We start from the raw sequence: 115,343 nt of genomic DNA on the forward strand, positions 1-115,343 counted from the left end.
CAGCCCGATTTGGGTAAATAATTGATCGATTTGACAATGGCTTCCGCTTAACCTGACGTGCTAGGATAAAAATAATTCATGCAAACGCTTTATTTTTATTTTAGATCACGGTTAGAAAGGGGTAAAAACATTGGCTAATCAAAATAAATTTTATAATGTTCAGCACTCTCCCATCGGAGCTTTTTCGAGCTTCACCTTGGGCTTCAAGGGAAAGAAGGGCGGACTTGCCTCAGAGCTAGGGAAGCCAGCCGATCAGAACATCTATATTGGGATGCAGGCAAGAGATGGGAGCGTTTATGAGGCCTTGCCGTTTTTTGAAGCGGCAGCCGACGAAAGCTCCAGATATGATGTGGAAAAAGTAGAGCCAAGCGATAAGGATCAGCAGGCGACAGCTAAGCTGAGAGCATTTAATGACGATCAAATCTCGCGAACGCTCGGCGCAGGTACAGATACATGGCAGGCGGGCGATGTAATGCTGCGTATTTATTCTCCTGTCCGCTCGGTACCAGATCCGGCAACAGCCAGCCCAGAGGAGCTGAAGCAAGCGATCGTCCCGGCTGTTTTCGCTGAATTGACGCTGGACAACAGCAAAGGATTCACGTCCAGAAGAGGCTTTATTGGGTATGAAGGCAGCGATCCCTACAGTGCGATGCGCAGACTGGGCGATACGAGCGAAGGGCAATTTGAAGGGATCGGGCAAGGCCGCTTGACCGCTATCGCTTGCGATGCAGGCGATGTTCAGAGTGCGCTGGGATTTACGATGGAGAAAATTTTGGATGAGCGCTATGAACATAACTATGCATTTGGCTTGGGCGGAACGGGAGCCATTCTAATGGAGGTGCCGCCGGGCGAGACGCGCACGTACAAGTTTGCGATTTGCTTCTATCGCGATGGCATCGTCACAACGGGCATTGAAGCTTCCTATGCATACACCCGTTATTTTAAAAATATCAACAGCGTAGCTGCATACGCCTTGGAGCATTTTCAGGAGCTGACTCTCTCTTGCCAGCACGCAGATCAATGGATTAATGATTCGAAGCTTTCGGTCGATCAAAAGTTTATGCTCTCGCACGCTATTCACAGCTATTATGGAAGCACCCAAATGCTGGACCATGACGGCAAAGCGCTATGGATCGTGAATGAAGGCGAATATCGGATGATGAATACGCTGGATTTAACGGTTGATCAGCTGTTTTTTGAATTGATAATGAATCCTTGGACGGTAAGAAATGAATTGGAGCTGTTCGTAGAAAGATACAGCTACGAGGATGAGGTGACGTTTCCTGGTAAACAGGAGCCATTTCCCGGTGGTATAACATTCACCCATGATGTCGGCGTGGCAAATGTTTTTTCACGTCCGCAATATTCAGCGTATGAGCTGGCGGGACTGGACGACTGCTTCTCTTATATGTCCCATGAAGAACTGGTTAATTGGCTTTGCACAGCACTTGTATATATGGAGCAAACGAAGGATGCGGAGTTTGCGGCAAACATGCTGCCGGTTATCCGCTCCTGCTTTGAGAGCATGCTGAACCGGGATCATCCGGTAAGAGAGCAGCGTAACGGACTCATGGCGCTGGACAGCACGCGTACGCAGGGTGGGGCCGAAATATCCACCTATGACAGCTTGGATGCCTCTTTGGGCCAGTCCCGCAACAATATTTATATGGCGGGAAAATGCTGGGCCGCTTACGTGGCGCTCGAGCGCCTGTTCCAAGCAGAAGGCTTGCCAGAATTGTCGACAGAGGCTGGCGGTCAAGCAGATAAATGTGCGGCGTCCATTACAGCTGCTTTGACAGATGAAGGTTATATCCCGGCCATTATCGGTGAAAACAATCACTCGCGCATCATTCCTGCGATTGAAGGGCTGGTCTTTCCTCTGTTTACGGGCTGCAAGGAAGCGCTTGATCCGAACGGCAGATTCGCAGACTATTTGAGCAGTCTTCACCTTCATTTGAAAACGGTGCTTGTGCCTGGCGTATGCCTATTTGACGACGGGGCGTGGAAGTTATCTTCGACAAGCAATAATTCATGGCTTAGCAAAATTTATTTATGCCAATTTATTGCAAGGGAAATTATGGATATGTTGTGGGAGGAGAGCGGCCAGCTTGCGGATTCGGCTCATGTCGATTGGCTGCTGCATCCTGAATTGTCCTATTGGTGCTGGAGCGACCAGGTGTTGTCGGGTCAAATTGTAGGCAGTAAATATTACCCCCGCGGCGTGACCGCCATTTTGTGGCTATATGAGAAGTCGGCTGACTATTCGCTTGTCAAACGCAGCTAAGGCAAAAATCAAACCATAGGACGAGGTGCAGCAAAAGATGGATGAGATTGAATGGAAGCATAAGCCAGTGGAAAGCGGCTATCATGCTTGGCTAAGCTATAACAAGGCTTTGCCAGGTGCCCAATTGGAGCAGTATCGGCAGTGGGGCGGCGCAATCGTTTCCTTGGAAGAACAGGAAACGATTCAGGCTGCGGCGGCTGAACTAAAGCTCGGCCTGGAAGCTATGCTGGGCCATTCCGTGTCAGCGGCTCCCAATCAAGGGCAGCTTCATATCGCGCTCGGAACGTTCGATTCATTACATGTGCGCTATCAAAGCTTGTTTAGCGAAAAAGAAATTGAGGCCGCAGAAGCGGAAGGGTTTGTCATCCGCACGAGTCATGCTGATTCCTGTCTAGCAATCGGCGCTGCCTCCCCGGCAGGCGTGCTCTATGGCGTGTTTCATTTGCTGCGCCTCATAGGCACAGGCGCTGCAATCGATGAGCTTGCTATCATCAGCGCTCCGGTAAACGGACTGCGAATGATTAATCATTGGGATAATTTCGACGGCAGCATTGAGCGCGGTTATGCCGGGAACTCTTTTTTGTATAAAAATAATCGTTTTACGGAGGATCAGGAGCGGCTGCGCGATTACGCCAGAATGATGGCTTCGGTTGGCATTAATGCGATTGCGATTAACAACGTCAATGTTCATCAGGAGGAGACGCTATTTATTACGCCGACCTACCTGCCGCAAGTGGCGAAGCTCGCTGATATTTTTCGGGTTTACGGCATTCGCTTATACCTCAGCATCAATTTCGCGAGCCCGATTCAGATTGGTGGGCTGGAGACGGCTGATCCGCTGGAGCTGGATGTGCAAGGTTGGTGGAACAATAAAGCTTCGGAAATCTACGCAGCCATTCCGGATTTTGGAGGGTTTCTGGTCAAAGCCGATTCTGAAAATCGTCCGGGTCCCTTTACGTATGGCCGCGACCATGCAGAGGGAGCCAACATGCTGGCGGAAGCGCTGCTGCCACATGGCGGCATCGTCATTTGGCGCTGCTTCGTTTACAATTGCAAGCAGGATTGGCGTGACCGCAAGACCGATCGTGCCCGGGCGGCGTATGACCATTTTAAACCGCTGGATGGAAGATTTAACGATAATGTCGTGCTGCAAATTAAAAATGGCCCGCTTGATTTTCAGGTCAGAGAGCCTGTATCTCCGCTCTTTGGCGCGCTGGAGCACACCAATCAGCTGATTGAATTTCAAATAACGCAGGAATATACAGGGCAGCAGCGGCATCTCTGTTACCTCGTCCCTCAATGGAAGGAAATATTGGAGTTCAATACGTATGCTGAAGGCGAAAAGGCTCCGGTCAAGCGTGTAGTGGACGGCTCCTTGTGGGGCAACCGTATAAATGGGATGGCAGCTGTCACCAATGTAGGTGAGGATTGGAACTGGAGCGGGCATTTGCTGGCTCAAGCTAATTTGTATGGCTATGGCAGGCTCGCATGGAACCCGGATTTAACGGCTGAACAAATTGCAAGTGAGTGGATACAGCTGGTCTTTAGCCTCGATGCCGCCATTCATGATGTCATTAGCGGATTGCTGATGGATTCGTGGAGCATTTATGAGTCTTATACTGCGCCGCTTGGCATAGGCTGGATGGTCAATCCTAACCATCATTACGGTCCTAACGTCGATGGTTATGAATATTCGCCATGGGGAACGTATCATTTTGCAGACCACAAAGGAATAGGCGTTGACCGCACGGTGCAGACCGGAACCGGATACAGTGCGCAATATATGGGTGCAAATGCAGAAGTCTATAATTCGCTGGAGCATTGCCCGGATGAACTGCTGCTATTTTTCCATCATGTCCCGTATACACATGTCCTTCATTCCGGAAAAACCGTCATTCAGCATATATATGATAATCACTTCGAAGGGGTGGAGCGGGCGGCGCAATTGCTGTCAGCTTGGAGCTCCCTGCAGGGCCGGATAAAGGAAGAGCTGTATTCGCAGGTAGAGGAGCGTTTGCGAGAGCAGGCTCGGCATGCAGAAGAGTGGCGGGATCAAATCAATACGTATTTCTGGCGCAAAAGCGGCATAGAAGATAAGCACCACCGCAAAATCTATTAACCTAATGGTTCAATTGTGAAGGAGACTTTCTAATGAGTGAGCAGAGTATAGCAGGGTCGGAACAAGAGCAGCTGCCTCAAACGATGAAAGCGGCCGTTATGACAGAGCCGGGTAAAATTGTTTTTCAAGAGCTGCCAATCCCTTCGATTGGGGACAGTGAAGTTTTAATCAAGGTGATGGCTGTTGGGATATGCGGCTCTGATCTGCATTATTATGAGCATGGCCGGATTGGCCGTTTTATCGTAGAGAAGCCGCTTATTCTCGGTCATGAATGTGCAGGAATCGTAGCAGCTGTCGGAAAAAAGGTAAGCTCCGTCACGGTAGGTACACGGGTCGCTATAGAGCCCGGAACGACGTGCGGCCACTGCAGCGCCTGCAAGGAAGGACGCTATAATCTTTGTCCTGACGTGAGTTTTCTGGCTACTCCGCCCATTGACGGCGCATTCGTACAATATTTGGCGGTACGGGAAGATATGGTGTTTCCGATTCCCGACCACTTATCTTACGAGGAGGCTGCGCTTAACGAGCCGTTTTCGGTGGGCATTCACGCGGCAAGGAGAAGCAAGCTGCAGCCCGGTGATACCGTAGCGATTATGGGCATGGGTCCTGTAGGGCTCATGGCGGTTGCCGCTGCAAAAGCTTTCGGAGCGGCACAAATATTTGTGAGCGATATGGAAGAAATTCGATTGGAAGCCGCATTGAAGATGGGAGCTACCCATGCCATTCATGCCAAGAACGAGGACCCGGCTAGCGTTGTGAAGCGTTTGACCGGGGGCAAAGGAGTGGATGTTGCTTGGGAAACAGCCGGCAATCCCCATGCGCTTCGTTCGGCTTTATATTCGCTGCGCCGGGGAGGAAAGCTGGCGATAGTCGGGCTGCCTCCGCAAGATGAAACGCCGCTGAGCATTACCTTTATCGCGGACAATGAAATTGATTTGTACGGCATTTTCCGCTATGCTAATACGTATCCTAGCGGCATATCATTTTTGGCATCCGATTCCATAGATGCGAGTTTTCTCATTACTGACCGCTATCCGCTCGCCAAGACGCAGGAAGCATTGGAGCGGGCTATTCATAATAAGAGCGGCAGCTTGAAGGTCGTCGTTTATCCGAATGAGTAAGCTGCTGCTAGCTGGATGCACGGCATGAAAGGTGGCTGCGATGAACATTACCATTGGACAAGTGATGAATGATTTGAAGGCGGGCATAGAGGTCCCTGCTTCTACCGTTGATAAATTGAGTTTCGGGCAAGAGCATATCGTAGTAAAAGGGATTGTTACAGCCTTTTCGGCCTCGCAATCTATTATTGAGCAGGCATCCGCTTTGGGCGCCAATTTAATTGTATCGCACGAAGGCGTTTTTTATAGCCATCATGATGCCGGAGATTGGCTTCGCAACGATACTGTTGTTGAGGCCAAAGCGGCTGCTATTGAAAAAGCAGGTGTCGGCATTTTTCGTTTTCATGAATATATGCATCTCTACCAGCCGGACGCCATCATGATCGGACTGCTGCGCAAGCTCGGTTGGGCTGCAGCCGAAATGCAGCCAGCTGCGGCAATTGTAAGTATACCAGCTATGCAGCTGGGGGAAGTGGCCGAATATTTGAAAAGCAGGCTGCAAATTCCCTATGTGCGGGCAGCAGGGGAACCCACGATGCTGTGCAAACGCGTAGGTGTTCTGGTAGGATACAGAGGCGGCGGAAGCTCGGCAATTCCACTGCTCCAGCAAGAAAATGTGGATTTGATTTTAGCTGGCGAAGGACCCGAGTGGGAAACGCCAGAATATATAAGGGATGCGCTGCACCAAGGGCACAGCAAAGCGTTAATTATGCTTGGGCATGCCGAGAGCGAAGCGCCGGGAATGGAATATTTAGCTGAAACGCTATCGGAGAAGTATCCAGAGCTTCCGATTTATTTTTTGGCAGATGACCCTGTATTCCGAGTGTTCTAAAAGATTAAATATATCGTCATTTCAAACACTGCTTTGCTACTAGGGGACTTCATGAAGTTCCTATTAGGGCAGAGCAGGTTTTTTTCGATAAGAGAGCTTAACCTGCGGAGGCAAAGTATGAAACAGCAGAAGTTTGTTTTTAGCAAAAGCATTGCGTTTAGATGGATGATTTCCTATGCCATCATTATGCTCATCCCTTTGACGGTTAGCGCTGTCGTTTATACCCAAACGAAAAAAGTAGTGGAGTATGAAATTCAGCGGGCTAGCGGTGCTATGCTCAAACAAGTTAAATATATGGTTGACAGTGAAATCAACCAAGCAGAAAAGCTGGCTATGCTGCTGTCTATTCATAATGACGTGAATTCCTTTCTGAATATGAATCCGGACTCGGCAAAGAAGGAGTCCTTTCAAATTTTTAAAATACAGCAAGAGCTGAGCAAATACAAATCCGCCAACAATTTCATAAAAGGGATTTACTTGTATTCCGGCAAGCTCGATACGATTCTTACAGATGAAACCTACACAGATTCGGCCTTATTTTACGAGATGAACCGTCAGCCGTTTAACGTCAGCGAGCAGGAATGGCAGGAAATTTTGGATACGCCGATTATCCAGTCGGGTAAGCTGAGGCCTTTTATCCAATTTAAACGTGTCGGAAATACGGTTTTGTTAATTAAGCCATTGTCGAATATAAAGGAAAAGGACACGACGCGAGGCGTTCTATTCATCGCTTTAAATAGCAGCACCGTTCAAAAAATGCTGGCGAATGTCGATTGGGTCAATAATGGGGACGTCTATATCGTCGATCATGCGAACCAAATTATGTTTCAAAATAATAAAATAGAAAGTCCTCCGATTTTTTCTTTTGTGGAGACGGATAATAAAGAAGCGGATTCTTCATTTATGACCATTGCAGGCACGGAAAATATGGTTTCCTTTATCGCCTCGGATACGTCTGATTGGAAGTATGTAAGCGTTTTCCCTTCGGATACCTTTTGGGAAAAAGCGAGGGAAATTCGCAATTTGAATTTGCTTGGCTTGCTGGTCTGTTTTTTAATTGGAGGGGCCGTCATTTATTATTTTGCCCGCCGAAATTATAATCCTGTGCGAGAGCTCGTCAATGTTTTCGCCTACGCCAAGCAGGAGCGGAGTATGTGGCGGACAGACGAGTTTTCGTTTATTAGGGAAAATGCGCTGGCGACGATTCGCGAGCGGGATGATATGAGCAGCCGCGAATACAAGCAGCTTCGGGTGCTGCAGGCTTATTATTTAACGAGGCTGCTCAAAGGGCAGGCAGAGGAAGGCTTATCCGCCCAAGAGGCGGCGGGACGTTATCATTTGAATTGGAGCACGGACCATTTTGCCGTGCTGTTGTTCGATATTGGGTCAGACGAAGCAAGCGCGACGTCGATGAATTTATCTCATTTTATCGTCTCCAATATTATGCTTGATATTGCTCAGGAATTTCATAGCTTAAGCTTTACGGATATGGACGGCATGCTTGCCGCTGTTATTAACATACACAAGGACCGCGTTTCGGTCTGGAAAGAGGATATGGAGCAGGCTTTGGTGAAAACGCTGGAATTTACAGATCAGCGCTACCGTTTGCAAATTGTGATGGCTGGAAGCGAGCAGGAGGTAGGGGTGGCCGGCATACACCAAGCTTATTTGCAAGCGCTCGAAGCCCAAGAGTACCGATTATTTTCGGAAGAAAATGTGTCGATCTGGTATGGAGATATTGAGCCGCTGGAAGCAGACTATTATTTGTCAATTAATGATGAGCTTGCTTTTATCAACATTATCAAGACAGGAGACCTGGAAAAAGCAACGGAGAAGGTGGACGAAATTTTGAACCAAGTGTTCAGCAGCCAATCCTCCATTGAAATGCTTAAATGTGCGATGATCGATTTGGCAAGCTCCATGATGAAATCCGTCCCGCTTGAAGCCCAGCAGGCTCAAATATGGGAAGAATCGCGGCCGATGAAACGTCTGCTCGCCTGTACAACGAGAGGGGAGTTCCGCCAGGAGCTGCTGCAAATTTTACAAATGGTATGCCATAAAATCAATGATAAGCTGTCTTTGCTGTCTAATACGGGAATTGGGGAGCAGGTCGCGGAGTACGTGGAGAAAAACTATGACGATATGAATCTCAGCGTATCGATGATTGGGGCCGAATTCGGTATTACTCCGCAATACGTATCGCGATTATTTAAGGAGCAGATGGAGCTCGGATTGCATGACTTCATTAGTCAAACACGCACTTCAAAGGCGAAATTGCTGCTTCAGCAAGGAGCAAGCATAGAAGAGACCTCGTCAAAATCTGGCTTCTCCAGCAGCAGCGCCTTCATTCGCGTATTCAAGAAGTATGAAGGGATTACCCCAGGGAAATATAAAAATCTACAATAAGAAAACGAATATACAATTTGTAAAAAGGCGGCGTAGATTCTAGAAAATACGCGCCTTTTTCTTGTTTTGGCGATGGATTGAGCATATTGAGCATTGTTTCGGCGCACTGCTAGTGCTTATATTTAAGGGGCAAGTCGAGCGGAGCTAAAACATAAAAATGGAGGTCTTTATTTTGGCAAAATGGTTTAACAAAAAAACGGTTAGCAAGCCTGTCATTCTTCTACTGAGTCTCACCATGCTGGTTGCCGGATGCAGCAATTCAAACTCAAGCAGCAATAATGAAAGCGTTGTTAATTCTAATTCGAATAATCAAACCCCCGCAGCGTTTTCTTATCCTATGCAAGGAAATGCGGAGCTTTCTTTTATGAATGAGCAGCTCGGCGGCACTCCGGAAGTGATGCCGATTGATGAAGAATACGAGAAGCGGACAGGAATTTCTATTAAGCACTTAGGCGGCACGCCAATGACGGATCAGAAATTCAGCCTGCTGCTCGCATCAGGAGAGCTTCCGGATATTTTTCTGAATACTTGGCTTCAATATCCCGGCGGGCCTGACCGAGCGGTGGAGCAGGGCTACATTTTAAAGCTGAATGATTTAATTGACCAATACGCGCCAAATTTGAAGAAAACTCTTCAGGACAATCCGGATATCGACAAAATGATCAAAACGGATGACGGCACTTATTATGCGTTCCCTTTCATTCGTTCAGATGCTGGCCGTGTATATGGCGGACCTATTATCCGCAAAGATTGGCTGGATGAGCTGAAGCTGGATATTCCGCAAACGATTGATGAATGGCATACCGTATTGACGGCGTTCAAAGAAAAGAAAAAGGCCAGCTCTCCAGTCACGTTCCGGACGATGTTCCTAGGTGAACGGACCGGCGGCTTTGCCGGCGCATTTGGTGTGATGGGCAATTTCTATGTAAATGATGGGAAAGTAGTTTATGGCTATCTGGAGCTGGAATATAAGGAATATTTGAGAACGATGAGCCAGTGGTACAAGGAGGGGCTGATTGACAAGGATTTTGCCTCTATCGATGCAGCAACCGTTGATAAAAAAATGTCCTCCGGCGGCAGCGGAGCGACGATTGGCTGGCAGTTCTACATTGAGAAGTATAATGCAGCTGCCCAAGAAACCGATCCTAATGCAAATTTCGTAGCGGCACCATATCCGGCAGCAGTGAAAGGAGGGCTGCCGGAATTCGGTCAGCTGGACAATGCTTATGCAGGCACAAGCTCGGCGGCTATTTCAAGCACGACAAAAAATGTGGAAGCCGCTATTCGCTGGCTGGATTATGCCTATTCCCAGGAGGGCAGCATGCTGAACACATTTGGTGTCGAGGGCGTGACGTACAATCTGGAAAATGGCAAGCCTGTTTATACGGATTTGGTCGTCAATAATCCTGAAGGTCTTGGCAGCGACCAAGTGATGCTGCAATATTCACACGGAACCAACTTTCCAATGATTCAGCAGGACAACAATCTGCCTTCCAAATATCCGCAAACGGCTGAAGCACTAGGCATTTGGCAAAAAACGAACCATGAAAGCCATCTTCTGCCGCCAGTGACGCCAACGGCTGAGGAAGCGGATGAAATGAGCAGCATTATGAACGATATTAACGCCTTGGTTAAAGAGGCGGAGCTGAAAATCATTTTAGGCAATGAGTCTGCGGACAACTACGATAAGTACGTGCAGCAAATGAAGGATCTAGGAATCGAAAGAGCGCTTGAAATCCAGCAAGCCGCATACGAGCGCTACTTGAAACGGTAAGTGATCCGCCATCAGGAGCCCCAATAGAGAAGCAAATCATGGCGGCTCCTGATATTTGAGTCTGGTCATAAAGGAGAGACATTCATGCTAGCTACAAGACTGGGAAAAGATCTGCTCCGCAATAAATGGCTGTACGTGTTGATGCTTCCCGTGCTGCTTTATTACATTCTATTTCATTATGTTCCGATGTACGGCGCGATTATTGCCTTTAAACAGTTTATTCCGTCCAAAGGAATACTCGGCAGCGAGTGGGTCGGGCTGAAGCATTTCGAAAGCTTCTTCTCCAGCATCTATTTTTTTCGCGTGATCAAAAATACGATTTTGCTTAGCTTTTTTAATTTGCTAATCGGTTTTCCGGCTCCGATTCTGCTCGCCTTGCTGTTAAATGAGCTCAAAAGCTCGATTTTTCGGCGCATTACACAGACGATTACCTATATGCCCCATTTTATTACGTTAGTCGTCGTAGCGGGCATTATTCGTTATTTTACCCTGTCGGATGGTTTGCTTAATGATGTGATTGCTTTTTTTGGCGGAGAACGTATTTCGTTTCTGCAGCAGCCTGGTTCTTTCCGTCCCATTTATATAATCAGTGAAATATGGCAGCAAATCGGCTGGGGCACGATTATTTATTTGGCGGCGATTTCCGGAATCGACCAGCAGCAGTATGAAGCGGCTAAAATAGACGGTGCGAACAAATTGCAGCAAATTACACATATCACTTTGCCTGGCATGCTGCCGACCATTATGATTATGCTCATATTGGCGCTTGGAAACATTATGAATGTGGGATTTGAGAAAATCATCCTACTATATAGCGCAAGCATTTACGAGACCGCTGATGTCATTTCTACCTATGTATACCGGAAAGGGATATTGGAGTTTAATTACGGGTACAGTGCAGCGGTGGGCTTGTTTAACTCGGTCATTAATTTTGGGATATTGCTCCTGGCCAATTATTTCAGCAAACGGGTCAGCAAAAACAGTCTTTGGTAAGGAGTTGATCATATGACGAAAACCTCATGGGGCGAGCGTCTTTTTGATGGAATAAACGTTCTCGTTATGCTTATTTTAATTGTAATAACCTTGTATCCGATGCTGTATATTTTGTTTTCCTCCCTGAGCGAAGGAAATCGTCTGATTTCACATACCGGCCTCTTGTTGTGGCCCCAAGGCTTTTCATTAGAGGGCTATAAAGCGGTATTAAGCAATCCGACGATTATGAATGGCTTCAAAAATACACTATTTGTCCTGATCGTAGGCTTAGCTATTAATATGACGTTGACTTCATTGGGGGCATATTTCCTCTCGCGCGAAGGCGTCCTGCTGCAAAAGCCGATTATGTTTTTTATCGTGTTTACGATGTTTTTTCAGGGCGGCCTCGTGCCTTTCTTTCTCATTGTTAAATCGTACGGCTTGCTTAACTCGCTGTGGGCGCTTATTTTGCCTACGGCTATGAGCACCTTCAATTTAATTATTATGCGCACCTACTTTATGGCGATTCCCAAAGAAATTGAGGAGTCGGCGTTTCTGGATGGGGCAGGGCATTTCACCATTTTGTTTCGGATATTCCTCCCGTTGTCGATGCCGGTTGTCGCGGTGCTGATCTTGTATTATGGCGTTGGTCACTGGAACAGCTGGTTTAATGCAATGATTTTTCTGCGGGATCAAGATTTGTTCCCGATTCAGCTTGTGGTCCGAAACATTATATTGGAAAATGACAGTGCGAATATGATTGGAACGACGACGCTTGTACAAAGCCGAGATGTCGCTGAAACGCTGAAATATGCCGCGATTATTGTGACAACGGCTCCGATTTTAATGCTGTATCCGTTCTTGCAGAAGTATTTTGTCAAAGGCGTTATGGTCGGCGCATTGAAAGGCTAAGCAGCTTTTCTCAAAGCAGGATCGCAAGGAGAGTCGAATCGACTCAAAGAAAAACGTATGGATTCCGTGGAGGCGGAAGCTGTACGTTTTTCTGTTTGAAAAAATATCGCCTAGATTATAGGCAAGCATCGTACTTATTTACAAAGTGTATTTACTAGCGCTATGATAAGAAATACAAGGATTATTGGCAGCTTGACTGGCTGGCATTAAAAAGGAGGGGACCCGCTCTGGATATTGATTTTCACAAGAAATGGGCATGCCAAAAAATGATTGAATCCTCGCAGACGAACATTTGGGAAGGCCATTGGGCGTGCGCGGTTTTAGCCTTGAATGGCGTATTGGAAGAAAAACTGGTACCCGCAGCGTTGGAGGCCACGATTCGCAAAAATCTCGAAAAAACGGTGGAGGAACACCCAAACGAGAAGCAGTATCGAATGGACAAGGAATACGCAGGCTTTCGTGATGGTATTTTGAGCGTGCTCGTCCAAAGAGATCAATCTTGCCATGCATTGGGTCATGATGTGATCTATGCGTATTATATACTTGAGACGCTCTCCCGCTCCAAAGTTCCGGCGACGGCCGAATTGTATAATGCCATGACAAAATTGCTGGACGAATTTGCGGCGTCCGGTCCAGGTTACGTAACGATAAACGAAAGCAACATCATCATTGATCCTGAAGGCACTCCCGCAACGGCGATAAGGGTTCCACTGACTCCCGCTGTTGTGCTTGATCTTTTCCATAACTTTCAGAGGCCGTACCAAATGGAAAAAGGCGATATGCAGCTCGGACACCTCCTTACTCATGGCCATTCCATCTTAGGGCTGCAGCAAGAATTTCACGAGCCTGGGATTGTTCAGTTGGAGACTTCTTTATTCACACGACTGGACGTACTGGCCTACGCAAACGGGCTGGAAAACAATCAGGCGGAATACGATCCAGCCTTTACAACAACCATGAGCAGTCCGTTGGAACAGCCATTCTGGGAACAGGCATTCACGGACAGCAGACACGGCCATTATTATAAATATGCGTACAGTTACTTAAAGCTGCACCAGATGGCCGGCCGCAATCCTTCCGATTTCAGATCGTTCAGCCGGATTTTGTAGGATGAACTCGGTAATGATTGATTAATAGATCAAATACGTCAAATCGGTCGTAGATAAAATCCACTATTTCCCGCATGCCTTCCTCCATAGCTGTAAACTCCGCCGCCTGCTCTTTTTGCTCAAGCATGCTCATCTGGTGATTCGTCAGCTCCACAAAATAGTGTTTAATTTCACCAGCCGTTGGGCCGACAATAGCTTCAAACAGAGCATTTTTATCAGAAAAATAACGGTAAATGGCTCCAGTCGTCATTCCCGCTGTTTGCGCGATTGTACGTATATTAGCACCCACAAATCCATTTTCCAAAAACTCGGCCTTGGCGCAGGCGAGCAGCTTTTTTTCGGTTTTTTCGGCTTTTCTTTCAGTCATTGCGCATACCTCCAAAATAAAAAAACAGCGTTATTTTATCATGAGTTATCTATTTTTGCTATGTAGGATTAGGGTTCAAATAGAAGTTTTGTGTTTATTCAGGAAGCAGGGGATTAGATGGCGCAAAAAAGCCCTGATTGGCATGAGACAAAGTCTTCTTACGATCAGGGCCTTCTATATGGTTGCAAATCGCGCTTTATATTTTTAAACTGCACGTTCTCCCACATGCAGCGCCGGCTTCACCGAAGAATCTTGCTTCGGTGTTTTCAACAAGTTGCCGACCAAATATTTTCCGAATGAGAAACGGTTGAACAGGTTTGCGATCACAGTGCTGACTGCGATGCTCCCCACATAACAAACAACAAACGAGACGGCGAAATTTGTTTTTGGCAAAAACTGAAGCAGCAGCTTCATCACAATCATATGCAGCAAATAGAGGCTGAACGAATATTTACTGATAAGCATAATGAGCCTCGGCACGGAGCGGGTTTTTCCCGATAAATAAAGGATTAGCCCAATCATTGCGATCGTATAGAGCATCATATCAGGGCGTTTCGAGGATATAATCGTGAAAATGCCTTGCTGTTGAAAGCCCATCACTGCGATGAAGCAGACGGGGATGATGGCGAACAGCCAAACCCCTTGCTGACTAATAAATCGCTTCACCTGTTCAAAATGTTTTCCAGCATAATAAGCTAGTGTAAAATAAAAAATCCAGCCGACGGCAAGCAGCCAGTAGCCTCTTTCCCAAATATATGTAGCAACGGCGGACGAGCCGGGCGCTGTTGTGGCGCTAAAATAAGCCAAATAGCCGAAGTTGAGCACAAATGAAGCGAGTATAACCGTTAGCGGTTTAAGCTTGCTGGAATAACGATTAAAGAGAAAGTGGAGGATATGAATTTGGAATAGCAACAAGATGAACCAGAGGACGAAATCGCCTAAAAAAATATTTTTGATCACTTCGATTGAATAGGAGGCGAGCGTAAAGGCGCCATTTTGAGCCGTATCAAAAATAGCAAAAATGAAGCTCATGAACAAAAACGGAAGCAGCAAAAAGAGGGCCCTTTTTTGAAAAAAGCCCTGTGGCGGTTTGCCGTGATACGTTTTGGCATTCAAAAATTCAGATATAAATACAAATGTCCCGGTGCCAAATAAAATGGCCATTTGAAAGATTTTGAGCAAATAGAAGACGATCCCTTCCTGCCCGCTGAAATACAGCGCCAAATTATTGCCCAAGGCGTGGTTTAAAATGACAAATAAACAGGCAATCGCTCGCAGCCAATAAATTTCACTAACCAATTCCTTTTTAATCGGACTCACCCACTCCTCTTTATTTGATACAAATTGTATCATGAGAAAAAGGAAGTTACAATGCGAATTTTGGCGGGAGATTGCGTATTTTTCGCTGAAGATGAAGGATTACTAGTATCCACGCTAGGCTTTGTTAATTGAAACCCCTATCCAAATCAGATATAGTATGGATATATTTAGCCGCTTGGAAAAGAGGGTGCTTTTCAACTCAATTCGGTATAATGGTTAAGCTTGTTAAAGGAGTGAGAGGATGGATTTCCAGCGAATCAATGAATTAAAGCAGGAGCTCGACAGCCTCATGCCTTTGCCTTCCGCGGCCGTCCGGAATTTAGAGGAGGTTTACCGAGTAGAGTGGACCTACAACTCAAATGCAATTGAGGGAAATACGTTAACGCTCTTGGAAACGAAGCTGGTGCTGGAGGAAGGTCTAACCATTGGCGGTAAAAAGCTCCGAGAGCATTTCGAAGTCATTAATCATTCTGAAGCAATTAGCTATGTGCAGGACATCGTGCATCGTAATATGGCCGTAACGGAATCAGTGATTAAATCTATTCATCACTTAGTGCTCAAAAATATCGATGACGAGAATGCGGGACGTTACCGATCCATTAATGTTCGAATATCTGGATCGCAGCACACACCACCGACTTATGTATTTGTGCCTGAAAAAATGGAAAGCCTGCTGCACTGGTATCACGAGCAGCATAACAGTCTGCATCCTGTAGAATTAGCGGCTAGACTCCATTTTCAATTCGTTTTTATTCATCCGTTTGCAGACGGCAACGGACGTACGGCTCGTTTATTAATGAATTTGGTTTTAATGCAACATGGCTTTCCTCCTGCCATTGTTAAAGCAGCCGCAGATGCAAGGTTGAAATATTATGAGACGTTGGAGGACGCCAGCAGCAATGACCAGTTGGAGCCTTTCATCGCCTTAATTGCAGATTGCGTGGAGGATAGTTTGCTAACATACATTTCTTCGGTGAAATAAGCGTTTTAATCTATTTTTGAGATTGCCCCAGCACCACAAACTATGGTAAAGTAAAAACACTAACGTAAAGGGAGGTGAGGTAGGTGAATCACGAATTGGTCAATAACCGTATTAGCCAGCTGCCGATTGCTATGGCTGGCATTGTTCATGCATTTTCCGCGAACGGGATCAGTCTGTCCATTTTTAATAATACGGATATACCATTCGCGAGAAGACGCCTACCTTAACCACAACGGATTGCTTTGCCATTCGAAGGGTCGCGGGCTTGTTGCTGCGGCTCTTTTTGTGTTTTCAAGCTAGGGTCTTCCTCATCAAATAGGAGGCTCTTCAAATGGTCATTGTAAATGTACAACAAATAAAAAAATACCACGCAGCAAATCTGGTGCTGGATGGCGCAACGCTTCAGCTCCAGGAGGGAGAGAAGGTAGGACTTATTGGCCGCAACGGCAGCGGCAAATCGACGATGCTAAGGCTTATTGCCGGACATGATCAGGTCGACGATGGGATGCTGACTGTAAAAAGGGATTTGCTAATCGGCTACTTGCCGCAAATTCCTGCAGAGTTCGAAGCGCTCACCGTGTACGAGGTGATGGCTTATGGGTTCAGGGATTTGATGGCTTGCAAGCAGGAAATGTCCATGCTTGAGCACGAGATGGCGGGGGAAGCAGCGGTAAAAGATTCCGGGATCATGGAGCGGCTGCTAGAAACGTATGCCCGTGTGCAGGAAAAGTTTGAGCAGGGCGGCGGCTATGACATGGATACGGCGATTGATCAGGTTGCTAGCGGCCTGAGCATTGATCGCAGCTACGATCAGCGGAGCTTCGGCACCTTGTCTGGCGGCGAGAAAACCCGAATTGTACTAGCTTCACAGCTCGTCGTCCGTCCGGCATTGCTGCTGCTCGATGAGCCCACGAACCATCTTGATCTCAAAGGAATCGAATGGCTGGAGCAGTTCATTCAGCATTATGAAGGCGCGTGTGTCATCGTCTCGCATGACCGCTATTTTCTTGATACAGTCGGCACGAAGATGATTGAGCTTGAAGATGGCGAAGCTCATACCTATCATTGCAACTACAGCGGGTATTTGAAGGAGAAAGAGGAGCGTCTGCTGCAGCAATTCGCCCAGTTCCAGGAGCAGCAGAAGGTGATCCGAAAAATGAAAGAAACGATTCGCCAGCTGGAAGAATGGGGCCGCATCGGTGGCAATGGAAAGTTTTTCAAGCGTGCGGCGTCGATCCGCAAGGCGTTAGAAAGAATGGAAACGGTAAAGCGCCCGGTTTTGGAGCGGAATACAGCTGAGTTTGAGTTGACGCCGCTTGACCGTTCTGGACGCAACGTCATTTCGTTTGAAGGTTTGACGAAACAGTTCGGGGAACGAATGATTTTACAGGAGGCAGAGGGCGGCCTGTTATATGGCGAGAAAGTCGTGCTGCTTGGCGATAACGGCTCCGGGAAGACGACGCTGTTTAAGCTGCTGCTAGGCGAGATGGAAGCTGACAGCGGGCAAGTGGCGCAGGGAACGCGATTGGAAATCGGGTATTTGGCGCAGCAGGAGCCGTTAAAGGGCAATAAGCAAACCGTGCTGGAGCATTTCCGTCTGGAGGGCGGCTTGGAGGAAGGTGAAGCGCGGAATGTGCTGGCTAAATTTTTATTTTATGGTGCGGACGTATTTAAGCCGCTCGCAGCGCTTTCCGGTGGAGAGTGGTCACGGCTGCGGCTCGCACTGCTTGTAAGACGCAAGCCGAATTTGCTGCTGCTCGATGAGCCGACCAACCATCTGGATGTCGCATCTCGCGAAGCTTTGGAGGAAGCGCTGGAGGATTTTCCGGGCACGGTGCTTGCGATATCGCATGACCGCTATTTCATCAATCGACTAGCTAAGCGGGTATGGGAGCTGGATAAGGGTAAAATCGCCACTTATCTCGGCAACTACGACGATTTTAAGGAGAAGCGGGAGGAACGGCTTGCTCAAGCAAACACAACAGCAAAAGGAACAGCAGGAACAGTCAAAGGCGGAGGCATGGAAAAGCGGCGCTCGAATGTAAGTCCGGCTGCTGCTGGAGCGCCCGCTAATAAGCGGGAAACACAGCATGCAAGCGCGGCAAGCAAACCGAGTGCAGCAAGACACAAAGGCAAACTTGAGCATGTGGAGCAGGAGATTGCAAAGCTTGAAGCCGAAATTGCGATAGCTGATGCTGAACTGGAACGAATAGACAGTAGGGGCGAAACGGAAAATCTTGAAAAGCAATGGAGGGAACGAGAAGAGCTGCAAACGAGGCTGGATCAGTGTTTGGAGCAGTGGCTGGAGCTGTCGAGCTAACGCTTATTAGCCAAATTTTCAAAAAAGTTGTCACCAATGGCGCCCAAAATAATACTCTATATAGACAAATGACTATATTAAACGGAGGTTTTGTTATGGATCGTGCAGATCGTGCATTTATTCCTGGTGGTGGCTTTGGTGGTGGGTTCGGTCGTCCTTTCTTTCGTCCGTTCCCTCATCCTTTTTTCCCTAACCGTTTCTTGTTCCCGTTTTTCTTCTTTTCACCATTTTTGTTCCCTTTCTTCAGAGACGGTAACTCGGACGACATGATATACGCGCAGCACCAAGCCCAGCATGGTGAGACGCTTGCGGCAGTTTGTCACAAGTATAATATCCCTCATGCGATAATGGAGGAAGCCAATCCCCATATTAACCCGACCCAATTGAAGGCAGGGGAAATGGTATATATTCCGCGAATTTCTAATATGATGTGTCAAAAGACTTATTCGGAGATGGCGGCAGGCGGCCAGCAAACTCAGCCCATGATGTATCACGGGCAGCACTCCTAGTCTTCTAACTCGAAAAAACGAATAAGCCGCCGATTCCTGTGATCTGGTGGCTTATTTCTTTTATCTGTAAATATTCAGTCGATAAACATCATAACTTTTTGAAAAGCTATGCTTACATATAGTGTTATTATTTAAACAATTGGTGTAAAATAGATAATAGAATAACCTAAATTTAATATTAAAGGAGCTTGTTTTATGGATACGATTCGTTCGTCGCAACTGTTATTGCCGAAAGTTTTTCGGGTCTTATTTCTTTCTCTGCTCGTATCGCTGGTCGGCTTCTTGATCGGTCAGGTGGTACCGCCCGTACTAGCTATGCCGCTGTACATTGTAGAAATTGGACTGCTAATTGCACTGCTCTTTTTACGAAAAAAGAAATCCATCGGCTACTCGCTGATGTACAGCTTTATGTTCGTCTCCGGCCTGACGATGTATTTCGTCATTGTTAGCTACATTAGCTTGCTTGGCGCTTCGCTGGTATTGCAAGGTCTCGGTGTTGCGATTCTCGCTTTTGGCGGTACGGCTCTTTACGCTATTAAGTCGAAGCAGGATTTTTCATTCCTCGGCGGCTTCTTGTTCGCTTCAACCATTGTTCTTGTATTGATGACGCTCGTCGGCTTGTTCCTTCCGTTCTCGGGAACGACAGAGCTGATGGTATCCGGCTTCGGTATTCTCATTTTCATCGGCTGGACGCTGTTTGACTTCTCGCGCCTTACCCGTCAAGGCTTTAGCGATGAGGACATTCCGATGATCGTCGTGAGCATTTATCTCGACTTCGTGAATCTGTTCCTGTTTATTCTGCGTTTCCTTGGTGCGAGCCGAGACTAAGGACCTGCTTATCATGGAAGAGCGATCAGCGCTGCTGGTCGCTCTTTTTCAAAATATAAGGATTTATAAGTTTCACACTTATAATGGGCTTATATTTCAACGCGAAACGGTAGCTTTGCCGTTAGAGGACGGCTTCAGTCGTTTACGCTTGTTTAATTCTGTCGTCTGGGTGGACAGGAGCAGCATTTTTCGATTTAATAGAAGGATGGACGTTTGGTAAAGGTGGTAAGAACACGCTAATGGCGAAATCTAAATATTATGTCGTTTGGGTAGGCAAGCAAGCAGGTGTATTCGCAACATGGAAGGAATGCCAAGAGCAGGTGAATGGCGTTCAGGATGCGAAATATAAGTCCTTTGAATCCAAGGCGCTGGCAGATGCAGCTTTTAAGGAAGGCTGGCGCAGCCATTGGGGCAGGGGGAAAAGCACGGCGACCAGTACGAGCAGCGGCGCTGGAAGCTTTAAGAAAACAGCTCCGAAGCAAGAGGCGGGCGAAATCGACTACGACAGCATATCCGTAGATGTTGGTACGCGGGGCAATCCGGGTCCGGTGGAATATAAGGGCGTCGATACGCAGACGGGCGAAATATTATTTTATGTAGGGCCGATTCCGAATGGGACGAACAACCTGGGCGAATTCATCGCCGTTGTGCATGCACTTGCCTATTTGAAGCAGAAGGGCAGCGCGAGAACGGTATACAGCGACTCTAGAACAGCGCTAAGCTGGCTGCGTAATAAGAAGGTTGCTTCAACGCTCGTAAGAGACGCCTCCACGGCGAAAATTTGGGCGCTGACAGACGAGGCGGAGAAATGGCTCAAGACGAACACCTATCCGAACAAAGTGCTCAAATGGAACACCGAGGAATGGGGAGAAATTAAAGCCGATTTTGGGCGAAAATAACGTTGTGCATAGAGAGGAGACTACGCAGTGTTTCAGCAGTTGAACAATGATTGGGCAGCTACTTTGCAAGCTGAATTTGAACAGCCCTACTTCAAGAAGCTGGAAGCTTTCTTGACGGAGCAGTATCAGACTAAAACCGTGTATCCGAAACAAGAGAATGTGTTTAATGCGCTTAATTACACCTCCTATGAAGGAACACGGGTCGTTATTTTAGGGCAGGACCCTTATCATGGTGAAGGCCAGGCGCATGGCCTGAGCTTTTCTGTGCAGCCAGGTGTAGCCGTGCCAAGATCGCTGGGCAATATTTATAAGGAGCTTCATGCAGACTTAGGCTGCCCCATTCCAACACATGGCTCGCTGCGAGTCTGGGCTGAGCAGGGGGTACTGCTGCTTAATACGGTGCTGACAGTGGAAGCTGCGGCAGCCAACTCGCATAAGAAGAAGGGCTGGGAAAACTTCACCGACCGCATCATTACCGCGCTAAATGAACGCGAGCGTCCGGTTGTATTCATTTTATGGGGAAATCCCGCGCAGAAGAAGCTGGAGCTCATTGACACGGATAAGCATAAAATCATTACTTCCGTGCATCCTAGCCCATTGTCTGCCCGTGGCGGATTTTTCGGCAGCAAGCCATTCTCGCAAGCGAATGCTTATTTGAAAGAGCTGGGAGAGCGCGAAATCGATTGGAGCATACCGGCATTATAATTTTTTAGGATGTATAGCCGCATCAACACACAAACCAAAAGCCGCTGAACTCGCGTAGTTGCTCACGCGTTGTTCAGCGGCTTTTTTACAATGGCTTTATTTAGAGTCCTTCAGCAATGATGTTAGGAAGCAACAGACGTATTGCTTGCGGCAGCACCAGTGGAGCTGCCTGGAACGGCATTAGCGGGTGCTGGAAGGACTGGCTTGAATTTTGCGTCAACATAAGTTGTAACCTTTACTTCTGTAATGACTTGAGGATACATTTGATCCGGTTTAGGCTCCGTGCGCTCTAGCTTAAGCGTGGCTTGGTCGCCATTAAACGTGATGCCGGTAATTTGAATGCCATAGCCTGGGTGAGGCACCGTTGCGGTTACCGTTACTTTATTTACTTCGGCATTGACTGCTGTAACAGTCAGTCTCGCATCCGTGAAGGGGTTGTCAGATGGCTCCGGTTGGGTAACAGGTGCTTCGTTTTCTTTCATTTCTTTCACGAAAGCAATTCCATCATGCAGCCATGCCGCAGCGTCACCGCGTTTAATGGAAGCGGTTGGGTAGAAATTTTGCTTCGCGTCAAGCGTTGCGATTTTGCTGAGGAGCAGCTTTTGTACATTGCCCATGAAGTCTGGATTTACATCAGCCTCATCATTAAGCACTACATACATTTCGATCATGGCATAAGTCACTTTATGGTCAATCGCTTTGAATAAATGCTGCGCGAATTGCTCGCGAGTCATTACGTCATTCGCTTTCACATCTTTAGCTACACCAAGATCATAGAAATGGGCAATGATGAAAGCTTGGGAGTACCATTTGTCATCTTTAATATTCGTATAGTAGTCGGCTGCCAGCGGCTGCTTAATGAAACGAATATGATCGAAGTTCAGCTCAAGTCCTTTGACAATCATGGAGATTCCCTCTGCGTAAGTCAGTTTGCCCTGCGGGCGGAAATTGCCGTCTTTGTCACCGGAAATAATGCCTTGCTGCTGGAGCGCTTCAATTTTTTTGGCATTCGGGTCACTTTTGACATCGTTGAAGGCCCAGGCGCTTTGTCCGATTGTAAGCATCATCATGGTCAAAATAAGCGTTAGCAGTAGTGGTTTTTTCTTCATTTCTAGTCACCTCGTTATATTTTTCGCTGTCTTATATGATTCCAGACGTTGCTATTTACTTTATTGTTGCAGAACGAAGCAAAATCGATTCATTTGTTCGCTTATAGGCTAATTAGCAAGCGTAGTAATCTCTGTCCAACATGAAAAAACGGGAAGGATTAACCTTCCCGCCTACACTTGCCTATGCCTATACTTTAATATCTAGTAGGCTGCCGACATTTGGATTTACACTGAGCTCCATCATTTTGATCAGCCCTTGTGCCTGCACCTGCATCTGGTCTTGCCCAATATCCAGCATGCGGATCGATACAGCTGTGCCGAGTGATGCTTGACTAAGCGACGTTGATAATGCTGCTATATCCATTATTCACCACCTCCACCTTTATTATCGGCAAGCGTAGCGGAGGGATGAATACAATCGGGCAAAAAAATAACCCGCATCGCTGCGGGTCACAACAATATATGTCGAAAAGAGAGTAAAGTCATTATGCGCTTCGTACCTTAAAATGAAATGAAACGAAGCTGATTTTTAGCTTAATCCTGTTATTTGCAAAAAAATAACCCGCCGGAAGGCAGGTCGTCAAGGTTATACTATATAAATAGTGGGGGGTCATGTGATTAGTATAGGCAGCCAACCTTAAAATAAAATGAATGCCAACTGATAACAACATTAAATTTAGATTTGACGGCCATCCAGCAGATTTTTTCTGAAAATAGGCAAAAAAATTGGCCCGCTATTCAAGCGAGCCCAAGTGTATATTAAAAGGGAGTATGTTGCTAGTATGGATTAACCATCTGAAGCAGCACTGAAACGAAGCTGAAAATAAAATAAAAAAAGCCCCCATTGTATTCGGGAAGCCTCGGCACTTCATTATTCTTTTTTCTCCTCTTTGACAACGATCTCATCTGGCGCATCAAACGGTACGCGATCTTCTTCATAATACATGTGCGAATCACCTCCTGCTTAAAGCCAGTATGCACCTGTTTGATTATCGGGGAATGAACGTATTGTAAACGGAAAATTAAAAATGAACCGGTGGCACCCGTCCGGCGAGGCGAATACCCATTTTGCCTGAAAGCCCAACCCTTTTCAGCATTTGACCATATGATGCTGTGTACCTTAAAAAAAAGGAGATGAGCAACGAAATGGGATATGAAGTAGGAAATGTAGGAGTAGGTCCAGGATACGGTGGCTGCGGAAATAAAGTAGGCGGTGCTTTCACAAGCCCAGGCGCTATTCTTGTACTGTTCATTCTATTGGTTATCATCATTTGCTCCTGTATGTGGTAATATAAGCGGCTTAGTTCTATCCTGACCAAATCGGTATTTTCCTTAACCATGCGTTTTAAGTTGAAAATAGAGAGGAAGCGTCCCCTTGCCATGCTTATGGCAGGGGGATGTTTTTTTGCCTAATTTCATAATCCCCATGACAAATGCTTTAAAGAAAGGGTATGATTTAAAGATGGGTTAAAAAAGGTATGGATGACATCAAAGGTCATGTACTAAAACATAGAATGGAGAGGGAAGTAATGGCAAAGAAACCAAAGCGCCCGACAAGGGATGAGTTTGAATTAGAGGAGCTCGGAGAGCGCCTGGTTGAAGCGTATCAAGAGGGGATTGAGCTGCTTTTTGAGGTGTGGAACTGGGAAGAACCCGTTGCGGGGCTAATTGTGAAAATGGATTCCCGAACGAGGCTGGTGCACGTAGCGAAAGGCGAAGAAATTACCAAAATACCGTTCATGGATATTATGAAGGTGAATAACAACGCAAGCTAGCCAAAGCGGCGAACGCTTCCTATTTTTGGCGAATAAAGTCTGGAATTGTTGGCTAATGTCATTAAAATGCTAGAAAAGAAGTATCCACAGTGATAGAAAATGTTCCTCCCCACCACTTAGAATGGACTCTACTGGTAGTTTTAGTCTTTCTAAAATGTGGAGGAGGTTTCAGTCATGAAGAAAAAGCACGGTGCAGTCAAGTTTGGAATCATTTGTCTTGCGATGTTCGTTTTGTACCCTGCGGTGCAGGCATTTGCTGCCTGGAATGATGTGCGTACAAGCTATGCAACTTATACAGGTTCGGGTTACTCTGGCGGTGCAGTGCTGCTGGACCCGATTAATCCGAATATGGAAATAACGGCGTTAAATCCGACCGATATGAATTACAATGGGGTCAAAGCGGCGCTTGCTGGCGCTTATTTGGAGGTTACGGGGCCTAAAGGCAAGACGGTCGTCTATGTAACTGATTTGTACCCGGAAGGCGCTCCGGGAGCGCTCGACTTGTCGCCAAACGCTTTTGCTAAAATTGGGGAAATGTCGGCGGGCAAAATCAATATTTCATGGAAAGTCGTTAAAGCGCCGATAACCGGCAATTTTTCGTACCGGGTGAAGGAAGGCAGCAGCCAGTGGTGGGCGGCGATTCAAGTGCGCAATCATTTTTATCCGGTGATGAAAATGGAATATAAGAAGGCTGGCGCATGGATCAACCTGGAGAAAATGGACTATAACCATTTCTTGGGCACCAACATGGGTACAAGCCCGCTGCAGGTTCGGATAACCGATATTCGTGGACAAGCCGTTCTGGACACGATACCCGCGCTTCCGGCAAACGGTACGTCAGGAGCTTATATTGTCCCGGGAAATGTTCAATTCCCGAGCTAAATTGAAAACAGGTTGAAAACAAAAAGCTTCTTTCTCCGGTTTATAGGAGGACGAAGCTTTTTTTTGATAGTCAAAAAATAATAGTAGTAAAATGGTTGACTTTTCCCTTGGAAGTTGGTATATTAATAAACGTCGCTAATATACGATCTGTTAGCTCAGCTGGGAGAGCACTATCTTGACAGGGTAGGGGTCAGTGGTTCGAGCCCACTACAGATCATACAATGAAAAAGCCTGAAACCCTTTATTTATATGGGTTTTGGGTTTTTTTTATTTTTTGTGTACTGTCAGTGAAAAGTTGATCGGGGACAAACTGGGGACGGAGTCGTTGTTAATTAATTTTATTAGTTTATTCAAGAGTAGCGGTGTGCATGATTTTTTATGCGGAAGCGGATTCCCGCAATCGAAATAATCACGATTAGATAAAGTAATTCAGTGAATATATAAGAGTATGTAAGAGTGCTTGTATGAGCAAGCACTCCACAAGCTTAGCAATAATGTTTCTTTGTCCAATGTTTCTTTCCGATAACAAGTACTTTTTGACCAGGTTTAACAAATATAACTTTAACCTTTTTCTTTTTGGCATTTCCGTATCCCATTCAAATCATCTCCTTCCCAGCTAGTAATATATTATATTCATGGATTAATGGATTCGATTGTGCATTTGACATTTTGGATAAAATTAGGTGTTTAGCTAGACTTATGAATCAAAATGAATACAGAAATACATGGGAGGAACGACAGTGCCAGATCTCGGAAGAGGGATATGAAGAGAGCGAAGAGTGGTTTCGGGGCCAAGGAAGTGAGTTGGTGTGAATGACAAAATCAAGCTACCTCCAGATGCCTCAAGCATCAAAGGCTCTTTTGCATTTTGTCCCCGAATGGTCCATTCCGTATAAAAGTCTCAAAAGCTACGCATCCTATTGATTGAATGCCGAGTGGCGGGCGGTAATTGCCGCTCACAATACGAAGGAGGCGATTTTGAAATGAGCGTGAATGAGTCGAGCAACGGGGAAAGAGAGCATATTGTAGCTGTGCAGAAAAATGGTGACGGTGACCTGACGAGCTTTAAAACATCATCAGGCCGTGTACTGGATTACCAGACGGCGCTGCAAGAGGTGCAGGCAGGGCAGATCGCTGGCGTGAATGCTTTCAAAGGCAGAGATGGAGAAACGTATATCCGCGGCGACGCAGACGGCGATCCTACGAACAATTTGGATCAGCTTCCGATGTTTTAAGCAGCAAGCCTGAGTTAAGCATAGCCAGCCCAAAAAGAGCCTGACGCGAAAAAACGTCTGGCTCTTTTTGCAATTTTTGCTGGCCATACCTGCGGCTCACACTTACACCGTATAAATCTCGCGCTGCTGCACAAACCGCATTTTCCCCGTATGGCCTATGTAATTTTCCATCGTATCCCCGTAATGCATGAGCCACACCTTCTCCTGCAGCGGCTCCGGCAGTGTCAGCAGTTCGTCGAGACAGGCATGTACAACACCCGGCGCAATCAGCTGGCAGTCGTGAAAAATCGTATTCACGCCGTTCTCTACAAGCTGCTCCAGCAAAGCCTGGCTGAACTTCATATCTGCCGAATAGAAAAAGTGCTGATTGAAAATAAACGAATAGCTATTTTTTCCAACAATATGCTCGGTCTGAAGCAGCCTCACCGTCAATCCCGGATGCAGCTCATGCTCTACGCCTTCCTCCAGCCGTCTCACTTCAAAGAAATCGTCAATCGATTGCAACGGTCCCTGCGTCAGCCCGCCGCGCAGCGTCTGCTCCCACAGCGGCTCTACTAGCGAGGAGGCGATGTACAGCACAGGCTTTTTCCCGTAGAGGAACATCATCTGAAAAGCATATTCCTCCAGCCCGCCCACATGGTCGCCATGAATATGGCTGATTAGCACCGCATCCAGCTCATCGAACGAACGATTCGTCTCGTGAAGTGCCTTGGGCAGCGTAATGCCGCAATCGACCAGCAGCTTGAATCCAGGAACCTCAATTAGCGCATTGTTATTATCATATTTCTTGGCAAAAGCACTCCCTGTTCCGATCATTTGTATATTCACTGGAACACCCCCGTTATAGAAATCATCTCGCTACATTCAATGTATCAAATGAATGGCAAACTGACAAATAGAGATACCCTTTGCCGAGTACCTACATATAATGCAGGAGCAAGATCCGGCAGGGAGGACAGAGCATAAATGAGCAAAGGAAAAGGCAAAAACGTTAAGAAGAAACAACCGACAGGTGAAAGGAAGCAGTACAACTATAAATTGGTGTTATCCCCAGTCTGCGAGGTGTGCCCGACACCCTGTGCAAGGGGTCTCGCGTATTTGGCCCGAATGTCCGAGCCGGGAGCAGTAGGAAAAGGGGTTCCTTGCGTGCTCACCCGAACGTATCATTAACTGGAATATTTCCCAGGCAACCGCACATTTCTACAAATTTTTTCGCACGGGCAAGCTGCTTAAATCCCTATAAAAGACTGTCTGAAAAAAGGGAGAGCGCAAGCCTATGCTGGAGACAAAATATAGCGCTGTTACAGGGCTGAAAAAGTTTCTGTAGCAGCGCAACTCTATTCATTTTGAAGAGTATAACCTTATATCCAGACAAAGCGGATGGAGGGTACTCATCTATGAAATTCAGAAAAATAGCGATTTTGCTGCTGGCGCTTTTTTTATGCAGCAGTACCTTAATGATTGCCAATGCGGCATCGCAGACCGTGAAGGTTCTCCTGAATGGAAGCGAGCTTGAAGAAGGCGGCATTATGGTGGATGGCAAGACTTACCTGCCGATTCGGGAAATAGCCAATAGCCTGCAAACCATCGTCAATTGGGATGGGCAGAATAAGAAGGCAACCTTAACGAGACCGAATGTACATATTGTACTGATGCAGGATAGCAAGCTGTTTGGCAATGTGACGAAGGGCAACTCGTATACGTTCAGCGTATTGTCGCAGGTCGACAATTTGAAGACGGAAATTGCGGCGGTAAAAGTAGCTATATTTGATCCGTATGGCAGCGAGAAGGTTATTCAGACACAGACCGATAAAATTACGAAGGATAACTTCTGGTATCGGACGGAAGACATTAAGTATAACTTCGAGCATTCGGGAAAATATGCGGTGAGATTTTTCCTGAAAACAAGCTCGTCCGACGATTGGACACTCGTTTCGGAGAAGCTGATTTCCTCGCAATAACGGCAATGGACCGTGTTTCTTCCAAGAGGAGGAAGCACGGGCTTTTTCGTTTGACCGCTGCTATGACTCATGGTACGATACTCAGGTATGGATAAATGACTGAAATGGGGTAAAACAATGACTGAGCATAATCATGGCGCAGATTGCGGTTGCGGAGAAGACCATGAACATGAAGAAAGTGTATTTATTGTAACGGACGATGAGGGCCAGGAACGCGAAATGGTCATGGTGTATACGTTTGAATCCGAAAACAACGCTTATGCGGTACTGCTGGATCGCAATGATCCTGAAGCAGACGGCGTTATTTTCCGCATCGAGGAAGAGAACGACGAGGCATTCCTCGTTGGTATCGAAGACGATGCAGAATGGGATCGCGTAACGAAGATTTATGAAGAAATCGCCGTTACTGAAAACGCAGCAAAAGAAGAGTAGGCTTTCCGCTCTTTACGCTGCCCTAGCAAGAAATAATGCACCTTATGTGCATGCAAAAGACACCTGCGTCACCAAGGGCAAATGCTCTTGGGACGGCAGGTGTCTTTTGTTCAAATACAACGGTATTAAAAAAGGGAACCAATCATTTAAGCCTTGTGGGCTCGAAGCCACGAACTAGGAAATAGCCGTTTCCTCGAAAATCACTTTAACGAATTCAACGTTGCGGTCCTCTGGACCTTTAACAGGGAGGCCAACTTCAACATGCTCGACGATGTAGTCAATATTTTTCTGAGAAATAACCTCGCCCGGGAGCAGAATCGGGATGCCCGGCGGGTAAACATAAATAAATTCGGCGATAATCCGGCCAGCCGACTCTTTGAACGGAACGACCTCAGTCTGTCCGTAGAAAGCATCGCGCGGCGAGAGCGACAGCTGGGGAATATCCGGAATTTTGACAACGAGCTCGCGAGCTTCGGCGCCTTCATGGAAGCTGCCCGACAGCGCGCGCAGCGCCTCCAGCAATTTTTCTATCGAATCCGATGTATCACCAGGCGTAACAAGGCAAAGAATGTTATACATATCGCTCATTTCAATTTCGAGGTTGAAATGGTCACGGAGCCAGTTTTCCGTCTCATAGCCGGTAATGCCGAGATGACGGACATGAATAGCGACCTTGGTTGGATCGAGGTCAAAGGTAGCTTCTCCGCCTAATATTTCCCGTCCAAAGCAGTACAAGCCGGCAATTTCATTGATGGACTTGCGGGCATACTCGGCCAGCTCAATCGCTTGTTCAGCTAGCTTATGGCCGTTTAGAGCCAAATTGCGGCGCGATGTATCGAGCGACGACAGCAAAATATAAGACGTCGACGTTGTCGTCAGCATGCTGATAATCGTCTGAATGCGGTGGGGATTCACCCGGCCGCCTCGTACGTTCAGCACGGAGCTTTGCGTCATGGAGCCGCCCAGCTTGTGGACGCTCGTCGCTGCCATATCTGCGCCAGCCTGCATCGCGGACATGGGAAGCTTTTCATTGAAATGAATGAGCACGCCATGCGCTTCATCTACGAGAACAGGAATATCGAACGTATGCACGAGATCGACGATCTCCTTCAGGTCGGCGCATACGCCATAATACGTCGGGTTGATAACAAGCACGGCTTTAGAGTCGGGATGCTTGTCCAGCGCACGTTTGACAGCGCGTGTCGTAATGCCGTGATCAATGCCGAGATTTTCGTCACGCACTGGTGATATAAAGATCGGACGGGCACCTGCAAAAATAATCGCCGCCATAATGGACTTATGCACATTGCGCGGGACGATGATTTTATCGCCGGGAAGACAGACGCTCATAATCATCGTAATAATGGCACCGCTCGTTCCTTGCACGGAAAAATAAGTATAATCTGCGCCGAAAGCATCGGCTGCAAGCTTCTGGGCTTCCTCAATAACGCCGGTAGGCTGATGCAGGTCATCCAGCGGAGCTATATTTATTAAATCGATCGATAACGCGTTATCGCCGATAAATGCACGAAATTCGGCATCGCTGCCTAACCCTTTCTTATGTCCTGGAATATGAAATTGGGTTGGATTCTGTTCCGCATGGCGGCGTAATGCGCTGAAGAGCGGGGTTTTGTTATGATCCATCGCTTTCATCCCTGCCTCTCTAGTTAAAATACAAACAAGGTTGAGTATAGCAAAAACAAGTCGGAATGCAAGAAGCTTTTTTTAAAAATATAGGAAAGTATAGCATTGCGCGGTACCTTCTCTATATTTCTCGGAATGAAATGCGCCGCGCCGCCAAAGGATGGCGAGAGCCGTTTCACCTTGATCGCTTGCTTGCAGCAGAAACGGAGGCTCGATATTTAATGAAAGAACGAACGGGCATAAAGCCATCCAGCGTCGTTATTTGGCGCTCTCCTTTTATTATTCAACTGCTGATTATTATGTTTATTATTGAATTTGTAAAGGGCGCGCTGCTCATTTCCATTCTGCCTGTGTATATGGGAACGGTGCTCGGCTTATCTGCCTATGCGATTGGCTGGGCGCTGGCGCTGCAATATATTGGCGATAATTTATTCCGCAGCCCGATTGGCTGGCTCATTGACCGTTTGGGCTACCGCTCCGTGATGCTTGCGGGTATTGTGCTGACCTTTACCTCCGTATTGCTGGTCGCTTTTGCGCATCATACGAGCTGGATTGTTATCGCTTGCCTGCTGCTTGGCATCGGAACGTCCCCGCTATGGCCCTGCGTCATTACAGGGGCGACAGAGGAGGCCGGAGAGGAAGCGAGTGGCCGAGCGATGAGTGTCGTTTATGTCGCTTGGCTGGTCGGTGTTGGCGCGGGGCCGATTGCGATTAATTTTCTGCTATCCAGCTCGTACACAGCAGCGTTCCGCTTGATTATTGGCGGCATGATCGCCGTTGTGCTGACAACGATGTTTCTGCCAGGCCGCGGGCGCATGAAACAGCGTGCTGGCACAGCGGAAGCGGCTGAGGGACAGACGGACTCACCTGCAGTGGGAAAAAGTGATGCTGCAAGAGAGCCATTCAAAGTGCGGGCTAGCCGTTATTTTGCCAAAGTGGGCAAGTCGCTTCATGCCAGCAAGCTGCTTTATCCGGCGATGTTTGTGCAGAACTTCTCGCTTGGACTGCTGACGCCGATCTTAACGCTGTTCGCGCGTTCTGTGCTCCATCTGACGCCCGCCCAGTACAGCTGGTTTCTCATCGCTGGCGGCGCCATTACGGTGCTGGGGCTTATTCCAGTCGGGAAGCTTGTGGACCGGCTCGGGACAAAATGGTTTTTGCATGTCGGCTTTCTCCTCGCAGCCATCTCGCTGCCGCTGCTTGGCATGACCCGTTCGCTGCCGCTTGTACTTGTTATTGTGGCGATTGTAGGCATTGGCTATGCCTGCATCATCCCAGCCTGGAACGCTTTAATTGCCCAAGCGATTCCGAAGGCGGAGCGCGGTGCGGTATGGGGCTTTTTCCTGACGATTGAAGGCTCAGGCATGGTGCTGGGCACGATTTTGTCCGGCAAGCTGTGGGATACCTTCGGCCATCAAGCGCCATTTCTAGTAAGCGGAGCGATGCTGCTTGTCCTATTTGTTCTCCATTTGTTCATTACCAGAAAACAGCCAGTTATGATAACATAACGTGTGGAGGGGATGAGCTTAATGGACAGACGCTTGTTAATTGTAATGGCTACCTTAATGACAACATTTATTGGCTTCGGGATTATTATCCCGGTCATGCCCGAAATTATTAAAGCAGCAGATCCGCTTGGTGCGGAGGCGCATACAGGTTTGATGCTCGCGGTGTATTCGGCCGTATCGTTTGTGCTGTCGCCGGTATGGGGAAGCTTGTCTGACCGAATCGGCAGACGGCCTATCATTCTCATTGGCGTACTTGGCTTCGCTCTAAGCTTTGTATTATTCGGCTTATCGTCGGGCAATTTGACGCTGATGTATTTATCCCGTGTGCTGGGAGGCTTGTTTTCCGGTGCGGTGACCTCGGTTATTGTTGCTTACGTAGCGGATATTACAACACCTGAGGAGCGCACCAAGGGGATGGGACTGGTCGGAATGTCCATTGGCCTCGGCTTTACGATTGGTCCGGGTTTTGGTGGTCTGCTAAGCCTTGTGTCGCTGGAGATGCCGTTTTATGCAGCCTCCGCGCTTGCGCTGATTACATTCGTGCTCGCATGGGCCAAGCTCAAGGAGTCGCTTACACCGGAGCAGCGCCGTAGTGGGGCAAGCCGCCGCGAGTCGCGTTGGAAAGCTTTTACCGGGCCGCTGAAATATTTGTACATACTGGCTTTTTTCGTCACGTTTACACTGGCAGGACTGGAAGCGACTTTGCAGTTTTTCGGCATGAGGCGCTTTGATGTAACGCCGCTGCAGGTAGGGATTTTATTTTTCGTCTGCGGCTTTGTCGGCGCGTTAATTCAAGGTGGTGTCGTGCGCAGAAGGATCAAAGCGGGCGAAGAGGGCAAATACATTGCCATCGGCCTCGTCATATCCAGCATCGGCTTTTTCATGCTATTGGCTGCGCATTCGCTCTGGTGGGCAACGCTTTCCTTGGCCGTGTTCGGCATCGGCAATGCGCTCATTCGCCCTTGTGTAACGTCATTAATTACCCAGAAGACGACGGTCGGACAAGGCGTTGCCTCCGGTCTCAGCTCGTCGATGGACAGCTTGGGTCGTATTGCGGGGCCGCTGGCAGGAACGTTCCTGTTCACGCTGGATTTAAGGCTTCCTTATGTGTCCGGAGGCATTCTATGTCTGGCAGCGCTGCTGCTGCTCGTGCAATTCCGGCAATTGGATAAAAAAAAGACGGCAGTACAGGCCTAAATATCTAGCTAGAATCATAACTCTATTTGGGGCTGCCTTCGGGCAGCTTTATTTTATTTCTGGAGATGTGATTTGGCTAAGAGTACGGGTGGTCATGTCTATGCCCCGCGACTGTTCGGTGCGTCTACATTCATTTGCCTTCTTCGTCTGCTGAGGCACCGTAGAGACCCGGCACCGGAATGTCGAGAAGTCGGTAATAAACCCCAAGCTGAGCCCGGTGATGGACCATATGGCTTAATCCGAAGGTGCGAAGCGCGATCGCCCGCGGTTGGCGCAGGATGATATGGTTGCCACTGCGCAGGGTCCATTCCTCTCCGAGTGTTTTCTCATCGCATTCGGCTAACAGCTTTTCAAGCTTGACGACGTTCGTATCGAATTCCTCCAGTACGTCTTCGCGTCTTTCCAAAGCTTCCCGCCGAATCGGCACGGTCGAAAGATCGAATTCCGGATAAAGGAAAATAGCAATTTGCCAGTTCAGCAGGTTGACCAGATGAGTGGCGAGCCCACCCATAGTCATCGATTTTTCATGCGGTTTCCACGTCATATACTCCTCGGGTAAGCACTCCAGTATTCGGCGCGTATTGGTCAGTTCATGCTTGGCGTCTCCGATGATCAATTGTTTCACCATAAATCAACTCTCCTTCCTTATATAGTGATAGTACTATAAACACGATTGAGTGGAAAGGCTTGTCTTGGTCGTTTTGGGCATCGGCAAGGAATACTTAGAGTTGTGTTTTTTTATGGAGAAAAAAAGGGACAGATCTTTAATTTCTCGGAAAAATATATGGTAATATGAGGATATGAATACAAAGAGAGGAGAAGGCGATGAAGAAAACGATGAAGAAACCAATTATTCGCGCATTGCTTATGGGAGCTGTTTTTGTGATTGTTTATTATGGTGTGCAAATCATCGGGGGCGTGTATATAACCGAACATTACGTCCCCGATATAACTGAACAATATGCATCTGTTGATAACTTGCAGAATACCGTAACCATTAGCTGGCAGGCGGACCATTCCATTTGGCCGTGGCTGCAAGTTTTGCTCGTCATGTTAATTGGGGTAGCTGTCTACTACTCAGCAAGGCTGCTGAAAAGCAAGCTATCGAAATGATCAGCGATAGACTAACTCATACTTTTCAGGCCATCATCTCCCATGTTCGAAATATCTGCTGATCTGCCAAAAGCCGCTGCACCTTGCAGGATACAAGGGCAGCGGCTTTTGGTATATGCGATTCTTATATGCGTCTTATTCCTGCACGAGCGAGCGGCGATACAGGGGCAGCAGCGATTCATAGGTACTGAAAGCAAGCTTCACAAGCGCTTCGCCATCGCGCAAAATCGGGTCGTCAGCCGCAATATGCTGGCCGATGAGCAGCTCTGACTTCTTCACGTCGCGGAAGCGGACGAGGGCATGCTTCCATTGCTCGTGCGACATTTCGCTGACGGCAGCGGACTCCTTTTTCATATGATCAAGCGAAATGACATAAGAGGAAGGAACCTGCGCGATAACCTCATCAAGCTCATTTAAGTAAGCAGAGGCGATGCGGGATTTATTCGGCGTCTCGTAAATGAGAGCAAACCATATAAACAGATGATCGTCAAAAAGGCCCAGTTGAAAATGCGGATGCGCCTTATAGCCGCGCTTATTATTGCAAATTGCGAGCCAAGTATCCTTAGGCGGATTTACGGAACGGCGGGCATGCTTCGCTACATGCAGAAACATTTCGTCTCCCGCCTGCATGGAAAGCTCAGTGCGCAAGCGTTCGCCAATGGCGCGGAACTTTGGCTGGATTTTTTCCTGGATTCCCGCCATGCGCTCCTCCAGTCCCTGAAGCTGAAACACATCGAAATCCTCTTGTGTAAATCCTTTAAATTCGGTCATGCTATTCGCTATCGTATTTATGGTCATACGGTTATCTCTCCTTGCCTGGAATGAATGATAATTTCAAATAAAAAATCGCCATTTGCGTGCGATCCCGCAGCCCCAGCTTGTGCAGCATGTCGGAAATGTAATTTTTGATCGTGCCTTCACTCAAAAAAAGCGATGCGGCAATTTCCTTGTTCGATTGCCCCTCGGCAACGAGGCGAATAATTTGCTGCTCGGCCAACGTTAAGCTGTAACGTGCCGCAATCTCGCTGCTGGTCCGCTCTTCCGGAGAAAGCTCAGCCAAGGCAGCTTCTTCTGTATCAGGCATCGTAATCATACCCGCCAGCTTGCGGGCAATATCGGGATGAATGAGCAGCGAGCCTTCATGAACGGTTTTAATGCCGTTAATAATGCGGCTTGGCGGTACGTTTTTCAGCAAATAGCCGCCAGCGCCGCAGCGGATCGCCTGCACAATATAATCGTCGTCATCGAAGGTGGTCAGGATGAGGACGGCAGGGGGCTGCTCCAGTGCCCGAATGAGCCGTGTGCCTTCGACGCCATCACAGCCGGGCATGCGAATATCCATCAGTACGACGTCGACCTTCGTCTTTTGTACGAAATCAGCTGCGGCCTTGCCGTCGGCACATACTCCCGCAACGTGGAGCTCCGGGTCGAGCTGCAAAATCACCTGCATGCTTTCCCGAATAAACGGGTCGTCATCTACAATCAAAACCGTAATCATGGCTCGGGGTCCTCCTATCCTTTCACAACTGTCCGTATTTCGGCAGCGCCGCCTAGCAGCGGAAGCTCGGTCGTTACGCTGAATCCATCCTCCATCTGCCAGGTGAGCTGTCCCCCGATTAAGGAAATTCGCTCACGCATGCCGCGCATGCCAAGCCCCGCCGTAATGGCTCCTTCGGGCACAACGCCATTGTTGGCGATTGTAAGGACTACGGTGTGCGGTTGAAAAAGCAGCGTTACCGTTACCTTCGTGGCGCCGCCATGGCGAACGGCATTCGTGATCGCTTCCTGCGCATTTTTGAACAAAATAAATTCCATGCTCGGGTACAAGGAACGCGGATTGCCCTGCACCTCAAAAACGACCGCGATACCGAGCGCCTCGCCGGAATCCTTAACGAGACGATCGAGCGCATATTGCCGGGAGTCGCCTTCGCTTGGCACCGCGAGCCTGCGCACCGTTTGGCGCATTCGCTCCATGCTGTCTTGCAGCTGGTCGCGAATTTGCCCGACCGTCGCCTGTGCGCGGGAAGGATCCGCCTGAAATAGATGCAGCGCGGCCTCAGACATCATTTTCACCCGAATGAGACGATGCCCAAGATCATCATGAATGTCCCGCGCAATGCGATTGCGCTCTTCAGTCTGCGCGTATTGCTCGATTTGCGAGGCATAGCTCTGCATGCGGCGCCTTGCTGCTTCCAGCTCCTCATGGCTTTGCGCGAGCGCTGCATACAGCGTCTCGACTTGGCTGCGCTTGCCTTCTACCTGCCCGGCAGCCTGCAGCACCGCCCCAATCGTCAGCCACAACAGCAGCATGGCAGCCATTATGCTTGGCTCTTGTCCGCGCATGGCGATCCAGAGACATGCCCCTCCAGCCATGATCCACATTGCGGCCATGCCAGCTGATGGCTTCGTGCTTAAGGCTGCTATTAAAGTAGAGAAGGGGAGCAGGAACAAGACAGCGCCATAATGATAGGCGAACCATCCGAAGCCAAGCAGCTCCATAAACAAAATCAACACCGCGTATTTAGGAAACAGCGAGCCTAGTTTAATGACGGACAAAGCTAGCAGCACGCCAATTGTATAATAGGCATAGTTTGCAGGTGAAATCGAGAAGACGCTGATGACTGCGGGTCCAGCAATTAATAGGCTTCGAAACCAGTGAAATGGTACGTTCATGTCGGATTAGCTCCCGCAGCGCAATAGGCTTTTATCGTCCTAAGGCGTTTTTTCATTTTTGATTCATATCGTTTCATTATAGCATAATCCGCCAAAAACCGGCTGTATACAGCAGGCTCCAAGGATATGACTTTCGTCACCTAGATTTTGTGACTTTGTAGAGCTGTATGCTGGCTAGCAGCGTTTTATAATGGACACAAGATGATGAATGGGGAGGATGAGGGCTTTATGAGCCTAGTAACATTTAAAGATGTAGTTAAAAAATATGACAGCACCATTACCGTCAACCATTTGACTTTTGATATTGGCGAAGGCGAAATATTCGGCCTGCTCGGGCCGAATGGAGCGGGGAAAAGCACATCGATCCATATGCTATCGGGGCTGCTGCCTCTGAGCGGCGGGGAGATTACAGTTGGCGGACATTCCATCCGCAAACAGCCGCTGGAGGTCAAGCGCCTCATTGGTCTGGTACCCCAGGAGCTGGCAATTTACGACATGCTGACCGCTTGGGAAAATGTATCCTTTTTCGCAAAGCTGTATGGACTTAGAGGCAAGCTGCTGAAGGAGCGGGTGGAGGAATCGCTGCAATTTGTCGGGCTGCTGGAGCGGGCAAAAGACAAGCCGTCAACGTTCTCGGGCGGCATGAAACGGAGGCTGAACATTGCTTGCGCGATTACCCATCGCCCGAAGCTGATTATTATGGATGAGCCGACGGTCGGCATCGATCCGCAGTCGCGCAATCATATTTTGGATTCGGTACGTGAGCTTAACCGCCTTGGTTCGGCCATTATTTACACAAGCCATTACATGGAGGAAGTGGATGCGATTTGCTCGCGAATTGGCATTGTCGATAAAGGCAAGCTTATTGCCTGCGGCAGCAAGGAGCAGCTAAGACAGCAGGTCGGGCAGGAGGAGCGGATTATTTTCGAAGTCGATCAGGCCCATCAGGCTGCGGCGAAGGAGATGGGCGAGCATCCGGCAGTCAAGCAGATAGACGAGCAGGATGGCCAGCGGAGGCTTGAGGTCACCGTGAAGGATTCGCCTTCCGTCCTTCAGGATTTGCTGTTTATTTTGCAAAAGCACGGCATTTCGCTGCGCCAGCTGACCCGCGTCGAGCCGAATTTGGAGTCGCTCTTCCTCCAGCTAACCGGCCGCTCGCTGCGCGATGAATAGGAGGTGCGAAAGCATGCGGACATGGTGGATTACGTTAACTTATGAATGGATAAAAATGAGCCGGATGCACGCGCTGCTTGTTGTGCTCGCTGCTCTTCCGCTGCTGCTCATCTATTTGCTCGGCAGCGCTTTTGACAGCGAAATCAAGCCAGCGAAGGTGGCGGTATACAACGCCGATCAAGGAGCGATGCGAGAGGGTGTAGATGCTTTTTGGCAAGGGGCTGACATCCTTCCATACGTCCGTCCCGCAGTGCTCTCCTCAGAGGCTCGAGTGCGGGAGGCGGTACAGGGTGGAACGGCCGATTACGGCGTTATCATTCCTGCGGATTATTCCGACAAGCTTGCAGCGGGAGAAAGCGTTAGCTGGCACACCTTCGACGGTCATGACGGGAGAAAAAATATTGCGGCCCATTCAATCGTTCGTTCGTACCTGTCTCAGGTGAACATGAAGGCTGCAGCCTTCAAGGTGCTTGGACCTGAAAGCTTATCCGGGCTGGAGAGCCGCCACACGGATGCTGCCGCACTCGTTAAAGTGCAGACGCTGGGCGGTGGATCGGATCAATCCTTCGGCTCCATATCTGCTATCCAATATTATTCTGTCGCTTATTTGGTCATGTTTTTGCAATATGGCGGCATGACGGGAGCGATTTCGCTGCTGCGGCAAAAAAGGGAAGGAACACTGCAGCGCTTGTATGGCATCCCTGCGTCGTTCAGCGCAGTTGTAGCGGGCATCATTAGCGGCGCGGCGCTGCTGGGCGTGATGCAGACGATTATTATAATTGTTTTTACCAAGTATGTTTATGGCGTCGATTGGGGCGGGGCTTACTGGGGCATTGCCCTTATCTCGTTGCTGACGATTATTGCTGGCTCTGGCCTGGCGCTGACAATTGCGTCTTTTGCCAATACTGTCAAAACGATGCAGACGCTGTTCAATACGATGCTTTTCAGCATGACTTTTGTAAGCGGGGGCATGATTGCGATGATTCAGAACAAGCTGGGCCTCATCAGCAAGCTGAATATTAATTTTTGGGCGAATGCAGCGCTGCGTGGGTTAATGGATGGATCGAGCCGCGTTCTCGTTTGGCAAAATATCGGTATTTTGGCTGCTATAGCCGCAGTTCTTGCTATTTTTGCGATTATTCGCCTGCCTAAGGTGGTGAAGCAGCATGCGTAGCCTGCCAATTGCGATGCAGCTCATTCGCAGAACGATGGGAACACGACGGGGCTTTTTTCTAAATGTGCTGCTTCCTGCAATCGCCTTGTCGGTTATCGCTGGTTTGTTCAGCAGCCTGCAATCGGATAAAGAGATTATTGCCATCAGCAATGCGGATCAAGGAGCGCTAGGCGCTTATATGCTGGATATTGTAAATCAGGACTCGCTTTATGAGGTGCAGATGCAGACGGATTTGACGGATAAGCAGATCAGGGAAGCCGTTGCTGCTGGTGACGCGGATGCGGCGATTTTTATTCCCGCCGATTTCACGGAGCGCCTGCTTGCCGGCCAGCAGCCACAGCCGGTGCTGTACCGCTGGACGGAGCAGCTGTGGAACGCCTCGCTGCTATCCTCGCTGGAGGCTCAGGCGAGCAGCATGGCTGCATCCGTCGAATTGCTGCAAGCGGCCTCTGGCGGGGCTGCTCCCGATGCCGGGAAGCTCAGCGAGCTGCTGGAGCAGCAGGCGAAGCCTGCGGTCAGCGCGGAGCATACTCCGATGAAGCTTGGTGTAGTTGCTGCCAATCCGATTATGATTGGATCAGTTTTGCTTTTTCTCATGCTGCTGGTCAGCCAATCTGTCGGCTTCATTATGGAGGATCGGGAAATGCGGACAATGGCGCGCATGTACACAGCGCCGCTTCGAGCCCTTGATATTGCCCTGGGCAACTATTTAGGCAGCATATTGGTTGGTACCATTCAGCTTGTGCTGGTGCTCTCGCTCACTTATTTTGTGTTTGGTTATTCGCCGGGCGTTTCTTTCGGCGCGATGCTGTTGGTATTGGAATGCTTTATGCTTGCGTCGATTGGCGTTATGACGGCTGTTGCGGGGCTCATGCGAAATGCCCATCAGCTGAGTCAAATCAATTTGCTCATTGTATCACCTACCTCGATGATCAGCGGCTGTTTTTTTCCGCTCTCGATGATGCCGGAGTTTTTGCAGAAGCTAGCCAATTTCATGCCGCAAAAATGGGCGCTGCAAGCCATTGACCGGCTGAGCACAGGTGCTGGGCTCATAGATGTCGCGCAGCCGATCCTGATTTTAATGCTGTTCGCCGTCGTCCTGCTTATATTCGGCGGAGCCGTGCTTCGCCCAAGTCATCAATAACGAGCATTCAGCTTCCCTATTGAATCGTTTACAATAGTGCATGTACTTGCTCACTGGCGCAGCCCGCTGGTGGGGAGTGCTTGCACTATTTTTGCGTGGACTTGTTGCTCAGCGTGCCTGAAAATCAAGCTGTAAAAAAGAGGGAGCAAAAAATGAACCTTTTGACTCCGTTAATTGTTTATAGGGTGTACATGGCGAGAGCGAGAGGAGGGAAAGCGGGTTATGACGGAAAGAGAGCTGTTTGAGCAATATAACAAGGACGTCTATAAAACTTGCTACTACATGCTCCGAAATGCGGCGGATGCGGAAGATATATGCCAGGAAGTATTCGTGACAGCATTCCGCAAGGAGTGGCGGCAAGTAGAGCAGCTTAAAGCGTGGCTGCTGCGTTTGACAGTCAATTGTTGTCTGAATGCGATCCGCCGCTCCAAAACCGGGAGGCTTAAAGAACAGCTGAGCGAATGGCTGTCACGCAGACAGCCGGAATCGGTGGAGCAGGTGATCGAGAAGCGGGAAGCGCATCAAGAATACAGCAGGCTCGTGCAGCAGCTGCCGCTAAAAATTCGCACAGTAGTAGCTCTGCGCTATATGCAGGAGCAGACGCTCCCAGAAATAGCAGACATTCTAGGCATTCCAGTAGGTACGGTGAAGTCGCGGCTGCACAAAGGGTTAAAGCTGTTGAAGCGGTCACTAGAGGACAAAGCCGGGAATCATGAACAAGGAGGCTTATATTATGAAACCATCAGAGAACGAAATGATTCAGCACTTGAAAAAAGCTGAACCGCCAGTCTACCCTGATTTTGAGGTGATGTGGCAGCGGATTGAGCAAACAGGCGTTGAAGGAGCCGTCGGCAGCAAGGGAGCTGTCAGAAGGGAAGGCGCCCAGCTAAGCGGAATGGGTTCACAGCAGGGCAGTAGTGGTATGGCAGCATCTGGGGGCGAAGCTGTGCGCATGTTGCCGCAGCCGCGAAGCCTGAAGCGTGGTCTATTTATAGCGGCAGCGGTTGCTTTAATTGCGGCGACTCCTGTTTTTGCCTACCAATTGGACTGGAATCAGCTGTTGAATGGCAGAAGCGGCATTCAATCGGCGCTCGCCCAAGGTATGGGTCAGAAAATTGAAAAGTCGGCGGTGCAGGATGGCGCGACGTTTACGATTCATACAGCGGTTGTTGACGACAACCGTACGGTGCTGCTTTACAGCCTTGCTACAGCGGGCGGGGAGAACGGTTATTTATCCTTTTCAGATATGCGATTGACGGATGCAAAGGGTAAAGCGATTGAAGGCCATTTTTCGATGAGGGGCTGGGACGAGGCCAGCCATTCATACCGCGGTTATTTCGAGACGGAATGGACGCCAGAGCAGTTAGTGGATCAGGTGGATTTTTCAGCGTCGGGAGCGAGCTTCATCTCAAACTCCTCCATTCCAATTGATCTGGACCTAACTAGCGATGGCATACAAGTTTTTAATTTGGATAAGGATGGAATGGGCAAACTGGAGGTTCAGCTTTTCAAGCAAAATGGAGATGAGGTTTTGCTGTCCTCCGCGCTCAGCTTTACTGATACAACCGTATCGGGCTATGCGTTCCCGGAGTTAACAATCAAGAGCGGGGACAGTCCTGTTAAAACAAGCCGCATCGGTACATTTGGGAAACCGGGACCTAATGGTGAATATACGATGCTGCAATATTTTAAGCTGAGTGATTTAACGAGCAGCCATTTAACCTTCAGCCTGAGCTATGCCCGTGAAGAAGGACGGATTGACGGAGGGTGGAGCATACCGCTTGAGCTAGACAAGCAGGCGATGCTTTCCGGCACGATTAAACGTGACGTTCAGGTGCCGATTGATTTGCCGCAAAATAGCTTTAAAATCGATCAGATTGTCATTACGCCAACCCAAATCAGGCTTACAACAAGCCATGAGCAAAAATATATGCAGTATCCTTTCCAAAATTATGAGTTAGAAGTAGGAGGCACATTGTTAAAAGGTTACCTTTGGGGAAGCAGTGAGTCCTACGATAATGCCATCCGATTTGAGCGTCCGCAGGGACTTGTCATTTCGGAGCAGACGCCGATTACGCTCATTCAAAGCTATGAGGTAACAAAGCATGCGGATAAGGATGCAGTCATTCACTTGAGCAACATAAAGGAAGAGAAGCAGTATATGACGACGGAAGTAGGCGGCTATCCAGTTAAGTGGACCTATTACCGTAAGGGGCCAGATGTGTTTGTCCAAAACGAAAGCGACGACAAAACGTTTGGCGGCGTCAACCAGACGTTCCGCTCGGAAGGAAAGAAAAGCTTTCCTAGCGAAATATTAACCGCTAATTTTTCCGGGGACGGCATTAACAGCTCGACTGAGGTTTACCGGAACTATGAAGGAGACAGCCTTGATCTGTCGATCTATTATTACACGACGGACGCGCCGGATAAGGAGCTGCGCACGCCGCTGCTGCCTTAGAAAGCGAAATGATGCTCCAAAACGATTCGTTCGAGCATGTCCAGCGCTTGCTGCAAGCCGCCCAATTTGGGCGGCTTGTATTATTTTTTCACCTAAAATCAGCTTTTGCTTTAAAATTAGTCAATAAACCAAGTTGCCAGAACATAAGATGGAGTATAAGATAGAAACAAGAGCAAATTGTCAGAACATTTAGTCAAATTTGTGAAAGGTGTTACGACACTGTTTTTGAAGGAGGGATTGCCGTGAATAAGAGCCACGAAGTCGAGTATTGCAATTTGGAGCTGCGATTTGAACGGCGGCAAATCCAAAATCTCATCCGCGATCTCATTCAGGAAGGGTACTCCTTGTATTGGAGCGAAACGGATGTACAGTTTCTCATCTCGATTCGAACAGGTCGCAAGCTGGTGAAGCTTAAGTTTCAGCGGATGAAGGATAGCTACAAGATGGTGGGAGACTATGTAATCCGGGACGAGAGATTGTCGGAGCTGCTGGAAAAGCTCATTAATGATTCCAGAGGTCATGCGGTGGTCAAGCGAATGAAGGATCGTCAAATCGTCATTGAGAGCATTATGTTCGGTGAGATTATACGACTTGTGGAGGTGTCCGGTATGGAACATCGGATTATTTATCAGAAGAAGCCGCTTGTCACCATGGAAGAAATGATCAAGGCATTCCAGTCTAAACGAGCAGAGGAACGTGCTCTGGTACTGCGCTATGAGCTGGATTACGAGCTGTCCGTATTGCACGAAGCACTGGAAGCTGAAGATGAGGCTGCTGTCCTTTCGTCAAAAGCAAAGCTTGGCGAGCTGCGGCTGGAAATGCTGCAACTCGAATTGTAAACGTCGTCTATTGGGAACAAGGGTTGTACAAAATAGATGAAGCGGGAGCAGCCATTGTGGTTATTCCCGTTTTTTTTGTTTTTCTTAAAATATAATTCAGAACGGCAACGCTGTTTACTATTGGAAGGTCGCATTCTGGCGCAATATAAGGTAAACTTTCTAAAGCGGTCAATAAAACTAATGGCGTTTTGGTTATATTTTTAAACCCTACTAGTTTTCTTCTCTGCACAAAAGGAGTAAAATAGAGCTATTGTTGACCCAAATACAATAACAAAGGATGGAAGAACCAGATGTCTAAACAGCAAATCGGTGTAATTGGCTTGGCAGTCATGGGCAAAAATTTGGCCCTTAATATTGAAAGCAGAGGCTTTACGGTGTCGGTATTTAACCGCTCCCGCGAGAAAACGGACGACCTGATTCAAGAAGCAGCAGGCAAAAACCTCGTTGCTACTTACACAGTTGAAGAGTTCGTACAATCGCTTGAAGTACCGCGCAAAATCCTGATCATGGTACAAGCAGGCGCGGGTACTGATGCTACAATTGACTCCCTGTTGCCACATCTGGACAAAGGCGACATCATTATCGACGGCGGCAATGCTTATTTCCCTGACACACAGCGCCGTTCCAAAGCGCTTGAAGATAAAGGCATCCGCTTCATCGGCACGGGCGTATCCGGCGGCGAAGAAGGAGCACTGAAAGGCCCTTCCATCATGCCAGGCGGACAAGAGTCAGCTTACAAGCTGGTTGAGCCAATCCTTACAGCTATTTCGGCAAAAGTCGGCGACGACGCTTGCTGCACATACATCGGACCAGACGGCGCAGGCCACTATGTAAAAATGGTGCACAACGGCATCGAGTACGGCGACATGCAGCTGATCTGCGAAGCTTACGACCTGCTTAAAAATGTGCTTGACGTTAGCGTCGAAGAGCTTCACAGCATTTTCAGCGAGTGGAACAAAGGCGAGCTCGATAGCTACCTGATCGAAATTACAACCGACATTTTCTCGAAATACGATGAAGAAACAGGCAAGCCGATGGTAGATGTGATTTTGGACTCCGCTGGTCAAAAAGGTACTGGCAAATGGACAAGCCAAAGCTCGCTCGATTTGGGCGTTCCACTTTCCATTATTACAGAATCCGTATTTACTCGCTTCCTGTCTGCAATGAAGGAAGAGCGCGTAGCAGCTAGCAAAGTGCTGAACGGTCCTGCAAAACAACCATTCCAAGGCGACAGAGCGGCTTTCATCGAATCCGTACGCAAAGCCTTGTTCGCAAGTAAAATTTGCTCGTACGCGCAAGGTTTTGCTCAAATGCGTGCAGCTTCCGATGAATACAACTGGAACCTGCAATACGGCGAAATCGCGAAAATTTTCCGCGGCGGCTGCATTATCCGTGCCCGCTTCCTGCAAAACATTACAGATGCTTACAACCGCGATGCGGATTTGCGCAACCTGCTGCTTGATCCTTACTTCAAGGAAATCGTTGAATCGTACCAAGGCGCATGGCGTGAAGTTGTTTCCGTGGCTGTATCAAACGGTACTCCGGTTCCTGCATTCGCAAGTGCGCTTGCTTACTTCGACAGCTACCGTACAGAGCGTCTTCCAGCGAACCTGCTTCAAGCACAACGCGACTACTTCGGCGCTCATACGTTCAAACGTTTGGACAAAGAAGGCACATTCCACTACAACTGGATTCAATCTTAATCCGGACCTTTAAGAGGAGCGAGCGGCATTATTCGTGCGGCTCGCTCCTTTTTGCTGCGGTTAAACCGTAGGACGCTTCTTTCAGCCAGCCCTGCAAACGATCGGCTTCCTGGTCGGAAGCGCGTCCGCGGTGAATGAGGCTCATGGCCGCTTCAGCAAAGCAATGAAAATTACGCAACAATCGTGGCTGCGACAAACCTGTTAAAGCAGGATCATCGTCAGCCACCTTTTTTTTAATATATTCGAGCATCCAGATGACATCTTCGCGGGAAAGCGGATGATTGGGGTTTAAAATACGGCTAATACGTAATTCCGCTCTCTGTGCGGCTGAGTATTCACGATCATTGGTCATTACGGCAACCCTCCTATCGTTTGATTTAAAATATAGGAAAGTACAGCATTAAGCGATACTTTCTCTATATTTCTCGGAATGAAACGCGCCGCGCCGCCAAAGGACGGCTTCAGCCGTTTACGCTTGATATAAGCATCATTATCAACGATACGGCAAAACGAACTTTTTTATACCCGATTCGCTGTAAAAAATGATATGATGGTTGAAGAATTGAATAGGATACACTAATTTGATGGGGGCACTAGAGAATGAATCATGAGGCAGGCCGCCGCAGCAAAATTGTGCTGGTAGGCTTTATGGGAACAGGGAAATCGACCGTCAGCCGCCTGCTCGCCGAGCAGCTCGGCTATGCAAGATTCGATACCGATGAGGAAATTGAACGCTCGCAGGGCAAGCGTGTCGCAGAGCTGTTTGCGGAAATCGGGGAAGCAGGCTTTCGTGATTTGGAGAGCGGCATGATTCAAGAGCTGCTAAGCCGCAAGGAGCCGGCCATTATTGCGACGGGTGGAGGCGCTGTTCTGCGTGAATCCAACCGAGAAGCGATGCTGGGCGGGAGTCTCGTTGTCGCACTGAAGGCAAGTGCTGAGCAAATTATTGCGAGGGTACAGTCCGATTCGTCAAGGCCGCTGCTGCAAGGCGACGTTGCCGCGAATGTGAACCGGATTATGGAGCAGCGCAAGCATGCTTACGATTTTGCGCATCTTGTGCTGGATACGACATCACTCAATGTGCATGCCGTATGCGCAACTATTTTACAAACAAGGGAGACAAAATAAATGACAGATGTTTTGGTTACGCCAACACCAACGCTCAGCGGGGAAATTCAAGCGCTTTCCTCTAAAAACTATACGACGCGCTACTTGCTGGTAGCTGCTCTTGCCGAAGGCACGAGTACGATTTATTATCCGGCTCACAGTGAGGACAGTGATGCGATGCGCCGCTGTATTCGCGATCTGGGTGCTATTGTAGAAGAGGATGACGAGAAAATCGTCATTACTGGCTTTGGTCGTAACCCGAAGGATGTGAAGGAGCTGGATGTAGGCAATGCAGGAGCTGTTCTACGCTTCCTGATGGCCATCGCATCGCTTTGCCCGGATGTGACGTTTGTAAACCGTTATCCGGATTCGCTCGGCAAACGTCCGCACAGCGATTTAATTGATGCGCTGGGGCAAATTGGCGTGCAAGTGACCCATAATGAAGGCAAGCTGCCGATTACGATTAAGGGCGGACAGCCGAAAGGCGGCAAAATTCAAGTGTCCGGCGCTGTCAGCTCGCAATTTTTGAGCGCCTTGCTGTTCCTGACTCCGCTGCTTGCAGAAGACAGTGAAATCGAAGTGCTGAATGATTTGAAGTCCAAGGTTGTTGTTGGACAAACGCTGGAGGTGCTGGAGCAAGCGGGCATCGTCATTCATGCAAGCGAGGATTTGATGAGCTACCGCATTCCAGGCGGCCAAAGCTACGATGCGAAAACCTATATCGTACAGGGCGACTATCCGGGCTCGGCGGCGATTCTTGCCGCTGCGGCAGTGACGCAATCGGATGTTATCGTGCACCGTCTCGCTGAGAAAAGCAAGCAGGGCGAGCGTGCCATCGTGGATGTGCTTCGCATGATGGAAGTGCCGCTCACTCATGACAATGATATCGTTCATGTCAAGGGCAATGGCAGGCTGAAAGCTGTTGAGTTCGATGGTGACCAAGCGACGGATGCGGTGCTGGCGATGGTAGCGGCAGCTGTATTTGCTGAAGGCACCTCGCGTTTCTATGATGTTGAAAATTTGCGGTACAAGGAATGCGACCGCATTACTGACTATTTGAACGAGCTTCGCAAAGCGGGAGCGAATGTAGAAGAGCGTCAAAGCGAAATTATTGTGCACGGTCGCCCCGAAGGCGTTGAAGGCGGCGTCGAAATTAATGCGCATTATGACCACCGCGTCATTATGGCATTGACGATTGTAGGACTGCGCTCGAAGCAGCCGCTGCGTATTCGCGACGCGCATCATGTAGCGAAGTCTTACCCGATTTATTTTGACCATTTGAAGGCGCTTGGTGCGAACGTAGAATGGGTAGAATAAGCTTGTAGAAGGACAAATAAGCAGGTGGAATTAGGGAGGAGCGGTTCAAATGGTATTTGAGAATCCATCACGCGAGGAAATTAAGCAGCTTCTTGAGCAAAGTGCTACTGTAGCGGTGGTCGGCTTGTCGGACAAGCCTGACCGCGTCTCCTATATGGTATCGCAGGCGATGCAGGCCAAAGGCTATCGCATCATTCCGGTTAATCCAGCTGTGAAAACGGCAGAAATTTTGGGTGAAACCCGCTACGAAACATTAAGTGATATTCCGTTTAAAGTAGACATCGTCAATGTGTTCAGACGCAGCGAGCATACACCTCCAGTAGCGGAGGAGGCTGTCGCCATTGGTGCGAAGATCCTATGGCTTCAGCTTGGCATAGCGAATGATGAAGCGGCGAGCATCGCTGAAGCAGGTGGATTGCAAGTTATTATGGACCGCTGTATTAAGGTAGAGGATTCAATTTTGCTGCCGCAAGGAAAATCCAAAACCTGACTGTAATAAAAAACCGATCGACTAAACACAATAAGAAAGGCTTCACGGGGCGATGCAGCATTTCGTTCATGAAGACTTTCTTATTTAATGTCGAGGAGGACAACACGTGAATCAAATGTCGCAACAGCCAGGATATTTCCAAGGGCAGCAAGGTCAACTGGGTCAACAAGGTCAATTTTCGAACAACTATCAGCCATCGGGCTTTGTGCAGTCACATTACCAAGGCCAACTAAGCCAACCAACCTTCAACCAGAACCCAAGCAGCATTGTGCAATCTCCAATTGGCGGTTATCAGGCGACGAATCAGCACAGCTACAGCTCTGCTGCATATTTGCCAAGCCATCAACAAAATGCGGGAATGACGCAGCATCAATATCAGCCGAGCAGCGGTTACCAATCGTACACGGCGCAGCATCAAGTTCCTAGCTATGCGTCGCACCAAAGCTCGGCTAATTACGGAACGAATCCGGTTATCTCGCACTTAGGCTATCAAGCGAGCCCGCAGCAGCATTATGCACAGTCCCATACAGGCTATGCTAACCAAAACTTCTCAAGTGGCGGCTATGCGGGTATGTCCAATAACCAAAACCAAACGCATGGCGGCATGCCCGTACAATCGGCGACAGGACAAAATCCGGTGTACCACGCAACGAACGCTTATGCACAATCCGGTCCGGTCATTTCGCAATTGGGATGGCAGGCTGGCCAAAACCGCTAAGGCATAAACGCAAGGCTTAAGCTAAGCTCGCCGCTGTAACGCTATATTAGGAAGAATCATCAACTGGAGCGGGCCGAAAGGCCCGCTCTTCACTTTGACAAAACGTACGGAAAGCCTTACCATCGAGAAAAAGACATTTTAATCAGCAAAGGGGGTACGAAAGTGAATATATTAGGAAGCCTGCAGCAGCTCGGAAGAGCATTTATGCTGCCAATGATTGTGCTTCCAGCAGCAGCCATATTTTCGAGCCTCAGTCAATTGCCATGGGATTATATTGGACTGCCGCAGCTTACGCTTTATTTGCAGGCCGCAAGTCATGCCATTTTTACTTACCTTCCATATTTGTTTGCGGTAGGCATTGCGCTTGGAATGACAGGAAATGCACTTGCAGCTGCTTTATCGGCACTCGGCGGGATGTTCATTTATGTAGGCATTACGCAGACGGCTGTGCCGGAAATTGAACCGACGGTGTTTATTGGAACGTTGATGGGCATCATCTCAGGCTTTAGTTATGAACGATTTAAAAATTTGCGTTTGCCTGAATACATACAGTTTTTCGGAGGGCCGCGGTTTGTACCGCTGTTTGTCAGCTTTATATCGGTCTTATTTTCCATATTTATGATTGGACTTACGCCATATATTGAACGCATGCTTGAAGAGCTTGGCAACATAGTAGCTTCAGGAGGCGGGTTTGGTGTTTTTCTTTATGGGTTTGTTCATCGGATTTTGGTCGTGTTTGGTCTGCATCATCTGGTCAGCCATGTTTTCTGGTTCCAGATAGGCGGTTATACGATGGCGGATGGGGCAACCGTATATGGCGATTTGCCGCGGTTTTTCGCTGGCGATCCAACAGCAGGCGTGTTCATGGCGGGGATGTACCCGACGATGATGTTTGCACTGCCCGCCATCGCGCTTGCCATTATTCATGAGGCGAGGGAGGATCTTAAGCCTAAAATCCGCAAAACGTTTATGTACGCGGCGCTGGCATCCTTTTTGACCGGTGTGACCGAGCCTGTGGAATTTGCATTTCTATTCGTTGCGCCTTATTTGTTCGTCGTTCATGCGCTGCTGTCGGGCGTCATTATGTGGGTGACGTATGAGTTGGGCATTCGCCATGGCTTTTCTTTCTCGGGCGGAGCGATTGATTTTATCGTCAACGAGCATTTGGCTACGCGCGGCTGGCTGCTCATCCCAATCGGGATTGTGGTCGGACTCATTTATTATTTTTTGTTCCGCTGGGCGATCGACCGGTTTCAAATTCCGACCCCTGGACGCGAGGAAGGCTCGCATCTCGATGAGTGGGCTGGCGATATTCCGCAGCGTGCGCCGCTTATTTTACAGGCGATTGGCGGTAAGGACAACATTGTGAAAATGGAGTCCTGCATTACTCGGCTGCGGTTGAAAGTGGCAAATGAGAAGCAGCTTGATATCGCAGCGCTGCGTAACTTGGGAGCAGCCGGTGTCATTCGGCTTGGAGGCGGCAATGTGCAGGTCGTCTTCGGCACCTATTCGGAGCTGATTCGCGGTGAAATTTTGAATACGATTCAGCGGGATCAGGAGCAGGTGCTGTTCAGCTCGCCGATGCAAGGGAAAATGATTGCGCTCAGCGAAGTGCCCGATCCGATTTTTTCCGGCAAGCTGGTTGGCGACGGGGTTGCTTTTATACCGGATAAAGGGGAGCTCGTTTCACCTGTCAAAGGTGAAGTTATTCATATATATCCGACGATGCATGCGATTGGCATTCGAACGCCGGAAGGGCTTGAGGTGCTGCTTCATATCGGCATTGACACGTCTCTGCTTGGCGGCAAAGGTTATTTCAAGGCTGCTGTCAAAGAAGGAGATAAGGTGCTTCCAGGCGACTTGCTCATCCGCTTTAATTTGCAGCAGGTTCGCAAGGAAAGCAAATCGCTGGCGACTCCGATGGTAATTACAAATTCGGATCTCGTGCGTTCATGGCGATTTGCGCCGTATAAAACCGTTAAAAAAGGACAATCTTCCGTGATGTCGGTTGTGCTTAAAGAGATACAAGTTGGAGGGGAAAGGCCATGATACAAGGTATTGGAGCGTCAGCAGGCATAGCGATCGGAAAGTCATTCGTATTGCCCAGCTGGGAGTGGGAGCTGCCGGAGCAGCGCATCGATGTTGCTGATTTTGCCCGTGAGTTCGAGCGAGTATATGAAGGCATCCGAACGTCAAAATTCGAAATCGAGCAAATGAAGGACGAGCTGCGGGAAGTGGTTGGTCCTTCGGAAACCCATATTTTTGACGCGCATCTTGCGATTTTGGACGACCCGGTGTTTATGAATGAAATTCAAGGCATTATTAGCCGTCAATACAAGGCAGCAGAGGTAGCAGTCAAGGAAGCGATTGATCATTTTGTCACGATGTTTGATTTGCTGGATGATGAATATATGAAGGAGCGTGCGCTCGATATAAAGGATGTCGGCAACCGGCTGCTCAAGCATTTGCTAGGCGTGCCTGAAATTAAGCTTCCGTCCAACACGAAGCCGTTTATTCTCGTCGCCAAGGAGCTTTCTCCTTCGCAGCTTGCCCATATTAATCCGCAAAATGTACTTGGCATCGTAACGCTGGCAGGAAGCACGACTTCCCATTCCGCTATTATGGCGAGAGCGCTCGGCGTACCGCTCGTCGTTGGAGTGGAAGCGAAGCTGGAGGAACCGATTCAGACGGGCCAGATGATCGTGCTCGATGGCGGAGACGGCGTGATGTATGTGCAGCCGGAACAGGAAATTGTCGCGCTGTATTCGGCGAAGCAGCGGCAGCAGCAGGAGGCGAAAACCCGTCTGCGCGACATCGTTGATCATAAGTCGATGACGCCGGACGGCAAGCGGCTGGAGCTTGCGGCCAATATCAGCTCCTTCAAGGAGCTGGAAATTGCTTTATCCAGCGGTGCGCATGGCGTCGGCTTGTTCCGCACCGAGTTTTTATATATGGACCGCAATCGTTTCCCGCTGGAGGAAGAGCAGTTCGAAGTATACCGCAGTGTAGCGGATAAGCTGGAAGGCAAGCCGCTGATTATCAGGACGCTTGATATTGGGGGTGACAAGCAGCTCGATTATTTTAATATCGCAGAGGAAGACAATCCGTTTCTAGGCTATCGCGCCATCCGCATATCACTGGATCGCAAGGATCTGTTTAAAGTACAGCTTAGAGCGATATTGCGGGCAAGCCATTATGGACAGGTTAAGCTGATGTATCCGCTCATTTCTTCGGTTGAGGAGGTTCGTGCAGCAAATGCAGTATTAGCTGAGGCGAAGCAGGAGCTGGAGCAGGAGGGTCAGCCGTATAACCGGAATTTGCAGGTGGGTGTGATGATCGAGGTTCCGGCTGCGGTTATTATTGCCGATTTGCTTGCAGGAGAGGTCGATTTTTTCAGCATAGGGACGAATGATTTGATACAGTTCACTCTTGCTGTAGACCGGATGAATGAGGAGATTTCGCATTTGTACGAGCCATTTCATCCCGCAGTGCTGCGGATGCTTAAGCTGACGATTGATGCGGCGCGCCGAAACGGCATTAAGGTGGGGGTTTGCGGAGAATTGGCTGGCGATGTCAAGGCGCTGCCAATATGGCTGAGCCTCGATGTCGATGAGCTTAGTATTTCATCGCATTCGCTGCTGCAGGTGAAAGAGCGGCTGCTCCGCACAAGGCAGGAAGACAGCCTCTTGCTGCTGCCGAAGCTGCTGGAATGCCGCACGAGTGCGGACATTCATGAGCTGCTAGGGCGGTTTATGGATGAAAATGATGCCAGAAGGCAAAGCGCCTCTATTTCTTAGCCTTTGTATTGCTCTAATGCGTCAACGAAAGCTTTGGCGTATGGCGGAAGATCTGGCGGACGTCTCGCAGAGATGAGGTTTCCGTCTACGACAACCGCCTCGTCAAACCATTCGGCACCGGCATTTTCCATATCGTCGCGAATGCCTGGCGTGGAAGTGACTTTGCGTCCTTGCAATATTTTAGCGGAAATGAGCACCCAGCCCGCATGGCAAATTTGGCCAATCGGCTTGCCAGCCGCGTCAAGCTCCTGTACAAGCTCAAGCACTTTAGGGTAGCGGCGGAGCTTGTCCGGCGCCCAGCCTCCAGGAACGAGCAGACCAACAATGTCGCTGCTGTTCACTTCATCAAAGCTGAGGTCGGCAATGGCTGGTACGCCATATTTTCCAATATGCTTCTTGCCCTTCTCAGGACCCGCATAAAGAACGGTAGCTCCCGCTTCGCGGACGCGATATACCGGATACCATAGCTCCAAATCTTCAAATTCATCATCTAGCAGGCAAATAACGGTTTTATTGTGTAATGACACTGATTTCCCCTCCATTTCATATTGTCTTACCTATTGTATCGAAGGAGAACTTATGAAGCAAACAATAGCAAAGCGTACGGTGAGAGTGCTTCGCTGTATTCCAGCCGTATTCGGCATGGCAGCGATTTTTGCTGCATCAGCGACGACGGGCGAAGAGATGAATACGCTGCTGCCATTTTTTCAAAAGCTGTTCCCGCAAATGACGAGCTTTGATTGGGGACATTTTGCAGCTTATTTTATGCTTGCCGCCACCATCGATTTCGCTATCGGGGCGAAATCCGACCGTCTAGGCATCAAAGTGCTGATTGTGCTGTTGTGCGGCCTTTATGGCATTACCGACGAATTTCATCAATCTTTCGTAGGCGGCAGAATGCCGGATGCGGCTGACGTCCGCAATGACATGATTGGAGCGACAGTATGGGTTGCTCTGGTGGCACTGCCGCAAGTACGCCGATTATGGCGGCGCATCGCTCGGTAGTCCAGTTTACACAAATGATATAAATCAGAAAACAACAGGCCGAAAGTCAAAGCTTTCTTGTAGTGTCGGCCAACGCTCTAATTCTTAATTAATCATTCCATTTTAATAGTAAAAATTACATAAGGCTGAAAGCAGGAGTTTTCGCGAAAAAGGTCGAATATTTTACGCATCTCAAATTATGAGCATAAACGGAGATGAAGGGCGGTACAGCCGTCCGCGTGAAGGAGTGGACCAACTTGGAAAAGCGGTGTCATTGTGGTGACATCATGAAGATGAAGCTGCGTACCGTCATTTATTCTGGGAAAGTGGAAATAGACAATGTGCCTATATATTCCTGTGTGGCCTGCAGTCGAAGCGAAGTGTTTCCAGAAGTGAAGCCCGATTTGACTGGTCTGATTGCTCAGCTGGGAGCGGAACCGTCGAAGCAGACGTTTTTTTTCGATGAATGCAATGAATGGGCAAGCTTGCTCGTTACTGCTAGAAACACGAAGAAGCAATCCGATCCCGCCGCGGTGGAACGGCTTATTCAAGAGCGCATTGATGCGCTGCTGGACCTGCTGCTGCTTGCTCAAGGGCTTGAGGATCAAGGATGGATAGCGGACATTACGAAGCGGCTGGGCCAAATCAGCCGACCAACAAGACATACATAATGCAATAAAACGATGAGTTTGCGAGTAGATGCTTGTTCGAAAATGAAAGCGCCCCTGCGCTGACATTGCGAAAAGTAATATTTTGTCGTATGATTATTCTATTGTGCAGTGGGCGAAAGTAAAAAATCTGAGATAATGGAGAGAAGGACCTTGACGGTAACCATTTATGATGTAGCAAGAGAAGCAGGAGTATCTATGGCTACGGTTTCCCGGGTTGTCAATAACAATCCGAATGTGAAACCCGCAACCCGCAAGAAGGTTTACGAGGCCATTGAGCGTCTGGGATACCGTCCTAATGCGGTAGCTAGGGGCCTTGCAAGCAAGAAAACAACGACTGTTGGTGTCGTAATTCCCGATATTTCCAACGCTATTTTTGCGGAAGTGGCACGGGGCATTGAAGACATTGCGAATATGTATCACTATAATATTATTTTGTGTAATGCGGATAAGAAGAAGGACAAAGAAATTCGCGTTATTAACACGCTGCTAGAGAAGCAGGTTGACGGATTGCTCTTTATGGGCGGGGCTGTAACGGAAGAGCATATGCAGGCGTTCAAAACAACGAATGTCCCTATCGTATTATGCGCAACGACTGATGAGAACGGTGAAATTCCTTCCGTTGATATTAATCATGAGGAAGCGGCTTTTGACGCGGTAAACAAATTGCTGGAGCAAGGCCACCGTCGCATTGCGATGATCAGTGGCACGTTGCAGGACCCTGCGAATGGCTACGCCCGTTTCCAAGGGTATAAGCGGGCGCTGGAGTCAGCTGGCATTGCTTATGATGATACGCTTGTTCGTATCGGCAATTACCGTTATGAATCTGGTATCGATGCCATGAAATATTTTATTGAGCTGGACGAGCGTCCGACTGCGGTATTCTCGGCAACAGATGAGATGGCCATTGGTGCCATTCATATGATTCAAGACTCTGGTCTGAGCGTGCCAGGCGATATTTCGGTTATTAGCGTAGATAACAGCCGTATGGCTTCGATGGTTCGTCCGCAATTGACAGCCGTTGCCCAGCCTATGTATGATATCGGAGCTGTATCGATGCGTCTGCTCACGAAGCTGATGAATAAAGAAAATGTAGATCACTCCAAAGTTATTTTGCCGCATGAAATGATCGTGCGCCAGTCTGTTGGAGGGGTATAGGAAGCATGACTTTTAACAAAATAGGCATCATTGGGGCGATGGTTGAAGAGATTGAGCTTCTCGGTCAACACGTCCAAGTAACCAAAGAAACCGTGAAGGCTGGCATCACTTATTACGAAGGCCAGTTTCATGGTAAGACTGTTATTTATTGCAAATCCGGTGTTGGCAAAGTCAACGCTGCTGTATGTACGCAAATTTTAATCGATTTGGGTGCGGATTGCGTGCTGTTTACCGGCGTTGCCGGAGCTATTGATCTAAGCCTGAATATTGGTGATATTGTCGTGTCCACAAGCTGTGTTCAGCATGATATGGATTGCTCGCCGCTAGGCTTCGCACGCGGTGAAATTCCATTCCATGTGCGTTCGGAATTCGTGGCGGATGAGCGGCTAGTCCAGCTGGCAGTTGATTCGAGCAATCGCTTGTTCGAAGGACGCAGCTTGAAAGGCATCGTGTTATCCGGTGACCAATTTATTGCGAGCCGCGAGACGGTTGCGCTGCTGCGTGAAACGATGAATGGTGCTTGCGCGGAAATGGAAGGCGCTTCGGTAGCCCATGTATGCGACATGAATGAGGTGCCATTCGTGGTCATCCGCTCGATGTCGGACAAGGCTGACGGATCTGCGCATGTCAATTTCCCAGAATTCACGGTGAAAGCAGCGAACAACTCCTACGCAATCATTGACGACATGCTTCGACATATGTAGTTCATAAGAAGGTATAAAACCGCCATCCGGGCACACGGATGGCGGTTTTTGTCGTTGGAAAACGACGTTCAAAATAGGAAATAGATAGAAATAATTATATTCCGATAGGAATTATCTATTTTAATTGACAACGATAGGAAAAGCATTGTACGATTCATCTTGCCACCAGCATTTTACTATTTTTGGTTAAATGAGGAGGAGAGAAGAAAAAGATAGAATAGAGCAGCGTCGAAACGGATTAAAAGACCGAATATTCTGAAAATAAAGCTGTGGGCAAAAATTAAACTTTAGGATAGGTGGAGATAGGTAATGGCAGACGTTAGCTGTGTCGTATGCAAATCGGAAATTAGTGTGGAGTCTGATGCAATAAGCGGGGAAATCGTAGAATGCTCGTCATGCGGGCAAGAGCATGAGGTGCATGCTGTAAATAATAGCATTTCAGTGGCATTAGCTCCCGAGATTGAAGAAACTTGGGGCGAGTAGAGGAGCCTGGATATGAAGCAGACAAATACGGACATTTTGCTTTGTGTGACGAAGCTGCGTGAGGAAGAGAAGCGGATTTATGAGCTGCTCCAGCAGGCTGGACATCATGTTCAGGTGAATTTGGATTCGATGGAGCTGCCGCTTGAGCAGGGCTGGGCAGATCAATATGGTGTCGCACTCATTCGCTGCCTCTCGCAGAAAAAAGCATTAAGCCGCTCAACGATGCTGGAATTATCCGGTATTGAAACGATTAATTCCGTTAAAGCGATTAACATTTGCACCAACAAAATCCATCAAGCGATCGTGTTCCAAAAGCATAATATTCCGCAGCCCCGCTTCAAGGTAGCTTTTACCGCAGCCAAAATCCTCGAATCGTTCGAGGATTTTGGCAACATATTTGTGATCAAGCCACCCAGCTCCTCCTGGGGAAGAGGCATTGCCCGCATTGTCGGCAAGGAATGCCTTGATGGCTGGATTGCGGCACGGGAATCGCTTGATCCGACCCAGCAGTCCTTTCCTGTACTCGTACAGGAATACGTAGACAAGGGGGATTATGATATTCGCGTTGTCATTGTCGGCCGGAAGCCAATCGTTGCGTTTCGCCGGGTATCGGTCGACAACTGGAAGACGAATACGCATTTGGGAGCAGAGGTTGAGCCTGTCGCTGTCAATCAGGAAATGGAATGGATTTGCGGCAAGCTGACCGAGGTGCTCGGTGAAGGCATTTACGGTCTGGATTTATTTTATGACTATCAAAATAAACGATATCTCGTATGCGAGGTTAATCAAAACCCGGAGTTCTCGAAGTCTTGGAAAATTCATGGCGTCGATGTAGCGGCTCATATCGCACTTTATTTGCAGGGGAAATTGGCATCCCGAACAAAGCAGGAGGTTAACGTCTAGCGCAATTCAGATCAGGGAGTCCCATCAAATACAATGAAAGCAAGCTAAGGATAAAGGAGAATCGGCAATGGCCCATACGACAATTATTACAGCTCCAGAGAAGGTGACACCAGTAATCAAAAAGGAGCAATATTTTTCGCTTTCCTTTGTTTTATCCCGTGTGCTGAATTCCGGCGTCATTATGAGTATTGAAAAAAATGAGAGTGAACTAAAGGGGCTTGAGAAAAGCATCGGCAAGCTAACACAAAGCAAATATGTTTCCTTGTTTAACAGCTATACGGGCGCGGTGCATGCTGCGCTTTGGGGACAGGATATCGTACATGGCTCGCTGACGCGCCTGGAGGGAGCGAGCGAGCAGGACCAGCGTTTTGTAAACTGGCTCGGAGTAGGGCTGGTGACAGATTCGGAAGTTTCACAAGGCTTCGAGAAGGTTACTGTTACATGGGATAATTTGTCACGCATCGAGCAGGAGCTGCTGCCTAAGCTGCAGCAGTCGCCAGTGCTGGTGCTGGATTTTACGGAGCTTGGCTTCGGCCCCTGCGCCTCTATCTCGGTTAATGACGAGAGCGTATGGACCAAAGCTGAGCGTCTGAAAATATTCGGCGCCTTCGACTTGAAGACGATGTGGACGCAGGAGGAGGCGGAGCCGGACATTCAGCCGGGCGCACAGTTCAACTATAGGCTCAGCCCGCTCGTGGCGGCATGCGTCAAATTATCGCTTTTAAGGAGGAACAGCAGCCATGAAGACTGATTTTATCCGCAAGCCGCTGAGCTTGCCGTCGGAAGCCTGGATTAATGAGCAGCTTGCTTATTATGGGGGACCAGCGGTCATTCCCGAGGATAGCCGGAAGACGACCTTTCCTTCCATTACGAAAGAAGACATCGTGCAAATGCTAGTGTCGATTCAGCAAAGCCCGGAAGCTGTGATCGATGAGTTTACGGAAAAATACCGCAGCTACGTCGGGGCGAATTATGCGATAGCTACCGCAAGCGGAACGTCAAGCCTGCATCTGGCACTCGTTGGCGTTGGCGTACAGCCAGGAGATGAGGTCATCGTTCCAGCGTTTACGTTTATTGCGACCGCACAGGCCGTTGTGGCGGCGAAAGCGATTCCTGTATTTGTGGATATCGATCCACTAACCTATAACTTGAATCCCGCGCTGGTGGAGCAGGCGATCACGGCGAGGACGAAGGTCATTATGCCGGTCCATGTCCATGGCTTGCCAGCTGATTTGGCGCAGCTCAGGGCGCTCGCTGACAAGCACAAGCTGCGGCTGGTGGAGGATGCTTCCCATGCGCATTCTGCCTCCATTGGCGGCCAGCTGTGCGGGTCTATCGGAGATGGAGCGGGGCAAAGCTTAATGGCGGACAAAAACTTCCCAGTAGGCGGAGAGGGCGGCATCGCCTTTTTCAAGGGGCGGGAGGATTATGAACGGGCACTGACCTTTCTACAAGAGACGGGCATTGATTACCGCATGTCTTGGATCGCTGCGGCGTTTGGCATTAGCCAGCTGGATCGTTTGCCGTATTATGATGCGATCCGGGCGAGAAATGCGAGCTATTTAACGAATATTTTAGCGCAAACGAAGCTGTTTAAAGGGCCGCATGTACCTGTTGGGCATAAGCATAGCTACAATATGTACCGGATTAAGCTGGACCCGGAAGCGGCAGGGCTGGGAGATTTGCCGGATTATCAAGTGAAAGAGGCTATTCAGGAGCTGGCATCAAGCGAAGGCGTGTTTGCACGGGAATGGCAAAACGTGCCGATTCCGGGCCATCTGCCTTTTCAAAATCGCAAAGGGTTCGGGCGAGGGTATCCATTTACGCTGTCGGAGCGCAAAGACTTTGGTTACCACATCGACCATTTCCCTGAGACGCTGAAAATGCTGCGCTCGACGCTGACCATCTGCCGGGAGCTGCGTTCGCCAATTGAATATGAGCGCATAGCTGCTTATGCGCTGGCGTTTCAGAAAATAGACGCGAACCCGGCGATTATTCGTGAACTCGTGCTTCAGAACACGGCGGCCAAAAAATCATATGAGAGGGATGCGAGACTCGGATGAGTGTAAACGGGAGCAGCGTGAAGCGCGTCGCCATTTTGGGCGGCAATGGCTTTACAGGCGGGGAGCTGTACCGGCTGCTAAAGCGGCATCCTTATTTTAAAGTTGATTTTGTATCCTCAGAATCGAAGGAGGGGCTGCCGCTGGATAAATTTTTTGTTTCGTCGGCGCGGCAGAAACGGGCGGATGGTGGAAAGTTTCAGAAGCTGGCGGCGCTGGATGGACATTATGATTTCATATTTTCCTGCCTGCCGACCGGGGTATTGCCCCGCCATATCGACCATATTGCCGAGCATGCCGAGTATGTGATTAATGTCAGCGGAGATTATCGCCTAAACGATCAGGAGCTGCTGCGGCAGCATTATCCAGAAAGCCTCAGCCATCCGGCGCAAGGGGGCAGCCATTATTTTATTCCGGAGTTTAGCGACATCAATTTGGAGGCTAAGGTCGTCAATCTGCCTGGCTGTATGGCGGTCGCAACGATTTATACGCTGTTTCCGCTGCTGGCAGCTAATCTGATTGAGCCGCGCGTCATCTCGGACGCCAAGACGGGCTCCAGCGGCGGCGGCAAGGCGAGCACAGAGCATCATGCGGAGCGTGCCCATAATTTCCGTCCTTATAAGGTGCATGGGCATCGCCATAGGCCGGAAATCGAGTTTGCGCTCCAAGAGCATCTGGAACGTTCCGTGGAGCTGCAATTTTCCGTACACAGCCTGGATTTGCCGCGGGGTATTCTCGTTACGTCCTACTCGCTGCTGAAAGAACATGCGAGCGAAATCGATGTGAAAAAAGCATTTTATGGCGCCTACGCGGCAAAGCCATTTGTCCATTATTTCAATTCCAAAAACGGCTCCTATTCGTATCCGATGATCAAAACGACAGCCGGGACGAATTACGCTGAAGTTGGTGCTTATGTTGAGGGCCGCAATTGTGTATCGATCGCCTCGATCGACAACTTGATTAAAGGAGCGGCGGGGCAAGCCATTCAAGCCGCGAACCTGTACAGCGGCATTGCGGAGGAGGCAGGCTTACAATTTGAGCTAGAGGGGGCGTGGCCTTAATGTCGAGCCAGAGCTTGTACGTCATTAAACTCGGGAGCAGCACGATTGTGCACCATCCTGAAGTGTTTGCCGAGCTCAATGATCTGGTGCAAAAAGGGAAAAAGGTGCTGCTCGTAGCGGGTGGAGCAGAAGGCATCCGGCAAAAATACGAGCAGCTGAACCGGAGTATTCCGGTTCTCGCTTTAGCCAATGGAGACGAGGCGCGGTACTGCTCTCCATCTGAGATGCCGCTCATTCGGGCGGCGTATCAGGAGTTTATTTTAGCGAAGGTCCATGAGCAATTAAAAAGCTACCAGCTTAAAGTATTCGCCCAAATCGGCGGCGATAACGAGGTTGTATTTGGACAAAAATCGAAGCCGATCAAAGCTATTGTCGATGGCAAAACCGTTATCGTTCGCGATTCCCTGTTCGGCTCTTTTACAGGCTGCAACGTCGATTTTCTACAGGGTGCCTTGCAGGTATTTGACGTCGTATGCTTGACACCGCCTATTTATGACCGCGAGCTAGGGGAATATATTAACATCGATGCGGACATGCTGGCTGCCCATCTTGCAACCGAGCTTGCAGCCGAGCATTTGCGATTTGTGACGGGTACGGCGGGACTTTTGCGAAATGTGGATGAACCGGCTTCTACGATATCCGACGTTTATCTGGGCGATGAAATTCATTCCATCAAAGGACGGATGAAGCAAAAGGTACGGGCGGCGAATCATGCCATCAGCAAAGGCATTTGCGATGTAAGCATAACGGGCCCCCATTCGCTGAATCGACCGGGCACGGGAAAAACGTGGTTTTGGAATATGCAGCGGGATGCCAGCGGAACGGATTTGCTTAGAAAAGCGATTCGAATTCCGTCGGTGTCTGGCGACGAGTCAGTGCTTGCGGGCTATTTGCTGAATGCCGTTCAACTGCCAGGGGTAAACGGTTTTGTCGATGAGGCGGGCAATGTGGTGTTCCGTAAAGGGAATGGGCCTAACCAGCTGCTGCTGCTCGGTCATCTGGATACCGTGCCCTACAATTGGCAGGTTGCCTGCGATGAGGAGCGAATTGCTGGCCGTGGAACGGTGGATGCCAAGGGCAGCCTGCTGAGTTTTATACAAATGCTGTATGACGCAGAGGTGCCTGAGGATGGTTCGCTGCTCGTCATTGGAGCGGTGGAGGAGGAGGTATCTTCGTCCAAGGGGGCGTTTTACGTAAGGGATCATTATCGGGCGGATGCGGTCATTATCGGCGAGCCGAGCGGGGAGGACAGCTTGACGCTCGGCTATTATGGGCTGTACAAGCTGAGCATCTCGATTAGCAAGCCGCAGGAGCATTCCGCTGGCAAGGACAGCATTAGCGTGCTGGATCAGCTTTATACGATTGTGGCGGATATCCGGGAGCGGGTCGGGAGTGTTGATCCGAGCAGTTTGTCATCTCTTATTGATATAAAACATAGTAATCATAAAGGAATACTTAGTGCTACGGGCATTTTAAATTTTCGAATTTCTCCGCTTGCGGGCAAGGATTATGCGAAGCAGATCCAGCTTGATTATGGCGATGGCGTGTCTGTAACGGTGCTGCGTGCTACGCCAGGCTTTGCAAATCCGCGCAACAGCCCATTAGTGAAAGCTTTTGTACGCAGCTTTGCGAGCAAGGGGAAAGCGATTCATTATATTAAAAAGCGCGGAACAAGCGATATGAACACGCTGGCTACGACCTGGGAGGGCGTGCCGATGGTCGCTTACGGCCCAGGTGATGCAAGCCTCGATCATACGAATGAGGAGTATTTGCAGCTAAGCGAGGTACATGGCGCGAGAGCCATTTTGCAGGGAGCCATTGAGGAATGGTATCGCCTAAGATCGGAGGAGGGTTCCTATGGATACGTTGGTACAGTCGCCAAGTCATTCAGCTGAGCTTGAAGAGCTGCTGGCGAAGGCGCAGGCTGCGCGCAGCTCTATTATCGATATGGCGGCTCGCGAGACGGGCTGCCATATCGGGGGCAGCTTGTCGGTCATCGATTTGCTCATTGGCGCCTATGCAAAATATCATCATGACGCGGATACGGCCATCGTGCTGAGCAAAGGACATTCAGCAGCGTCTTTATATGCGGCGCTATATCAGTACGGGATATTATCCGATGATCCTGCTGCCTCCTATGGCGGGGCAGATTCGCTGTTCACCGGGCATCCCAATCCGAAGCTGCCGGGCATTCCGTTTGCGACGGGCAGTCTGGGGCATGGGGTAGCCTATGCAGCCGGCTGGGCACTCGGACAGAAGCTGCGGCGCACGAGCGGGGTCGGCATTGCCATTGGCGGCGATGGAGAGCTTCAGGAAGGATTGTGTTGGGAAACGGCACAGCTCGTACAGGCGAAGGACATTACGAATTTCATTTATGTCGTCGATTGCAACGGGGGTCAAAACGATGGCCTGCTAGCCGACATATCGCCGCTGCCGAATTTGCGGGAGCGCTTTGAAGCGTTTGGCTTTCGGGTGAAGGAGATCGACGGCCATGATCTCGGGCAAATTATTGCGGCGCTGGAGCCGGACGGGGAGAAGCCACTGGCGATTTTGGCCCATACGGTGAAGGGCAAGGGCGTAGCTGCCATAGAAGGCAATCCACATGCCCACTATGCCAAAATTTCTGAGAAAATAGCGCTGAAATGGAAGAGGGGCTTGCAATGAGCAGCTTGGCAGCAAGAGAGGCCTATAAAGACGAATTAACGAAGCTGGCAGCGGATAATGCGAATATTATTTGCTTGGAGGCGGACTTAGGCGGAAAAGAGCATCCTTTTCAGCAAAGTTATCCGGATCGTTTCTTCAATCTAGGCATTGCAGAGCTTGCCAGTGTAGGTATTGCTGCGGGGCTGTCGAAGGCAGGCTTCGTGCCGTTCTTCTCGACCTTTGCGTCATTTGCTGCTTTGCGGGCAGCGGAAGGTGTGAAGCTGGCGCTAGGGTATATGGGTGAAAATATTAAAATCGTCGCCGCTTATGGCGGTGTATCGGGCGGCTGGTTCGGAACAACGCATCATTGTCTGGAGGACATCGCGGTTATCCAAACGTTTCAGAACATCCGCATCGCCTGTCCTCATGGGGAAGCGGAGACGAGGCGGGTTGTACAGGAGGCCGCAGCGTCGAATGAGCCATACTACATCCGCCTGTCGCGCAATGACAAGTTCGACAGCCTCGCCCGTGATGGGTCGGGCAGCTGCCGCGAGCTGCTGTTCGAAGGCGCTGTGCGCAGCGATGCGTTGCTGTGCCTGGTGTCGATTGGCGAGCAGGCAACAGAAATATGCAGCCAGATCTACAAGGAAAACGAGCGAGTCAACCATGCGCATCTCTGCTATGTCGATCGCGACAGCTTGAAGCGTTATAAAGCGGAGCTGCAAGCGGCAGCGGGAACCCTCCTCGTCGTAGAGGAGCATCGCGCGTCTGGCGGTACAGCGTCCAGTCTCGCCCTCCTGCTGCCGGAGAGCAGAGTCTACTCGCATGATTGCGGCGAGGCATGGCCGATATATGGCGGCAGCCATGCAGATGTGCTGCACTATTTAGGTTTTGGCTATGAAGCGCTGACAAGGCAGATCGCAGAGCTCGGAGGAGATACCGATGATTTTTAGTGTGCTGCGGCCAGCGAAATTCCGTTATTTTTTTCTCTCGGACATTATTTCCGGCTTCGGAGTAGGGATGAGCACCATTGGCGCCAACTGGTTTCTAATGGACCAGACGGGCTCAATCAGCGCGATCGGGTTTATGCTGTCGCTCAATGTAATCGCCGGCTTTCTAATTTCGCCGTTTGTCGGCAGCTTGACTGACAAGTTTAATCGCAAAGCGATCATTCAGTGGACCTATTTTATTCGGGCGGCAGCTGTGCTGGCTATTATGGGCTTGTTTTTATGGACTGGATTCCGCATTGAATATTTGTATTTATTTACGATCGTTAATGGGATGGGCTGGACGATTTATATGTCGGCTTCCCGCAGTCTGGTGCAGGAGCTGCTGCCTGAGAAGGATTTGATTAAGGGCAATTCCTTAATTGAAATCAGCCTGCAGGTCGGCATGTTTATGGCTGGTGCAGCATCAGGCGTGCTGTATAAATATTCGGGCTTTGAAGTGATCCTGCTCATTAATGCGCTTGTGTTTATCGTCAGCAGCCTGCTGCTGTACCGGGTCAGCTATGAAGCGATTGCGGTCGAAAATAAAGAAGAATCGTTTGTTTCCAGCTTTAAAAATGGACTCAGCTATTTGGCTGAGCACCCGTTTATTTTTTTCCTCGGCGTCATTGCGATTATTCCGTTAGTGTCAACGATGATTTATAATGTCGTGCTGCCAGGTTATGTCAGCGACGCCGTCAAAGGCGACTCGGTCGTATTCGGCCTGTCGGATATGTTTTATGGCATTGGCGGGCTGTTATCGGGTTTCATTGCCGCTCCGCTGGCCGCGAAATTATCGAAAAATACGACGATTGCCTTATTTTTCGCGATAGCCTTCGGTGTATTAATCGCCGTCGCGTTCAACACGTTTGCGTTTGTCCTATATTTGGGCAGTGTGCTCATCGGCCTCAGCAACTCCTCACTGCGAATCGTCATGACGACGACGCTGATGGAGACGGTATCCAAGTCCTACATGGGCCGGGCGATGTCGGTATGGATGGCTATTTCGCTGCTGCTCCAGACCGTATCTGCTTCGGCGCTGGGATTGCTCATCGACCGTTATTCCGCAGCTGTCGGCTTTCTCTGCATGAGCGGGCTGATGCTCATCGGGCTGATTTTGCACCGGATGCTTGTAGCAAGCAGCAGCGTGAAAGCGAAAAAAACGCTGGAGATATAAATTCATTAACTAAAGGAGAATTGCTATGACCAAACCTAAAATCGTCGCTTTTGTTGAGCCGAGCTTCTACGGGGTGAGCTTCGCAAGAGCGGCCTTTCAGCAGGGCTGCACGGTAATTTCGATTGTTTCCTCTGTGGATAACCCGCGCACGTATGGCTATGAGGGCATTTACCATGATTTAATTGTTGCGGATATTAGAGATGAGGAGTCCGTTTACGAGGCCATCCGCAGCTCAGCGTATTTCGGCAAGCTGGATGCATTAATTCCGGCGACAGACTATGCCTCGCATTTGACGGCAAAGGTTTCAGAGCGGCTGGGGCTTAGAAGTGTACCTTATGAAGCGGCGTTAAAATCAAGAAATAAAGATTTGGCCCGCGAAGCCTATGAGGCGTTTGGGGTGCCAAGCGCAAAATACAGGAAGGTGAGAACCTATGAGGAAGCGGAGGCTGCGGCTCGTGAAATTGGCTATCCAATTGTACTTAAGCCGACCAACTGCGCAAGCAGCCAAAATGTTTATTTTATTTCCGGGCAGGATGAGCTGAGGGAAGCGATGGCGATCATCTCGGATTTTAAAGTAACGTATATGGATTTCAAAGTAAGAGAGGAATATTTGGTTGAAGAATATTTGGAGGGCCAGGAGTTCAGCGTGGAAATTTTCCTTGAAAATAGCGAGCCTGCGTTTGCGGTCGTTACCGAAAAAATAACGTCGCCGCTGCCTTATTTCGTTGAAGTAGCGCATACACTGCCGACCTCCGTGCATACGGATAAGCAAGCGGAAATTATTGAAACGGCGGTAAGTGCGCTGCGGGCCATTGGCATTACGGATGGCCCTAGCCATGTCGAGGTGAAGCTTTCGGAGCAAGGTCCGCGAATCATCGAAGTGAACGGCAGGCCGGGAGGCGACAATATTTCCTCGGATTTGCTCGTTCAAGCGCTCGGCGTTGATTTTTTTGAAGCGACCGTTCATTATTATTTAGCAGAACCTGTAAATGTTCATGCCAGCCGCAGCCGGGCGGCGGCGATCGCTTATTTGCTGGCCGAGAAGGACGGCACAGTTGCCTCTGTAGAAGGGCTTGAGCATTTGCAGCCGGGAGACGCTATCGTTCGTTCGCATATATCGGTTCAGCAAGGGGACCAGATTTCCGTAGCCAAAAGCTCGGATGACAGGCTGGGTTATGTCATAACTGTGGCCGATACACCGCAGGAGGCGAAGCAGGCCGCACTTGATTTAATAAGTAAGGTAGAGCTGGTCTATCAGTAGCCTAAGCAAGCTTGCCATTTTAAACACCTACAGGGGGACTACAAGCAGATGACGAACATTCTGATTGTGAACGGACATGATTATTATGACAGAGCGCAAGGGAAGCTGACCCAGACGCTCGTTGCCGCGGCGGTTTCACAGCTATCGGCGCAGCATACGGTTCAGACAACGACGGTTGCAGAGGGCTATGAGGTGGAGCAGGAGATTCAAAAATTCCAGTGGGCGGACGTCATTATTTTTCAGACGCCGATTTATTGGTTCAGCATTACGGGCCTGCTCAAAAAATATATCGATGACATTTACCTGCCGAACATATTCTTTGGCAAAGCGAAGGAGTTTGGCCGTGGCGGCCTGCTCACCGATAAAAAATATATGCTGTCGCTCACATGGGGAGCCTCCGCTGCCGCTTTCTCGGATCCAGCGGGCTTCCTGGAAGGAAAAAGCGAGGACGAGGTGCTGTTCAGCGTACATAAAACCCAAGAGTATTGCGGGCTTAAGCAGCTGCCTACATTCTCGCTTTATTCTTCCATGCGTGAGCCTGATGTGGAAGATGGCTTAGCCAAGCTTGAGGCTCATTTGAAAAAGACGTTCGAGCTTTGAGCCGAAGCGGGCTAGCTTACAAATCCTGTATAGCGATTTCGCAGATGGCACGATTTTTTGCTTCAATTTCACTACGGCGGGGAATGGGCGGAATATTCGTCAAATCATCCAGCCACCATTCGGGCAGCTCACTAGGGCTGCTTTCTTGCCATTTATCGAGCCATTGTTGCGGCAGTCGCAGCTTGCTCCCAAGAGGGAGCTCAGCTTCCTCCAACCCCGCAGCAGCTTTGCTTGCAAGCTCCAAGGCGATTGGATGATCGATCATCGTCAGCCATACGAGTGCCCAGGCACGTGGAACGACGCGCCATAAATCGTAGCCGCCACCGCCAAGCGCGACCCATTTGCCGCCCGTAAATGCATGGGCAAGCTCGTGAATGATGGCAGGCATTTCGCTATAAATGCGCATGCTGCAATGAATATGCGACAGCGGATCATAGGCGTGGGCGTCGCAGCCATGCTGGCTAATAATAATGTCGGGCTTAAAAGCGGCCGCGACCTTCGTAATGGAGGAGCGGAAGCATTCCAGCCACGAATCATCCTCCGTATAGGGCTCCATTGGCAGATTAAAGCAGGTGCCGACGCCCGCATCGGTTCCTTTTTCATACACGTAGCCGGTGCCGGGGAATAGAAACTTGCCCGTCTCATGGATGGAGTAGGTGCACACATCGGGATCATTGTAAAAAATCCACTGCACTCCGTCGCCATGATGGACATCGGTATCGATATAAAGCACCCTCGCGTTATACGTTTCCCGCAAATGCTTGATGGCTACGGCCGCGTCATTGTAGACGCAGAAGCCGGAACCGCGCTCTGGAAAAGCGTGATGCAGCCCGCCTGCCATATGATAAGCATGCAGCGCATTACCGCTCATCACCTGCTCCGCCGCTTCTACGGAACCAGCAACGATAGCTGCCGCTGCGTCATGCATGCCAGGGAAAAAAGGCGTCTCCTCCGTATTGAGTCCAAATTGCCCGGAGCTGTCTTGTTCTTCTGGTGCAGGCGTCTGCATGCTGAGCTGCCTAACCGCTTCTATGTAGTCCTGGCGATGCGCCAGCGCGAGCATGTGGCTGCTTGCTTTGCGGCCGGTCTCATGCCACAGTTCCTCGGGGAGCGCACCCAGCGCTTGAAGCAGGTCAACCGTGAGCGTCAGCCTGATCGGATTAAAAGGATGCTCCTCGCCAAATTTATAAAGCGAGCAGTCGGGCTGATGCACAAAAATAGCATTTGACGGCATAAACGAATCACGTCCTCCTCCGGCTCATTACGCCGATCTATCCTTAATACATAAACCGCTGCCGAAACCGGACGCGGTCAAACTGTTCGATTGATGCCAGCGGTACTTCGCTGCCGATTCGCACCATCAGGCAGTTAGCGGGATGGGAGCATATTTCCGGATCATCCGTTGCGTACCAAATCATATCGACAGACTTCATCAGCTTTTCCATCATCGTGCGATAGTCCCAGACGCTTAATTCCGTGCTTTTCAAATCCCAATGCCAATAATATTCCGTTGTGAAAATAATCAGATTTTCCATCTGCTGCTCCGCGAAGGCGAGCTGGATCATTTTTTTGCCGAGCCCATAGGAGCGGTAGTCATTAGCTACTTCGACAGCGCCCAGCTCAACCAAATCGATCATATTCCCTTCGGACCATCGCTCGAGCTCATCGGGGTAATGGAAGGTGACATAGCCGACGATACAATCTTCTTCCCGGGCCAAAATAATTCGGCCTTCTTCCAATGCGGCAATTTCCACTAGCGCTTCATGCTGCTCGGCGGGCCTGCGAAACGCATCGAGGTCCTGATGCATCTTAAGCAGCGTTAGCTGCTCGGCAGGAACAGGCCCTTCCAGCACAAGCTCTCGTCCGTCCGCCAATATCACTTTGTCTCGCTGATAGTGTTTGCGATGCTGCAAGGCATACTCCCCTCTCTGTGGTGCTGCCTAAATGGTAAAGCTTGCTCTACTAATGGTTATAGCAAACATTCAGCCAAATGAAAAGCATGGTCGAAAATAAAGCAGATATGTTATAATCGTCCATGTAAGCGTATTCCACTCGGTAAAGGTGTAATAGATTTGATGGGAGAGTGATAGAATGTCTGATCTACATCAAGAGCGAATTCCAGCAGTAGCCAATAATTCTAACCTGGTTGATTATGATGAAGCTGTAAAAACCTTCCGATGGGAAACGATCGAGCAGCAGTTCAGCTGGCATCAGACCGGAAAGGTGAATATGGCTTATGAAGCGATAGATCGCCACGTTTCTGAAGGCAAAGGAGATAAGGTTGCGCTTTATTACAGCGACAGCTTGCGCGAAGAAGCTTATACGTTTGGGCAGCTGCAAGCGCAATCGAATCAATTTGCGAATGTGCTGCGGGGGCTCGGCATAACGAAGGGCGAGCGTGTATTTGTGTTTATGCCGCGAACGCCTGAGCTGTATATCAGCGTGCTCGGAGCGCTCAAAATCGGTGCCGTCATCGGCCCGCTATTTGAAGCGTTCATGGAAACAGCAGTCAAGGACCGTCTTCAAGACAGTGAAGCGTCTGCGATTATAACAACGCCAGCACTGCTCAGCCGGATTAAGCGCGATGAAATTCCATCGCTGCGGCATATTATCGTTTATGGCGATGAGGTGCAGACGGATGACGTAATCGTCGATTACGCCGCCGAGATGCAGCAGGCATCGACCGATAGCGAGATCGAATGGCTTGGACGCGAGGATGGTCTTATTTTGCATTATACGTCCGGCTCGACCGGCAAGCCTAAAGGCGTCTATCATGTACAAAATGCGATGATTCAGCATAAATATACAGGTCAAATTGTCCTCGATCTGAAAGAGGATGATATTTACTGGTGCACCGCCGATCCGGGTTGGGTAACGGGAACGTCCTATGGCATTTTCGCGCCATGGCTGAATGCAGCTACGATTGTCGTAAGAGGGGGCAGGTTCAGCCCAGCGGATTGGTACGGCACGATTCAAAAATACGGCGTCACCGTCTGGTACAGTGCGCCAACAGCGTTCCGCATGCTGATGGGCGCAGGCGATGACGTCGTATTGAATTACGACTTGTCCACCTTGCGTCATGTACTCAGCGTAGGCGAGCCGCTCAATCCAGAAGTCGTCCGCTGGGGACTAAAGGTTTACCAGCAGCGCATTCACGATACGTGGTGGATGACGGAAACGGGCGGACAGCTTATTTGCAATTACCCGTCGATGACGATTAAGCCGGGCTCGATGGGCAAGCCGCTGCCGGGCGTGGAAGCGGCGATTATTGATAATCAGGGCAATGTGCTGCCGCCATTCCGTATGGGCAATTTGGCGATTCGCACGCCATGGCCATCGATGATGCGCAAAATTTATAATAACCCTGCCAAATACGCGGAATATTTTCATCTGGAGGGCTGGTATGTATCAGGCGATTCCGCCTATATCGATGAGGATGGCTACTTTTGGTTCCAGGGCCGTATTGATGATGTGATTAATACAGCAGGCGAGCGAGTTGGGCCGTTTGAGGTGGAGAGCAAGCTCGTTGAGCATCCAGCGGTTGCAGAAGCAGGCGTTATTGGCAAGCCCGATCCGATGCGCGGCGAGATTATTAAAGCTTTTATCGCCCTGCGCGAAGGATACACGGCATCCGATGAGCTGAAGGCAGAAATTTCCCAGTTTGTTAAAGTGGGCTTGTCTGCACATGCGGCTCCACGGGAAATTGAATTCAAGGATAAGCTGCCGAAGACGCGCAGCGGCAAAATTATGCGTCGTGTGCTGAAGGCATGGGAGCTGAATTTGCCAACAGGCGATTTATCTACAATCGAGGATTAAGAAGTATAAGCTTAAAAAAGCTCCGGTTCCATGCAACGTTAGTTGCGGAACCGGAGCTTTTGATTTAGAACGATTCATCTGTGAAAAATAACGTTTAACCGCCAATGCTTGCTTTCGAGGAAGGAGCAGACTGTCCGGCTGCGTTCTCCGCTGTCACGTAGAACGCTCCTGATGTAAGCGGCGAGGCGTAGACGAAGCTCGTCTCTGCGGTAGAACCTACTTCCACATATTTGCCATCGCTGCCTGCGGCGAAATAAACATGATACACCGTGACCTGCTCGCCAGCTGCGCTCGCCTGCCAAGACAAGGTAACGCCTGTTTCATTGCCTTGCGCGGAAAGACCAGCAGGGGCTGCTGGTGCAGCCAAGCCGGTTTCCGGCGTTGGGCGAACATCAGGTCCTTGTTCTGGCCCTGGATCGCCGCCTTCCTCAGGAGGCTGTCCCGGATTAAGCGGATCAGGGACTTCAGGCGCGACAGGCGCTTTGCCGAAGCGGACAGTTTGGCTAGGTGCCGATTCCTTGCCGGCAACATCCACGGCTGTTACATAGAAGCTGTAGCCGTTGCTGGCACTGACGGTGAAGCTTGCGCTGTAGGTGTCTCCCAGCAGGATGGAATTTCCTACTTTGTTAAAGGAGCCTTCGTTAACGGCTTGATATAACCGGAAGCCAACGACATCCTTCTGGGCCGGAGCGGAGAAGGAGAGGCTGACTACGCCCTGACCAATCGATATGAGTGATACATTGCCCGGCGCACTTGGCGCACTTCCGTCATCCTTGCGAGGATCGACCTTGGAAGGCGCGTTTTTGCCTGCATCTGTAGGCAAGTAATAGCTTAGCGCTCTTCGGCTGCTTGCCGGAACGCGGGAAAGCACTTTGCTGATTTCATCCATAAGCTCGTCAAGCGGCTTCTTGCGCTTAATAACCGTCTGCTGCGAAATGAAATCGGAAGGTGTTGCATCTTGAGCGACATAATTGACGCCGTTGTAGCGTATGAATGACCTGTTCACAAGGGCATCATCCGCTTGTTTAGGAATATATTTTTTGTTGAACCAGTCGGTTACTAGCATACCTGCTGATCTTGTCAATGCCGTCGGCAGCTTGCCGCTGGCACTGGATACAGTGGCTTTAACAACGCCATCAGGCTGATTGAACGCTTTGGCCGCAAACATCTCCGGCTTCTGCTCGGCAAGCTGATTCATCATCTTCGCCCAGATTTCGCGGGCGCGCTTGCGGCTGGCGCCTTCGAGCGTATAAATCGGCTTCTCATAGCCGGCCCATACGCCAAGCGTGACATCTGGGGTGAAGCCCATGAACCAGACATCGCCGTAGTTTTGCGTAGAGCCCGTTTTGCCCGCGTACGGGATTTTACCGTAATTTTTGAGCCGCGAAGTAAGTGAATTCGCTGTGCCGCTTGGGCTTGAAATAACGGTGCGAAGCATATCCGTCATCAGGAAAGCGGTCTGCTCGGAAAAGACGCGAGTCGGCTCGTGCTGATGCTCATAGACGATTTTTCCATTAGCATCGGTAATTTTGGCGATCATGTAAGAATCATTGTACAGGCCTTGATTCGGAATCGAGCCATAGGCGCTGGTCAATTCTTCAACGGATACCCCGATGCTGAGTCCGCCGAGAACGCCAGTCTGTGCTGCATCATCTTCTGGCTGCAGCGTTGTAATGCCGAGCTTTCTAGTAAACTTCCAGGCTTCCTTAATCGTAACCTCATCAAGGAAAATTTTAAGCGCTGGCAAGTTAAGCGAGCGGTTGAGCGCTTCGCGAGCGGTAACGAGACCGCTGTAACGATTATTTGCATTTTTTGGAATATGATAGCTGGAACCACTATTTTTCAAAATAATCGGTGCATCATCCAAGATGCTTGCCGGTTGGATCAGCCCTTTATCAATGGCTGGCAAGTAGGCGGCGATAGGTTTCATCGTTGAACCCGGCTGCCGAGTCATCTGAGTGGCAAAGTTCATCTGCTCCTCGTAAAAATCACGACCCTCCAGCATGCTAAGTATAGCTCCGGTTTTATGGTCAACTAGGACAGCTGCAATTTGCTCAATGCCCTTCTCCTTGCTGTCCGGAGTGAAGTTGCTCGGATCATTTCCGATATCGCGCATCATTTTATAAATGTCTTTGTCAATCGTCGTATGCACCTGATAGCCGCCACGAAGCAAATGCTCACGCGCTTCTTCTATAAGATCGGCGTTTTCCTTCTTGCGCAGATCGGCTATGGTCAGTGTCGGGTCCTGCTGCATGAGCATAACTTCCGCCGCCTGGCGCTCTGCCTCCAGCATGAGGTAAGGATACGTCGTATAGGCTTTCGCTACTGGCTTCGCGAGCGAGCCGCGAATATCGAATTTTTTCGCCTGATCGTACTCCTGCTGGGTAATGCGTCCAGTTTGCAGCATCCGCATCAGCACGGTCGATTGACGCTCAATCGCGAGGTCAAAGCCGCCTTCATTGAACTGGCCTTTGCCGTTAAACGCGGTATAAGCGGAAGGACGCTGCGGCAGTCCGGCCAAATAAGCCGATTGCGCAATGTTCAGCTTGCTCAAATCGGTAATGCCGAAAACACCTTTGGCGGCTGCCTTGATCCCATATAAATTGTAGCCGCTGGAGCCATTTCCGAATGGTACTTTATTCAAATACGCCGCAAGAATTTCTTCTTTCGTCAAGTAACGCTCCATCCGCAGAGCGAGAAAAATTTCCTTCACTTTACGGCTGTCGGTTACGTCCAGGCTTAGAAATACGCGTCGCGCCAATTGCTGGGTGAGCGTACTGCCGCCCGTCTGCGTATCTTCATTAAGCAGCTTCTGCTTGACTGCCCGTCCCAAACCGTTCAAATCGACACCATAATGGGTTTCAAAATTATTGTCTTCAATAGCAAGCACGGCGTTAATGACTTGCGGGGGAAGCTCATCGTAATCAACTAGAATGCGATCTTCTTCCGTACGAAGCTGTCCAATAAGGGTATCATCATTAAAGAAGACAAAGCCTGTAACTGAGTTTTCGTTTATTTTCTCTTCAATTAAGGTTCGTGGTCGCACTTCTTCTCCTTTAACCAAAGAGGCAACATAGCCCGTTACGGCTCCTCCCGTTAGCAAACCGACGAATATGACGAGGTAACAGAGCCACTTTACTGTTAGCCATGTTACGAGTCCAAATGTGCGCCAGCCGCTTCTGCGGGATGATGATGGTTGTTGATCTTCCTGCATATGAATTAACTCCTCCTCCAATACACCCAACTATTATAGCATAAAACACCAGTTCGAAAAGAGGGAACCTGATTGACTTCACTCATTTGCTATGTTATGGATACACGAAATACAACATACCCGTTAAGCAGAGGAATTAATTAGTATGAAAAAATGAAATATAGCAAAGGGCTTGGGACAAATTGTGCAAGCTTATTTGATTTTTTTGAAACAATTTCCAAGGAAATAACGTAATAAATAAAAACAGTTATAGCAGCATTTGGTTGAAGAAAGGGGGGCATAGTGGAGGCGTTGTTCTGGGGCTGTCTGTTCGGCGGCGTGCTTTATGCAATTGTAAGCGTTATATTTGGCGATTTTCTAAGCTCTGCTTTTGACGGAGCGCTTGATTTCCTCGCCAGCGAGGGTTATGGCTGGCTTCAGCCTACCTCGCTCGTAGGCGGCATTACCGCCTTTGGCGGCGCAGGGCTGCTGCTGCAAAAATATTCACCACTGACAGCTGGAATTGTCCTTGTAATTGCTGGGTTAGTCGCGATTGTCGCAGGCGGAGGCGTATATTTCCTATATGTGAAGCCGATGAGCGAAAGCGAAAACTCCACAGCCGTCTCGATTCATGATTTTACCGGGCGGCTTGGCGAAGTATTGGTACCGATTCCGGCGATAGGCTGCGGCGAGGTGCTGATGCCGGCAGGCGCGGGATATTCCAATCAAATTGCCGCAAGCTTTGATGGCGAACCGATTCCAAGCGGCGTCCGCATTGTCGTGATTGAAGTAAAGGAGCATACGCTGTATGTTTCTCAGCTTGAAATATAGGAAAGGATATGATTTCGCCATCCTTTCTCTATATTCTCGGAATGAAACGCGCCGCGCCGCCAGAGGACGGCGACAGCCGTTTCACCTTGAATTCTAAGAATTTATAATTCATCCTTATATCCGCTTAGAATTCTCCGACAAAGCTCTTCGCACGTCCCAGAAGGACGACGAAGTCGTTTTTGCTTGATCCACTGCTGTAACTGGCTATTTGACAAATAGAGAGGAGCTTGATACTATGCCTGAATTTTTGCTTATTCCCATCATTGTTGTTGCTGTATTCGTTGTACTAGGACTCGCGTTCTGGGCCCGCTACAAAACCGTTAGCCCAGATGAGGCGATGATTGTTACAGGCTCATTTCTTGGAACACGCAATGTCATGACGGATGATAGCGGCCGCCGCATTAAAATCGTCAGAGGCGGAGGTGCATTTATACTGCCAATCTTCCAGAAGGCCGAATTTCTTTCTTTGCTTTCCCATAAGCTTGATGTATCTACTCCGGAGGTCTATACGGAGCAGGGCGTTCCGGTTATGGCGGATGGCGTCGCGATCATTAAAATCGGCGGTATCGTTGAGGATGTCGCGACAGCTGCCGAGCAATTCATGGGCAAGCCGACAGAAGAGCTGAAAAGCGAAGCGCAGGAAGTGCTAGAAGGACATTTGCGGGCGATTCTTGGTTCAATGACAGTAGAGGAAGTGTATCGTAACCGCGATCGATTTGCCCAAGAGGTGCAGAGCGTGGCGGCCAAAGACCTTAAAAAGATGGGACTGCAAATTGTCTCCTTTACGATTAAAGATTTGCGCGACAAGCACGGTTATCTGGATGCGCTCGGCAAGCCTCGTATTGCGGCAGTGAAGCGGGATGCGGATATTGCACAAGCCGAAGCGGTGCGGGATGCGAGAATCAAGAAGGCGAGTGCCGAAGAGGAAGGACAGAAGGCCGAGCTGCTGCGGGATACGAATATCGCAGAAGCGGAGAAAATGAAAGAGCTCAAAGTCGCTTCCTTCAAAAAAGACCAGGATACCGCGAAGGCGGAAGCGGATCAGGCCTACGCCATTCAAGAAGCTCGTGCGAAGCAGAGCGTGGTTGAAGAGCAAATGAAAGTTGAGCTCGTACGTAAAGAACGGGAGATTGACCTCGAAGGAAAAGAAATTTTGCGCAGAGAGAAGCAATATGACGCCGAGGTGAAGAAAAAAGCGGATGCTGATCGTTATGCAGTCGAGCAGGCGGCAGAAGGGGAGAAATCCAAACGGCTGCGCGAGGCGGATGCGCTCCAGTACAGCATCGAAGCTGAAGCGAAGGCTATGGCTGAGCAGAAGCGGCTGGATGGCTTGGCCGTAGCGGATGCTGAGCGCGCCAAAGGTACAGCGGAAGCCGAAGTGATCAGGCTGCGCGGTCTAGCGGAAGCTGAGGCGAAGGAAAAGCTGGCAGAGGCATTCGAGAAGTTCGGAGAGGCTGCGATTCTCGATATTATTGTGAAAATGCTGCCTGAGCTGGCAGGCAAGGTCGCTGAGCCAATCAAAGGCATTGATAAGCTGACGGTTGTCGATACCGGCAATGGCGAAGGGGCGATGCGTCTGAGCAACTACGTCACTTCCCTGATGGCAACAGCGCCAGAAATGCTGAAAAGTGTAGCAGGCATTGATGTTAATGCTTTAATGAAGGGATTGACGACGAAAAATACTTCAGTCCCTGCTCCAGTGCCCACTGCTGCAGTTCCGGCGAAAGCTTCCTCAACGAGCGACACGTTGATTCAATTGCTGTCCTCGAAGGAATTGAGCCAAGACGAGAACGACTAGTCATAATAAGCAAACAAAAAAATCCCTGAGCATCATAGGATGACCAGGGATTTCCTTTAAAATATAGGAAAGAATAGAATATTCTAACGCTATCCTTTCTCTATATTTCTCGGAATGAAACGCGCCGCGCCGCCAGAGGACGGCGACAGCCGTTTCACCTTATTAACGGCTGTAGAACTCGACGATTTGTTTAACGTCGATTTCTTGCGTCAACTCAGCACGTTCAGGGAAGCGAACATACTTGCCTTCAAGCGCTTGGTCGTTAAACTCAAGGTAGTTAGGCAGGTGATGACGGCCTTCCATAGCTTCTTTGATCGTTTTCAGACCACGGCTGCGCTCGCGCAGGCCGATTACGTCGTTAAGCGATACTGTGTAAGAAGCGATGTCGACTTTTTTGCCGTTAACTGTTACATGACCGTGAGATACCAATTGGCGCGCACCAGCACGCGAGTTGGACAGGCCAAGACGGTAAACGAGGTTATCCAGACGGCTTTCCAAAAGCACGAGGAAGTTGTCGCCGGAAATACCTTTCATTTTAGCTGCTTTATCGAACAAGTTGCGGAATTGCTTCTCGTTCAAACCATACATATGGCGCAGCTTTTGTTTTTCTTGCAATTGAACGCCATAGCCGCTCAATTTCTTGCGTTGGTTCGGGCCGTGTTGGCCTGGTGGAAATGGACGTTTGAGATCTTTGCCAGTTCCGCTCAGGGAAATACCAAGGCGGCGGCTTAATTTAAATTTAGGTCCTGTATAACGTGACATGCGTCGTGTTAACTCCTTCAACAAATGGGATTTTTGAAGATGGGGTTGTGTTTCGCGGAACAAGCTCAAATGCTCAAGTCAAAACTTAGAGCCTAACAAGCACCTCAGCCGCAGGCTTGCCAGTGAACCTATTCTCGAGGGTGACACAAAACCGTACGCCCATGTATTCAACAATTAATATTATATGAAATTCAAGCAGAAAGTCAAGAAAAATACCCGTTTGCGCTTTCTAGAATAAATATAGAGTCTTTAGGCCTATAAACCAACTGTTAATTAGTGCAATATTCTTAAAAATACAGTATGATGATGGTATCTTCTTCATACATAGATGACTGCTCATCTCCTTGTTTAGACCGACAGAAGGGTTGGGTGTTGCAGATGAACAATCGAAACCGAGATGGGAAAAATAACAATCACTTTGCTCAGGCTGCAGCTCCTGTAGAGCAGTTGCATCCTGAAATATGGTTTATGCACGAAGATATTAACGATGCGGACAGGCCATATATGATGCCGCTGCTTCAGGATAGCTTCGAACAATGGTTCAGAGAAGCAAGCGAAGAAACGGAAGCGATGCAGGGCGGTTCTTTTTTATTTGATTGGGAACTGCGTTTAATTGATAGCGCAGGCGCTATTAAAGGGCAGGAAGAGCTGTGGCACGATGAGCTGCAGCTGCTTGCTGCACAAGTGGCGGAGTCAGGCAGCGCTGCTTCAGTCTCGTTTGGAGAGCCGCTTATGCATGCTGCTGCTGTCCCGGTCCGCAAACGTTCGGATGGTGAGCCATTCAGCATATTTATACATATTGCCCCAAGCAGTGCCGCCAAAGCCGAGCAGCAAGCAAAGCTTAGCGCCCTTCATTTCCGCAGCTGCTTCTATCGCGCTTTCGAATATATATATGTCCGGGATTTGCTGCTCCAGCAAAAACGAACGGAGAAGGATGCGAATAGGCGGGATGCCCTTTTTCTGGCAGCTAAACGTTTGTATGATCAATTCGACGTTACTTCCGTGCTGTCCGAAATGCTGAGCAGTTTGGGCCAGCTTTACCCAAGCTCCGAAGTTAATCTGTATTTGTCACAGGACCATTTGAATGGCGACGCGCGCGTTAAGCCGCTTATTTTCAAAAATACTGCACATGACATTGTTGCGAAAGCTTTCATGGAAGGCAAGCCGATGACGCAGAAGGAGCGGGATGGCACGATACGCCTCGCGGTTCCAATGAACGGCAAGCAGGCGGCTTACGGTGTGCTCTGCATCTCGATTGACGCTGAGCGCTGGGACATTGCGAATATGCCGGCCTTCGTGCTGCTGGCCGATACGGCGGGATCTGCATTTGAGAATGCCAAGCTGTACGAGCAGTCCAATTTGCTCATCAATGAGCTTCGCGTCATTAATGAGCTGGCGAAACGGCTGAATCAGTCGTTGCAGCTTAAGGATATATTCAAGTTTGCGACGAATGAGCTGCTTAATATTTTTGAAGCCGATTATTGTTCGATTCTCCAATTGGATAAAGATCGCAACCAGTTTAATGTGATGTCCAGCAACATTCCTACGCTCGCACGTGAGCAATTTGTGCCGGATTACGGCTTTAGCGGCATTATTAACCGCACGAAAGAACCGCTTATTTTATCAGATTATTGGCAAACCCGTGTCGTAACATCTAAAATGATGGATCACACGGGCTCCCGCTCGCTTATCGCTGCGCCTATTATGGTGGAAGATGAAGTAGTGGGCGTGATCATGGTTACGCATAAAAACCCTCATTATTTCTCCTACGACAATTATAAGCTGCTCCAAATTATGTCCACACATGTTGCCCTGGCGATCACGAACGCTTCGCTGCATGCAGAAGTTCGCCGCATGGTTATTACGGACAATTTAACAGGGCTGCACGCCCGCCACTACTTGAACGAGCAAATTCAAAGCCGTCAGCGCAAAGATCCGCTAGGTTCACTCGTGCTCGTCGACGTCGACCATTTCAAACGAATTAATGACACGTTTGGCCATCAGGTTGGGGATCGTATTTTAATCCAAGTGAGCGAAATTATCCGGACCACCATTAGGCAGGGCGACATCGCTGCACGGTGGGGTGGCGAGGAACTGGCTGTATATTTGCCAGGCATTCGTTCTGAACAGGCGTTTCGGATCGCTGAACGTATACGTTTGCTCGTAGAAGCGGAGACGGACCCTAAAGTGACGGTATCCTGCGGTGTGTCGGAATGGACGTTTGAAAATGATAAAATTAGCGTCGAATCGCTATTTTATCGTGCAGATATGGCCTTATATGATGCCAAAAATAACGGAAGAAACTGTATTCGTCTCGGTGTAGGGTGAAAGCAGATATTAGATTATCTTTTAAAATAGAGGAGAAGCGCCTTGGGCATTGTGCTCAGGCGTTTTTTTGCATCCAGCAGGTTGTTTTTGTGGCAATAGTCAGTAGATGCCCAGAAAGGAATAAGGAGCCTACTGCTTCGGGGAAGCTAGAGGGAGCAAACGCAACCTCAGGAGGGAAGCACAATGAGAACAATTAAGCGGTCTGCTCTATTAGCTCTACTCGCATGCACGGCATGGCTGAGCGGCTGCATGGATGTGGCGGATAAACGAACCCCAGAGCAATGGCTTTCATTATCAGCAGCAGGGCTTGCGGCAACAGATACATACAGCTTCAGCGGCTCTACTTCCATTATTGGAGCAGATGGCTGGAGCTACACGCCGCGGCGCTTCTCGGGAGAAGTGGTGAATCATGAGCAGGTCAAATCGTATGCAGCGACAGCAGCGGATCAGAGCGAATCCCGCACGCCAGCGGAGCTGCTTAAGGAGCTTCAGCAATCGACAAATAAGGTAAGTATTCAAACGGCGGCAACAGCTGAAGGGCATATCGTGCTTCAGGCAGCGGTTGACAAGATGGCAGCGAAGAGAAGGTGGGAGCAGCGCTTGACGGCAGAAATGGCGGCGCTTGCGAGTCAGGCTCCTGCAGCGGAAGGGGAGCTCCGGCAGGAATGGCTGCGCACGTATGAGACGTCTCATCAGGAACTGCAGCAAATGCTGTCCACATTAGAAGTGGATGGACAATACAAGCTGACGATCGACCGCAGCAGGCTGGTGCCGCTCCAATTGGAGGAGCAAACTATATTTGCTTATCAAAAGCAGGGCAAGAGGATCATGGAGAAGCGGACGACGAACATCTCGCTCAGCGCTTTTGACGGTTCCACCTCTCCATGAAGGATGCACGCGCCTGTTAAACATGTTACGATGGAGTTGGTAGTAATTATCAACTATAGAGAAGCAATGATTTGGAGGAGAGGTTAACATGCGCGACCCAAGAATTCAGCAGCTAGCTGCCAATTTGGCAGGCTATTCCATCGGCGTACAGCCGGGAGAAAATGTACTTATTGAAGTGATCGGCTCGGAACGCGAGCTGACGAAAGCTTTAATTGAAGAGGTGGCGAAGCTTGGCGGCAGACCTTTTGTGGAAATTACAGACCCTGCGGTGACACGCACGCTGCTGCAGAACGGAAGCAAAGAGCAAATCGAAGAGTGGACGAAATATGATTTGCAGCGCATGAAACAAATGGATGCTTATATCGGTATCCGCGCAGGTGGCAATGTCAATGAAATGAGCGACGTTCCGGAAGATAAAATGCGGCTGTATGAGCAAATTTATCGCGATGCTGTACATATGGATCAGCGGGTAAAGCGCACGCGTTGGGTCGTTATGCGTTATCCGAACGAATCGATGGCGCAGCTGGCGAAAATGAGCACGGAATCGTTTGAAGATTTTTATTTTAACGTATGTAATTTGGATTATGCGAAAATGGACAAAGCGATGGACCCGCTTCAGGCTTTGATGAACAAAACCGATCGCGTAAGAATTGTATCGCCAGGCACCGATCTCACGTTTTCCATTAAAAATATCGGTTCCAAAAAATGCTCCGGCCACCGCAACATTCCGGATGGAGAAGTATTTTCGGCTCCTGTGCGCGACTCGGTACAAGGCACCATTTCCTACAATGCATCAAGCGTGTATTCAGGCGTAACCTTCTCGGACATTTGCTTCACGTTTGAAAATGGCAAAATCGTCAAGGCGACAAGCAGCGATACAGCGCGCTTGAATGAAATTTTGGATATGGATGAGGGCGCGCGCTATATTGGCGAATTTGCAATTGGCTTTAATCCGCATATTTTGCACCCGATGAATGATACCCTATTCGATGAGAAAATTGCCGGAAGCCTGCACTTTACACCAGGCCGCGCTTATGATGAGACAGACAATGGAAATCGGTCGTCCGTTCACTGGGATCTTGTGCTCATCCAGCGTCCAGAGTATGGCGGAGGGGAAATTTATTTCGATGATGTGCTTATTCGCAAGGATGGACATTTCGTGATTCCGGAGCTTGAGGCATTAAATTCCGAAAATTTGAAATAAATGAAAAAGAAGCGTTTTACAATTTGCCTCTTGCCCGATCTTTGATTTCAGGTTATCATGATTTCGAAGGTAAGCTTTACTAATTTAATTGGAGGGGTTCCCCATGTCTAACAACGCAGCTATTGTAGAAATATCCCAAGCAGCAGGTCAATTTCGCTCATCAATCGTTCTGCAAGCAGATAACAAATATATTGATGTTAAAAGTATTTTGGGATTGTTTACTACGCTGGTAGGCGGTCATTCCTACGAGCTTCACGTCCATGGACCAGATGCTGAGGAAGCAAAAGCCGCAATGGCAGCTGTTTTCGCTAAGCATAACCTGAATATTGCGGTTGTTTCTGAATAAACAGGTTACACCAGTACATGCGCCTCTTCGCTAGCCGAAGGGGCGCTTTTCTGTTTTGTCCTTGTATATTGGCTCTTTTTCGTCTAATATAAAGGGTATAGACGACGGCGGGTACACGCATTAGGGGGGAAAACGATGTCTTCACCGGAAGTCACGGTTCAATTGCATGAGAAAGCTCTTCGTCTCCTTATGGAGGATGCGGCTAAAATAGAGAAATTGATTGAGGTTCAGATGGAGAACTTGACGACCCGTCAATGTCCGCTGTACGAGGAAGTATTGGACACGCAGATGTATGGATTCTCGCGGGAAATTGATTTTGCAGTACGCGCAGGATTGATCGCTGATCATAGCGGCAAGGAGCTGCTAAGTCGATTGGAGCGCAATCTCGCTCAGCTTTACGAAGCGTTGAATAGAAAGGAGTAGGCGTACCATGCGGCCTGCTCCTTTTTTTTGTATGTTTATTTGCTTTTTTATTTCGCGGCTTTGTCTTTGTTGTGATGGGAGTGTGTTGAAAAAGGCAGGGCGGAGCAAAAGGTTGGAAGTGAGAAGCGGCAGCGCTCACCTTTGCACTTGGATTCCCACCATTGAGATGGTGTATCAGTGAATCCAAGTGCAACAGCGATCGAACTCCAAACCTTCTGCGCATCCCAAATCCCTTTTCAGCACTATCCCGGTATTTAGCATTTTATACCAAATAAAAAGCAATGCCCAAAATACAATAAACCATTAGCAGCAGCACGCCTTCGTACCAGTTGGTCTGTCCGTCTCCCGATACCGACTTTGCGATAAAGACGGAAACCGCGATAGCGGTCAGCTCAATCGGCGTAAAAATAATATCCATCGTTTTGCCCATTAAAGCACTGGCAATAATGAGTACTGGAGCGACGAACAGGGCGATTTGCAAGCTGCTGCCGATAGCAATCTCGACGGCTGCACCGATTTTATTCCTCATTGCCAGTATAACGGCTGCGCTGTGCTCTGCGGCATTGCCGACAATGGCAATGATGAATGCACCCACGAACAGCTCAGACAGCCCAAAACGCGTTGTAAACGTATCCAGCGTGTGGACAAGCCATTCGCTAATAAAAGCGACCATAACGGTGGCGACAACGAGCATGAGGACGGAGCGGCCCTTAGACCAGGCAGGCTCTTCGCCATGATCGGCGCTCATTTCGCTGTCTTCCAGCATTTGTTTATGTGTCACCATGGAGAATAGCAGCCACAGCACGTAGGCCAAAATCAAAATGACCGCAACGGCAAGGCTCAGAAAATGATCTTTCTCCACCGTGAAATGTTCGGCTCCGACGAAGATGGCCGGCACGAACAAGCCGATGACGGCAAGCACCATAAGAGTCGAGTTATGCTGGGCAAGCTGCTGATTGAAATGCTGCTGCTTGAATTTAAGGCCGCCGGCGAGCAGGCTGAGCCCTAGCACGAGCAGCAAATTGCCGATAATGGAGCCGGTAATGCTCGCTTTTACCATGTCGAACAGCCCTTCCTTGACGAGGAAAAAAGCGATGATTAGCTCCGCGGCGTTGCCGAATGTCGCATTGAGAAAGCCGCCGAGCCGCTGACCGGCATAGTGAGCGACGCTTTCCGTCGCTTTCCCGAGGAAGCCTGCTGCGAATACAATCGCAATGGCGGAAATGGCGAATTGCAGCGTCATATCCATATGCGTGTAATGAGCAATAGCGCTAAAGGCAAACATGACGATTAATCCGGTGAAAAAAAGCTTCTGTCTCACGAGGCCACCCCTTTGTGAAAATCTGCAAACCTGTTATATAATATATCCAATTCTATTCGACAGATAACCGTTATTTTAATCGACAAAAGTTGCTTCCGGTTAAGCCATCCAGTACAATATACATATATAGCAAATGGAGGAGTGAAGAAGATGACCGAGGACCTTAAAACAGGCATTATTCGTATTTCTGATGACGTAGTAGCAACAATCGCGGGACTCGCCGCACTTGAGACTCCAGGTATAGCAGCCATGTCTGGCGGGATTTCTGAAGGGCTTGCTAAACGCCTAAGCGGGAAAAACGTTCAGAAGGGTGTTTCCGTGGAAGTCGGACAGCTCGAAGCCGCAATTGATTTGCGTATTATCGTACATTATGGCATTCCTATTCAGGAAGTATGCCGCCAGCTCCAGCTCAATGTAAGGGAATCGGTATCGAACATGACTGGTCTTCAAGTCGTTGAAGTGAATGTGAAAGTAGAAGGCGTTGTGTTTAAGGAAGAAGAAGTTTTTGAGGAAGCAGCTACTCCGCGTATAAAATAATCGGTGATTGCTTGTTCCGCATCGTGCGGCTAGAGCTGTTCATTCTGATATAACAAGACAACAATAAACAAGCTTCCGCGCCTCATAACAGGTGGGAAGCTTGTTTTAGTTTTGACGTTTGTTTTTCGGCTTTGCATTGCGATTCGCTTCTCGTGAAATACTGAGCAGTACACCAATACACATGAGGCAGGCCATAAGCGATGAACCACCAGAGCTGATGAAAGGGAGCGTTACCCCTGTCAGCGGTATAGCGCCTGTTACTCCGCCAATGTTAATGAATGCCTGGATGCTGAACAGCCCAACAATGCCGACGCCAATAATGGTGCCGTATTGATCTGAGCAGCGCAAAGCGACGATCAGGCAGCGCCATAAAAAAGCCAGAAAAAATAAAATAAAAAGCGAGGCTCCAATAAAGCCGAATTCCTCCGCGATAATGGCAAATATAAAATCATTATACGCATAGGTCAAATAATGCAGCTTTTGTACACTTTCGCCAAAGCCTGCTCCGGTCAAACCGCCATGCCCTAAAGCCTGTAAAGAGGAAACGAGCTGAAGGCCAGTATCCTGCTTGTCTGCTACAGGATCCAAAAAAGCAGTAAAGCGGGCAATTCGGTAGGACCACTTTTGCGGGCTGATCGCCATGGAAATGCTGACTACAACGGAAAGCACGAGTGTCAATAGTCCGCCAGTAACGAATACCTGCTTCAGATTTGCCCCGCCGGCCATAATCATAACGGTAGCGCAGCCTGCTAGTACCATACAGGAACCCAAATCCGGCTGCAGCATAATTAGAAAGCAGATGAAGCCTGTTACAAGGATGACGGGAACGAGACCTTTTTTGAAGTCGCGGAATTTCTCGCCTTTTTTGGAGATGAGTGCGCCCAGGTACAATATGAGCGCGAGCTTTGCAGGCTCTGTGGGCTGCACGGTAATGGGGCCAATTTTCAGCCAGCTGTGCGCGCCGTTAATGTTATCACTAGCAAAAGGAACGATAGCAAGTAAAATGACGACAGGAATAAAGAAAAGCAAAAAAGATTTTTTGTAAAATTCATAACGTATATTCATCAGTATAAGCATGAAAAATACGCCTGCCGCTGCAAAAACGGCCTGTTTTTTAACAAAGTAAAGCGGATCATTTAAATATTTTGGCGAATATAAAGCAATGCTTGAGCTCGCGCTGAATACCATCACGAGCCCAAATCCGACGAGCAGAAGCGTGAAAATAAGAAGCAGAAAATCGGGTCTGCCACGGCTGCCGTTTTGCGTTTTGCTCATACTAGTCAAGCAATTGCTTTAGTTGCTGCAATCGCTGCGTAGCTGTGTTCAAAATAGGCTGTGGCACCGGCGATTCATACTCCATACCATGCGGGAACGTTGCTCTGCCGATGTATACGGCTTCAATTGCAAGGACAGCATGTGGAGATTCCAGCTTTCCTTCAACGGCACGCGTGTTGATGCGCAGAAAGTATTCAGAGTTCGTAGCCTTATCTTCCAGCTTCAAATCATATGTAGCGCGGTAGTATTCCCACTGCCAACGAACGAAGCCGAGCTTTTCTGCCGATTCATCCAGATGGAACAGCTCGCTCTGAACACCGTTCAAACCGGTATTCTCAATAATCATGATGTTTCCTCCTCATTATTCAAAAACCAATTGTTGAACATTCATTTCTCATGATAGTATGTTTCCCCAGCCAGTGCAAGCCTTACCCACGGCGACAAAGCAATCAGAAATGAACATTCCTGCAATTAAGCTTCCTCATGTGAGCTTCGTTCTGTTAAAATAGAGTAAGTTTATACAATTAAGACGATAGGTCTGTCATTTGTGTAAAAGGTGAAGGAGGTTTGCTGTTATGTTGACCAGTGTCTATACGTTAGAAAAGCTGCAACATCTTTATCCAGAGATGGTACAGTGGCGGAGATACCTCCATCAGCATCCTGAACTATCCTTCCAAGAGGAGAAAACCTCAAGATGGATCGCAGGGAAGCTGGCGGAATTCGGCTGCGAGTTTGAGGAAGGTGTAGGCGGATATGGAATCGTTGTGACGATAAAAGGCGAACAGCCTGGGCCGGTAGTGGCTCTGCGCGCCGATATCGATGCGTTGCCGATTCAAGATGAGAAGCAGTGTGATTATGCGTCAACGGTACCCGGAATTATGCATGCCTGCGGGCACGATGGTCATACATCGTCGATGCTGGCCATAGCGAAGTTTTATCAGGAGCATCGCGGCGTTATTAAAGGCGAGCGGAGGCTATTGTTCCAGCCTGCTGAAGAAGTGACGCCGGGCGGTGCCATTCATATGATTAAGGACGGTGCGCTTGACGGCGTGGATGTCATCTATGGCATTCATCTGTGGGCCCCGCTCCCATTTGGGCAAGTATCGACAAGAGCGGGCGCTTTCATGGCCGCGGCCGATGAATTTACAATTGAAATTATCGGGCTGGGCGGACATGGCGGCATGCCGCATAAAGGAATTGATACGATTGTGGTGGGGGCCTCCCTCGTGCAGTCGATTCAATCTATCGTCAGCCGGAGCATTAATCCGCTGCACCCGTCCGTCGTTTCGATCGGTTCGTTCCAAGCGGGTACGACGAATAATGTTATTGCCGAGCGCTGTATGCTTAAAGGGACAGTCCGCTCCTTTGATGAAGAAAGCCGCCATTATATTCATGAGCGGTTGAAGCAAATGATTGACCATACTTGCCAAATGTATGGGGCCAAATACGATTATCAACTTCGCATTGGCTATCCTGCCGTTATTAATAATGAGCATGAAGCGGAGCGTTTTTTCCGTGTAGCGGAGCCGATGCTGGGAGAGGGCAATGCGGTGCGAGGCGACGAAATGATGGTAGCAGAAGATTTTTCCTACTATTTGGACAAAGTTCCCGGCTGCTTTATGATGGTAGGAGCGGGTAATGGCGAGACGTCGACTAGCTATTCCCATCACCATCCTAAGTTCGATTTCGAAGAAGGCGCTATGCTTAAATCTGCTGAGCTGCTCATACGGATGGCCGAGGATTATGTTTCAGAGCATTAGATTGTTGGAGCGATAAACTGGATGCTGCATGATCCTGTTAATAGCAGTACCATGAACGGGGAGCGTGCCACAGAAGACTGTGGCATGCTCTTTTTTTTGAAATTTATACGTTATTTCTTATAAGTCCGCTTCTGTTTTTGTGCGAAACGAGCATTGCCCTCTAAGGAAAACAGCCCTGTTTACGCTTGCATAAAATAGGGCTTATTTCCGCATACTGCTCCTTAAGGAGGCCACTATGGCCGATGAGTTGGCATCGCAGCTTTGCTAATGGCAAGCTGTATACCGACAGAGGAGGAGGGGATTTAATGCTGGAACCGCACAGCAAGCCGCTCATTGTTCAAAGCGATATGACGCTGCTGCTTAATATGAAGCAGGCCGGGGCAGAGGAGGCCGCTGAAAAGCTGCTTGCTTTAGCAGAGCTCGTCAAGCGCCCCGGCGGGTGGCATACGTACCGGATGACCGCCATGACGCTATGGCAAGCCTGCGCGTCAGGCATGGCGGCAGAGGATGTCATGGCGCTGCTGAAGAGGTATGCTGCAACCAGCATCCCGGGTTATACGGAAATGAGCATCCGCAAATGGATGGGACGTTACGGCAAGCTTCACCTTGAGCTAGTGGGAGACAAGCTTATGCTAAGCGGCAGCGCGGAGCTGCTCACGGAGCTGACTCACCATCCGGATATCGGACCGAAATTAGCAAGCGCGGAATTGGCAGCATATCTGAACGGCGAAGGAGTGGAAATTCGCCAGGAGGAGCGGGGGCTGCTCAAACAGGAACTGGCGCGGCTCGGTTATCCCGTCATCGATCAGGCGGGTTATCACGCCGGTGAGGCGCTGACGGTGCAGCTGCGCGAAGAAACGCTCCAAGGCAAGCCGTTCGGGCTGCGAGGATATCAGCAGCAGGCGGTTGATGTTTTCTGCGCCGAGGGCTCCGTGCATGGCGGCAGCGGAGTCGTCGTGCTGCCATGCGGCGCTGGCAAGACGATTGTCGGGCTGGCTGCTCTCGCAAAGCTAAGCAGTGCCACGCTGATTTTGACCTCAAGCACGACCTCGGTCAAGCAGTGGAAGCGCGAGCTGCTGGACAAAACAACGCTGCAGGGCGAGCATATCGGGGAATATGCTGGCGGGCTCAAGCAGGTGCGTCCGGTGACGATTGCCACCTATCAAATTTTGACGAGCCGCAAGGCGAAGTCGGATGCCTACCAGCATATGAATTTATTTTCCGAGCGCGACTGGGGGCTCATTATTTATGATGAGGTGCATTTGCTGCCTGCGCCCGTATTTCGAATGACGGCGGATCTTCAAGCGACGAGGCGGCTTGGTCTGACGGCAACGCTAGTACGCGAGGATGGCTGCGCGGAGGATGTTTTTTCGCTCATTGGTCCGAAGCAGTATGAATGGCTGTGGAAGGCGGTTGAAGCAGAAGGGCATATTGCGTCCGTTCATTGCACAGAAATTCGCATACCGCTGGATGAGGCTGTTCGCAAGCGTTATGCGGATGCTGCTCCACGCTCCCAATTGCGGCTCGCTGCGGAAAATCCATCGAAGGCGGATGTGATTACGGAGCTGTTAAAGCGTCATGAGGGCGTGCCAACGCTCATTATCGGGCAATATTTAGATCAGTTGCATTCGGTTGCCCAAGCGCTTGCAATTCCTGTTATAACCGGAGAGCTGGAGCAGGATAAGCGCCAACTGCTATATGATCGTTTCCGCTCTGGTGAGATTCCTGTTCTGGCTGTTTCAAAGGTTGCCAATTTTGCGGTTGATTTGCCGGATGCGGCAGTAGCCATTCAAATATCGGGCAGCTATGGCTCCAGGCAAGAGGAGGCCCAGCGCATTGGGCGTATTCTCAGACCAAAGCAAGGAAGAAACGAAGCATGGTTCTATACCGTTGTTAGCGATGGCACCAAGGAGCTCGATTTTGCCTTGCGGCGACAGCTGTTCATGGTGGAGCAGGGGTACCGCTATGCGTTGGAATCAAGGGAATAGCTTCCCTTGAAGAAGTTAAGCAAGCCGATGCAAATGATGTAGGAGGTGAAAAAATGTACGTCCACGAGCTCGCCGACAAGCTGACGGATTATCGACAGCAAACGTTTATGGAAGCGCCGATGTGGTGGTATGCGGTTAAAGAAGATAGGCTGTGGAGCGATGCTGTTAAAGATCGCCGCTCTGTGCTTGAGGCGATCCAATCGCTATCCTCTACGACGCTTGAGACGCTGAAAGCGGTCATGAAGCTTGCCGGTGCTGATCCAGCTTCTGAGGAGAGGCTGTTTCGCCTCGGCCCGAAGCTGGCGCGTATGTCCGGTGCGGAGTTTCGCTGGGCTCTAACCGAGCTGCAGCGTGGCGGGCTCGTATTTTCGGTAAGCCGCAATTGGGGCGAGCGCGTTTATTTTGTACCTCGTGACAGCTTTGCGCTGTGGCAGCAACTGCTGTTTCCCTGCCATTTGGATGGGAAGGCCATGGACACTTTGGCAGAGACAGAGGACGAGGTGCAGTTCCACGCATCTGGGAGGCTGCTGGGGCTTCAATTGCTTGATGCTTGGACGGAGCTTGCGCGAAGCGGGCTTGCGCTAACGAATAAAGGGATTTTGCCTAAAAAAATAATTGCCCGCATAGGGATCGCCGTTACGTTTACTGAGCAACATATCGCCTGCTTGAATATATCCGACGATAGGGTACGCAAATACGGGCGCAAAGCTGCCTTTATTTTGGAAACGGCTATAAGGCTTGGCTTGCTGGAGGAGGAAGAGGACAGGCTCGTATGGGTAAAGGATAAGCTAGAGCAGTGGCTGCTTTTAAACAGCCTTGCCCGTGAAGCTTGTCTGCACAGCCTCATGGTGGAACATTATTTATATAGGCAGCCGCTTTTGGCGCATGGCGCAGCCGCATTGTCTGTACTTTCTACGGGGCATTGGTATGAGGCCCGCGACTGGCTGCATCATGCGCAGAGCGATGCTGTTGCAGTTGCAGCTGGTCAATTGGATTTAGGCGATAAGCTGCTGCTGCTTGGTTGGCTGGACACGCTGCATGCTTTTGGCTGGATCGAGCGGATGGAGCTGTCTGCGGATCGCAGCTGGTTTCACTGGATGATCAATCCACAGCAGGGGCCGGACGATTGGGCAGCGCCGCTTCCAAATGAAGCTGTCATTGTACAGCCAAACGGGGAAATTATCGTACTTCCGGAATGCGACGGGCGTATTCGCTGGGAGCTGGAGCTTATGGCCGAGCGCGTAAACGAGGAACAGCTGGGGTTGTATCGACTTAGCCGCAAGTCGATCGAACGGGCAATTGCTTTTGGCAGAACGGAAGCAGCAATGCTCGCTTTTCTGGGATGGGCTTCCGGGAGCCAAGATGCAGCAGCAGAAGCAGCCCCGTTGCTGCGAGACTGGGCAAGCAAGTTGGGCCAGCTAAGCAAGCCAGTGCCTAGTGGGGGGAGCATCGGAGAAGGCAGAGATTATCCGTCCTTTCACGATAGCTCCCAGCAATCGCTTGCAGCTGGTTTCAGGCTGTATCCGGTCTATGGAATGGCTGCATCCAGAGCAGAGCAGGAGGAATGGCTTGGCCATTATGAGCTTATCCAGCATGATGAAGAACACAACCAAGGAAGCTACGCTGGGCTAAAGCAAATTCCCGCAAGCTGGCTGAACCAGCGCCGCGCCTACCATCATTCCACTAGCCGGGAGATGATGGAGCGTGCGCTGCAGTGGCAAACACCCGTCGAGCTGCTTCTGGAGGAAGGAATGGTTTCTTTTGTGCCTTGGGAGCTGCACGCTGAATCCAATAGTTGGTCAGTTTCGGGCAGCTTCTCAGGCGCGCGATATGGGGAAATCGTGAGGTTGTCCCCTGGGAGCTGGCAGGCTATGCGGCTGCTTGTTCCAGGAATTAATTTTCATACATAAAATGGTATGTACTATTTAAGCTAGTATGCTATGATAGATAAGGAAGTAAGCGAATGAGATGAGGTGGAAAAATGCCTGCTACTAAGGAGCTCTCGGCTGTTCTGCCCATACACCCTGAAGGTGCAAGCGGTGTTTCTTCGCTCGATATGGCGTCGCTGCTGCTTTGTGCTTACGAGCTGGGTGATTGGATTAATCAGTCGGCTGAAGTTGCCGAATATTTATATTGGAAAGACGCAGTCAGCGAGGATGCTGACGTTAAGGCGCTGACCAGGAAGTTCGAAAAGGCGAAAGAGCTGTTTGAGGAATGCCAGCGTTTTGGGCGTTTTCATCCTGATTTTCATGCAGCTAAAGATAAAATTAAGGCGGTTGAAGCTGAGCTCGCCCAAATCGAGGCGGTCGTTCGTTTCAAATCGGCGGAGCAGGCTGTTGATACCATGTTGTTTGAGGTATCCCGGACCATTGCAGAATCAGTATCGGATACGATTAAAGTGCCGAGCAATGAAGCAAGCGGCGGCGGTTGCGGAAGCGGCGGATCATGTGGCTGCGGAAGCGGCGGTTGCGGCTAGGCGGCTCTGCTCGGTGTGAATTTTACACAGGTGGAGGGAATAGTATTGTTACCGGAACGGACGGGTTATATTATATGGGTCAGTGACCTGAAGGCGGCAAGATCGCTTGAAAAACACGGCACCGTTCATTACATGTCGCGCAAAATGCACTATGTCGTCATTTATGTAAATGCCGAACGTGCCGAAGAAGTGCTGCGCAACATTGGACGTTTGCCTTTCGTTCGCAGAATTGAACGTTCCTTCCGGAATGAGCTGCGAACGGAATATACGAAAGACAGTGAGGACAAAACAAGATTTTACAGCATGTAGCTGCTAGAAGCGAACAGGCTGTGCGCAATAGCCCGGGTGGGGTACAATCACCCGGGCTATTTTCTTATGTCCGGCAATAAATGAGAGGAATTTTATCTAAGAGAGAAGCTAAAATAGGTTTTGGGAAAAGCAAGCGAAATGCTGGGGTTGCAAGCCTGTGGCGGGTTCTTAATCAGAACCGCATCCATAGCGGCGTCTCATCAACTGTTATTTTTAAGATTCAGCATTTTTTCTGTTGTAAATTCGGTCAATCATGGTAAAATACTTGATATAATAGTCATAAAGACCTGGTTCTTTAGGAGGGGGATTCGTGATGAAGGACAAGTTGACGAAACGATGGAGCACCTATGAAACGTTCTATGTCGATCTGGGCGATATGAAAGTTTCTGATATTGTCATTACGAATCATGCCCGTAGCCGCTGGATTGATCGAGTTGAACATGAGAAAACTGGCTATGAGGACATCGCAGAATTTTTGTGGGAATGCTTGAAGCAGGGCAGAATCGAGTCGTATTACCGCAATGAACAGGATGTTTATTTAATTGACAATGATTTGGTATTCGTAGCCGAATTTTCGCCTTCCCTGACAGATACGGACATCTTGGGGAACCCGCTGCATAAAATGATTATCGTGACGTTCCTTGGCCGAATGTCGGAGACGATGGAGCTTAGAGATTTGAAATCCTATTATTCCTGGCTGCGCCATTCCCGGCGAATGACGCTCGTTAAAAATAGCCGCAAGAAAAAATAAACCGGTCCTTATATTGATTTAAAAATGAAAGCGCATCTTCGATTCGCAAGTATGGTGAAGCAGCAGCTAGCCATGCGATGAACGAGACTTGCGCTTTTTCGTGCGTTTTGGCCTAGCCATATAGTATAATATAGGACAAGGAAAGGATGGTCGGACAGATGGCGCTTAATTTTCATCAACTGCATATTTTTTATACCGTTGCGGAACGGGGCAGTTTTTCGGCCGCGGCGCAAGCGCTCCACATGACACAGCCGGCCGTGACGATGCAGGTTCAGTCGCTGGAGGATTATTTTGGCACGAAGCTGCTGCTGCGTTCCACGAAGCGAATCGAGCTGACGGAAGCGGGGCAGGAGTTGATGCCATACGCGAGACGCAGCATTGAGCTAATTAGAGATACAGATCAAGCGATGAGCTTGTTTACGAAGCAATTAAAGGGACGGCTGCTGCTTGGAGGCAGTCTGACGATTGGAGAATACATACTGCCGAGGCTGCTAGGTCCTTTCGGGCAAGCTTATCCGGACATTGCCATCAGCATGAAGGTGATGAACACGGCGCAAATTATGGAGGATATTATAAATCATCAGCTCAATTTTGGGCTCATTGAAGCGCCGGTCAATCATCCGGATATGCAGATGGAGGCCGTCATGAGCGATGAGCTGCATCTCGTTGTGCCGCAGGGCCACCCGCTAGCGGGGCGGACGGATGTGACGCTTACAGAGGCGGCGAGCTATCCTTTTGTGCTGCGCGAGCAAGGTTCTGGAACGAGGCTTGTGATGGAGGAGCAGCTGAAGCGCAAAAATATTGATCCTTCCGATCTAAAGGTCGTCATGGATCTTGGAAGCACTGGCGCGGTAAAATGTGCGGTAGAAGCGGGCTTAGGCATTTCTTTTCTGTCCTCCTCATCGACCAAGCATGAAATTGCGCTGGGCTTATTACATAGCGTGCCGATAGTAGATACGAAGTTTAAACGGCAGTTTTATTCGATTTATTTGAAATCTGCGCTGCTGCCGATTTCTGCGGTCACTTTTTTAACGTTTCTTAGAGAAAATGATTTGAGGAAATGGCTATGAGGAGTGAAGTTATGGGGAAGGTAGATTTACATACGCATACGACGGCTTCGGACGGTACAGGCTCCCCGAGTCGCAATGTGCAGCTTGCAAAGGCAGCCGGGCTGGCTGCTATTGCGATTACCGACCATGATACGATGGCTGGAGTGGAAGAGGCGCTGGCGGAAGGTGAGCGTTTAGGCATCACGGTAGTGCCTGGAGTAGAGCTTAGTACGGTGGCAGATGGGCAGGATATTCATGTGCTTGGCTATTATGCGAATTGGCGGGATGATCTATGGCAGCAGCGCCTTACGGGGCTGCGTTCTGTTCGTGACAATCGCAATGAATTAATCGTTGCCAAGCTGGTGGAGCTGGGCCTAGACATAACGCTGGAAGAGGTTATAGCGGTTGCGCTGGAGCACTCTGGCGGTGCGGTGAGCGGGAAGACGGTAGGCCGTCCGCATATTGCGGAGCTGCTCATTCGCAAAGGAGCAGTCTCTACCATGCAGGAGGCGTTTGACCGTTATCTTGCTTCGGGAAGCGCAGCCTATGTCAATCCGCCACGCGTGCATCCGTATGAAGCGATCACCTGGATCAAGGAAGCGGGTGGCGTGAGTATACTGGCTCATCCGGGCCTATACGGCAATGACGAGCTGGTGGAGGAATTGATCCGCAGCGGCGGTGTTCAGGGCATTGAAGTATATCACTCCGATCACGGGCCGCAAGAGGAAGCAAAGTATCTACAGCTTGCCGAGCAATATGGGCTGATTGTAACCGGAGGCTCTGATTATCACGGGGAACGGGAAGGCAAGGTGTTCCACGGTGCAATTGGCAGCCGGACGGTGGATGCGGGCGTGCTGGGGAAATTGAAGCCTCGGTCTAACGACGGGAGCTCTGAATGATTGATCTTTTTAAACAAAAAGGACGTGACCAGCTGTGTTTAACAGCAAGGTCACGTCCTTTTTTATGGCGTGTAGCAAGGTCAAGTTGTGCAGTTGAGGACGGTCCTCTGAAGCCTACTGTTTTCTTAGGTGATTTTTGAAGGCAGCGCTTTGATGCGCTGTTCGTCTGTCGTTATGAAAAGCGTCTTCTGATGGTCATAGATGACGAAGCCCGGCTTGGCGCCGCTTGGCTTATGCACATGGCGAATCATCGTGTAGTCTACCGGAATCATGCTGGACGATCTCGCCTGACTGTAATGCGCCGCCAGCATAGCCGCCTCTTCAAGTGTAGCATCGCCGAAGCTGCCTCCGCGAATGACGACATGCGAACCCGGGATGTCCTTCGTATGCAGCCAAGTGTCGGAGGAAGAGGCGAGACGGTTCGTCAAATATTCGTTTTGCGTATTGTTTTTACCCACGTAAATCGCAATGTTCTCGGAAGAGGTGTAACAGAGCAGAGAAGGCTGGGCCGCCTTTTTGCGTTTCGGTCCCCGCTTGCTGCTGCGATCTCGCAGGTAGCCCTGCGCAACCAGCTCCTCGCGAATTTCCTCAGTGTCGGCAAGCGACGCATTGCCGAGCTGCTGGAGCAGAGAGGACAAATAATCAATTTCCGCCTTCGCCAGCTCCATTTGTTCGCCAACGACAGCGATGCTGTTCTTATGCTTCGTGTAGCGGCGGAAATAGCGCTGCGCATTGTCCGACGGCGTGAGCTGCGGATCAAGCTCAATCGTGACCGTCGCTTGATTTTCATCATAAAAGTTAACTAATGTCGCTTCTTTATCCCCGCGCTGGATTTGATGCATATAGGCAGTAAGAAGCTCGCCAAGGACGCGGTACTTATCGGCATCATGCGCGCCAACGAGTGTTTCTTCCAGCTTGTCGATTTTTTTAATGTTTTTGGCTTTTTCATTTTGCACAAAACGGATCAGGTCTGAGGCGCGCTGCTTCACTGTATCCCGTTCGGCTTTATCGCCATAAAAGTCCTCCAGCATTTCGCTGACGGTAGGGAAGCTTACGGTTTCCCCTTCCAAATGCGTGAGCGCTGTAACGGAAAAATAAGCTTTGCCTTTAGCGTTCGTCACGATGGCAGGCTCAAATTCGCCCCGCTTTACTTTGCCCATTAAAGCAGAGAAGCTCGGCCATAAGGCATCTGCGGAATCATTAGCGCGGTAAGCAATCTCCTTGGCAAGCAGCGGACTTAAACCGCTGAAAGCGTCTACCAGCTGCTGAAAAACGGGAGCATCCGCACGAGCTTGCTTCTCCGCTGCTGGCGTGCTGTCAGCTTCATCGCCAGCTGCTTCGGCATGAGCCGGCTCCGGCTTGTGGAGCGCCTCGTGGAACTGTTCCTCTTCATCAATGGCAAGCGGGTCAAGCTTTCCTTGGTCAGGGGGAGAGACGTAGCTGCTGCCCGGCATGACGATGCGGAAGCTGCTGATAGAAGGCGTGACATGATGAATGCCGTCATGGATGATGCCCGTAGCCGGATCAAGCAAAATAATGTTGCTGTGCCGCCCCATAATTTCAATAATAATGCGTTTCAAGGATAAATCGCCGAGCTCGTCGCGGTGCCGAATATCGATATGTATAATTCGTTCCCGTCCGATCTGGCTAATCGCTTCAATGACGCCGCCCTCGCAGTATTTGCGCAGCAGCATGCAGAACATCGGGGCTTCCATCGGATTGACGTAAGTGCCCGTCGTCCAGTGAAGCCGCGGATAGGTGGGATTGGCGGAAAGCAGCAGCTTGCCGTTCATTCCGGCTCCGCGAATGCTGAAGATGAGGTCGTTTGCTGTCGGCTGGTGAATTTTATGAATGCGGGCGCCGATGCAGCGCTGCAAATCATCTATTATTGCATGTATAACAATGCCGTCTAAGGCCATAATTCGCTAGCTCCTTTATGTTTCAGGTCACTCGGGGCTCCTGAAATCGGTACGTATTTCTCTATCATGCCATAGTTGAGGCAAAAACTTAACCCCTTGTTGGGATATTTTGCGGGTTGTCCGAATACATTTAGGCTTGAGAGGCTGTCCGAGGGGCGCTGAGGCATATACGGGAGGGAAACAAGCGATGGAACAATTGAAATGGCATCAATTGGGTAAAGGGGAGCTGACGCAAGCGCTGAACAGCATCCCGGAGCAGGGGCTGGCTGCCGCTGAAGCGGCGGAAAGGTTGCAGCGGGATGGGCACAATGAGCTGACCGAGGGCAAGCGGGTATCGCCCATCATGCTGTTTCTCAATCAGTTCAAGGATTTTATGGTATTGGTGCTCATGGGCGCTACTCTTATATCGGGGCTTCTGGGCGAATATTTGGATGCGGTAACGATTATCGCCATTATCGTCATTAATTCCGTGCTCGGCTTCGTGCAGGAGTTTCGGGCGGAAAAGTCGCTGCATGCGTTAAAAGAAATGTCAGCCCCGTCAGCAAAGGTTTTGCGCGGTGGGCAAATAATGGATATTCCAGCGAAGGAGTTGGTCGTTGGTGATGTGATTCTGCTGGAGAGCGGGGACCGCATTCCGGCCGATGTGCGGCTGCTGGAGGCGAACAGCTGCTATACGGAGGAATCTGCCTTAACCGGCGAGTCAGTGCCAGTCGGCAAACATGCGATGGCGATTTCCGAGGCAGAGTTGCCGCTCGGTGATCAGCGCAACATCGGCTTTATGGGTACGATGGTCACTCGGGGCACCGCGAAGGGCATGGTCATTCGTACCGGAATGAAAACGGAGATGGGCACGATTGCCGAGCTTATCCAGCAGACGGAGTCGATGGAAACGCCGCTGCAGCACAGGCTGGAGCAGCTGGGCAAAATTTTGATCGCCGTCGCCATTGGCCTGACGATTATTGTTGTTGCAGCAGGAATCCTGCATGGACAGCCTGCTTATGGCATGTTTTTGGCTGGAGTCAGCCTTGCTGTAGCGGCTATTCCGGAAGGTTTGCCCGCTATTGTGACGATTGCGCTCGCGCTCGGCGTACAGCGGATGATCAAGCGCAAGGCCATCGTCCGGAAGCTGCCGTCGGTGGAGACGCTCGGCTGCGCCTCGGTTATTTGCTCGGACAAAACAGGTACGCTGACGCAAAATAAAATGACCGTCACGACCATTTGGATGGGCGGACGCCGCCTCGATGTAACCGGGCAGGGCTATGAGCCCGTCGGCGCGATTATGGAGGGCGGGGAGCCCGTCGATATGAAGCATGACGCCTCGCTTAAACGGCTGCTGCAAGTTGCGGCGCTGTGCAATAATGCTTCGATTTATCAGGTGGAGCCGGAGGATGGGCGCAAGCGCAGTGGTAAAAATGCAGGGGCGGCGAAGCAGGAGTGGGTGCTGAATGGCGATCCGACCGAAGGAGCGCTCGTCGTGCTGGCAGCGAAGCTAGGCTTGACCGCCAAATCGCTGGAAGGACTGTACAAGCGAGAGCGGGAGTTCCCGTTCGATTCGGAGCGCAAGCTGATGTCGGTGTTGGCATCCCATCAAGGAGGACGCGTCATTTACGCGAAAGGCGCTCCAGATGTGCTCATGCACCAGTGCAGCTATGTGCTGTGGGACGGCAAGGTTGTGCCGTTTACAGGTACGCTTAAGCAAAAATATGCCGAGGCCAGCGAAGAGATGGCCCAGTCAGCGCTGCGTGTGCTCGGTCTCGCTTACCGTGATCTGCGGGCGACAGATAAATGCAATAGCGAGGCGGAGGCGGAGAGCCAGCTCGTATTCGTAGGGCTTACGGGCATGATTGACCCGCCGCGCCGCGAAGCGAGGGAAGCGATTGCGGTATGCCGCCGCGCAGGCATCAAGACTGTGATGATTACAGGCGATCACCAGTTGACTGCGGAAGCGATTGCTGGGCAGCTCGGCATTATGCCGCGCGGCGGCATCGCGATGAGCGGGAAGCAGCTTGAAAGCATGAGCGATGAGCAATTGGATCGTCTGGTAGACAATGTGTACGTCTATGCTCGCGTATCACCGGAGCATAAGCTACGCATCGTCAAGTCGCTTCAGCGCCAAGGGCATGTCGTTGCGATGACGGGCGATGGAGTAAACGATGCGCCAGCAATTAAAGCAGCGGATATCGGTATTTCAATGGGGATTACCGGAACGGATGTATCCAAGGAAGCTTCCGCGCTCATTTTGAGCGATGACAATTTCGCTTCCATTGTTTCGGCCATTGAGGAGGGGCGGAATATTTATGAAAATATCCGCAAATTCATTCGCTACTTGCTGGCCTCCAATGTCGGCGAAATTATGACGATGCTGCTTGCTATGATGGTAGGCTTGCCGCTGCCGCTCGTACCGATCCAAATTTTATGGGTCAATTTGGTGACCGATGGGCTGCCGGCGATGGCGCTCGGCGTCGATCAGGCGGAGAAGGATTTAATGAGCCAGAAGCCGCGCTCGGCGAAAGAAAATATTTTTGCCCGCCGCCTTGGTTGGAAAATCATTAGCCGCGGCTTGCTGATCGGCGTATGTACGCTCGGGGCATTCTGGATTACGCTGATCGAGGCACCGGGAAGCACAGAGCATTTGGTTAAAGCGCAGACCGTCGCGTTTGCAACACTCGTAATGGCGCAGCTCATTCATGTGTTTGACTGCCGCAGCTCGCGCTCGATTTTTCACCGTAATCCGCTGCAAAATCGTTATTTGGTGCTCGCTGTATTATCGTCGCTCATTATGATGCTCGGTGTGCTTTACATTGAGCCGCTGCAGCCTATTTTCAAAACGGTGCCGCTCGGACTGCGTGAATGGTGCCTCGTATTTGTCGCCGCTGGCATTCCGACCTTCCTAATGGGAGTTGGCAGCGTGCTGGGCACATCCAAGCCCAAAAACAAATCGGGCAAGCTGACGTTTGGCTCCAAAATGTCTACGAGATAACATAAAAGTACAAAAGTTGATGTATTTAGTGAATAGTGTTTATCCAAGCTTTGCGGTATGCTATCATTAATCAGAATCTTTTATTTATCAATGATAGCCGCGGCAAAGGAGCGTACACATATGAATTTCACGAAAATGCACGGATTAGGAAATGATTTTATCGTTATTGCAGGTGAGCAGCAGCTTCCGGATAACGCAGCACAGCTTGCTATCGATTTGTGCAACCGATTTTTTGGGATTGGCGCAGACGGTCTCGTATACATTTTGCCTTCGGAAAATGCGGATTTCCGCATGCGTATCATTAATTCTGACGGCTCTGAAGCAGAGCAATGCGGCAACGCGATTCGCTGCGTCGCAAAATACGTGTATGACAACGGCTTAACTAATAAAGAACTAATTACGATTGAAACGCTTGGCGCAGGTGCACAGGCGGTGCAATTGAGAGTAGAGGGCGGCAAGGTTCAAACCGTTCGCGTTGATATGGGCGAGCCGATTTTGAATGGCTTGGCGGTGCCAACAACGGTAGACCAGGAGCAGGTTGTAGAGCATCCGATTGAAGTAGACGGTCGCGAGTTCCGCTTTACTGCTGTATCTATGGGCAACCCGCATTGCGTGATCTACGTAGATGATGCGGCTAATTTCGACTTGGCTGCATGGGGTCCAAAGCTGGAGACGCACCCAATGTTCCCACGGAAAATCAACGTAGAATTCGTAACGGTCAATTCCCGCGAGCATACGGAAATGCGCGTATGGGAACGCGGTGCAGGCCCGACGCTTGCTTGTGGTACAGGCGCTTGCGCGACGGTCGTTGCTTCGGTGCTGAATGGTTACACGGATCGGACGGCAACGGTGTCGCTAAAGGGCGGCGATCTGCTCATTGAATGGAATGAAGCGGACAATCATGTATATATGACAGGGCCAGCGGCAGAAGTTTTCCGCGGCTCATTATAAGGCGGATACGGCTATGGGAGAGATGAACAGCAAACCGGATTTGCGCTCAGCAATTGCTGAGCGCATCTTGACTGGGGACGGCGCAATGGGAACCTTTCTTTATCAGATGGGGTTCCCTGTCGGCGTTTCCTATGAGGAATTTAATATTTTGCGTCCTGATGTAATCGAAAATGTTCACCGCCGATATTATGAAGCGGGAGCACAGGTCATTGAAACGAACACGTTTTCGGCTAACCTGGAAAAACTATCGATTTACGGCTTGGAAGCGGAAATGGAAGCGATTAACCGTGCCGGTGTCCGTATTGCCCGCGCTGCATCCGGCCCGGATGCTTACGTAGTAGGGGCGGTCGGCTCGATTCGCGCCGGAAAGCTTAAAAATACAAGAACCGTCCGCGTCAGCGATGCTTATGAGCGCCAAATGGCGGCACTGCTGACAGAGGGCGTTGATGGTTTTATGCTTGAAACGTTTTACGATCTTGACGAGATGCTGCTGGCGCTGCGGATTGCCCGCAAGCTGACGGATATTCCGGTCATCTGCCAATTCGCAGTTGAAGACGTTGGCCGTACGCAGGATGGCGTCAGCTTGAGACAGGCGTTCGACCAGCTTACAGAGGAAGGCGCAGATGTCGTTGGCTTTAACTGCCGAAGCGGCCCGAATGGGATTATGAGGGCGATGAAAGCGATCGAAGGGGAAGCAACATGGCCGCTGTCGATTTTTCCGAACGCCGGTATTCCTGACTATGTGGATGGAAAATATACGTATGCGGCAACGCCGGAATATTTTGCAGCATCTGCTCGCGAATTTGCGGATTACGGAGCACGTATTGTCGGTGGCTGCTGTGGTACGACTCCTGAGCATGTCGCTGCTATGGCAGCGGCGCTGAACCACTATTCACCGCAAAGCGGTTCACAGGCAGTTGGAGAAACGGCTGTTGCGGAAGTAGAGACCCTTGTTATTAACGAACAACCACCGGTGAAACTGGAAATTCCGGATGTCATCGTGCCAACTGAGCCGAACATCGTGGATAAGGTCCGCGAGCGTCATACCGTTATTGTCGAGCTGGATCCGCCTCGCGATCTGGATATTAGCAAGTTTATGGCGGGAGCAGCAGCGCTGAAGGCATGTGGAACGGACGCTGTTACGATGGCGGATAATTCGCTGGCGGTTACGCGCATGAGCAATTTGGCGCTCGCTGCGCTCGTACAAGAGAAGGTCGGCTTGCGTCCGCTCGTGCATATTGCTTGTCGAGACCGAAATTTGATCGGTACGCAATCCCACTTGATGGGCCTTGACGCGCTTGGCATTGACCATGTGCTTGCTGTAACAGGCGATCCGGCACGATTTGGCGATTTGCCTGATTCCAGCTCCGTCTATGATTTTACTTCCTTCGAGATGATTCGGATGACGAAGCAACTGAATGAAGGCATTGCCTTCTCCGGCAAGCCGCTGAAGCAGAAAGCAAACTTCATCGTTGGCGCCGCTTTTAACCCAAATGTGAAACATCTGGACAAAGCCGTGCAGCGACTGGAGCGCAAAATTAAATCCGGTGCCGATTATATTATGACGCAGCCGGTCTACGATCCGGCTTTGATTAAACAAATCGCAGAGGCTACCAGCCATCTTCCGATTCCTGTTTTTATTGGTATTATGCCGCTAGCGAGCGGACGCAATGCTGAGTACCTGCACAATGAGGTGCCGGGCATCCAGCTGTCAGATGAAGTTCGCCAGCGGATGGCTGGACTTGAAGGGGAAGCGGGGCGTGCTGAAGGCGTCCGTATTGCCAAGGAGCTTCTGGATGAGGCGGTGCTCCATTTCAAAGGCATTTACCTGATTACACCGTTTATGTTTTATGATATGGCGGTACAGCTTACGGAATATGTTTGGGAGAAAACAGGCGTTCATCGTTAATAGCATCGTAATGTATAAGGGGAAAGTGCCATTTTCATGTAGAATTTGCGCTTTGCCCTTGTTCGTTGCGCCAAAATCATTTAAGATGTATACTAATGAATACTGCCTCCCTGACTGTTTGGAATAGCAAGGCGAGGACAGGCTGTCGTACAGTTCGGATGTTGTCTATACGTCCGCCTAGCGGAAAACGTATGCCCCGGACTTTTTTCGTCAACAATAATGCAATAGTTCTGCCGTTATTTGGCAGGTGGAGTGCATTCATCGTCCAAATACTTATACTTATATCTTGTTTATTCGGGCAGTTGCACGAGGGAGACCGGAGGGGGAGCTTACTTGGCTATTAAACTAATTAATATTGGCTTTGGCAACATTGTGTCAGCCAACCGCATTATTTCAATCGTGAGCCCCGAATCGGCGCCGATTAAGCGGATTATCCAGGAAGCGCGCGACCGTCATATGCTTATTGATGCCACATATGGAAGACGTACGCGAGCGGTAATTATTACGGACAGCGACCACGTTATTCTATCAGCAGTACAGCCGGAGACGGTAGCACACCGTCTTTCCACCAAGGATGACGATAACGACGAATAGTACGGGGAGTCTTATGAATAAGGGATTGTTAATTGTATTGTCCGGTCCATCCGGCGTAGGTAAAGGGACGGTATGCTCCGTTCTGCGGAAAAAGATGCCTGATCTCGTATACTCTGTCTCGGCGACGACTCGTTCACCGCGGCAAGGGGAAATTGATGGCGTAAACTATTTCTTTAAGACACGAGAGCAGTTTCAGGAAATGATGGCTTGTGATGCCTTGCTGGAGCATGCGGAGTATGTCGGCAATTGCTACGGCACGCCGCGCGATTTCGTTGAACGGACACTGGCAGGCGGTCAGGATGTCATTTTGGAAATTGAGGTTCAAGGCGCTTTGAAGGTAAAGGAAAAATTTCCGGAAGGCGTGTTTATTTTTCTCGTGCCGCCATCCTTGGATGAGCTGAAGCAGCGCATTACGGGGCGTGGTACGGAGACGCAGGACACGATTAATCACCGGATGACGGTGGCGGAAGAAGAGATGAATCTGCTTAGCCATTATGATTATGCGGTCGTGAACGATGAGATTGAGGCTGCTTGTCACCGAATCGAGAGCATCATTACGGCTGAACATTGCAAGGCAAGCAAATATTTAGCGGAGCTGGGCGAGCTGCCAGCTGCAATCGAGAAAGCCTAAGCGAGGAGATGGAACATGCTATACCCTTCTATTGATGAAATGGTTAAGAAAGTCGACAGCAAATACTCGCTAGTCGTTGCAGCATCCAGACGCGCGCGCATGCTGCGCAATGGTGAAAAATCCGAGCTGAAATCGCCAAAATCGGCGAAATTTGTCGGTGTAGCGCTTGAAGAGATTTACGGCGATATCGTTGTCGTAGAATCGAAAGAACCGATCGACGAGTAGCATTAGGCTGCTGAATAACTGTGCAACCGTCATTTATGACGGTTGTTTTTTTGTTTAGGAGACTAGGGTGTGCATGCAAACCAAGATTGGGCCGCTACTCCTTACTCAGCACTTATTTGAAACCAATCTCATCTGATGGTTCAAGGCTTAAGGAAGCTCTGCATGCGAGTGCTGCAGGGACCACACAGCTCGGGACACGCTACCTCCTTTTTTGAAGGACTGAGGTTCCGCTATTTTGGCTTTTTAGACGATTTCAGGCCGTAAGCGGACAGGAAAGCCGTTATTGCCCTCGTCATCCTATTAAAATACCGTTTGGCAGCGCATTAGCGTCTCCTGAGTCCGCAGCTTCTGCCATAACGCGTGATTCGGTTGAAATAGCGGCCGCTGTGTCCGCCAAAAGTCCATGCACAAGGCTGCCTTTCCGGACGTAGTTCCTATTCATGTTTGAAGCTAAATTCAATCAGGATCAGCATCTGGCTTGTTTGCGTTTGCATACACGCCCTAGAGTGAGTAATGGACCATCCTTCGTGCAGGATGGTCTTTTTTCTATGTGAGAGGTTATTCGTGATCTACAAGGTCTTGCTGAAAACGGCGCAGGCTGCATGATTCGGGCGTAAATGCGAAGCTCCAACCATCCCAGCTGTGAGGGGCTTAGCATGTGAAAATCATGTTGTTTTTACTTTGTATAAATACTTGACTATAAATCTTTGTTTTTGTTTGAAATTTGTGTATTCAAAGACAAACAAATATGTTAGTATAAAAACAAGCAAAAACAAATATGATTTCGGAGGTTTGCAAAATGGTACAATCTTTATGGAATGCCTCTCTTGCAGCAGAAGTTGAAGCAGGTTTGGGTGAACTCGTATACCGTTCTAATATTATTGGCGCTGATCGCCGTGTATGTAACTGGGGAGGCGGAAACACTTCCTCGAAAACAATCGTAAAGGATTTCCGCGGCCGCGATGTGGAAGTTATGTTCGTTAAAGGCAGCGGCTCCGACCTTGCGTCAATGAAGGCAGGCAATTTTACAGGCTTGCGCATGGAGGATATTCGTCCATTGTTCGAACGTGCGGAAATGTCTGATGAAGATATGGTAGCGTATCTTGTGAACTGTATGATCGATTCTAAGCATCCGCGCGCTTCTATTGAAACGCTGCTGCATGCTTTCCTGCCGTTCAAGCACGTGGATCACACGCATCCGGATGCGATTATTAGCCTATGCTGCGCAGACAATGGCAAAGCGGTAGCGAAAGAAATTTTCGGCGACCGTTTCGTCTGGGTTCCTTATGTGCGTCCTGGCTTTACTCTTTCCAAAATGATCGCGGAGGGCGTGCTTGCCAATCCGAAGGCTGAGCTTGTGCTTATGGAGAAGCACGGTCTGGTTACTTGGGGCGAGACTTCAGAGGAGTGCTACGCAAAAACAATTCAAATCATCAGCGAGGCGGAGGCTTACATTGAAGCTCGCGTTGATGAAGCGAAGCTGTTTGGCGGCGTGAAGCATGAGGCGCTGGCGGCTGACGTTCGCAGAAGCATCGCCGCACAAGTGATGCCGACGATTCGCGGCGCAGTGAGCGACGAGAAAAAAATGATTTTGACATTCGATGACGAATCCGATGTGCTGCAATTTGTAGGCGGACACAACTCGGGCGTCGTTTCCCAGGTAGGCGCTGCTTGCCCGGATCACCTCGTTCATACGAAGGTCGTTCCACTGTTTGTGGATTGGACACCAAGCGCGGACGATGTAGAAGGTCTTAAAGCGAAGCTGAAAGAAAGCATTGCTGCCTATAAAGAGCAATACAAAGCGTATTTTGAACGCAACAAGCATGAAGGCGATGTGATGTTCGAGGCGGCTCCACGCGTTATTTTGATTCCGGGCGTAGGCATGATCAATACCGGAAAAAGCTGGGCTAACTCCAAAGTTAGCGGCGCGCTTTACCATCGTGCGATTGCGGTTATTAGAGGAGCGACAGCTCTGGGCGAGTTTGTATCGCTTAGCGAAAATGAATCCTACAACGTTGAATATTGGCCGCTTGAGCTTTACAAATTGTCGCTTGCTCCGGCAGAAACAGAATTTTCCCGTAAAGTGGCGTTTATAACAGGCGGTGCTGGCGGTATCGGCAGCGAAACAGCTCGTCGCCTCGTTTCTGAAGGCGCGCATGTGGTGCTTGCGGACTTGAATCTTGAAGGCGCTGAGAAAGTAGCAGCCGAAATCAATGAGAAGTATGGCGAAAACCGGGCGATTGCCGTTAAAATGGATGTAACGAGCGAAGAGCAGGTTGCTGCTGCTTACGCCGACACGGCGCTTGCTTATGGCGGCGTTGATATTATCGTCAACAATGCGGGCCTTGCTACATCGAGCCCATTTGACGAAACTTCGCTCAAGGAATGGAACCTGAACATGAACGTGCTTGGCACAGGCTATTTCCTTGTAGCCCGTGAAGCCTTCAAGCAAATGAAAACACAGGGCATCGGCGGCAACATGGTATTTATCGGCTCGAAAAACTCGGTATATGCAGGTAAAAATGCATCGGCTTACAGCTCTGTTAAAGCGCTTGAAGCTCATTTGGCCCGCTGTATCGCAGCTGAGGGCGGCGAATTTGGTATTCGCGTCAACACGGTACTTCCGGATGCTATTTTGCAAGGCTCGGCGATTTGGAACGGCAGCTGGCGCAATGAGCGCGCAGCAGCTTACGGTATTGAGCCGGATCAACTGGAAGAGTATTACCGCAAGCGTACGACGCTGCTGGTTAATATTTATCCGCGTGATATTGCCGAAGGCATTGCTTTCTTTGCTTCATCGAAATCGGAGAAGACGACTGGCTGCATGCTGACGATTGACGGCGGCGTACCAGCAGCGTTTACCCGCTAAATTTATTAGGAGAGATGCGGATATGTATAAAGCTCAGGGAGAAAAGCATTGGTTTATACCAGACGGTTACATTCCAGAGACGAGCTCCGGCTCGCTGCCTAGCCATGAGTCCATCTGTGTACTGAATACATCGTCGGAAGAAGCATTGCTGCGGATTACGATCTTTTTCGAAGACCGCGACCCAATGACCGATATTCTTGTCGTGATTCCTGCCAGACGTACGAAGCATGTCCGCACCAGCTCTTTAGGCAAAAACGGAGTGCCGATTCCAATCGGCGTTCCGTATGCCATCGAGCTGCAAAGCGACATTCCGGTCATTGTACAGTACAGCAGGCTGGATTCCACGCAAGCTGAAAATGCTTTAATGTCAACGTTGGGTTATCCCATTAAATAATATAATATTTTATAGTGGAAAGGGTGTTTGAACATGTCCGATCGCGCGTATCAGCTATTGGAAGAACAGCAGAAGGCCAGAGGTATTAATCTGGATGCCGTCAAAGAGCAATTGAAAACGCTTAAAATTGAAACGCCTTCATGGGGCTATGGCGATTCAGGTACGCGCTTCAAGGTTTATCAGAAGGAAGGCGTTCCACGCACGCCGTTTGAGAAAATCGAAGATGCAGCACAGGTACACCGTTATACGGGCCTGGCGCCATCGGTTGCGATTCATATTCCTTGGGACAAAGTCGACGATTATGGCAAGCTGAGAAGCCATGCGGAAAGCCTCGGCCTCAAGATCGGTGCGGTTAATCCGAATTTATTTCAGGAAGATGAATATATGCTCGGCAGCGTAACGAATGCGAATGAGAAAATTCGCCGCAAAGCGACGGATCATTTGCTGGAATGTGTGCAAATCGCTAAAGAAACAGGCTCGCGCGATATTAGCCTCTGGTTTGCAGACGGCACAAACTATCCGGGCCAAGGTGATATTCGCAAGCGTAAAGCTTGGATGCAGGAATCGCTTTCTGAAATGTACCGTGCACTTGATCCTCATATGCGGATGCTGATTGAATATAAATGCTTTGAGCCTGCTTTCTATCACACCGATCTCGCAGATTGGGGCATGTCGTATAATTTGGCGATGAAGCTTGGACCGCAGGCAGAAGTGCTTGTGGATACCGGGCATCATCTGCAGGGCGCAAACATTGAACATATCGTCGCTTACCTGATTGACGAGAAGCGTCTGGGCGGCTTCCACTTTAACAGCCGCAAATATGCGGATGATGATCTCATCGTAGGAACGACGAATCCTTATGAGCTGTTCCTGATTTTCTATCAAATTTTGCTAGCTAGCAAAGATAATGATGAGGCGATTCGCAACAATGTTAGCAATATCGCCTATATGATTGACCAATCGCACAGCATTGAACAGAAAATTCCAGCGATGCTGCGTTCGGTACTGAATGTACAGACGCAATTCGCGAAAGCGCTGCTGATCAATCATGATGAAGTAACAGATGCGCAAAACAGAGATGATGTACTTGGCGCTGAAGACGCGGTTCGCAAAGCGTTCGAATTCGACGTTACGCCGCTGCTGCACGCTGTTCGTCAAGAGCAAGGCTTGCCGCTAGATCCAATGCGCGCGTATTTGGACAGCAGCTATGGCAAGGATATTCTAGCGAGAGGCAAGGGCGGTGCCAGCTGGTGACCATTCTTGCTTACGATTTGGGGGCGAGCAGCGGAAGAGCGCTGCTTGGCCGCCTCGTTAACAACAAAATCGAAGTGGAAGAAATACATCGGTTCTCGAATGATCCGGTACAAGTGGGAGAGCGTCTGCATTGGGACGTTCTTCGCTTGTATTATGAGATTAAACAAGGCTTGGTCAAAGCCAAGCAATTGAAGGTAGAGCCGCAAAGCATCGGCATTGATACATGGGCTGTAGACTTTGGCCTTATTGGGAGCAGCGGCGAGCTGCTGGGAAATCCTTATCATTACCGCGACCGCCACACGGATGGTATGATGGAGAAGGTTTTTACGGCAATTCCGCAGACGGATATTTTCGAGCGGACGGGCATTCAGTTTTTAAGCTTTAATACGATATATCAGCTCGCTGCTTTGCAGCAAAATGGATCGCCGCTGCTGCGTGATGCCCAGCATTTTCTCATGATTCCAGATTTGCTGCGGTATTATTTGACGGGCGATATGCTTAATGAGTTTTCCAATGCGACAACAACTCAGATGTTTAATCCGCTAACAGGAGATTGGGACGGAGAACTGATTGAACGTCTTGGATTGAATCGCAGCATGTTTGGGCAGGTCGTTCAGCCGGGAGCGGATGCTGGGCGTATTCGTCCTTCCGTAAGCGCCGAGCTTGGCGTTGGAAATATTCCGGTTATCGCCGTTGCCGAGCATGATACAGGATCTGCGGTTGCGGCTGTGCCTGCGCTTCAGCGTCCATTCGCATATTTGAGCTGCGGCACCTGGTCGCTGATGGGAACAGAAGTAGAGCGTCCCGTCATTAATGAGACAGCCTACCGCTTGAACTTTACGAATGAAGGTGGCGTAGACGGTACGTACCGCCTGCTCAAAAACATTATGGGCCTCTGGATCGTCCAGGAGCTGAAGCGCGAATGGGATCAAGCGGGGCGCGGCCAATCCTTTGCTGAGCTTGTAAAGCTGGCGGGAGAAGCGAAGCCTTTCACTGCTTTTATCGATCCTGATGCAGCGGTATTTTTGCCCCCAGGCGGCATGGAGGCGCGCATTCGTGCCTATTGCGAGCAGACGGGGCAGCAGCTTGATCGCAGCCCTGGTGCAATTGTGCGTTGTGTATTGGAGAGCCTCGCGTTAAAATATCGTTATGTGCTGGAATTAACAGAGCAGCTTTCCGAGCAGCAGTTCAACGGTCTGCATATGGTAGGCGGCGGCATTCAGAATAAGCTTCTCTGCCAGTGGACGGCTAATGCGATCGGCAAGCCGGTATGGGCCGGCCCGGTTGAAGGCAGCGCAATCGGCAATATGATTGTGCAATGGATTGCCCGCGGCGAGCTAGCTGATATTTGGGAAGCGCGTAAAGTGATTCGGGATTCCTTCGAGGTTGAGCATTATGAGCCTGCGGAGCAGCAAGCATGGCAGGATGCTTACGGCCGATTTACACAGGTGACGGGGCTGTAGTTTTTTTGGAAAGAAAGGAGGGCGGCTGATGCTGGTTGCGGAGCGTTATGAAAAAATCGTACAGCTGGTGAATGACAGAGGCAGTATAAGAGTGTCCGAGCTCAGCGAGCTATGCGGCGTAACGGAAGAAACGATACGGCGCGATTTGGATCGCTTGGAGCAGGCAGGCAAGCTGCGGCGTTCGCACGGCGGCGCGGTGAACGTGAAGGATCAGCAGCCGGAGACGCCCTTTACCGAGCGGGAAATTACCCATGCGGAGGAAAAACGGCAAATTGCGCAGGAAGCGATTAAGCTTATTAAGCCGAAGGACAGGATTGTACTGGATGCCAGTACGACGGCCTGGTACATGGCTTCGCATTTGCCTGATATACCGCTCACGGTATTGACCAATTCCATTAAGGTCGCGCTGGAGCTAAGCACGAAGGAGAAGATTGAGGTGATCTCCACAGGCGGGCTGCTCGCTTCGCGCTCGCTGTCCTACGTTGGGCCGCTCGCGGAACGCTCGCTTGATGCGTATTATGTTGATAAGCTGTTTTTATCGTGCAAGGGCGTACATTTGGAGCGGGGAATTAGCGAGTCAAGCGAGCTGCAGGCACGTATTAAGCTGAAAATGATCGGCATTGCCGATCAGGTCGTACTGCTGGCTGATTCCAGCAAGTTCGGCGTACAAGCTTTTACGCAGGTAGCAGAGCTTAATGACGTCCATTCCATTATTACGGACAAACGGATTGGTGCGGACACCGTTGCCGAGCTGAAAGCAAGGTCAATGGATTTGACGATTGTGTAAGGTGGCATTCTAGCGAGCGGGATTTGTCAAAAGGTTGGTGGGAAGTGTTTGCAGCATGCGGTTACTTTCCAGCCGATTTGCAGTCCCGCTTGCTTTGTCCAACTTGTCTGACAACCTGATATTATACATTTGTTATTCATCAGAGCAAAAGAGGTGCTAAAGGTGAAAGTATCCTTATTTATTACATGTTTAAGTGACGCGATGTATCCTAGAGTCGGTGAAGCGATGGTACGGCTGCTGGCGAAATGCGGCGTACGGCTCGATTTTCCAACGGTTCAAACATGCTGCGGCCAGCCTGCCTTCAACAGCGGCTATTGGAAGGAAGCGCGGGAATCAGCGAAGACGATTTTGGACGCTTTTGAGGACAGCGATTTTGTCATTTCGCCTTCCGGCTCCTGCACAGGAATGATTCATCATTATCCGAAGCTGTTTGAAAATGATCCCGTTATGCTCGCACGAGCAAATAAGCTCCAGCAGAAGTCTTATGAATTCACCCAGTTCCTCGTACAGGTGCTTGGGGTGAAGGATGTAGGTGCGGTGTACCCGCACAAGGTGACCTATCACCCATCCTGCCACGGCAGTCGCCTGCTTGGCATCAAGGAAGAGCCACTTGAGCTGATGCGGCACGTCAAAGGAATGGAGCTTGTGCCGCTGCCTTTTGCAGAGGACTGCTGCGGGTTCGGCGGAACGTTCGCCGTCAAGATGGCGGACATATCTGGCGCAATGGTGACGGAGAAGGCGGACCATGTGCTGGAGACGGAAGCAGAGGTGCTAGTCGGTCTTGATCTCGCCTGCCTGATGAATATCGCCGGAAATTTGCGCTACCGCAACGAACCGGTGAAAGTGATGCATTTGGCTGAGCTATTGTATGAAGGGGTGAAGCAGGCATGAGTGCACCAACCGGAACGAAAGTGCCGCCTACGGTCAAAGGACGGGCAGATCTGGCGTTAAACGACGAGTTTTTGCGCAAGGCCGTTAAATTTACGACGGAGCGCCTGCGCAACGGCAAGCATGCGGCTACAGCCGAGCATGGCAATTGGGAAGAATGGCGCGAACGCGGACGGCAAATTCGTCTGCATACGATTGCCCATCTGGACTATTACTTGAATTTGTTCGCGGACAATGCACGGGCGAATGGCGTTCATGTGCATTTTGCTTCGACGGCGGCTGAGGCGGTGAAAGTATCACTTGCGATTGCCAAGCAGGTAAAGGCGAAATCGGTCGTAAAGTCCAAGTCGATGGTCACGGAAGAGCTGCATCTCAATCATGCGCTGGAAGGGCTCGGAATCGAGGCTATCGAAACCGATTTGGGCGAGTATATTATTCAGCTTGCTGGAGAGACGCCTTCGCATATTATTATCCCGGCTATTCACAAAAACCGCTTTCAGATCGCTGAGCTGCTGTCGAAGGAAGCGGGCGAGACGCTTGAGGCCGATACGACGATTTTGGCTGGCTTCGTCCGCAAAAAGCTGCGCGAGAAGTTTCTCGAAGCGGACATCGGCATGACGGGCTGTAATTTTGCGATTGCGGAGACCGGGTCGATGGTCTTGTTTGAAAATGAAGGCAACGCGCGTATGGTGACGACGGTGCCGAAAACGCAAATTACGCTCATGGGCATGGAACGGATTATTCCTTCTTGGTCTGATCTCGAAGTGATGGCGACGCTGCTGCCGCGATCAGCGACTGGGCAGAAGCTGACGATGTATATGTCCGGCATTACCGGACCTCGCCGCGATGTGGACGCCGATGGGCCTGATGAAATGCACATTATTATTGTAGATAATGGGCGCTCGAACCAGCTTGGCGACCCTGAGTTTCAGGAGCTGCTCAATTGCATTCGCTGCGGTGCCTGCCTCAATGCTTGCCCGGTATACCGCCACATCGGCGGTCATGCCTATGGCGGGACATACAGCGGACCTATTGGCGCAGTGCTCACGCCCGCACTCCAGAAAAATGTCGGCGATTGGGATGATATCGCCAACGCCTCCAGCCTTTGCGGCGCCTGCTATGAAGCATGCCCGGTCAAAATTCCGCTGCATGAAATGCTCATTTATTTGCGCAGACGCAAGCAAGAGGGCGGGCATCGCGATTTGGCGGAAGCGGGCGGCATGAAAGGATTTTCGGCCATTATGGGCAATTCGGGCCGCTTCAAGGGAGTAGTCAAGCTAGGCAAGCTGGGACAGCGGCTCGTTTCACGCAATGGCGAAATCCGGCTTAAACTGGGGCCGCTGAAGGGCTGGAACAGCTACCGCGTTACGCCAAGCCTGCCGAAGCAGTCTTTCCGCGATAAATGGGGTACGCTCGAAGAGGAGCTTCGCCATGGTCTGAATGAGCTGAGTCCAGATGCACGCAGCCGGATGGAGCAGCTCGTTCGCAGCAGAGAGCAAGATGGAGGAGGGCATGGACATGGCTGAACAGACGCATGAGCAATGGCTGGAGGAGCTTGCGACGGATTCCCGCCGCAAGCAGGAAGCTTTTATGAATGATATCGCACATAAGCTCAAACGTCCGCGCGTGCTAGAAAAGCCGGTGCATCCGTTCCGTGGTGCCCCGGACTTCTGGCAGGAGTATGAATGGACGCTGGAAGAGCGGACCCAACGCTTCACAGCAAATTTTCATAGTAATGGCGGTCATGTCAGCCATTTGTCCACGATGGACGAAGCGAAGCAATTCATTAAGGAGAAGGCAACGGAGCTTGGTGCGCGTTACATCATTAGGCAAAACCAGCCGGAGCTCGCCGAGATGAAGCTGGAAGAAGCACTGCCTAACGTGAGCTTAAGCGTATGGAACAGCAATGAAAATGAAAATTGGAAAGCGCGCGCGGCAGAAGCGGATTTTGGTGTTGTTGTAGCTGATTATGCGGCTGCCTATACGTCATCTATTGCGGTTTTGTCTGGAAAGGACAAGGGGCGTTCAGTCAGCCTGCTTCCAACCGTTCTAATCGTCATTATTCCGCTGGAGCGGCTGAAGACGAAGCTTGGAGAGATTTTAATTCCTCTGGATGAAGCGGGCCGTGAAAGCTTGCCGGCTGGCATTCATTTTATTTCGGGGCCAAGCCGCTCTTCCGATATTGAAAATGACTTGACGATTGGTGTTCATGGTCCCGGCGTCGTTTATGCGCTGCTGGTCGGATAGGTTTTCGGTTTGTTTTTCAAGTGAATTTAGGAGAAGGAGGCGGGTGGCTTGCAAGTAACGAAGCTGACAAAGCGGAACCACTACGAGGAAATAACGGCGCAAATTAAACGTATGATCGTAAATGGGGAGCTTAAGGTCGGAGACAAGCTGCCTTCCACTAAGGAGATGTCCGAGCGATTTGGGGTAGGGCGGTCTACGACCAGAGAAGCGCTCAGTGCGCTTAAAGCGATGGGGCTTATTGACATTCGCCAAGGTGGCGGCTGCACGGTCATAAGCACGCTGCCCTCGGAGTTTGAGCTGCCCGAGCTGCAATCGCTGCGCATGAATCGCCAAACCTTATTGGAGCTGCTGGAGGCGCGTCAATCGTTCGAGGTATCGAATGCCGCCATCGCTTCGTCGAAACGGACGGAGGAGGATTTGGCTGTGCTGAAGGAGCTAGTCGTCCAAATGAAGTCAGCTGCGGGCAATGATCTGGAAGGGGAGCGCACCGACCTGTTATTCCATTTGACGCTTGTTAAAGCGACGCATAATACGATTTTGGTGCAGCTTTTTGAGACGGTTATGAATCAAGTGGAAACCGCCATTCGCGAAATTCGCAGGGTGGAGCTGTATGCGAATCGCTCGGTTGCGGAGCAGCTCTATGAGGAGCATTTGGCGATTTTTAAAGCGGTTGAAGCGCAGGACG

General features: G+C 49.7%; 106 protein-coding genes and 1 tRNA gene (1 of these 107 running past the window's edge). 87 read left to right on the forward strand and 20 right to left on the reverse strand.

Annotation, left to right across the window (positions count from 1 at the left end; translation table 11 throughout):
- The first annotated feature begins 130 nt into the window (after positions 1 to 130).
- From WH37_RS10475 to WH37_RS10515, 9 genes are all read left to right on the forward strand, one after another.
- Positions 131 to 2,284, forward strand: a complete 2,154-nt coding sequence (locus WH37_RS10475) for a glycoside hydrolase family 52 protein (protein WP_046230516.1) — start codon at positions 131 to 133, stop codon at positions 2,282 to 2,284.
- A 37-nt stretch (positions 2,285 to 2,321) separates the two neighbouring features.
- The gene (locus WH37_RS10480; protein WP_046230517.1) at positions 2,322 to 4,403 is read left to right on the forward strand and encodes an alpha-glucuronidase family glycosyl hydrolase; all 2,082 of its coding nucleotides are present in this window, start codon (positions 2,322 to 2,324) and stop codon (positions 4,401 to 4,403) included.
- Positions 4,404 to 4,435: 32 nt separating this feature from the next.
- The gene (locus WH37_RS10485) at positions 4,436 to 5,524 is read left to right on the forward strand and encodes an NAD(P)-dependent alcohol dehydrogenase (protein ID WP_046230518.1); all 1,089 of its coding nucleotides are present in this window, start codon (positions 4,436 to 4,438) and stop codon (positions 5,522 to 5,524) included.
- A 40-nt stretch (positions 5,525 to 5,564) separates the two neighbouring features.
- On the forward strand, positions 5,565 to 6,353 hold the full coding sequence (locus tag WH37_RS10490; RefSeq protein ID WP_046230519.1) for a Nif3-like dinuclear metal center hexameric protein: 789 nt from the start codon (positions 5,565 to 5,567) through the stop codon (positions 6,351 to 6,353).
- 117 nt (positions 6,354 to 6,470) lie between these two features.
- Complete coding sequence (locus tag WH37_RS10495) at positions 6,471 to 8,759, forward strand: AraC family transcriptional regulator (RefSeq protein WP_046230520.1); 2,289 nt, start codon at positions 6,471 to 6,473, stop codon at positions 8,757 to 8,759.
- 235 nt (positions 8,760 to 8,994) lie between these two features.
- Positions 8,995 to 10,533: an extracellular solute-binding protein gene (locus tag WH37_RS10500; protein ID WP_082110757.1), complete on the forward strand. Its 1,539-nt coding sequence runs from the start codon at positions 8,995 to 8,997 to the stop codon at positions 10,531 to 10,533.
- 84 nt (positions 10,534 to 10,617) lie between these two features.
- Entirely contained in the window at positions 10,618 to 11,526 is a 909-nt protein-coding gene (locus WH37_RS10505; protein WP_046230522.1) for an ABC transporter permease, read from the forward strand.
- Positions 11,527 to 11,538: 12 nt separating this feature from the next.
- Positions 11,539 to 12,417, forward strand: coding sequence for a carbohydrate ABC transporter permease (locus WH37_RS10510; protein WP_046230523.1), 879 nt, complete (start codon positions 11,539 to 11,541; stop codon positions 12,415 to 12,417).
- Positions 12,418 to 12,683: 266 nt separating this feature from the next.
- A complete protein-coding gene (locus WH37_RS10515) occupies positions 12,684 to 13,526 on the forward strand; it encodes a hypothetical protein (protein ID WP_231594185.1) in 843 nt (280 codons plus the stop codon).
- Here WH37_RS10515 and WH37_RS10520 read toward each other — a convergent pair.
- Together WH37_RS10520 and WH37_RS10525 are read right to left on the reverse strand one after the other, a co-directional pair.
- Entirely contained in the window at positions 13,510 to 13,893 is a 384-nt protein-coding gene (locus WH37_RS10520) for a TetR/AcrR family transcriptional regulator (protein ID WP_052736921.1), read from the reverse strand. The genes WH37_RS10515 and WH37_RS10520 overlap by 17 nt on opposite strands.
- Before the next feature lie 204 nt (positions 13,894 to 14,097).
- The gene (locus WH37_RS10525) at positions 14,098 to 15,213 is read right to left on the reverse strand and encodes an acyltransferase family protein (RefSeq protein ID WP_046230525.1); all 1,116 of its coding nucleotides are present in this window, start codon (positions 15,211 to 15,213) and stop codon (positions 14,098 to 14,100) included.
- Positions 15,214 to 15,454: 241 nt separating this feature from the next.
- On the opposite strand from WH37_RS10525, the gene WH37_RS10530 reads away from it, so the two are divergent.
- The 7 genes from WH37_RS10530 to WH37_RS10555 all read left to right on the forward strand — a co-directional run bounded on the left by WH37_RS10530 (position 15,455) and on the right by WH37_RS10555 (position 21,456).
- Positions 15,455 to 16,195, forward strand: coding sequence for a Fic family protein (locus tag WH37_RS10530; protein WP_046230526.1), 741 nt, complete (start codon positions 15,455 to 15,457; stop codon positions 16,193 to 16,195).
- Between the two features lie 83 nt (positions 16,196 to 16,278).
- Complete coding sequence (locus tag WH37_RS35965) at positions 16,279 to 16,422, forward strand: RAxF-45 family protein (protein WP_177217872.1); 144 nt, start codon at positions 16,279 to 16,281, stop codon at positions 16,420 to 16,422.
- A gap of 104 nt (positions 16,423 to 16,526) precedes the next feature.
- Positions 16,527 to 18,515 (forward strand): ribosomal protection-like ABC-F family protein, encoded by a 1,989-nt coding sequence (abc-f, locus tag WH37_RS10535; RefSeq protein WP_046230527.1) that lies wholly within the window; start codon positions 16,527 to 16,529, stop codon positions 18,513 to 18,515.
- A 95-nt stretch (positions 18,516 to 18,610) separates the two neighbouring features.
- Entirely contained in the window at positions 18,611 to 19,024 is a 414-nt protein-coding gene (locus WH37_RS10540; RefSeq protein WP_046230818.1) for a LysM peptidoglycan-binding domain-containing protein, read from the forward strand.
- A gap of 195 nt (positions 19,025 to 19,219) precedes the next feature.
- Positions 19,220 to 19,852: a Bax inhibitor-1/YccA family protein gene (locus WH37_RS10545; protein WP_046230528.1), complete on the forward strand. Its 633-nt coding sequence runs from the start codon at positions 19,220 to 19,222 to the stop codon at positions 19,850 to 19,852.
- Positions 19,853 to 20,091: 239 nt separating this feature from the next.
- The gene (gene rnhA / locus WH37_RS10550; RefSeq protein ID WP_046230529.1) at positions 20,092 to 20,751 is read left to right on the forward strand and encodes a ribonuclease H; all 660 of its coding nucleotides are present in this window, start codon (positions 20,092 to 20,094) and stop codon (positions 20,749 to 20,751) included.
- 27 nt (positions 20,752 to 20,778) lie between these two features.
- Positions 20,779 to 21,456 carry a uracil-DNA glycosylase gene (locus tag WH37_RS10555; RefSeq protein ID WP_046230530.1) on the forward strand — a complete coding sequence of 226 codons (678 nt, stop codon included), beginning with the start codon at positions 20,779 to 20,781 and terminating at the stop codon, positions 21,454 to 21,456.
- 122 nt (positions 21,457 to 21,578) lie between these two features.
- On the opposite strand, the gene WH37_RS10560 is transcribed toward WH37_RS10555, so the two are convergent.
- Positions 21,579 to 22,565 (reverse strand): S-layer homology domain-containing protein, encoded by a 987-nt coding sequence (locus WH37_RS10560; RefSeq protein WP_046230531.1) that lies wholly within the window; start codon positions 22,563 to 22,565, stop codon positions 21,579 to 21,581.
- Positions 22,566 to 22,752: 187 nt separating this feature from the next.
- Positions 22,753 to 22,929 carry a YjfB family protein gene (locus tag WH37_RS34575; protein ID WP_074904620.1) on the reverse strand — a complete coding sequence of 59 codons (177 nt, stop codon included), beginning with the start codon at positions 22,927 to 22,929 and terminating at the stop codon, positions 22,753 to 22,755.
- A 782-nt stretch (positions 22,930 to 23,711) separates the two neighbouring features.
- Between WH37_RS34575 and WH37_RS35970 the strand changes: the two genes are divergently transcribed.
- The 5 genes from WH37_RS35970 (at position 23,712) to WH37_RS10580 (ending at position 26,457) form a co-directional block, all read left to right on the forward strand.
- The gene (locus WH37_RS35970; protein WP_177217873.1) at positions 23,712 to 23,855 is read left to right on the forward strand and encodes a hypothetical protein; all 144 of its coding nucleotides are present in this window, start codon (positions 23,712 to 23,714) and stop codon (positions 23,853 to 23,855) included.
- Between the two features lie 239 nt (positions 23,856 to 24,094).
- Positions 24,095 to 24,340, forward strand: coding sequence for a YolD-like family protein (locus WH37_RS10565; protein WP_046230532.1), 246 nt, complete (start codon positions 24,095 to 24,097; stop codon positions 24,338 to 24,340).
- 222 nt (positions 24,341 to 24,562) lie between these two features.
- Entirely contained in the window at positions 24,563 to 25,222 is a 660-nt protein-coding gene (exlX, locus tag WH37_RS10570; protein ID WP_414811832.1) for an expansin ExlX, read from the forward strand.
- Positions 25,223 to 25,366: 144 nt separating this feature from the next.
- Positions 25,367 to 25,439, forward strand: a tRNA-Val gene (locus WH37_RS10575).
- A 766-nt stretch (positions 25,440 to 26,205) separates the two neighbouring features.
- Complete coding sequence (locus tag WH37_RS10580) at positions 26,206 to 26,457, forward strand: DUF3892 domain-containing protein (protein ID WP_046230534.1); 252 nt, start codon at positions 26,206 to 26,208, stop codon at positions 26,455 to 26,457.
- A 102-nt stretch (positions 26,458 to 26,559) separates the two neighbouring features.
- On the opposite strand, the gene WH37_RS10585 is transcribed toward WH37_RS10580, so the two are convergent.
- Positions 26,560 to 27,285 carry an MBL fold metallo-hydrolase gene (locus WH37_RS10585; protein ID WP_231594186.1) on the reverse strand — a complete coding sequence of 242 codons (726 nt, stop codon included), beginning with the start codon at positions 27,283 to 27,285 and terminating at the stop codon, positions 26,560 to 26,562.
- 138 nt (positions 27,286 to 27,423) lie between these two features.
- Between WH37_RS10585 and WH37_RS10590 the strand changes: the two genes are divergently transcribed.
- From WH37_RS10590 to WH37_RS10600, 3 genes are all read left to right on the forward strand, one after another.
- Positions 27,424 to 27,627: a hypothetical protein gene (locus tag WH37_RS10590; RefSeq protein WP_046230535.1), complete on the forward strand. Its 204-nt coding sequence runs from the start codon at positions 27,424 to 27,426 to the stop codon at positions 27,625 to 27,627.
- 227 nt (positions 27,628 to 27,854) lie between these two features.
- Positions 27,855 to 28,418 carry a stalk domain-containing protein gene (locus WH37_RS10595; protein WP_046230536.1) on the forward strand — a complete coding sequence of 188 codons (564 nt, stop codon included), beginning with the start codon at positions 27,855 to 27,857 and terminating at the stop codon, positions 28,416 to 28,418.
- Between the two features lie 117 nt (positions 28,419 to 28,535).
- A complete protein-coding gene (locus tag WH37_RS10600) occupies positions 28,536 to 28,850 on the forward strand; it encodes a DUF1292 domain-containing protein (protein WP_046230537.1) in 315 nt (104 codons plus the stop codon).
- A 174-nt stretch (positions 28,851 to 29,024) separates the two neighbouring features.
- Here the strand turns inward: WH37_RS10600 and WH37_RS10605 are convergent, their stop codons facing one another.
- Positions 29,025 to 30,494 carry an aminotransferase class I/II-fold pyridoxal phosphate-dependent enzyme gene (locus WH37_RS10605; protein WP_046230820.1) on the reverse strand — a complete coding sequence of 490 codons (1,470 nt, stop codon included), beginning with the start codon at positions 30,492 to 30,494 and terminating at the stop codon, positions 29,025 to 29,027.
- Positions 30,495 to 30,715: 221 nt separating this feature from the next.
- Between WH37_RS10605 and WH37_RS10610 the strand changes: the two genes are divergently transcribed.
- Positions 30,716 to 32,002, forward strand: coding sequence for an MFS transporter (locus WH37_RS10610; protein ID WP_046230821.1), 1,287 nt, complete (start codon positions 30,716 to 30,718; stop codon positions 32,000 to 32,002).
- 21 nt (positions 32,003 to 32,023) lie between these two features.
- Entirely contained in the window at positions 32,024 to 33,199 is a 1,176-nt protein-coding gene (locus tag WH37_RS10615) for a tetracycline resistance MFS efflux pump (RefSeq protein WP_046230538.1), read from the forward strand.
- A gap of 130 nt (positions 33,200 to 33,329) precedes the next feature.
- On the opposite strand, the gene WH37_RS10620 is transcribed toward WH37_RS10615, so the two are convergent.
- On the reverse strand, positions 33,330 to 33,827 hold the full coding sequence (locus WH37_RS10620) for a DinB family protein (protein WP_046230539.1): 498 nt from the start codon (positions 33,825 to 33,827) through the stop codon (positions 33,330 to 33,332).
- A gap of 197 nt (positions 33,828 to 34,024) precedes the next feature.
- Between WH37_RS10620 and WH37_RS10625 the strand changes: the two genes are divergently transcribed.
- Positions 34,025 to 34,312: a hypothetical protein gene (locus WH37_RS10625; RefSeq protein WP_046230540.1), complete on the forward strand. Its 288-nt coding sequence runs from the start codon at positions 34,025 to 34,027 to the stop codon at positions 34,310 to 34,312.
- A gap of 135 nt (positions 34,313 to 34,447) precedes the next feature.
- Here the strand turns inward: WH37_RS10625 and WH37_RS10630 are convergent, their stop codons facing one another.
- The 3 genes from WH37_RS10630 to WH37_RS33505 are packed head-to-tail and all read right to left on the reverse strand — an operon-like array spanning position 34,448 to position 36,985.
- Positions 34,448 to 35,110 (reverse strand): DUF1054 domain-containing protein, encoded by a 663-nt coding sequence (locus WH37_RS10630; RefSeq protein WP_177217874.1) that lies wholly within the window; start codon positions 35,108 to 35,110, stop codon positions 34,448 to 34,450.
- Between the two features lie 4 nt (positions 35,111 to 35,114).
- Positions 35,115 to 35,810 carry a response regulator transcription factor gene (locus WH37_RS10635; protein WP_046230541.1) on the reverse strand — a complete coding sequence of 232 codons (696 nt, stop codon included), beginning with the start codon at positions 35,808 to 35,810 and terminating at the stop codon, positions 35,115 to 35,117.
- A 14-nt stretch (positions 35,811 to 35,824) separates the two neighbouring features.
- A complete protein-coding gene (locus WH37_RS33505; RefSeq protein ID WP_052736922.1) occupies positions 35,825 to 36,985 on the reverse strand; it encodes a sensor histidine kinase in 1,161 nt (386 codons plus the stop codon).
- A 228-nt stretch (positions 36,986 to 37,213) separates the two neighbouring features.
- Here WH37_RS33505 and WH37_RS10645 point away from each other — a divergent pair, with 228 nt between their 5' ends.
- The 7 genes from WH37_RS10645 (at position 37,214) to gndA (ending at position 45,476) form a co-directional block, all read left to right on the forward strand.
- Complete coding sequence (locus WH37_RS10645) at positions 37,214 to 38,158, forward strand: ABC transporter ATP-binding protein (RefSeq protein ID WP_046230542.1); 945 nt, start codon at positions 37,214 to 37,216, stop codon at positions 38,156 to 38,158.
- A 13-nt stretch (positions 38,159 to 38,171) separates the two neighbouring features.
- On the forward strand, positions 38,172 to 39,332 hold the full coding sequence (locus WH37_RS10650; RefSeq protein ID WP_046230543.1) for an ABC transporter permease: 1,161 nt from the start codon (positions 38,172 to 38,174) through the stop codon (positions 39,330 to 39,332).
- Complete coding sequence (locus tag WH37_RS10655) at positions 39,325 to 40,476, forward strand: ABC transporter permease (RefSeq protein ID WP_046230544.1); 1,152 nt, start codon at positions 39,325 to 39,327, stop codon at positions 40,474 to 40,476. The genes WH37_RS10650 and WH37_RS10655 overlap by 8 nt, the downstream gene beginning before the upstream one ends.
- 222 nt (positions 40,477 to 40,698) lie before the next feature.
- Complete coding sequence (locus WH37_RS10660; protein ID WP_046230545.1) at positions 40,699 to 41,256, forward strand: RNA polymerase sigma factor; 558 nt, start codon at positions 40,699 to 40,701, stop codon at positions 41,254 to 41,256.
- Positions 41,210 to 42,934 (forward strand): DUF4179 domain-containing protein, encoded by a 1,725-nt coding sequence (locus WH37_RS10665; protein ID WP_052736923.1) that lies wholly within the window; start codon positions 41,210 to 41,212, stop codon positions 42,932 to 42,934. The genes WH37_RS10660 and WH37_RS10665 overlap by 47 nt, the downstream gene beginning before the upstream one ends.
- 242 nt (positions 42,935 to 43,176) lie before the next feature.
- Positions 43,177 to 43,773 (forward strand): hypothetical protein, encoded by a 597-nt coding sequence (locus tag WH37_RS10670; RefSeq protein WP_046230546.1) that lies wholly within the window; start codon positions 43,177 to 43,179, stop codon positions 43,771 to 43,773.
- Positions 43,774 to 44,063: 290 nt separating this feature from the next.
- Complete coding sequence (gene gndA, locus WH37_RS10675; protein ID WP_046230547.1) at positions 44,064 to 45,476, forward strand: NADP-dependent phosphogluconate dehydrogenase; 1,413 nt, start codon at positions 44,064 to 44,066, stop codon at positions 45,474 to 45,476.
- 28 nt (positions 45,477 to 45,504) lie between these two features.
- Here gndA and WH37_RS10680 read toward each other — a convergent pair whose 3' ends face one another.
- Positions 45,505 to 45,828: a hypothetical protein gene (locus tag WH37_RS10680; RefSeq protein WP_046230548.1), complete on the reverse strand. Its 324-nt coding sequence runs from the start codon at positions 45,826 to 45,828 to the stop codon at positions 45,505 to 45,507.
- Between the two features lie 248 nt (positions 45,829 to 46,076).
- Here WH37_RS10680 and WH37_RS10685 point away from each other — a divergent pair, with 248 nt between their 5' ends.
- The 6 genes from WH37_RS10685 (at position 46,077) to ptsP (ending at position 52,905) form a co-directional block, all read left to right on the forward strand.
- Positions 46,077 to 46,604: a shikimate kinase gene (locus WH37_RS10685; RefSeq protein ID WP_046230549.1), complete on the forward strand. Its 528-nt coding sequence runs from the start codon at positions 46,077 to 46,079 to the stop codon at positions 46,602 to 46,604.
- Complete coding sequence (gene aroA, locus WH37_RS10690; RefSeq protein ID WP_046230550.1) at positions 46,605 to 47,900, forward strand: 3-phosphoshikimate 1-carboxyvinyltransferase; 1,296 nt, start codon at positions 46,605 to 46,607, stop codon at positions 47,898 to 47,900.
- 49 nt (positions 47,901 to 47,949) lie between these two features.
- On the forward strand, positions 47,950 to 48,390 hold the full coding sequence (locus tag WH37_RS10695; protein ID WP_046230551.1) for a CoA-binding protein: 441 nt from the start codon (positions 47,950 to 47,952) through the stop codon (positions 48,388 to 48,390).
- Between the two features lie 106 nt (positions 48,391 to 48,496).
- Positions 48,497 to 49,108, forward strand: a complete 612-nt coding sequence (locus WH37_RS10700; protein WP_046230552.1) for a hypothetical protein — start codon at positions 48,497 to 48,499, stop codon at positions 49,106 to 49,108.
- 162 nt (positions 49,109 to 49,270) lie between these two features.
- Entirely contained in the window at positions 49,271 to 51,157 is a 1,887-nt protein-coding gene (locus tag WH37_RS10705) for a glucose PTS transporter subunit IIA (protein WP_046230553.1), read from the forward strand.
- Entirely contained in the window at positions 51,154 to 52,905 is a 1,752-nt protein-coding gene (gene ptsP, locus WH37_RS10710; RefSeq protein ID WP_046230554.1) for a phosphoenolpyruvate--protein phosphotransferase, read from the forward strand. Before WH37_RS10705 ends, ptsP begins: the two co-directional genes overlap by 4 nt.
- On the opposite strand, the gene WH37_RS10715 is transcribed toward ptsP, so the two are convergent.
- Positions 52,902 to 53,432 (reverse strand): type 1 glutamine amidotransferase domain-containing protein, encoded by a 531-nt coding sequence (locus WH37_RS10715; RefSeq protein WP_231594187.1) that lies wholly within the window; start codon positions 53,430 to 53,432, stop codon positions 52,902 to 52,904. The genes ptsP and WH37_RS10715 overlap by 4 nt on opposite strands.
- A 52-nt stretch (positions 53,433 to 53,484) precedes the next feature.
- Here WH37_RS10715 and WH37_RS10720 point away from each other — a divergent pair, with 52 nt between their 5' ends.
- From WH37_RS10720 to WH37_RS10790, 15 genes are all read left to right on the forward strand, one after another.
- Positions 53,485 to 53,910, forward strand: coding sequence for a VanZ family protein (locus WH37_RS10720; RefSeq protein WP_046230556.1), 426 nt, complete (start codon positions 53,485 to 53,487; stop codon positions 53,908 to 53,910).
- A 236-nt stretch (positions 53,911 to 54,146) separates the two neighbouring features.
- Positions 54,147 to 54,560: a hypothetical protein gene (locus tag WH37_RS10725; protein WP_046230825.1), complete on the forward strand. Its 414-nt coding sequence runs from the start codon at positions 54,147 to 54,149 to the stop codon at positions 54,558 to 54,560.
- Positions 54,561 to 54,710: 150 nt separating this feature from the next.
- Positions 54,711 to 55,715, forward strand: a complete 1,005-nt coding sequence (gene ccpA / locus WH37_RS10730; protein WP_046230557.1) for a catabolite control protein A — start codon at positions 54,711 to 54,713, stop codon at positions 55,713 to 55,715.
- Positions 55,716 to 55,720: 5 nt separating this feature from the next.
- Positions 55,721 to 56,419: a 5'-methylthioadenosine/adenosylhomocysteine nucleosidase gene (locus WH37_RS10735; RefSeq protein ID WP_046230558.1), complete on the forward strand. Its 699-nt coding sequence runs from the start codon at positions 55,721 to 55,723 to the stop codon at positions 56,417 to 56,419.
- A gap of 309 nt (positions 56,420 to 56,728) precedes the next feature.
- Positions 56,729 to 56,902: a lysine biosynthesis protein LysW gene (locus WH37_RS10740; protein ID WP_046230559.1), complete on the forward strand. Its 174-nt coding sequence runs from the start codon at positions 56,729 to 56,731 to the stop codon at positions 56,900 to 56,902.
- Between the two features lie 12 nt (positions 56,903 to 56,914).
- Entirely contained in the window at positions 56,915 to 57,805 is an 891-nt protein-coding gene (locus WH37_RS10745) for an ATP-grasp domain-containing protein (protein WP_046230560.1), read from the forward strand.
- Between the two features lie 67 nt (positions 57,806 to 57,872).
- On the forward strand, positions 57,873 to 58,556 hold the full coding sequence (locus WH37_RS10750; RefSeq protein WP_046230561.1) for a hypothetical protein: 684 nt from the start codon (positions 57,873 to 57,875) through the stop codon (positions 58,554 to 58,556).
- A complete protein-coding gene (locus WH37_RS10755) occupies positions 58,546 to 59,868 on the forward strand; it encodes a DegT/DnrJ/EryC1/StrS aminotransferase family protein (RefSeq protein ID WP_046230562.1) in 1,323 nt (440 codons plus the stop codon). The genes WH37_RS10750 and WH37_RS10755 overlap by 11 nt, the downstream gene beginning before the upstream one ends.
- Positions 59,865 to 60,926: an N-acetyl-gamma-glutamyl-phosphate reductase gene (gene argC, locus WH37_RS10760; RefSeq protein WP_046230563.1), complete on the forward strand. Its 1,062-nt coding sequence runs from the start codon at positions 59,865 to 59,867 to the stop codon at positions 60,924 to 60,926. The genes WH37_RS10755 and argC overlap by 4 nt, the downstream gene beginning before the upstream one ends.
- Positions 60,926 to 62,821, forward strand: coding sequence for a M20/M25/M40 family metallo-hydrolase (locus WH37_RS10765; RefSeq protein WP_046230564.1), 1,896 nt, complete (start codon positions 60,926 to 60,928; stop codon positions 62,819 to 62,821). Before argC ends, WH37_RS10765 begins: the two co-directional genes overlap by 1 nt.
- Complete coding sequence (locus WH37_RS10770; RefSeq protein WP_046230565.1) at positions 62,784 to 63,590, forward strand: 1-deoxy-D-xylulose-5-phosphate synthase N-terminal domain-containing protein; 807 nt, start codon at positions 62,784 to 62,786, stop codon at positions 63,588 to 63,590. Before WH37_RS10765 ends, WH37_RS10770 begins: the two co-directional genes overlap by 38 nt.
- Positions 63,587 to 64,522, forward strand: coding sequence for a transketolase family protein (locus WH37_RS10775; RefSeq protein WP_046230566.1), 936 nt, complete (start codon positions 63,587 to 63,589; stop codon positions 64,520 to 64,522). The genes WH37_RS10770 and WH37_RS10775 overlap by 4 nt, the downstream gene beginning before the upstream one ends.
- Positions 64,512 to 65,732: an MFS transporter gene (locus WH37_RS10780; protein WP_046230567.1), complete on the forward strand. Its 1,221-nt coding sequence runs from the start codon at positions 64,512 to 64,514 to the stop codon at positions 65,730 to 65,732. Before WH37_RS10775 ends, WH37_RS10780 begins: the two co-directional genes overlap by 11 nt.
- 25 nt (positions 65,733 to 65,757) lie before the next feature.
- Positions 65,758 to 66,993: an ATP-grasp domain-containing protein gene (locus tag WH37_RS10785; RefSeq protein ID WP_046230568.1), complete on the forward strand. Its 1,236-nt coding sequence runs from the start codon at positions 65,758 to 65,760 to the stop codon at positions 66,991 to 66,993.
- 48 nt (positions 66,994 to 67,041) lie between these two features.
- On the forward strand, positions 67,042 to 67,593 hold the full coding sequence (locus tag WH37_RS10790; RefSeq protein ID WP_046230569.1) for an NAD(P)H-dependent oxidoreductase: 552 nt from the start codon (positions 67,042 to 67,044) through the stop codon (positions 67,591 to 67,593).
- Between the two features lie 16 nt (positions 67,594 to 67,609).
- On the opposite strand, the gene WH37_RS10795 is transcribed toward WH37_RS10790, so the two are convergent.
- Complete coding sequence (locus WH37_RS10795) at positions 67,610 to 68,827, reverse strand: acetoin utilization protein AcuC (RefSeq protein ID WP_046230570.1); 1,218 nt, start codon at positions 68,825 to 68,827, stop codon at positions 67,610 to 67,612.
- Between the two features lie 43 nt (positions 68,828 to 68,870).
- Positions 68,871 to 69,506: a GNAT family N-acetyltransferase gene (locus tag WH37_RS10800; protein ID WP_046230571.1), complete on the reverse strand. Its 636-nt coding sequence runs from the start codon at positions 69,504 to 69,506 to the stop codon at positions 68,871 to 68,873.
- Between the two features lie 178 nt (positions 69,507 to 69,684).
- On the opposite strand from WH37_RS10800, the gene acsA reads away from it, so the two are divergent.
- Entirely contained in the window at positions 69,685 to 71,409 is a 1,725-nt protein-coding gene (acsA, locus tag WH37_RS10805) for an acetate--CoA ligase (protein ID WP_046230572.1), read from the forward strand.
- A gap of 94 nt (positions 71,410 to 71,503) precedes the next feature.
- On the opposite strand, the gene WH37_RS10810 is transcribed toward acsA, so the two are convergent.
- Positions 71,504 to 74,623 (reverse strand): penicillin-binding protein 1A, encoded by a 3,120-nt coding sequence (locus tag WH37_RS10810; RefSeq protein WP_046230573.1) that lies wholly within the window; start codon positions 74,621 to 74,623, stop codon positions 71,504 to 71,506.
- A 282-nt stretch (positions 74,624 to 74,905) separates the two neighbouring features.
- Here WH37_RS10810 and WH37_RS10815 point away from each other — a divergent pair, with 282 nt between their 5' ends.
- Both WH37_RS10815 and WH37_RS10820 read left to right on the forward strand, forming a co-directional pair.
- Complete coding sequence (locus WH37_RS10815) at positions 74,906 to 75,433, forward strand: NfeD family membrane protein (RefSeq protein WP_046230574.1); 528 nt, start codon at positions 74,906 to 74,908, stop codon at positions 75,431 to 75,433.
- A 235-nt stretch (positions 75,434 to 75,668) separates the two neighbouring features.
- Positions 75,669 to 77,231 (forward strand): flotillin family protein, encoded by a 1,563-nt coding sequence (locus WH37_RS10820; protein ID WP_046230575.1) that lies wholly within the window; start codon positions 75,669 to 75,671, stop codon positions 77,229 to 77,231.
- 162 nt (positions 77,232 to 77,393) lie between these two features.
- Here WH37_RS10820 and rpsD read toward each other — a convergent pair whose 3' ends face one another.
- Entirely contained in the window at positions 77,394 to 77,993 is a 600-nt protein-coding gene (gene rpsD, locus WH37_RS10825; RefSeq protein WP_046230576.1) for a 30S ribosomal protein S4, read from the reverse strand.
- Between the two features lie 378 nt (positions 77,994 to 78,371).
- Between rpsD and WH37_RS10830 the strand changes: the two genes are divergently transcribed.
- The 5 genes from WH37_RS10830 to WH37_RS10850 all read left to right on the forward strand — a co-directional run bounded on the left by WH37_RS10830 (position 78,372) and on the right by WH37_RS10850 (position 83,182).
- Positions 78,372 to 80,321 (forward strand): sensor domain-containing diguanylate cyclase, encoded by a 1,950-nt coding sequence (locus WH37_RS10830; protein ID WP_046230826.1) that lies wholly within the window; start codon positions 78,372 to 78,374, stop codon positions 80,319 to 80,321.
- A 183-nt stretch (positions 80,322 to 80,504) separates the two neighbouring features.
- Positions 80,505 to 81,209 (forward strand): hypothetical protein, encoded by a 705-nt coding sequence (locus WH37_RS10835; RefSeq protein WP_046230577.1) that lies wholly within the window; start codon positions 80,505 to 80,507, stop codon positions 81,207 to 81,209.
- Between the two features lie 88 nt (positions 81,210 to 81,297).
- On the forward strand, positions 81,298 to 82,413 hold the full coding sequence (locus tag WH37_RS10840; protein ID WP_046230578.1) for an aminopeptidase: 1,116 nt from the start codon (positions 81,298 to 81,300) through the stop codon (positions 82,411 to 82,413).
- Positions 82,414 to 82,516: 103 nt separating this feature from the next.
- A complete protein-coding gene (locus tag WH37_RS10845) occupies positions 82,517 to 82,759 on the forward strand; it encodes an HPr family phosphocarrier protein (RefSeq protein ID WP_046230579.1) in 243 nt (80 codons plus the stop codon).
- A gap of 135 nt (positions 82,760 to 82,894) precedes the next feature.
- On the forward strand, positions 82,895 to 83,182 hold the full coding sequence (locus tag WH37_RS10850) for an Fpa/YlaN family protein (protein ID WP_046230580.1): 288 nt from the start codon (positions 82,895 to 82,897) through the stop codon (positions 83,180 to 83,182).
- Positions 83,183 to 83,444: 262 nt separating this feature from the next.
- Here the strand turns inward: WH37_RS10850 and cax are convergent, their stop codons facing one another.
- Positions 83,445 to 84,503 carry a calcium/proton exchanger gene (gene cax, locus WH37_RS10855; protein WP_046230581.1) on the reverse strand — a complete coding sequence of 353 codons (1,059 nt, stop codon included), beginning with the start codon at positions 84,501 to 84,503 and terminating at the stop codon, positions 83,445 to 83,447.
- 150 nt (positions 84,504 to 84,653) lie between these two features.
- Here cax and WH37_RS10860 point away from each other — a divergent pair, with 150 nt between their 5' ends.
- The gene (locus tag WH37_RS10860; RefSeq protein ID WP_046230582.1) at positions 84,654 to 85,040 is read left to right on the forward strand and encodes an Asp23/Gls24 family envelope stress response protein; all 387 of its coding nucleotides are present in this window, start codon (positions 84,654 to 84,656) and stop codon (positions 85,038 to 85,040) included.
- 105 nt (positions 85,041 to 85,145) lie between these two features.
- Here the strand turns inward: WH37_RS10860 and ftsW are convergent, their stop codons facing one another.
- Entirely contained in the window at positions 85,146 to 86,315 is a 1,170-nt protein-coding gene (gene ftsW / locus WH37_RS10865; protein ID WP_046230583.1) for a putative lipid II flippase FtsW, read from the reverse strand.
- Between the two features lies 1 nt (position 86,316).
- Positions 86,317 to 86,661 carry a YugN family protein gene (locus WH37_RS10870; protein WP_046230584.1) on the reverse strand — a complete coding sequence of 115 codons (345 nt, stop codon included), beginning with the start codon at positions 86,659 to 86,661 and terminating at the stop codon, positions 86,317 to 86,319.
- Between the two features lie 229 nt (positions 86,662 to 86,890).
- Between WH37_RS10870 and WH37_RS10875 the strand changes: the two genes are divergently transcribed.
- The 8 genes from WH37_RS10875 (at position 86,891) to WH37_RS10910 (ending at position 95,547) form a co-directional block, all read left to right on the forward strand.
- Entirely contained in the window at positions 86,891 to 88,075 is a 1,185-nt protein-coding gene (locus WH37_RS10875) for a M20 metallopeptidase family protein (RefSeq protein WP_046230585.1), read from the forward strand.
- A gap of 305 nt (positions 88,076 to 88,380) precedes the next feature.
- Positions 88,381 to 90,063 carry a DNA repair helicase XPB gene (locus tag WH37_RS10880; RefSeq protein ID WP_046230827.1) on the forward strand — a complete coding sequence of 561 codons (1,683 nt, stop codon included), beginning with the start codon at positions 88,381 to 88,383 and terminating at the stop codon, positions 90,061 to 90,063.
- Positions 90,064 to 90,116: 53 nt separating this feature from the next.
- The gene (locus tag WH37_RS10885; protein WP_046230586.1) at positions 90,117 to 91,973 is read left to right on the forward strand and encodes a helicase-associated domain-containing protein; all 1,857 of its coding nucleotides are present in this window, start codon (positions 90,117 to 90,119) and stop codon (positions 91,971 to 91,973) included.
- A gap of 71 nt (positions 91,974 to 92,044) precedes the next feature.
- On the forward strand, positions 92,045 to 92,539 hold the full coding sequence (locus tag WH37_RS10890) for a YlbF/YmcA family competence regulator (protein ID WP_082110749.1): 495 nt from the start codon (positions 92,045 to 92,047) through the stop codon (positions 92,537 to 92,539).
- 45 nt (positions 92,540 to 92,584) lie between these two features.
- Complete coding sequence (locus tag WH37_RS10895; protein ID WP_046230587.1) at positions 92,585 to 92,848, forward strand: YlbG family protein; 264 nt, start codon at positions 92,585 to 92,587, stop codon at positions 92,846 to 92,848.
- Between the two features lie 313 nt (positions 92,849 to 93,161).
- On the forward strand, positions 93,162 to 93,599 hold the full coding sequence (locus WH37_RS10900; RefSeq protein WP_046230588.1) for a hypothetical protein: 438 nt from the start codon (positions 93,162 to 93,164) through the stop codon (positions 93,597 to 93,599).
- 158 nt (positions 93,600 to 93,757) lie between these two features.
- Positions 93,758 to 94,669, forward strand: coding sequence for a selenium metabolism-associated LysR family transcriptional regulator (locus tag WH37_RS10905; protein ID WP_046230589.1), 912 nt, complete (start codon positions 93,758 to 93,760; stop codon positions 94,667 to 94,669).
- A gap of 11 nt (positions 94,670 to 94,680) precedes the next feature.
- Complete coding sequence (locus tag WH37_RS10910; protein ID WP_231594188.1) at positions 94,681 to 95,547, forward strand: PHP domain-containing protein; 867 nt, start codon at positions 94,681 to 94,683, stop codon at positions 95,545 to 95,547.
- Positions 95,548 to 95,672: 125 nt separating this feature from the next.
- Here WH37_RS10910 and WH37_RS10915 read toward each other — a convergent pair whose 3' ends face one another.
- Positions 95,673 to 97,466 carry an Rqc2 family fibronectin-binding protein gene (locus WH37_RS10915; RefSeq protein WP_046230591.1) on the reverse strand — a complete coding sequence of 598 codons (1,794 nt, stop codon included), beginning with the start codon at positions 97,464 to 97,466 and terminating at the stop codon, positions 95,673 to 95,675.
- Between the two features lie 187 nt (positions 97,467 to 97,653).
- Between WH37_RS10915 and WH37_RS10920 the strand changes: the two genes are divergently transcribed.
- The 15 genes from WH37_RS10920 to WH37_RS10990 form a co-directional block, all read left to right on the forward strand.
- Positions 97,654 to 100,446 (forward strand): calcium-translocating P-type ATPase, SERCA-type, encoded by a 2,793-nt coding sequence (locus WH37_RS10920; RefSeq protein WP_046230592.1) that lies wholly within the window; start codon positions 97,654 to 97,656, stop codon positions 100,444 to 100,446.
- Between the two features lie 120 nt (positions 100,447 to 100,566).
- Positions 100,567 to 101,397 (forward strand): diaminopimelate epimerase, encoded by an 831-nt coding sequence (gene dapF / locus WH37_RS10925; RefSeq protein ID WP_046230593.1) that lies wholly within the window; start codon positions 100,567 to 100,569, stop codon positions 101,395 to 101,397.
- Between the two features lie 13 nt (positions 101,398 to 101,410).
- Positions 101,411 to 103,306, forward strand: coding sequence for a bifunctional homocysteine S-methyltransferase/methylenetetrahydrofolate reductase (locus WH37_RS10930; protein ID WP_231594189.1), 1,896 nt, complete (start codon positions 101,411 to 101,413; stop codon positions 103,304 to 103,306).
- A 333-nt stretch (positions 103,307 to 103,639) separates the two neighbouring features.
- Positions 103,640 to 103,900 carry an extracellular matrix/biofilm regulator RemA gene (gene remA / locus WH37_RS10935; RefSeq protein WP_005548256.1) on the forward strand — a complete coding sequence of 87 codons (261 nt, stop codon included), beginning with the start codon at positions 103,640 to 103,642 and terminating at the stop codon, positions 103,898 to 103,900.
- A gap of 13 nt (positions 103,901 to 103,913) precedes the next feature.
- Entirely contained in the window at positions 103,914 to 104,531 is a 618-nt protein-coding gene (gene gmk / locus WH37_RS10940) for a guanylate kinase (RefSeq protein ID WP_046230594.1), read from the forward strand.
- A gap of 15 nt (positions 104,532 to 104,546) precedes the next feature.
- Complete coding sequence (gene rpoZ, locus WH37_RS10945) at positions 104,547 to 104,756, forward strand: DNA-directed RNA polymerase subunit omega (protein WP_046230595.1); 210 nt, start codon at positions 104,547 to 104,549, stop codon at positions 104,754 to 104,756.
- A gap of 799 nt (positions 104,757 to 105,555) precedes the next feature.
- On the forward strand, positions 105,556 to 107,625 hold the full coding sequence (locus WH37_RS10950; protein ID WP_046230596.1) for a bifunctional rhamnulose-1-phosphate aldolase/short-chain dehydrogenase: 2,070 nt from the start codon (positions 105,556 to 105,558) through the stop codon (positions 107,623 to 107,625).
- Positions 107,626 to 107,647: 22 nt separating this feature from the next.
- Positions 107,648 to 108,019: a sensory rhodopsin transducer gene (locus WH37_RS10955; RefSeq protein WP_046230597.1), complete on the forward strand. Its 372-nt coding sequence runs from the start codon at positions 107,648 to 107,650 to the stop codon at positions 108,017 to 108,019.
- Positions 108,020 to 108,052: 33 nt separating this feature from the next.
- Positions 108,053 to 109,273 (forward strand): L-rhamnose isomerase, encoded by a 1,221-nt coding sequence (gene rhaI, locus WH37_RS10960; RefSeq protein ID WP_046230598.1) that lies wholly within the window; start codon positions 108,053 to 108,055, stop codon positions 109,271 to 109,273.
- Positions 109,270 to 110,736 (forward strand): rhamnulokinase, encoded by a 1,467-nt coding sequence (locus WH37_RS10965; RefSeq protein WP_046230599.1) that lies wholly within the window; start codon positions 109,270 to 109,272, stop codon positions 110,734 to 110,736. Before rhaI ends, WH37_RS10965 begins: the two co-directional genes overlap by 4 nt.
- Positions 110,737 to 110,764: 28 nt before the next feature.
- Positions 110,765 to 111,523 carry a DeoR/GlpR family DNA-binding transcription regulator gene (locus tag WH37_RS10970; protein ID WP_046230600.1) on the forward strand — a complete coding sequence of 253 codons (759 nt, stop codon included), beginning with the start codon at positions 110,765 to 110,767 and terminating at the stop codon, positions 111,521 to 111,523.
- A 162-nt stretch (positions 111,524 to 111,685) separates the two neighbouring features.
- Positions 111,686 to 112,414, forward strand: coding sequence for a (Fe-S)-binding protein (locus WH37_RS10975; RefSeq protein WP_046230601.1), 729 nt, complete (start codon positions 111,686 to 111,688; stop codon positions 112,412 to 112,414).
- Positions 112,411 to 113,937 carry a LutB/LldF family L-lactate oxidation iron-sulfur protein gene (locus tag WH37_RS10980; RefSeq protein ID WP_046230602.1) on the forward strand — a complete coding sequence of 509 codons (1,527 nt, stop codon included), beginning with the start codon at positions 112,411 to 112,413 and terminating at the stop codon, positions 113,935 to 113,937. The genes WH37_RS10975 and WH37_RS10980 overlap by 4 nt, the downstream gene beginning before the upstream one ends.
- Entirely contained in the window at positions 113,930 to 114,658 is a 729-nt protein-coding gene (locus tag WH37_RS10985; RefSeq protein ID WP_046230603.1) for a LutC/YkgG family protein, read from the forward strand. The genes WH37_RS10980 and WH37_RS10985 overlap by 8 nt, the downstream gene beginning before the upstream one ends.
- A 48-nt stretch (positions 114,659 to 114,706) precedes the next feature.
- On the forward strand, positions 114,707 to 115,343 hold the 5' portion of the coding sequence (locus tag WH37_RS10990; protein WP_046230604.1) for a FadR/GntR family transcriptional regulator. Its footprint extends 71 nt past the window's final position; 637 of the gene's 708 nt are visible here — the first part of the coding sequence; it begins with the start codon at positions 114,707 to 114,709; its stop codon lies beyond the right edge, outside the window.

This window comes from Paenibacillus algorifonticola (assembly GCF_000971975.1).
In the GTDB taxonomy this organism is placed as follows: domain Bacteria; phylum Bacillota; class Bacilli; order Paenibacillales; family Paenibacillaceae; genus Pristimantibacillus; species Pristimantibacillus algorifonticola.

Coding starts and splice junctions, on each gene's coding strand:
- WH37_RS10885 (WP_046230586.1), top strand. CDS start 90,117: ATGTACGTCCACGAGCTCGCCGACAAGCTGACGGATTATCGACAGCAA.
- WH37_RS10785 (WP_046230568.1), top strand. CDS start 65,758: ATGACCAAACCTAAAATCGTCGCTTTTGTTGAGCCGAGCTTCTACGGG.
- gndA (WP_046230547.1), top strand. CDS start 44,064: ATGTCTAAACAGCAAATCGGTGTAATTGGCTTGGCAGTCATGGGCAAA.
- WH37_RS10635 (WP_046230541.1), bottom strand. CDS start 35,810: ATGATTACGGTTTTGATTGTAGATGACGACCCGTTTATTCGGGAAAGC.
- WH37_RS10910 (WP_231594188.1), top strand. CDS start 94,681: ATGGGGAAGGTAGATTTACATACGCATACGACGGCTTCGGACGGTACA.
- WH37_RS10790 (WP_046230569.1), top strand. CDS start 67,042: ATGACGAACATTCTGATTGTGAACGGACATGATTATTATGACAGAGCG.
- WH37_RS10665 (WP_052736923.1), top strand. CDS start 41,210: ATGAAACCATCAGAGAACGAAATGATTCAGCACTTGAAAAAAGCTGAA.
- WH37_RS10905 (WP_046230589.1), top strand. CDS start 93,758: ATGGCGCTTAATTTTCATCAACTGCATATTTTTTATACCGTTGCGGAA.
- WH37_RS10495 (WP_046230520.1), top strand. CDS start 6,471: ATGAAACAGCAGAAGTTTGTTTTTAGCAAAAGCATTGCGTTTAGATGG.
- WH37_RS10860 (WP_046230582.1), top strand. CDS start 84,654: ATGACCGAGGACCTTAAAACAGGCATTATTCGTATTTCTGATGACGTA.
- rpoZ (WP_046230595.1), top strand. CDS start 104,547: ATGCTATACCCTTCTATTGATGAAATGGTTAAGAAAGTCGACAGCAAA.
- WH37_RS10590 (WP_046230535.1), top strand. CDS start 27,424: ATGAGCAAAGGAAAAGGCAAAAACGTTAAGAAGAAACAACCGACAGGT.
- WH37_RS10695 (WP_046230551.1), top strand. CDS start 47,950: ATGGTATTTGAGAATCCATCACGCGAGGAAATTAAGCAGCTTCTTGAG.
- WH37_RS10775 (WP_046230566.1), top strand. CDS start 63,587: ATGAGCAGCTTGGCAGCAAGAGAGGCCTATAAAGACGAATTAACGAAG.
- WH37_RS10850 (WP_046230580.1), top strand. CDS start 82,895: ATGTCTTCACCGGAAGTCACGGTTCAATTGCATGAGAAAGCTCTTCGT.
- WH37_RS10735 (WP_046230558.1), top strand. CDS start 55,721: ATGACTTTTAACAAAATAGGCATCATTGGGGCGATGGTTGAAGAGATT.
- WH37_RS10540 (WP_046230818.1), top strand. CDS start 18,611: ATGGATCGTGCAGATCGTGCATTTATTCCTGGTGGTGGCTTTGGTGGT.
- WH37_RS10515 (WP_231594185.1), top strand. CDS start 12,684: ATGATTGAATCCTCGCAGACGAACATTTGGGAAGGCCATTGGGCGTGC.
- acsA (WP_046230572.1), top strand. CDS start 69,685: ATGTCTGATCTACATCAAGAGCGAATTCCAGCAGTAGCCAATAATTCT.
- WH37_RS10980 (WP_046230602.1), top strand. CDS start 112,411: ATGAGTGCACCAACCGGAACGAAAGTGCCGCCTACGGTCAAAGGACGG.
- WH37_RS10810 (WP_046230573.1), bottom strand. CDS start 74,623: ATGCAGGAAGATCAACAACCATCATCATCCCGCAGAAGCGGCTGGCGC.
- WH37_RS10490 (WP_046230519.1), top strand. CDS start 5,565: ATGAACATTACCATTGGACAAGTGATGAATGATTTGAAGGCGGGCATA.
- exlX (WP_414811832.1), top strand. CDS start 24,563: ATGTTCGTTTTGTACCCTGCGGTGCAGGCATTTGCTGCCTGGAATGAT.
- WH37_RS10840 (WP_046230578.1), top strand. CDS start 81,298: ATGCGCGACCCAAGAATTCAGCAGCTAGCTGCCAATTTGGCAGGCTAT.
- rpsD (WP_046230576.1), bottom strand. CDS start 77,993: ATGTCACGTTATACAGGACCTAAATTTAAATTAAGCCGCCGCCTTGGT.
- WH37_RS10970 (WP_046230600.1), top strand. CDS start 110,765: ATGCTGGTTGCGGAGCGTTATGAAAAAATCGTACAGCTGGTGAATGAC.
- WH37_RS10605 (WP_046230820.1), bottom strand. CDS start 30,494: ATGGATCATAACAAAACCCCGCTCTTCAGCGCATTACGCCGCCATGCG.
- WH37_RS33505 (WP_052736922.1), bottom strand. CDS start 36,985: ATGAACGTACCATTTCACTGGTTTCGAAGCCTATTAATTGCTGGACCC.
- WH37_RS10745 (WP_046230560.1), top strand. CDS start 56,915: ATGAAGCAGACAAATACGGACATTTTGCTTTGTGTGACGAAGCTGCGT.
- WH37_RS10920 (WP_046230592.1), top strand. CDS start 97,654: ATGGAACAATTGAAATGGCATCAATTGGGTAAAGGGGAGCTGACGCAA.
- WH37_RS10660 (WP_046230545.1), top strand. CDS start 40,699: ATGACGGAAAGAGAGCTGTTTGAGCAATATAACAAGGACGTCTATAAA.
- WH37_RS10600 (WP_046230537.1), top strand. CDS start 28,536: ATGACTGAGCATAATCATGGCGCAGATTGCGGTTGCGGAGAAGACCAT.
- WH37_RS10685 (WP_046230549.1), top strand. CDS start 46,077: ATGAATCATGAGGCAGGCCGCCGCAGCAAAATTGTGCTGGTAGGCTTT.
- WH37_RS10820 (WP_046230575.1), top strand. CDS start 75,669: ATGCCTGAATTTTTGCTTATTCCCATCATTGTTGTTGCTGTATTCGTT.
- WH37_RS10900 (WP_046230588.1), top strand. CDS start 93,162: ATGAAGGACAAGTTGACGAAACGATGGAGCACCTATGAAACGTTCTAT.
- rnhA (WP_046230529.1), top strand. CDS start 20,092: ATGGCGAAATCTAAATATTATGTCGTTTGGGTAGGCAAGCAAGCAGGT.
- WH37_RS10750 (WP_046230561.1), top strand. CDS start 57,873: ATGGCCCATACGACAATTATTACAGCTCCAGAGAAGGTGACACCAGTA.
- WH37_RS10755 (WP_046230562.1), top strand. CDS start 58,546: ATGAAGACTGATTTTATCCGCAAGCCGCTGAGCTTGCCGTCGGAAGCC.
- WH37_RS10955 (WP_046230597.1), top strand. CDS start 107,648: ATGTATAAAGCTCAGGGAGAAAAGCATTGGTTTATACCAGACGGTTAC.
- WH37_RS10520 (WP_052736921.1), bottom strand. CDS start 13,893: ATGACTGAAAGAAAAGCCGAAAAAACCGAAAAAAAGCTGCTCGCCTGC.
- WH37_RS10620 (WP_046230539.1), bottom strand. CDS start 33,827: ATGGTGAAACAATTGATCATCGGAGACGCCAAGCATGAACTGACCAAT.
- WH37_RS10630 (WP_177217874.1), bottom strand. CDS start 35,110: ATGACCATAAATACGATAGCGAATAGCATGACCGAATTTAAAGGATTT.
- WH37_RS35970 (WP_177217873.1), top strand. CDS start 23,712: ATGGGATATGAAGTAGGAAATGTAGGAGTAGGTCCAGGATACGGTGGC.
- WH37_RS10560 (WP_046230531.1), bottom strand. CDS start 22,565: ATGAAGAAAAAACCACTACTGCTAACGCTTATTTTGACCATGATGATG.
- WH37_RS10595 (WP_046230536.1), top strand. CDS start 27,855: ATGAAATTCAGAAAAATAGCGATTTTGCTGCTGGCGCTTTTTTTATGC.
- rhaI (WP_046230598.1), top strand. CDS start 108,053: ATGTCCGATCGCGCGTATCAGCTATTGGAAGAACAGCAGAAGGCCAGA.
- WH37_RS10645 (WP_046230542.1), top strand. CDS start 37,214: ATGAGCCTAGTAACATTTAAAGATGTAGTTAAAAAATATGACAGCACC.
- WH37_RS10510 (WP_046230523.1), top strand. CDS start 11,539: ATGACGAAAACCTCATGGGGCGAGCGTCTTTTTGATGGAATAAACGTT.
- ptsP (WP_046230554.1), top strand. CDS start 51,154: ATGATACAAGGTATTGGAGCGTCAGCAGGCATAGCGATCGGAAAGTCA.
- WH37_RS10545 (WP_046230528.1), top strand. CDS start 19,220: ATGGATACGATTCGTTCGTCGCAACTGTTATTGCCGAAAGTTTTTCGG.
- WH37_RS10480 (WP_046230517.1), top strand. CDS start 2,322: ATGGATGAGATTGAATGGAAGCATAAGCCAGTGGAAAGCGGCTATCAT.
- WH37_RS10655 (WP_046230544.1), top strand. CDS start 39,325: ATGCGTAGCCTGCCAATTGCGATGCAGCTCATTCGCAGAACGATGGGA.
- WH37_RS10530 (WP_046230526.1), top strand. CDS start 15,455: ATGGATTTCCAGCGAATCAATGAATTAAAGCAGGAGCTCGACAGCCTC.
- WH37_RS10795 (WP_046230570.1), bottom strand. CDS start 68,827: ATGCCGTCAAATGCTATTTTTGTGCATCAGCCCGACTGCTCGCTTTAT.
- WH37_RS10915 (WP_046230591.1), bottom strand. CDS start 97,466: ATGGCCTTAGACGGCATTGTTATACATGCAATAATAGATGATTTGCAG.
- ftsW (WP_046230583.1), bottom strand. CDS start 86,315: ATGAGCAAAACGCAAAACGGCAGCCGTGGCAGACCCGATTTTCTGCTT.
- WH37_RS10985 (WP_046230603.1), top strand. CDS start 113,930: ATGGCTGAACAGACGCATGAGCAATGGCTGGAGGAGCTTGCGACGGAT.
- WH37_RS10625 (WP_046230540.1), top strand. CDS start 34,025: ATGAAGAAAACGATGAAGAAACCAATTATTCGCGCATTGCTTATGGGA.
- argC (WP_046230563.1), top strand. CDS start 59,865: ATGAGTGTAAACGGGAGCAGCGTGAAGCGCGTCGCCATTTTGGGCGGC.
- WH37_RS10740 (WP_046230559.1), top strand. CDS start 56,729: ATGGCAGACGTTAGCTGTGTCGTATGCAAATCGGAAATTAGTGTGGAG.
- WH37_RS10565 (WP_046230532.1), top strand. CDS start 24,095: ATGGCAAAGAAACCAAAGCGCCCGACAAGGGATGAGTTTGAATTAGAG.
- WH37_RS10615 (WP_046230538.1), top strand. CDS start 32,024: ATGGACAGACGCTTGTTAATTGTAATGGCTACCTTAATGACAACATTT.
- WH37_RS10650 (WP_046230543.1), top strand. CDS start 38,172: ATGCGGACATGGTGGATTACGTTAACTTATGAATGGATAAAAATGAGC.
- WH37_RS10930 (WP_231594189.1), top strand. CDS start 101,411: ATGGGAGAGATGAACAGCAAACCGGATTTGCGCTCAGCAATTGCTGAG.
- WH37_RS10835 (WP_046230577.1), top strand. CDS start 80,505: ATGAGAACAATTAAGCGGTCTGCTCTATTAGCTCTACTCGCATGCACG.
- WH37_RS10875 (WP_046230585.1), top strand. CDS start 86,891: ATGTTGACCAGTGTCTATACGTTAGAAAAGCTGCAACATCTTTATCCA.
- WH37_RS10780 (WP_046230567.1), top strand. CDS start 64,512: ATGATTTTTAGTGTGCTGCGGCCAGCGAAATTCCGTTATTTTTTTCTC.
- WH37_RS10485 (WP_046230518.1), top strand. CDS start 4,436: ATGAGTGAGCAGAGTATAGCAGGGTCGGAACAAGAGCAGCTGCCTCAA.
- WH37_RS34575 (WP_074904620.1), bottom strand. CDS start 22,929: ATGGATATAGCAGCATTATCAACGTCGCTTAGTCAAGCATCACTCGGC.
- WH37_RS10870 (WP_046230584.1), bottom strand. CDS start 86,661: ATGATTATTGAGAATACCGGTTTGAACGGTGTTCAGAGCGAGCTGTTC.
- abc-f (WP_046230527.1), top strand. CDS start 16,527: ATGGTCATTGTAAATGTACAACAAATAAAAAAATACCACGCAGCAAAT.
- WH37_RS10765 (WP_046230564.1), top strand. CDS start 60,926: ATGTCGAGCCAGAGCTTGTACGTCATTAAACTCGGGAGCAGCACGATT.
- WH37_RS10680 (WP_046230548.1), bottom strand. CDS start 45,828: ATGACCAATGATCGTGAATACTCAGCCGCACAGAGAGCGGAATTACGT.
- WH37_RS10845 (WP_046230579.1), top strand. CDS start 82,517: ATGTCTAACAACGCAGCTATTGTAGAAATATCCCAAGCAGCAGGTCAA.
- WH37_RS10500 (WP_082110757.1), top strand. CDS start 8,995: ATGCTGGTTGCCGGATGCAGCAATTCAAACTCAAGCAGCAATAATGAA.
- WH37_RS10720 (WP_046230556.1), top strand. CDS start 53,485: ATGAAGCAAACAATAGCAAAGCGTACGGTGAGAGTGCTTCGCTGTATT.
- WH37_RS10580 (WP_046230534.1), top strand. CDS start 26,206: ATGAGCGTGAATGAGTCGAGCAACGGGGAAAGAGAGCATATTGTAGCT.
- WH37_RS10505 (WP_046230522.1), top strand. CDS start 10,618: ATGCTAGCTACAAGACTGGGAAAAGATCTGCTCCGCAATAAATGGCTG.
- WH37_RS10770 (WP_046230565.1), top strand. CDS start 62,784: ATGGATACGTTGGTACAGTCGCCAAGTCATTCAGCTGAGCTTGAAGAG.
- WH37_RS10830 (WP_046230826.1), top strand. CDS start 78,372: ATGAACAATCGAAACCGAGATGGGAAAAATAACAATCACTTTGCTCAG.
- dapF (WP_046230593.1), top strand. CDS start 100,567: ATGAATTTCACGAAAATGCACGGATTAGGAAATGATTTTATCGTTATT.
- WH37_RS10610 (WP_046230821.1), top strand. CDS start 30,716: ATGAAAGAACGAACGGGCATAAAGCCATCCAGCGTCGTTATTTGGCGC.
- aroA (WP_046230550.1), top strand. CDS start 46,605: ATGACAGATGTTTTGGTTACGCCAACACCAACGCTCAGCGGGGAAATT.
- WH37_RS10890 (WP_082110749.1), top strand. CDS start 92,045: ATGCCTGCTACTAAGGAGCTCTCGGCTGTTCTGCCCATACACCCTGAA.
- WH37_RS10950 (WP_046230596.1), top strand. CDS start 105,556: ATGGTACAATCTTTATGGAATGCCTCTCTTGCAGCAGAAGTTGAAGCA.
- gmk (WP_046230594.1), top strand. CDS start 103,914: ATGAATAAGGGATTGTTAATTGTATTGTCCGGTCCATCCGGCGTAGGT.
- WH37_RS10880 (WP_046230827.1), top strand. CDS start 88,381: ATGCTGGAACCGCACAGCAAGCCGCTCATTGTTCAAAGCGATATGACG.